The organism is Telluria sp. ZT3P26 (assembly GCF_059686035.1).
Genome location: NZ_JCASII010000008.1, coordinates 1 through 115,343 on the forward strand (window position 1 = coordinate 1; position 115,343 = coordinate 115,343).

The 115,343-nt window shown below is 64.8% G+C and carries 98 protein-coding genes (1 of these 98 running past the window's edge); 31 read left to right on the forward strand and 67 right to left on the reverse strand.

Features of this window, described 5'->3' with window-relative positions:
- Positions 1-286: 286 nt before the first annotated feature.
- The 3 genes from AC56LN_RS21420 to AC56LN_RS21430 form a co-directional block, all read right to left on the reverse strand.
- Positions 287-1,315: a methionine synthase gene (locus AC56LN_RS21420; RefSeq protein WP_499574615.1), complete on the reverse strand. Its 1,029-nt coding sequence runs from the start codon at positions 1,313-1,315 to the stop codon at positions 287-289.
- A gap of 26 nt (positions 1,316-1,341) precedes the next feature.
- Positions 1,342-2,328, reverse strand: coding sequence for a DUF1852 domain-containing protein (locus AC56LN_RS21425; RefSeq protein ID WP_499574616.1), 987 nt, complete (start codon positions 2,326-2,328; stop codon positions 1,342-1,344).
- Between the two features lie 307 nt (positions 2,329-2,635).
- On the reverse strand, positions 2,636-2,887 hold the full coding sequence (locus AC56LN_RS21430) for a glutaredoxin (protein ID WP_499574617.1): 252 nt from the start codon (positions 2,885-2,887) through the stop codon (positions 2,636-2,638).
- A gap of 208 nt (positions 2,888-3,095) precedes the next feature.
- On the opposite strand from AC56LN_RS21430, the gene AC56LN_RS21435 reads away from it, so the two are divergent.
- Positions 3,096-4,169, forward strand: a complete 1,074-nt coding sequence (locus AC56LN_RS21435; RefSeq protein ID WP_499574618.1) for a flavodoxin family protein — start codon at positions 3,096-3,098, stop codon at positions 4,167-4,169.
- Positions 4,170-4,216: 47 nt separating this feature from the next.
- Here the strand turns inward: AC56LN_RS21435 and AC56LN_RS21440 are convergent, their stop codons facing one another.
- From AC56LN_RS21440 to rpsP, 9 genes are all read right to left on the reverse strand, one after another.
- The gene (locus AC56LN_RS21440) at positions 4,217-5,008 is read right to left on the reverse strand and encodes an SDR family oxidoreductase (RefSeq protein WP_482897843.1); all 792 of its coding nucleotides are present in this window, start codon (positions 5,006-5,008) and stop codon (positions 4,217-4,219) included.
- Between the two features lie 102 nt (positions 5,009-5,110).
- Positions 5,111-7,912 carry a M16 family metallopeptidase gene (locus AC56LN_RS21445; RefSeq protein WP_499574619.1) on the reverse strand — a complete coding sequence of 934 codons (2,802 nt, stop codon included), beginning with the start codon at positions 7,910-7,912 and terminating at the stop codon, positions 5,111-5,113.
- A gap of 227 nt (positions 7,913-8,139) precedes the next feature.
- Positions 8,140-8,490 (reverse strand): DUF3579 domain-containing protein, encoded by a 351-nt coding sequence (locus AC56LN_RS21450; RefSeq protein ID WP_482897841.1) that lies wholly within the window; start codon positions 8,488-8,490, stop codon positions 8,140-8,142.
- Positions 8,491-8,573: 83 nt separating this feature from the next.
- Positions 8,574-9,533, reverse strand: coding sequence for a CobD/CbiB family protein (locus AC56LN_RS21455; protein ID WP_499574620.1), 960 nt, complete (start codon positions 9,531-9,533; stop codon positions 8,574-8,576).
- 91 nt (positions 9,534-9,624) lie between these two features.
- Positions 9,625-10,290: a CoA pyrophosphatase gene (locus AC56LN_RS21460; RefSeq protein ID WP_499574621.1), complete on the reverse strand. Its 666-nt coding sequence runs from the start codon at positions 10,288-10,290 to the stop codon at positions 9,625-9,627.
- 91 nt (positions 10,291-10,381) lie between these two features.
- Positions 10,382-10,774 carry a 50S ribosomal protein L19 gene (rplS, locus tag AC56LN_RS21465; RefSeq protein WP_183553473.1) on the reverse strand — a complete coding sequence of 131 codons (393 nt, stop codon included), beginning with the start codon at positions 10,772-10,774 and terminating at the stop codon, positions 10,382-10,384.
- A gap of 136 nt (positions 10,775-10,910) precedes the next feature.
- Entirely contained in the window at positions 10,911-11,672 is a 762-nt protein-coding gene (trmD, locus tag AC56LN_RS21470) for a tRNA (guanosine(37)-N1)-methyltransferase TrmD (protein WP_499574622.1), read from the reverse strand.
- A gap of 26 nt (positions 11,673-11,698) precedes the next feature.
- Positions 11,699-12,265, reverse strand: a complete 567-nt coding sequence (gene rimM, locus AC56LN_RS21475) for a ribosome maturation factor RimM (RefSeq protein ID WP_499574623.1) — start codon at positions 12,263-12,265, stop codon at positions 11,699-11,701.
- A gap of 25 nt (positions 12,266-12,290) precedes the next feature.
- Positions 12,291-12,539: a 30S ribosomal protein S16 gene (gene rpsP, locus AC56LN_RS21480; RefSeq protein ID WP_183549939.1), complete on the reverse strand. Its 249-nt coding sequence runs from the start codon at positions 12,537-12,539 to the stop codon at positions 12,291-12,293.
- A gap of 248 nt (positions 12,540-12,787) precedes the next feature.
- On the opposite strand from rpsP, the gene AC56LN_RS21485 reads away from it, so the two are divergent.
- Complete coding sequence (locus AC56LN_RS21485) at positions 12,788-13,201, forward strand: NINE protein (RefSeq protein ID WP_499574624.1); 414 nt, start codon at positions 12,788-12,790, stop codon at positions 13,199-13,201.
- Positions 13,202-13,351: 150 nt separating this feature from the next.
- Here AC56LN_RS21485 and AC56LN_RS21490 read toward each other — a convergent pair whose 3' ends face one another.
- The 10 genes from AC56LN_RS21490 to AC56LN_RS21535 form a co-directional block, all read right to left on the reverse strand.
- The gene (locus AC56LN_RS21490) at positions 13,352-15,142 is read right to left on the reverse strand and encodes an acyl-CoA dehydrogenase (protein ID WP_499574625.1); all 1,791 of its coding nucleotides are present in this window, start codon (positions 15,140-15,142) and stop codon (positions 13,352-13,354) included.
- 110 nt (positions 15,143-15,252) lie between these two features.
- Complete coding sequence (locus AC56LN_RS21495; RefSeq protein ID WP_499574626.1) at positions 15,253-16,182, reverse strand: electron transfer flavoprotein subunit alpha/FixB family protein; 930 nt, start codon at positions 16,180-16,182, stop codon at positions 15,253-15,255.
- A gap of 34 nt (positions 16,183-16,216) precedes the next feature.
- Complete coding sequence (locus AC56LN_RS21500) at positions 16,217-16,966, reverse strand: electron transfer flavoprotein subunit beta/FixA family protein (RefSeq protein WP_183549925.1); 750 nt, start codon at positions 16,964-16,966, stop codon at positions 16,217-16,219.
- A gap of 216 nt (positions 16,967-17,182) precedes the next feature.
- Positions 17,183-17,410 carry a sulfurtransferase TusA family protein gene (locus AC56LN_RS21505; RefSeq protein ID WP_499574699.1) on the reverse strand — a complete coding sequence of 76 codons (228 nt, stop codon included), beginning with the start codon at positions 17,408-17,410 and terminating at the stop codon, positions 17,183-17,185.
- 313 nt (positions 17,411-17,723) lie between these two features.
- Positions 17,724-18,722 carry a DUF4892 domain-containing protein gene (locus AC56LN_RS21510; protein WP_499574627.1) on the reverse strand — a complete coding sequence of 333 codons (999 nt, stop codon included), beginning with the start codon at positions 18,720-18,722 and terminating at the stop codon, positions 17,724-17,726.
- Positions 18,723-18,804: 82 nt separating this feature from the next.
- Entirely contained in the window at positions 18,805-19,773 is a 969-nt protein-coding gene (locus tag AC56LN_RS21515) for an IS1595 family transposase (protein WP_499574628.1), read from the reverse strand.
- Positions 19,774-19,917: 144 nt separating this feature from the next.
- Entirely contained in the window at positions 19,918-22,527 is a 2,610-nt protein-coding gene (gene alaS / locus AC56LN_RS21520; protein WP_499574629.1) for an alanine--tRNA ligase, read from the reverse strand.
- 72 nt (positions 22,528-22,599) lie between these two features.
- On the reverse strand, positions 22,600-24,255 hold the full coding sequence (locus AC56LN_RS21525; protein ID WP_499574630.1) for a flagellinolysin: 1,656 nt from the start codon (positions 24,253-24,255) through the stop codon (positions 22,600-22,602).
- A gap of 94 nt (positions 24,256-24,349) precedes the next feature.
- Positions 24,350-25,102 (reverse strand): glycerophosphodiester phosphodiesterase, encoded by a 753-nt coding sequence (gene ugpQ, locus AC56LN_RS21530; protein WP_499574631.1) that lies wholly within the window; start codon positions 25,100-25,102, stop codon positions 24,350-24,352.
- Positions 25,103-25,116: 14 nt separating this feature from the next.
- Positions 25,117-25,467, reverse strand: coding sequence for a DUF1294 domain-containing protein (locus AC56LN_RS21535; RefSeq protein WP_499574632.1), 351 nt, complete (start codon positions 25,465-25,467; stop codon positions 25,117-25,119).
- A 746-nt stretch (positions 25,468-26,213) separates the two neighbouring features.
- Between AC56LN_RS21535 and AC56LN_RS21540 the strand changes: the two genes are divergently transcribed.
- Positions 26,214-26,636 (forward strand): DUF3597 domain-containing protein, encoded by a 423-nt coding sequence (locus AC56LN_RS21540; protein ID WP_499574700.1) that lies wholly within the window; start codon positions 26,214-26,216, stop codon positions 26,634-26,636.
- A gap of 138 nt (positions 26,637-26,774) precedes the next feature.
- Here the strand turns inward: AC56LN_RS21540 and AC56LN_RS21545 are convergent, their stop codons facing one another.
- Positions 26,775-27,824 carry a serine endopeptidase gene (locus AC56LN_RS21545; RefSeq protein WP_499574633.1) on the reverse strand — a complete coding sequence of 350 codons (1,050 nt, stop codon included), beginning with the start codon at positions 27,822-27,824 and terminating at the stop codon, positions 26,775-26,777.
- A 127-nt stretch (positions 27,825-27,951) separates the two neighbouring features.
- Positions 27,952-29,028: a tryptophan--tRNA ligase gene (gene trpS / locus AC56LN_RS21550; RefSeq protein WP_499574634.1), complete on the reverse strand. Its 1,077-nt coding sequence runs from the start codon at positions 29,026-29,028 to the stop codon at positions 27,952-27,954.
- Positions 29,029-29,337: 309 nt separating this feature from the next.
- Here trpS and AC56LN_RS21555 point away from each other — a divergent pair, with 309 nt between their 5' ends.
- The 3 genes from AC56LN_RS21555 to AC56LN_RS21565 are packed head-to-tail and all read left to right on the forward strand — an operon-like array spanning position 29,338 to position 34,773.
- A complete protein-coding gene (locus AC56LN_RS21555; RefSeq protein ID WP_499574635.1) occupies positions 29,338-31,656 on the forward strand; it encodes a family 1 glycosylhydrolase in 2,319 nt (772 codons plus the stop codon).
- Between the two features lie 56 nt (positions 31,657-31,712).
- The gene (locus AC56LN_RS21560; protein ID WP_499574636.1) at positions 31,713-33,482 is read left to right on the forward strand and encodes a cation:proton antiporter domain-containing protein; all 1,770 of its coding nucleotides are present in this window, start codon (positions 31,713-31,715) and stop codon (positions 33,480-33,482) included.
- A gap of 34 nt (positions 33,483-33,516) precedes the next feature.
- Positions 33,517-34,773 (forward strand): CaiB/BaiF CoA transferase family protein, encoded by a 1,257-nt coding sequence (locus tag AC56LN_RS21565; protein WP_499574637.1) that lies wholly within the window; start codon positions 33,517-33,519, stop codon positions 34,771-34,773.
- Between the two features lie 58 nt (positions 34,774-34,831).
- Here AC56LN_RS21565 and AC56LN_RS21570 read toward each other — a convergent pair whose 3' ends face one another.
- Complete coding sequence (locus tag AC56LN_RS21570) at positions 34,832-35,035, reverse strand: hypothetical protein (protein WP_499574638.1); 204 nt, start codon at positions 35,033-35,035, stop codon at positions 34,832-34,834.
- 269 nt (positions 35,036-35,304) lie between these two features.
- On the opposite strand from AC56LN_RS21570, the gene AC56LN_RS21575 reads away from it, so the two are divergent.
- Positions 35,305-36,954, forward strand: coding sequence for a DUF4394 domain-containing protein (locus AC56LN_RS21575; protein WP_499574639.1), 1,650 nt, complete (start codon positions 35,305-35,307; stop codon positions 36,952-36,954).
- A gap of 86 nt (positions 36,955-37,040) precedes the next feature.
- On the opposite strand, the gene AC56LN_RS21580 is transcribed toward AC56LN_RS21575, so the two are convergent.
- Genes AC56LN_RS21580 through AC56LN_RS21595 form a run of 4 tightly spaced genes read right to left on the reverse strand, consistent with a single transcriptional unit; the run spans position 37,041 to position 41,559 of the window.
- The gene (locus AC56LN_RS21580; RefSeq protein WP_499574640.1) at positions 37,041-37,736 is read right to left on the reverse strand and encodes an anti-sigma factor; all 696 of its coding nucleotides are present in this window, start codon (positions 37,734-37,736) and stop codon (positions 37,041-37,043) included.
- Entirely contained in the window at positions 37,733-38,290 is a 558-nt protein-coding gene (locus tag AC56LN_RS21585) for a sigma-70 family RNA polymerase sigma factor (RefSeq protein ID WP_499574641.1), read from the reverse strand. The genes AC56LN_RS21580 and AC56LN_RS21585 overlap by 4 nt, the downstream gene beginning before the upstream one ends.
- Before the next feature lie 28 nt (positions 38,291-38,318).
- Positions 38,319-40,055 carry a response regulator gene (locus AC56LN_RS21590; RefSeq protein ID WP_499574642.1) on the reverse strand — a complete coding sequence of 579 codons (1,737 nt, stop codon included), beginning with the start codon at positions 40,053-40,055 and terminating at the stop codon, positions 38,319-38,321.
- Positions 40,042-41,559: an ATPase domain-containing protein gene (locus AC56LN_RS21595; protein WP_499574643.1), complete on the reverse strand. Its 1,518-nt coding sequence runs from the start codon at positions 41,557-41,559 to the stop codon at positions 40,042-40,044. Before AC56LN_RS21595 ends, AC56LN_RS21590 begins: the two co-directional genes overlap by 14 nt.
- A 451-nt stretch (positions 41,560-42,010) precedes the next feature.
- On the opposite strand from AC56LN_RS21595, the gene infA reads away from it, so the two are divergent.
- Complete coding sequence (gene infA, locus AC56LN_RS21600; RefSeq protein WP_482897817.1) at positions 42,011-42,277, forward strand: translation initiation factor IF-1; 267 nt, start codon at positions 42,011-42,013, stop codon at positions 42,275-42,277.
- A 107-nt stretch (positions 42,278-42,384) separates the two neighbouring features.
- Here the strand turns inward: infA and AC56LN_RS21605 are convergent, their stop codons facing one another.
- The 5 genes from AC56LN_RS21605 to AC56LN_RS21625 are packed head-to-tail and all read right to left on the reverse strand — an operon-like array spanning position 42,385 to position 46,129.
- Positions 42,385-43,593, reverse strand: a complete 1,209-nt coding sequence (locus tag AC56LN_RS21605; protein ID WP_499574644.1) for an MFS transporter — start codon at positions 43,591-43,593, stop codon at positions 42,385-42,387.
- 10 nt (positions 43,594-43,603) lie between these two features.
- Positions 43,604-44,482: a hypothetical protein gene (locus tag AC56LN_RS21610; RefSeq protein ID WP_482897815.1), complete on the reverse strand. Its 879-nt coding sequence runs from the start codon at positions 44,480-44,482 to the stop codon at positions 43,604-43,606.
- 14 nt (positions 44,483-44,496) lie between these two features.
- On the reverse strand, positions 44,497-45,288 hold the full coding sequence (locus tag AC56LN_RS21615; RefSeq protein WP_183549872.1) for a hypothetical protein: 792 nt from the start codon (positions 45,286-45,288) through the stop codon (positions 44,497-44,499).
- The gene (locus AC56LN_RS21620; protein ID WP_332530404.1) at positions 45,278-45,787 is read right to left on the reverse strand and encodes a hypothetical protein; all 510 of its coding nucleotides are present in this window, start codon (positions 45,785-45,787) and stop codon (positions 45,278-45,280) included. The genes AC56LN_RS21615 and AC56LN_RS21620 overlap by 11 nt, the downstream gene beginning before the upstream one ends.
- A gap of 48 nt (positions 45,788-45,835) precedes the next feature.
- Complete coding sequence (locus tag AC56LN_RS21625; protein ID WP_332530403.1) at positions 45,836-46,129, reverse strand: DnaJ domain-containing protein; 294 nt, start codon at positions 46,127-46,129, stop codon at positions 45,836-45,838.
- A gap of 199 nt (positions 46,130-46,328) precedes the next feature.
- Here AC56LN_RS21625 and AC56LN_RS21630 point away from each other — a divergent pair, with 199 nt between their 5' ends.
- From AC56LN_RS21630 to AC56LN_RS21645, 4 genes are all read left to right on the forward strand, one after another.
- Positions 46,329-48,083: a glutamine--tRNA ligase/YqeY domain fusion protein gene (locus AC56LN_RS21630; protein ID WP_499574645.1), complete on the forward strand. Its 1,755-nt coding sequence runs from the start codon at positions 46,329-46,331 to the stop codon at positions 48,081-48,083.
- A 73-nt stretch (positions 48,084-48,156) separates the two neighbouring features.
- Positions 48,157-50,343: a metallophosphoesterase gene (locus tag AC56LN_RS21635; protein ID WP_499574646.1), complete on the forward strand. Its 2,187-nt coding sequence runs from the start codon at positions 48,157-48,159 to the stop codon at positions 50,341-50,343.
- Positions 50,344-50,532: 189 nt separating this feature from the next.
- On the forward strand, positions 50,533-52,386 hold the full coding sequence (locus tag AC56LN_RS21640; protein WP_499574647.1) for a sensor histidine kinase: 1,854 nt from the start codon (positions 50,533-50,535) through the stop codon (positions 52,384-52,386).
- Positions 52,387-52,624: 238 nt separating this feature from the next.
- A complete protein-coding gene (locus AC56LN_RS21645) occupies positions 52,625-53,275 on the forward strand; it encodes a glycine-rich domain-containing protein (RefSeq protein WP_499574648.1) in 651 nt (216 codons plus the stop codon).
- 23 nt (positions 53,276-53,298) lie between these two features.
- Here the strand turns inward: AC56LN_RS21645 and AC56LN_RS21650 are convergent, their stop codons facing one another.
- Complete coding sequence (locus tag AC56LN_RS21650) at positions 53,299-54,180, reverse strand: NAD(P)H-binding protein (RefSeq protein WP_499574701.1); 882 nt, start codon at positions 54,178-54,180, stop codon at positions 53,299-53,301.
- 151 nt (positions 54,181-54,331) lie between these two features.
- Here AC56LN_RS21650 and AC56LN_RS21655 point away from each other — a divergent pair, with 151 nt between their 5' ends.
- The gene (locus AC56LN_RS21655; RefSeq protein WP_499574702.1) at positions 54,332-55,360 is read left to right on the forward strand and encodes a CDP-6-deoxy-delta-3,4-glucoseen reductase; all 1,029 of its coding nucleotides are present in this window, start codon (positions 54,332-54,334) and stop codon (positions 55,358-55,360) included.
- 6 nt (positions 55,361-55,366) lie between these two features.
- Complete coding sequence (locus AC56LN_RS21660; protein WP_499574649.1) at positions 55,367-56,632, forward strand: MFS transporter; 1,266 nt, start codon at positions 55,367-55,369, stop codon at positions 56,630-56,632.
- Positions 56,633-56,641: 9 nt separating this feature from the next.
- Here AC56LN_RS21660 and AC56LN_RS21665 read toward each other — a convergent pair whose 3' ends face one another.
- On the reverse strand, positions 56,642-58,249 hold the full coding sequence (locus tag AC56LN_RS21665) for a methyl-accepting chemotaxis protein (protein WP_499574650.1): 1,608 nt from the start codon (positions 58,247-58,249) through the stop codon (positions 56,642-56,644).
- A 255-nt stretch (positions 58,250-58,504) separates the two neighbouring features.
- On the opposite strand from AC56LN_RS21665, the gene AC56LN_RS21670 reads away from it, so the two are divergent.
- Positions 58,505-58,897, forward strand: a complete 393-nt coding sequence (locus AC56LN_RS21670) for an HPF/RaiA family ribosome-associated protein (RefSeq protein ID WP_499574651.1) — start codon at positions 58,505-58,507, stop codon at positions 58,895-58,897.
- 58 nt (positions 58,898-58,955) lie between these two features.
- Here AC56LN_RS21670 and AC56LN_RS21675 read toward each other — a convergent pair whose 3' ends face one another.
- Positions 58,956-59,768 carry a helical backbone metal receptor gene (locus AC56LN_RS21675; protein WP_499574652.1) on the reverse strand — a complete coding sequence of 271 codons (813 nt, stop codon included), beginning with the start codon at positions 59,766-59,768 and terminating at the stop codon, positions 58,956-58,958.
- 117 nt (positions 59,769-59,885) lie between these two features.
- Here AC56LN_RS21675 and AC56LN_RS21680 point away from each other — a divergent pair, with 117 nt between their 5' ends.
- From AC56LN_RS21680 to sbcB, 3 genes are all read left to right on the forward strand, one after another.
- Positions 59,886-60,854, forward strand: a complete 969-nt coding sequence (locus tag AC56LN_RS21680; RefSeq protein ID WP_499574653.1) for an IS1595 family transposase — start codon at positions 59,886-59,888, stop codon at positions 60,852-60,854.
- Between the two features lie 121 nt (positions 60,855-60,975).
- Positions 60,976-61,938 (forward strand): GGDEF domain-containing protein, encoded by a 963-nt coding sequence (locus AC56LN_RS21685; protein WP_499574654.1) that lies wholly within the window; start codon positions 60,976-60,978, stop codon positions 61,936-61,938.
- Positions 61,939-62,049: 111 nt separating this feature from the next.
- Complete coding sequence (gene sbcB / locus AC56LN_RS21690) at positions 62,050-63,498, forward strand: exodeoxyribonuclease I (RefSeq protein ID WP_499574655.1); 1,449 nt, start codon at positions 62,050-62,052, stop codon at positions 63,496-63,498.
- 143 nt (positions 63,499-63,641) lie between these two features.
- Here sbcB and pyrF read toward each other — a convergent pair whose 3' ends face one another.
- Positions 63,642-64,469, reverse strand: a complete 828-nt coding sequence (gene pyrF / locus AC56LN_RS21695; protein ID WP_499574656.1) for an orotidine-5'-phosphate decarboxylase — start codon at positions 64,467-64,469, stop codon at positions 63,642-63,644.
- Positions 64,470-64,617: 148 nt separating this feature from the next.
- Between pyrF and AC56LN_RS21700 the strand changes: the two genes are divergently transcribed.
- The 7 genes from AC56LN_RS21700 to AC56LN_RS21730 all read left to right on the forward strand — a co-directional run bounded on the left by AC56LN_RS21700 (position 64,618) and on the right by AC56LN_RS21730 (position 69,549).
- Positions 64,618-65,229 (forward strand): LemA family protein, encoded by a 612-nt coding sequence (locus tag AC56LN_RS21700; RefSeq protein ID WP_482897802.1) that lies wholly within the window; start codon positions 64,618-64,620, stop codon positions 65,227-65,229.
- 8 nt (positions 65,230-65,237) lie between these two features.
- Positions 65,238-66,083: a TPM domain-containing protein gene (locus AC56LN_RS21705; protein WP_499574657.1), complete on the forward strand. Its 846-nt coding sequence runs from the start codon at positions 65,238-65,240 to the stop codon at positions 66,081-66,083.
- Positions 66,083-66,595, forward strand: coding sequence for a TPM domain-containing protein (locus tag AC56LN_RS21710; RefSeq protein WP_499574658.1), 513 nt, complete (start codon positions 66,083-66,085; stop codon positions 66,593-66,595). The genes AC56LN_RS21705 and AC56LN_RS21710 overlap by 1 nt, the downstream gene beginning before the upstream one ends.
- A gap of 44 nt (positions 66,596-66,639) precedes the next feature.
- Positions 66,640-67,407 carry an SDR family NAD(P)-dependent oxidoreductase gene (locus tag AC56LN_RS21715; protein ID WP_499574659.1) on the forward strand — a complete coding sequence of 256 codons (768 nt, stop codon included), beginning with the start codon at positions 66,640-66,642 and terminating at the stop codon, positions 67,405-67,407.
- 495 nt (positions 67,408-67,902) lie between these two features.
- On the forward strand, positions 67,903-68,283 hold the full coding sequence (locus AC56LN_RS21720) for a hypothetical protein (protein WP_499574660.1): 381 nt from the start codon (positions 67,903-67,905) through the stop codon (positions 68,281-68,283).
- A gap of 146 nt (positions 68,284-68,429) precedes the next feature.
- On the forward strand, positions 68,430-68,855 hold the full coding sequence (locus AC56LN_RS21725; protein ID WP_499574661.1) for a VanZ family protein: 426 nt from the start codon (positions 68,430-68,432) through the stop codon (positions 68,853-68,855).
- 151 nt (positions 68,856-69,006) lie between these two features.
- Positions 69,007-69,549 (forward strand): hypothetical protein, encoded by a 543-nt coding sequence (locus AC56LN_RS21730; RefSeq protein ID WP_499574662.1) that lies wholly within the window; start codon positions 69,007-69,009, stop codon positions 69,547-69,549.
- A gap of 98 nt (positions 69,550-69,647) precedes the next feature.
- Here AC56LN_RS21730 and AC56LN_RS21735 read toward each other — a convergent pair whose 3' ends face one another.
- From AC56LN_RS21735 to AC56LN_RS21755, 5 genes are all read right to left on the reverse strand, one after another.
- The gene (locus AC56LN_RS21735; protein ID WP_499574663.1) at positions 69,648-71,459 is read right to left on the reverse strand and encodes a glycoside hydrolase family 2 protein; all 1,812 of its coding nucleotides are present in this window, start codon (positions 71,457-71,459) and stop codon (positions 69,648-69,650) included.
- Positions 71,446-72,561 carry a galactokinase gene (gene galK / locus AC56LN_RS21740; protein ID WP_499574664.1) on the reverse strand — a complete coding sequence of 372 codons (1,116 nt, stop codon included), beginning with the start codon at positions 72,559-72,561 and terminating at the stop codon, positions 71,446-71,448. Before galK ends, AC56LN_RS21735 begins: the two co-directional genes overlap by 14 nt.
- Positions 72,558-73,661, reverse strand: a complete 1,104-nt coding sequence (locus AC56LN_RS21745; RefSeq protein ID WP_499574665.1) for a M24 family metallopeptidase — start codon at positions 73,659-73,661, stop codon at positions 72,558-72,560. The genes galK and AC56LN_RS21745 overlap by 4 nt, the downstream gene beginning before the upstream one ends.
- Positions 73,658-74,752, reverse strand: a complete 1,095-nt coding sequence (gene galT / locus AC56LN_RS21750; protein WP_499574666.1) for a galactose-1-phosphate uridylyltransferase — start codon at positions 74,750-74,752, stop codon at positions 73,658-73,660. The genes AC56LN_RS21745 and galT overlap by 4 nt, the downstream gene beginning before the upstream one ends.
- Positions 74,753-75,120: 368 nt before the next feature.
- The gene (locus AC56LN_RS21755; RefSeq protein WP_499574667.1) at positions 75,121-76,647 is read right to left on the reverse strand and encodes a dipeptidase; all 1,527 of its coding nucleotides are present in this window, start codon (positions 76,645-76,647) and stop codon (positions 75,121-75,123) included.
- 126 nt (positions 76,648-76,773) lie between these two features.
- Between AC56LN_RS21755 and AC56LN_RS21760 the strand changes: the two genes are divergently transcribed.
- Positions 76,774-77,640, forward strand: a complete 867-nt coding sequence (locus AC56LN_RS21760) for a pirin family protein (protein WP_482897790.1) — start codon at positions 76,774-76,776, stop codon at positions 77,638-77,640.
- On the opposite strand, the gene AC56LN_RS21765 is transcribed toward AC56LN_RS21760, so the two are convergent.
- A complete protein-coding gene (locus AC56LN_RS21765) occupies positions 77,626-78,009 on the reverse strand; it encodes a hypothetical protein (RefSeq protein ID WP_499574668.1) in 384 nt (127 codons plus the stop codon). The two genes, AC56LN_RS21760 and AC56LN_RS21765, sit on opposite strands and share 15 nt — an antisense overlap.
- 261 nt (positions 78,010-78,270) lie before the next feature.
- On the opposite strand from AC56LN_RS21765, the gene AC56LN_RS21770 reads away from it, so the two are divergent.
- Entirely contained in the window at positions 78,271-79,296 is a 1,026-nt protein-coding gene (locus tag AC56LN_RS21770; RefSeq protein ID WP_499574669.1) for an asparaginase, read from the forward strand.
- A 192-nt stretch (positions 79,297-79,488) separates the two neighbouring features.
- Positions 79,489-81,039 carry a methyl-accepting chemotaxis protein gene (locus tag AC56LN_RS21775; RefSeq protein ID WP_499574703.1) on the forward strand — a complete coding sequence of 517 codons (1,551 nt, stop codon included), beginning with the start codon at positions 79,489-79,491 and terminating at the stop codon, positions 81,037-81,039.
- Positions 81,040-81,046: 7 nt separating this feature from the next.
- Here AC56LN_RS21775 and AC56LN_RS21780 read toward each other — a convergent pair whose 3' ends face one another.
- The 10 genes from AC56LN_RS21780 to AC56LN_RS21825 form a co-directional block, all read right to left on the reverse strand.
- The gene (locus AC56LN_RS21780; protein ID WP_499574670.1) at positions 81,047-81,904 is read right to left on the reverse strand and encodes a hypothetical protein; all 858 of its coding nucleotides are present in this window, start codon (positions 81,902-81,904) and stop codon (positions 81,047-81,049) included.
- A gap of 88 nt (positions 81,905-81,992) precedes the next feature.
- Positions 81,993-82,688, reverse strand: coding sequence for a fumarylacetoacetate hydrolase family protein (locus tag AC56LN_RS21785; protein WP_499574671.1), 696 nt, complete (start codon positions 82,686-82,688; stop codon positions 81,993-81,995).
- 64 nt (positions 82,689-82,752) lie between these two features.
- Positions 82,753-85,590, reverse strand: a complete 2,838-nt coding sequence (locus tag AC56LN_RS21790; RefSeq protein WP_499574672.1) for a GAF domain-containing protein — start codon at positions 85,588-85,590, stop codon at positions 82,753-82,755.
- Positions 85,591-85,768: 178 nt separating this feature from the next.
- A complete protein-coding gene (locus AC56LN_RS21795; protein WP_482897782.1) occupies positions 85,769-86,710 on the reverse strand; it encodes a LysR family transcriptional regulator in 942 nt (313 codons plus the stop codon).
- Positions 86,711-86,714: 4 nt separating this feature from the next.
- Positions 86,715-87,662 (reverse strand): glycoside hydrolase family 43 protein, encoded by a 948-nt coding sequence (locus AC56LN_RS21800; protein ID WP_499574673.1) that lies wholly within the window; start codon positions 87,660-87,662, stop codon positions 86,715-86,717.
- Positions 87,663-87,676: 14 nt separating this feature from the next.
- A complete protein-coding gene (gene yjfF / locus AC56LN_RS21805) occupies positions 87,677-88,642 on the reverse strand; it encodes a galactofuranose ABC transporter, permease protein YjfF (RefSeq protein WP_499574674.1) in 966 nt (321 codons plus the stop codon).
- On the reverse strand, positions 88,639-89,667 hold the full coding sequence (locus AC56LN_RS21810; protein ID WP_499574675.1) for an ABC transporter permease: 1,029 nt from the start codon (positions 89,665-89,667) through the stop codon (positions 88,639-88,641). The genes yjfF and AC56LN_RS21810 overlap by 4 nt, the downstream gene beginning before the upstream one ends.
- Positions 89,667-91,199, reverse strand: coding sequence for a sugar ABC transporter ATP-binding protein (locus AC56LN_RS21815; RefSeq protein ID WP_499574676.1), 1,533 nt, complete (start codon positions 91,197-91,199; stop codon positions 89,667-89,669). The genes AC56LN_RS21810 and AC56LN_RS21815 overlap by 1 nt, the downstream gene beginning before the upstream one ends.
- 7 nt (positions 91,200-91,206) lie before the next feature.
- Positions 91,207-92,169: an ABC transporter substrate-binding protein gene (locus AC56LN_RS21820; RefSeq protein ID WP_499574677.1), complete on the reverse strand. Its 963-nt coding sequence runs from the start codon at positions 92,167-92,169 to the stop codon at positions 91,207-91,209.
- Between the two features lie 144 nt (positions 92,170-92,313).
- A complete protein-coding gene (locus tag AC56LN_RS21825) occupies positions 92,314-93,291 on the reverse strand; it encodes a ferritin-like domain-containing protein (RefSeq protein ID WP_499574678.1) in 978 nt (325 codons plus the stop codon).
- A gap of 241 nt (positions 93,292-93,532) precedes the next feature.
- Here AC56LN_RS21825 and AC56LN_RS21830 point away from each other — a divergent pair, with 241 nt between their 5' ends.
- Positions 93,533-94,126, forward strand: coding sequence for a sigma-70 family RNA polymerase sigma factor (locus AC56LN_RS21830; RefSeq protein ID WP_499574679.1), 594 nt, complete (start codon positions 93,533-93,535; stop codon positions 94,124-94,126).
- Positions 94,123-94,839: an anti-sigma factor gene (locus AC56LN_RS21835; RefSeq protein WP_482897775.1), complete on the forward strand. Its 717-nt coding sequence runs from the start codon at positions 94,123-94,125 to the stop codon at positions 94,837-94,839. Before AC56LN_RS21830 ends, AC56LN_RS21835 begins: the two co-directional genes overlap by 4 nt.
- Positions 94,840-94,857: 18 nt before the next feature.
- On the opposite strand, the gene AC56LN_RS21840 is transcribed toward AC56LN_RS21835, so the two are convergent.
- The 12 genes from AC56LN_RS21840 to AC56LN_RS21895 all read right to left on the reverse strand — a co-directional run bounded on the left by AC56LN_RS21840 (position 94,858) and on the right by AC56LN_RS21895 (position 112,133).
- Entirely contained in the window at positions 94,858-97,215 is a 2,358-nt protein-coding gene (locus AC56LN_RS21840; RefSeq protein ID WP_499574680.1) for a beta-L-arabinofuranosidase domain-containing protein, read from the reverse strand.
- On the reverse strand, positions 97,212-98,228 hold the full coding sequence (locus tag AC56LN_RS21845; RefSeq protein ID WP_499574681.1) for an arabinan endo-1,5-alpha-L-arabinosidase: 1,017 nt from the start codon (positions 98,226-98,228) through the stop codon (positions 97,212-97,214). The genes AC56LN_RS21840 and AC56LN_RS21845 overlap by 4 nt, the downstream gene beginning before the upstream one ends.
- A complete protein-coding gene (locus AC56LN_RS21850; protein ID WP_499574682.1) occupies positions 98,229-99,773 on the reverse strand; it encodes an alpha-N-arabinofuranosidase in 1,545 nt (514 codons plus the stop codon).
- Between the two features lie 79 nt (positions 99,774-99,852).
- Positions 99,853-100,620 carry an SDR family NAD(P)-dependent oxidoreductase gene (locus tag AC56LN_RS21855; RefSeq protein ID WP_499574683.1) on the reverse strand — a complete coding sequence of 256 codons (768 nt, stop codon included), beginning with the start codon at positions 100,618-100,620 and terminating at the stop codon, positions 99,853-99,855.
- A 31-nt stretch (positions 100,621-100,651) separates the two neighbouring features.
- On the reverse strand, positions 100,652-102,223 hold the full coding sequence (locus AC56LN_RS21860; protein WP_499574684.1) for an aldehyde dehydrogenase (NADP(+)): 1,572 nt from the start codon (positions 102,221-102,223) through the stop codon (positions 100,652-100,654).
- Complete coding sequence (araD1, locus tag AC56LN_RS21865) at positions 102,220-103,212, reverse strand: AraD1 family protein (RefSeq protein WP_499574685.1); 993 nt, start codon at positions 103,210-103,212, stop codon at positions 102,220-102,222. Before araD1 ends, AC56LN_RS21860 begins: the two co-directional genes overlap by 4 nt.
- 24 nt (positions 103,213-103,236) lie before the next feature.
- Positions 103,237-104,979: an IlvD/Edd family dehydratase gene (locus AC56LN_RS21870; RefSeq protein WP_482897768.1), complete on the reverse strand. Its 1,743-nt coding sequence runs from the start codon at positions 104,977-104,979 to the stop codon at positions 103,237-103,239.
- Between the two features lie 151 nt (positions 104,980-105,130).
- Positions 105,131-106,009 (reverse strand): SMP-30/gluconolactonase/LRE family protein, encoded by an 879-nt coding sequence (locus tag AC56LN_RS21875; protein ID WP_499574686.1) that lies wholly within the window; start codon positions 106,007-106,009, stop codon positions 105,131-105,133.
- Positions 106,009-107,061 carry an aldose epimerase family protein gene (locus AC56LN_RS21880; RefSeq protein ID WP_499574688.1) on the reverse strand — a complete coding sequence of 351 codons (1,053 nt, stop codon included), beginning with the start codon at positions 107,059-107,061 and terminating at the stop codon, positions 106,009-106,011. Before AC56LN_RS21880 ends, AC56LN_RS21875 begins: the two co-directional genes overlap by 1 nt.
- Positions 107,062-107,074: 13 nt before the next feature.
- Positions 107,075-108,025 carry a glycoside hydrolase family 43 protein gene (locus tag AC56LN_RS21885; RefSeq protein WP_499574689.1) on the reverse strand — a complete coding sequence of 317 codons (951 nt, stop codon included), beginning with the start codon at positions 108,023-108,025 and terminating at the stop codon, positions 107,075-107,077.
- 22 nt (positions 108,026-108,047) lie between these two features.
- Complete coding sequence (locus AC56LN_RS21890; protein WP_499555040.1) at positions 108,048-109,409, reverse strand: MFS transporter; 1,362 nt, start codon at positions 109,407-109,409, stop codon at positions 108,048-108,050.
- A gap of 93 nt (positions 109,410-109,502) precedes the next feature.
- Complete coding sequence (locus AC56LN_RS21895) at positions 109,503-112,133, reverse strand: TonB-dependent receptor (RefSeq protein WP_499574690.1); 2,631 nt, start codon at positions 112,131-112,133, stop codon at positions 109,503-109,505.
- Between the two features lie 660 nt (positions 112,134-112,793).
- On the opposite strand from AC56LN_RS21895, the gene AC56LN_RS21900 reads away from it, so the two are divergent.
- Entirely contained in the window at positions 112,794-113,816 is a 1,023-nt protein-coding gene (locus AC56LN_RS21900) for a porin (protein WP_499574691.1), read from the forward strand.
- A gap of 367 nt (positions 113,817-114,183) precedes the next feature.
- Here AC56LN_RS21900 and AC56LN_RS21905 read toward each other — a convergent pair whose 3' ends face one another.
- Positions 114,184-115,343, reverse strand: the 3' portion of a protein-coding gene (locus AC56LN_RS21905; RefSeq protein ID WP_499574692.1) for a methyl-accepting chemotaxis protein. Its footprint extends 562 nt past the window's final position; the window shows 1,160 of its 1,722 coding nt (coding positions 563-1,722); its start codon lies off the right edge, out of view — the gene reads right to left on this strand; its stop codon occupies positions 114,184-114,186.

A 115,343-nucleotide genomic window follows, 5' to 3' on the forward strand; every position in this document is an offset into this window, starting at 1 on the left:
ACCCACGTGCTCAATGGCACTCAGTCTGAACAGCGTCACCCCGACCGGCCACATCACCACGATTATCTACTGGTGAGCTGGCATGTTCAATATACGAGGTCTGACATTTGGACACGGGCTCTTCCCTACCCCTTCAAAAGCCGGGGTCAGGTCTGACATTTGGACACGGGCTCTTCCGTGCCCATTCACCAGAACTTTGGAGAATAGACTTTTTGTTGAGCTCGTGTCTGAATGTCAGACCTGACCCCGCTGGGAGGTGTGCTATCAACGCTGGCGTGTCACCTGATCAAGCTGACAGTTCGCGCCGAATGATTTCTGCGCCAGCATTCAGCGAAGCCAGCTTGGCTCGCGCGATGTTGCGCGGCAGTGGCGCCATCCCGCAGTTGGTGCAAGGGCATAGCTTGTCGGCATCGACGAACTGAAGCGCTTTGCGCAGCGTGTTGGCAACTTCCTCAGGGGCTTCGATGATATTGCTTGCCACGTCAATCGCACCGACCATCACTTTCTTGCCGCGAATGAGTTCCAGCAGATCCATCGGCACATGCGAGTTGTGGCATTCCAGCGAGACGATGTCGATATTCGATTTTTGCAGCTGAGGGAAGATGGATTCGTATTGGCGCCATTGCGACCCCAATGTCTTTTTCCAGTCAGTATTGGCTTTGATGCCGTAGCCGTAGCAGATGTGGACCGCCGTTTCGCATTTGAGGCCTTCGATGGCCCGCTCCAGCGTGGCGATGCCCCAGTCGTTGACTTCATCGAAAAACACATTGAACGCGGGCTCGTCGAACTGGATGATGTCGACGCCCGCTGCTTCCAGTTCGCGCGCTTCCTGGTTCAGGATCTTTGCGAATTCCCAGGCCAGCTTTTCCCGGCTTTTGTAATGACTGTCGTAAAGCGTGTCGATCATGGTCATCGGGCCAGGAAGTGCCCATTTGATCGGCTGACTGGTTTGCTGACGCAGGAACCTGGCATCGTCGACAAACACGGGTTTAGGACGACTCACGGCCCCGACCACGGTCGGTACACTGGCGTCATAACGGTTGCGGATCCGGACAGTCTCGCGCTTCTCGAAATCGACGCCGTTCAGGTGTTCAATGAACGTCGTGACAAAATGCTGGCGCGTCTGTTCGCCATCACTGACGATATCAATGCCTGCCTGTTGCTGGTCGTCGAGGGACAGACGCAATGCATCCTGCTTTCCTTCCGTGAGTTCCTCGTCCTGCAATTTCCAGGGCGACCAGAGCGTCTCTGGTTGTGCGAGCCAGGCGGGTTTCGGCAGACTGCCGGCGGTTGAAGTGGGCAATAATTTTTTCATATCAGGTAGCTTTACGTGTTGGATGATCAGAGGGTGTAACTCGCGGCCCATCGGTCAAGGATCGGCTGGTATGGCTTGATGAAGTGTTCTTCAGCGAATTTCCCCTGCTTGACGGCGAGCTGGCTACGCTCTTCCCGGTCGTACACGATCTGCGTCAGTGAGTAATCCTGATGTTTCAATTTTGGCTGATAGCATCTGGCCGCCGCAGAATTGGCGTTGTAGATTTCAGGCCGGTAGATCTTCTGGAAAGCCTCCATGGTGCTGACAGTGCCGATCAGCTCGAGACTGGTGTAGTCGGACAGCAGATCGCCGACGAAATAGAACGCGAGTGGCGCAACGCTGTTGGGTGGCATGAAATAGCGCACCCGCAGTCCCATCTTGCTGAAGTATTGATCGGTCAGCGAAGGTTCATCCTGAAGGTATTCGACGCCCAATACAGGGTGTAGATTTTCTGCGCGGTGGTATGTCTTGTTGGTTGAAACACTCAGGCAGATCACAGGTGGCTTCCCGAAGTTTTCCTTGTATGCGGTCGAGCCAAGGAAGCACTGGAACAGCTTTCCGTGCAGGTCGCCAAAGTTATCCGGGACGCCAAATTCCTGTCGATCCTTGTTGTGATCCGACAGCAGCACGCTGAAATCATAATCCCGCACATACGAGGAAAAGTTATTTCCCGCGATGCCGTCAATGCGGTCGTTGGTCACGCGATCGACGATATTGGTTTTTAATATTTCGATGAGTGGGAAGGTATCGCCATTGTCTTTGCCACCCAAGGCCATCTCGACGGACACGATATCGAGTTCGAGGGAGTAACGATCTCCTTTGGGATTGTCCAAATGGGCCAGGGCGTTGAAACGCGCGTCCATCATCGTCAAGGCCTTGCGCAGATTGTCCTGGCGATTCTTTCCTCTGGCCAGGTTGGCGAAATTGGTCGTGATACGCGTGCCATCCGCCGGCCGGTAATGCTCGTCGAAACGGATGGTCTTGATCGCAAACGTGAAATCTTCATTCTTCATAGCCAGGCGCTCCGGGATTGAGAGCACATGTGTGCCCAACCCAATGGATTATGCCTACACCATGGAATGAATAAAAATGATGTTATCTCATAAAACGATGAAATACGCTCATGTCATCCAGGACCAAAGCCAGGGTCAGGTCTGACATTTGGACACGCACTCATCTTTGGCCGGCTCGCTACGGCTTGCCTGACCAGGCTTTTGCTGAGCTCGTGTCCGATTGTCAGACCTGACCCCCGCTTGTTTGCTGAGTACGTGTCCGATTGTCAGACCTGACCCCCGCTTGTGCCTCACCCCGCTCGCGCTCTTACTTCTCTCCCAACATCGCGACCAGCTCGTCGTACCCACCGACACGTTTCCCGTCGATATAGGTCTGTGGCGTCGTCTGGACACCTTCATCCTGCATATAGGCATCGACTTCGCTTCGCGTGGTCAGTTGATGGTCTTCAACCTGGTAACCCGCCCGCTTCAATAATTCCAGCGACTCGACGCCGAATGGGCAGATATGTTCCGGGGTGACCATGCGATGCAGCACTGCTTGTTTCGATTCTGTTGACATGCTATTCCTTTGCTCTTTCTGGGTTATCGGCGATGACGCCATGGTCCATGACATCGTGGTTCCAGCGTAAACAGCCATCCAGCGCCGCGCCGTGCGTGAACGCACCCACAATGTCCCTGCCCGTCGCGCCGATTCACCATTCTGTGTGCGCGTGCGAACACAGCCTTTAAGCAGTCCTCGCGATAATCACCCCATTCACATGGGAGAAATGATGACAACGGTACGCAAGGGCCAGGCGCCCGCCAAGCTGGGGCGCAACGAATTCCACCTGCAATTTCGCCGCACCTTCCAGGACCCCGGCTATGACGCGCTCGAAAACGAGCTGGCCGCCATCGAGGCCGTCGCCTGGGACGCTTACCAAGACGGCCGCAAGGCGCCGCGCACGGTGAAAGCCGGCCCTGGCTTTGCCGACCCCGACTACGACCTGTCGATCGACTGGAAAGCCGCGCGCGACCGCCTGCTCGAGGCCGAAAAGATCCAGAAGAATCCCGACACCAAAAGCCGCATCCTGGTCATCAACGCCTCGGCGCGCAACGACGGCACCTGCCCCGGCGAAATCTCGAAAAGCTGGCGCATGTCCGAGATGGCGCGCGAGATCATCGAAGCCGACGGCATCGAGGCCGACATCCTCGACCTCAGCCTGATCAACTCCGACTACGACCGCCACATCCACCCGTGCAAGGGCTGCGTCTCGACCGCCATGCCGCTGTGCCACTGGCCATGCAGCTGCTACCCGAACCACGCCGAGCGCCAGGTCAATGACTGGATGAACGAGATCTACGAACGCTGGGTGCTGGCGCATGGCGTCATCATCATCACACCCGTCTACTGGTACCAGACGCCGGGCGTGCTCAAGCAGATGATCGACCGCCTGGTCTGCGCTGACGGCGGCAATCCCGACCCGTCCTCGACGCAGGGCAAGAAGGCCGAGATCGCCAAACAGATCGAACGCGACGGCTGGGATTATCCGAAGCACCTGGCCGGACGGGCGTTCGGCCTCGTGGTGCATGGCGACGTGGCCGGCATCGAGGGCGTGCGCCGCTCGCTGTCGGACTGGCTGGAATGGATGGGGTTGATCAGTTCCGGCAGCTTCGGGCAGCTCAACCGGTTTATCGGCTACTACGAATCGTACGCCGACAGCCACGATACGTTCGACGCCGACCATGCGGTACAGGAAGAGGCGCGCAACGTCGCGCGCGCCGTGGCGACTGCCGTGCGCGAAGTACGCGCCGGGCGCGTCGCCGTGGCCAGCCAGGATCTGAGGCAGCCGCGGCCCAAGTAAGCCCGGCGCCGGCAGCGTGCACCGCGCGCTGCCCGCTGATGGTGAACCTAGACCGCCGTATAACCGCCGTCAATGACCATCTCGTGGCCATTGACGTACGAGGCCATGTCCGAACACAGCCACAGCGCCGCCTGTGCGATTTCGCCTGCTTCGGCAAAGCGGCCCATCGGGTGAGCAGCCTTGAGCTTTTTCTCGATGCCCGGGTCGCGCTCGATCGCGCGCGCCAGCATCGGCGTCTTCACCGCTGCCGGGCACAGCACGTTGACGCGCACGCCGTCACGCGCATACTCGGCGGCGGCACTCTTGGTCAGGCCCACCACTGCATGCTTGCTGGCACTGTAAATCGCATGGTTCGGGCTGCCGACCAGGCCGGCAACACCGGCCATGTTGACGATCGAGCCACCGCCCTGCTTGAGCATCTGGCGCAGCTGGTACTTCATGCACAGCCAGACACCCTTGACGTTGACATTCATGATGCGGTCAAACCGTTCGTCGTCGGCATCGGCCAGCGGGTGATGCTCTTCGTCCACCGCCGCATTGTTGACCGCGATGTCCAGGCGCCCGTAGTAATTGATGGTCTTTTCCACCAGGGCCTCCACCTCGGGCGCGCGCGTGACATTGCTCTGCACGAACAGCGCCTTGCCGCCGTTTTCCACGATCATCCCTGCCGTCGCGTGGCCGCCCTCGATCGAGATATCGGCCACGACCACGCAGGCGCCTGCGCGGCCGAAGGCCAGGGCAATGGCGCGACCGATGCCACTGGCAGCGCCAGTGACCAGGACGACCTTGCCGGTGAACGACATGCCGCTCGCCGGCGGCAATTTGGTGATGCCCTTCATGATGCTCCCTGGGTGATACTTTGATTCTGGAAGGAAACATTTTAACGCATGCTCCCCCCGGCGTCACACTTCCAGGGCATTTATGACGGGCAACTGTTGCAGTTAGGGCATAGCGACTATCGGTTTGACCGGCTCCCCGACTTTGGATTGGTCACCAGCCATCACGACGGACAGTTTTGCCGGATCGATCGCCTTGCGGAATGCCGCATTCAGCTGGGCCAACGTGACCGCATTCAGCTTCTGCTCCAGTTCCAGCGACCACAGGAACGTTTTGCCGCGATACAGGTACGACGTCCAGCCGGTGGCCAGCGCGGCGTCGTTCGTGCGCGTCTGCAGGCGTTGCTGCATCAGCCCCGAGCGGGCGCCGGCCAGCTCTTCTGCCGTGAAGCCCTCCCTGACCGCGCGCGCCAGTTCGGCGCGCACTGCCGCATCCAGTTTCGCCAGGTTCTGCGGCGCCGCGATGGCGCCGATCGAAAACACGCCGAAGCGGTCGAGCGTGCCCGCCATCAGGTTCGAGCCGCCCCCGTACGACAGGCCGTCCTTCTGGCGGATCCGGTCCATCAGGCGCGACTTCAGACCGCCTTCGCCGAAGATGTAGTTGGCCAGCATCAGCGCCGGGTAGTCCGGATCGTCGACGTTCAGGTCGACGTTCAGGCGCGCCGTGTACGACCCGTTTTCCTTGTCCGGCGTATCGAGCGTGCGCGCGAGCGGCGCCACGTCAACGTGGCCGGTCAGCACCGGTGCGAACGGCTGCGGGGCGCGCCAGGCGCCGAACAGCGTGTTCACCAGTGGCGTGATCTGCGCCGCATCGAAGTCACCGACGATCGCCATCTCGGCCGGCTGGGCGCCGTGGAAGTCAGCGTGGAACGCCTTCAGGTCGGCCAGGCGCGCTGCCTTGACCTCGGCCACGTCTTCTTCGAGCGAATTCGCATGGCGCACGTCACCCTTCGGATACCGGTTGAAATGCAGCGCCATGGCGCGCGCGGCGGCGCTGTCGGGTTCGTTGCGGCTCGCTTCCAGCCCCACCAGGATCTGCTGGCGCAGCTGCTCGAATTCCGATGCCGGGAACGCCGGTTCACGCAGCACGTGCGCCACCAGTTTCAGTGCTTCGGGCAAGTGTTCACGCGTGGTCTGGAAATGCGTCGGGCCGCCCGTCATCTTGAGCTTGTCGAAGGCGTCGGCCAGTTCGGCGCGCGTGTAGCGCGTCGTGCCGCGCATCAGCATCGCCGACGTCAGCCCCTGGATCGTGCCCTTGCCGAACAGGCTTTGTTCGGTGCCGAAGTGCTGGCGCAGGTCCACCGTGACAGTCTCGCCGCGGTTCTTTTTCGGCAGCAGCGCCAGCTTCACGCCCCCTGCCGTGGTGACCGTCGTGCGCTGCATGATGTTCTGCTGGCTCGGCTCGAAGTTTTCCGCCACCAGGTTCGATACGGCCGGCTTGAAATCCTTCAGCACGTCGGCCACAGCCGGCGCGGCCGGCAGCGCGGCACGTTTCGACGATTCTTCAGGGATGAAGGTGCCGGTCACACGGTTGGTGCGCAGGTAGTAGCGGCCGGCGCTGGCAGCGACCTCCTCGGCGGTCATCTTCTGCACGCGCTCGCGGCTGACGAAAAACATGCGCCAGTCGCCCAGGGACGCCGGCTCGGACAGCGCCACGCCCACCGCCTGCGGATCGTTCAGGCTGCGCTCGATCGTGTTGAGCCACGAGCGGCGCACGCGCTCGAGTTCCTCGGTCGTAGGCGGCTTGCCGGCGAATTCCTCGACGGCCTGGATCAACGCCTCGCGTACCGGCTCGATCGGTTCGCCCAGCTTGACCACAGCGCCAAAGTATTGCAGGCCGGGCGCGTAGCCGGTCTGGCCGAAGCTGAACACCTGGCTGGCCTTGCCCGTTTCGACGAGCAGCTTGTGCAGGCGGCCGTTGGGCGCGTCGCCCATAATCTGCGACGCGAAGCCCAGCGCTTCGGCCTGCGGGTGCAGGTCCGACGGAATCTTGTAGCCGACCGCGACGAACTGCATGTCGCCCTGACGCCGCACGGTGAAGCTGCGCTCGCCATCCTGGGTCGGTTCCTCGGTCCAGAACACGGGCAAGGTGCGCTTCGGTTTCGGAATCGCCCCGAACAGGCGCTGGATGCTGGCCAGCGTGGCAGCCGGCTCGAACTGCCCGGCCACCAGCAGCACGGCGTTGTCCGGCTGGTAGTAGGTGCGGTAGAAGTCCTGCAGGTTCTTGATGCGCACGTTCTCGATATCGCTGCGGTTGCCGATCGTCGAGCGGCCGTAGCTGTGCCAGTCATAGGCGATGCTCTGCATGCGCTTGAACAGCACGTTGCCCGGCTGGTTTTCGCCGCTTTCGAACTCGTTGCGCACGACCGTCATTTCGGACGCCAGGTCCTTGACGGAGACGAACGAATTGACCATCCGGTCCGCCTCCATCTGCAGCGCCCAGTCCAGATTGCCTTTCGACGCCTGGAACACTTCATAGTAATTGGTGCGGTCGAGCGACGTGGTGCCGTTGAACTGCATGCCCCGCTCCGAGAACTGCTTCGTGATGTCGCGGTTCTTGGTCGAGCCCTTGAACAGCAGGTGCTCGAGCAGGTGGGCCATGCCGGTCTCGCCATAGTTTTCGTGGCGCGAGCCGACCATATAGGTCATGTTGACCGTCACGGTCGGGCGCGAGGCGTCCGGAAAGAGCAGCACCTTGAGACCATTGGCCAGCCGGTATTCGGTAATGCCTTCGACCGACGGGCCGAGGGTCATGCCCTTGGGCAGCGCGGCAGTGGCAGTGCTGGCAGTGCCGGCAGCGGGTGCTTTGACGGCCGTCTGGGCGCCGGCAGGCGCAATGGTGATCAGCGCCAGGCACAGCGCAGCGACGTGCGCAGACACGCCGCGCAGTTTATTCTTTGAATCCATGATGTCCCATCATTGGGGCAGGACGCCAACCGTCCCGCCTGATACCGGAATGGTAGCAGACGGACAAGCCCGTCAGGCCCCTCGGGTTGACTGGTTGACAGGCGGGATCGGACACGTGCTAACGCGCTCGTGCAGGCAGCATGCAGGGCAATTCACGGGCGCCCCAACGCAACACTGGCGCCTGGAGAGACTCGAGGCGCCAGTGGCGTGGTGGTGCAGGTGCAGGTTCAGGCCCGGGGTTTCTGTTCGCCGGGCAGCGGCACGAAGCAGGCTTCGACGATCTGCATGTCGTTGTCGGTCGCAAAGCTGCGCACGAAGTGGTAGGCCAGCGGCTCGATCTGTTGCAGCTTGCGGTTGACCACGACGGCCTTGATGCCATTGACGAGCGTCGGGTAGACGTAAGGCGAATACTTGAGGTGGGCATTGGGCCCGCCGGTGCCGGGGCAATATGCCGCCAGCACGCCGCACAGCCGCTCTGCCCAATCGCTCGGGCGGAATTGCTTGCCGTTGTTGGTCATGCCCAGGACAAAAAATTCTCCGGAGAGTTCCTCGTCCTTTGTCTGCGCTAGATCGGTCATAGTCCTGAGGGGCTAAGTGAAGCCACTATTATATCTTATAGAAGACCTGAGGACGAGAACCAGGGCGCCGCCCCGCTCCCGCCCTAGCGCAGCCAGGCCACACTGGAGGTCAGCAACAGCAGAATCATCCACAGAATCACGGCGCGCCACACGAGGCCCACCGTACTCTGCAGCGCGCGGATCGTCGGTTCTTCGCCCGGCAGGATGTCGGCGTCGCTGTCGCTCATGTCCACCATGGCGGCGTCTGCCGGCAGCAGTTGTGGCGCATTTTCATTCGGTGTGCCAAGGCGCACCCCCATCGCGCCGCCACCGGCCGACAGGATGATCCCGCGCGCTTCATCGACCCAGCGGTTGGCGAAATTGCGCCATGCGTACACAGCGTCTTCGAAGTTGCCCACCACGGCAAATGCCACCGCCGTCAGGCGCACGGGCATCCAGTCGATCCAGTAAAACGCCCTGGCCGCAAACTGACCGAACGCTTCGTTGCGCATGTGGTCCGGCTCATTCCACGCACGCGACAGGTATTCCGAGACGCGGTACATCACCGCGCCAGCCGGGCCCAGCGGCATCAGGAACCAGAAGAACACGCCAAACACATTGCGGTGCGTCGTGATCAGCGCTTTCTCGACGGCGATGCGGGTGATCTCGGTGCTGTCCATGCCCACGGTGTCGAGCCGCGTCCATTCAGCCAGCAGCGCGCGCGCACGCGCTTCGTCGCCGGTATTGAGGGCGAACTGGATTGACGTAAAGTAATGGCTGTAGTGGCGAAATCCCATCGTCAGGTAGACGATCAGGACGTTCCAGATGAAGGCCAGGAACACCAGGTTGTAGTACATGAACACCCAGTGGATGATCCAGGTGGGGAGCATCAGCGCTCCCATCATCAGGAACCACCCCATGCGGCCATTGGTCTGCTCGCCGGCGTTGAACCAGGTTTCGATGCGAATGGCCAGCGCCTTGATGGCGCCGTACACCTGGTTGTCCGCGCGCAGCGGTTTCAGTTGCTCGATGAGCAGCGCGCACAGGATGGAAAAGAATGTCATTCAGGAACCCTTTTTTGTTATGGCAACACGACTGCCCCGATACGATAGCGGAGAAGCACGCCAGAATCAAATTTAGGGCACCGACACCCTGTCACGCCCGCAGGAAATGGAACAGGTTGCGCAGCATGGCGGCTGTCGCACCCCAGACAAAATAGCGCTCGTACGGCATCGTGTAGAAGGCGCGGCTGCCGCCCTGCGGCAGCGCAATTTCACGCCGCTGGTGGTGCTGGCCGTCCATCAGCCAGGCCAGCGGCACCTCGAAAGCCTCGGCAACCTCGCCCGGGTCCACCTGCAATGTGAACGGTGGCTCGACCAGGGCCACGACCGGCGTGACGCGGTAGGCGCTGATCGTGGCGTAATCGGGCAGCACGCCGATGATCTCGATGCGGTGGCGCGACAGGCCGATTTCTTCTTCGGTTTCGCGCAGCGCGGTTTCGATGGGCGACGAATCGTAGTCTTCCGAGCGGCCACCGGGAAAGCTGACCTGGCCGGCGTGGCTGGTCAGGTGGTCGGTACGGCGCGTGAGCAGGACCGTCACGCCCTCGGGGCGTTCGACCAGCGGGATCAGCACGGCGGCGCGGCGAAACGGCGCGGCCAGGCGATCGTCAGTCTCGGTCGAGATTTCCGGTTCCCACGCCAGGGTTTGCGCGAAGCGCTGGCGCAGCGCTGTCGGATGCAGGCGCGCCGGTGCCACTGCGGCCTCGCCGGCCAGACTAATCACGGGCAACTGGGTGGGGTCGAACACGAGCTTGGCCAAAATAACGTTCTTTCAATAACGCTGCGGATAGTAAAAAAGGCATCCTTGCGGATGCCTTTTTATTAGCAAAGGTGCTTGCGCACGATGGCTATTACTCAGCTGCAGCTGCTGGCGCTGCTTTGACGCGACGCTGTGGCAGTTTTTCTTTGATACGCGCCGATTTGCCCGAACGCTCACGCAGGTAGTACAGCTTCGCACGACGCACATCGCCACGACGCTTGACTTCGATCGAAGCGATCAGCGGCGAGTAGAGTTGGAACGTACGCTCGACGCCTTCGCCGGACGAGATCTTGCGAACGATGAAGTTCGAGTTCAGGCCACGGTTACGACGCGAAATCACGACGCCTTCGTATGCCTGGGCGCGCTTGCGGGTGCCTTCGACGACGTTGACGCTGACGATAACGGTATCGCCAGGTGCGAAATCAGGGATCTTGCGGCCGAGGCGCGCAATTTCTTCTTGCTCGAGTTGTTGAATCAGATTCATTTTTATGACTCCATTAACCATCTTGCCGGCGCTACCTTCGCCCAGTAGAGGATGGGGTTGAACAACGGGCAACGTGCCCGCTTTTTGCATGCGGCTTGCGCCACATGTTCTTTGTGCGTCTTGCAACGCAACATTCTTACCCGGCAGGCTTGACCAACCCTGCCAGAAACTGTTCGTCCTTCTTGGTCAGCTGGCCGGCGGCGCGCGCCGCGTCCAGCAGATCCGGCCGCTTCGAGGCGGTGGCTTCCAGCATGCGCTGGCGGCGCCACTTGACGATCTCGGCATGGTTACCCCCCATCAGGACGGGTGGTACCGGTGTGTCTTCGTACACGTCAGGCCGCGTATAGTGCGGCGAGTCGAGCAGGCCGTTGACGAAACTGTCTTCGACGGCCGAAGCATCGTCGCCCAGTACGCCGGGAATCAGGCGTACCACGGCGTCCATCAGGGCCATCGCCGGCAATTCGCCGCCCGACAGCACAAAGTCGCCGAGAGAAATTTCCTCATCGACGCAGCGGTCGAGCAGGCGCTGGTCCACGGCTTCGTACCGACCGCACAGGATGACGAGACCAGGCTCGTCCTTCAGTGCCATCGCGCGGGCGTGGGTCAGTGGCTTGCCTTGCGGCGACATGAACACCACGCGGGGGCTGGGCAGACCGAGGTCTTGCTGACGCGCCTTCGCGGCATTGATGGTCGCTTCGAGCGGCCGTGCCATCATCACCATGCCGGGACCACCGCCATACGGGCGGTCATCGACGGTGCGGTGACGGTCTTGCGTGAAATCGCGTGGATTCCAGAGATGCAAGCCCCAGCGTTGCTGCTCGAACGCACGGCGGGTCACCCCGGACTGCGTCAATGCGGCAAACATTTCCGGGAACAAGCTCACGACGTCAAATTGCATCGGATCTCAAGCCCACGTGGACGGGTTCAAAAATCGAGACCCCAGTCCAGGGTAATCAGTTTTTGGTCGAGGCTGACAGTCTTGACGAATTGGTCGACGAACGGCACGAGGCGCTCGGGGGCCTTCTCGTCTGACGACGGATCAGGTACCGGCACGATGCGCAAAATCGATTGCGCGCCATTGCTCATCATGTCGGCCACCTTACCCAGGGCTTCACCCTGCAGGTTGACCACGTCAAGCCCGATCAGATCGGACCAGTAATACTCATCTTCTTCGAGCGCGGGAAACGCGCTGCGTGCGATCTGTACCGTGGCGCCCTTGAGCGCTTCGGCAGCATCGCGGCCCTGCAGGCCGACCAGCGTGGCGACGACATCGCCGCCATGCAGTTTTGCACTGCGCACCGTAACGGCGTGCAGAGTCGGCTTGCTGACCCACCAGGTTTTCACGTTCAGCAGCGCATCGGCGTCAGCGGAGTGCGGCGTGACACGAATGCCACCGACGATGCCATAAGCACCGGACACATACCCCACTTCGGCCAGATCGGCGGGAACCGGGGTTCCCGTACCTGCGTTGCTCGCTGCTGAATCGTTCAAACCTGCGTACCTTGCTTAATGAAAATTAAGCAGCTGGCTTTTGCTGGGCGACCAGGCGAGCGACGGTTGGCGACAGTTGTGCGCCAACGCCTTGCCAGTGCGACAGACGGTCAGCAGCGATACGCAGGCTGACTTCAGCGCCCGATGCCATTGGGTTGTAGAAACCGATACGCTCGATGAAACGGCCATCGCGACGATTGCGCGAATCAGTTGCAACGATGTTGAAGAACGGACGCTTTTTTGCGCCACCACGAGCCAAACGAATAACGACCATAATATTTCCGAAAAAGTTGTTCTGGACGGAGAAAGTCGACGATTATAGCGCGCGACACCGAACAGCAGCAAGCGTTAATGATACAGGGCGCGCAGTCCCAGGAGAATCAACCATTATCACCGATTTCGCGCCATACCGCTACCAGCCATCTGCCCGATTGGCCTGGAATACGCTGTCAGTCGCCGAAAGCGTGCCATTCTCGCCAATCTGGACGATACTTTGGCTTTCCTGAACGATTGACAACATCCATGGCTGCTGCGCACAAGAACAAGACTGTCGCTACCCTGCTCGCCCTGCTGCTGGGTGGCTTTGGCATTCACCGCTTTTATCTGAAGCCTGGTGCGGACCGCATCGGCCTGCTGCACCTGTGCTGCCTTCCGGTCATGGGGATCCTGTACGGCGCGGTCAAGCCGCATCCGTTCTACATGGTGCTGCCGCTGCTGGTGTCGTACATCGCCGGATTTGTCGAGGCGCTGGTGATCGGGCTGACGCCGGACGAGAAGTGGGATGCCCGCTACAACCAGCACAGCGGGCGCCAGTCGCGCTCGAACTGGGTGCTGGTGTTGCTGCTGGTGGTGACGATGCTGGTGGCCACGACCGTGCTGATCGGGACGATCGCACGGTTGTCGGACGTGATGTACACGGGTGGCGCGTACGGGTGAAAGAGCGCGGATGCGTGGTGTGCGACGGTTGGTTGAACGCGTGGACGGCAGAGCCGTCCACCCTACCGTATGCCCACAGTAGGGTGGACGGGTTTCCCGTCCACGCGTTCAACGGCCCTTGCGACACCACGGCGTGACCGGCATGCCTGCTCAGAACTGCTCGATCTCCAGCGCCAGCACGCCCGCCGCGCCATCGACGATCGACGTGCGCAGCCCCGGCGCCTGCGACAGGATGTGGTCGGCAAAGAAGCGCGCCGTGCCGATCTTGGCGCGGTAGAAGGCGGCGTCGCCCTCGCCTGCATCCAGGCGCTTCTGCGCCGCCAGCGCTGCGCGCGCCATCTGCCAGCCGCCCAGCACGATGCCAGCCAGCTTCAGGTACGTGACGCTGCCAGCGAACACCGCCTTCACGTCCGTCTTGATATTGGCCACGACATACCCGACCACTTCCTCCAGCGCCGCGCTGCCCTCTTGCAGGCGCTGTGCAATCGCCGCGAAATCGGCGTTCTGCGTGTCGCCCAGCTGACGCTCGACATCCCGGATCTGCGCGATCAGCGCCTTGGCCACGGCGCCACCATCGCGCACCGTCTTGCGACCCACCAGGTCATTGGCCTGGATCGCCGTCGTGCCTTCGTAGATGGTCAGGATCTTGGCATCGCGGTAGTGCTGCGCCGCGCCTGTTTCTTCGATGAAGCCCATGCCGCCATGGACCTGCACGCCATCGCGCGCCACCTGCTCGCTCATCTCGGTCGACCAGCCCTTGATGACGGGAACGAGGTATTCATAGAGGGCCAGGTTGGCCGTGCGCGTGGCTTCGTCCGGATGGTGATGGGCCAGGTCGGACAGCGCCGCACCGACATACGCCAGCGCGCGCGCGGCTTCTGTCTGCGAACGCATCGACATCAGCATGCGGCGCACGTCCGGGTGATGGATGATGGACACCGGACCACTCGAGCCAGCGACATCGCGCGACTGGATGCGGTCCTTGGCAAACGCCACGGCACCCTGGTACGCATGCTCGGCCAGGCCGACGCCCTGGATGCCCACGCCGAAGCGCGCCGCATTCATCATGATGAACATGTATTCCAGGCCACGGTTTTCTTCGCCAACGAGCGTGCCGATGGCCCCGCCGTTGTCGCCGAACTGCAGCACGGCCGTCGGGCTGGCCTTGATGCCCAGCTTGTGCTCGATCGAGACGCAGGCGACATCGTTGCGCGCGCCCAGTGACCCGTCGTCGTTGATCAGGAACTTGGGCACGATGAACAGCGAGATCCCCTTCACGCCCGGCGGCGCGTCCGGCGTGCGCGCCAGCACCAGATGCACGATGTTCTCGGTCATGTCGTGATCGCCATACGTGATGTAGATCTTGGTGCCGAAGACTTTATAGGTGCCGTCGCCCTGCGGCTCGGCGCGGGTGCGCACTGCAGCCAGGTCGGAGCCGGCCTGCGGCTCGGTCAGGTTCATGGTACCGGTCCAGCGGCCCGATACCAGCGGCTCGAGGAAGCGCGCTTTCTGCGCGTCCGAGCCCGCCGTGAGCAAAGCCTCGATGGCGCCGTCGGACAACAGCGCCACCAGCGCGAACGACAGGTTGGCGCCGTGCAGCATCTCCATGCATGGCGTGGCCACGAGCTTGGGCAAGCCCTGCCCGCCGAAGTCCTGCGGATGCTGCACGCCCTGCCAGCCCGCCTCGGCGTAGGCCTTGAACGCCTCGCGGAAGCCCTTGGTCGTGGTGACGGTGCCGTCTTTCCAGTAGCTCGGGTCCTTGTCGCCGACGCGATTCAGCGGCGCGATCACGTCGCGGCAGAATTTGGCGTTTTCTTCCAGCACCGCTTCCACGGTATCGGGCGTTGCGTCTTCACAGCCGGGCAGCGCATTGATCTCGGCCAGGTTGGCCAGTTCGTTCAGCACGAACTGCATGTCTTTCAGCGGGGCGTTGTAGCTCACCATTGTCTCCTGAATAAATTCTTATGCGAAAAAAACGCCGTTCCTGCAGCAGCGGGAACGGCGTCATTGGCGGCTGTCGGCGTAGCGTACAACGACGCCACGCCAGGTGATCAGCCCAGTTCCTTGACCAGTTCCGGCACGGCTTCGAACAGGTCGGCCACCAGGCCGTAGTCGGCGACCGAGAAGATCGGCGCTTCCGGGTCCTTGTTGATGGCGACGATGACCTTCGAGTCCTTCATGCCGGCCAGGTGCTGGATCGCGCCCGAGATACCGACGGCGATGTACAGCGTTGGCGCGACGATCTTGCCCGTCTGGCCAACTTGCCAGTCGTTCGGCACGAAACCGGCGTCGACGGCGGCGCGCGACGCGCCCATCGCTGCGCCCAGCTTGTCGGCCAGCGGCTCGAGGATCTTGAAGTTGTCGGCCGAACCGATGCCGCGGCCACCCGAGACGATTACCTTGGCGGCGGTCAGTTCCGGACGGTCCGACTTGGCCAGCTCGCGGCCCACGAAGCTCGACGTGCCCGCGTCTGCAACGGCAGCGATGGCTTCGATGGCGGCCGAGCCACCAGCGGCGGCGGAATCGAACGCCGTGCCGCGCACGGTGATGACTTTCACGCTGTCGCCCGACTGCACGGTGGCAATCGCGTTACCGGCGTAGATCGGACGCTCGAACGTGTCGGGCGAATCGACCTTGGTGATCTCGGAGATCTGCGCGACGTCGAGCTTGGCGGCCACGCGCGGCAGGATGTTCTTGCCGTAGGCGGTGGCTGGCGCAAGGATGTGCGAGTAGCTGCCGGCAATCGCCAGGATCTGCTCGGCCACGTTCTCGGCCAGGCCGTCGGCGAAGTGCGGCGCGTCGGCGACCAGCACTTTCGAGACGCCCGCGATCTGCGCAGCAGCTTCGGCAGCGGCGCCGCAACCCGAACCGGCGACCAGGATGTGCACCTCGCCGCCGCACTGCGTGGCTGCGGTGACGGTGTGGTGGGTAGCGCCCTTCAGGGAGCCGTTGTCGTGTTCAGCAATGACTAATGCGACCATGTTGATTCCTATCTTGTAAATGACGACAAACGGCTCAGATGACTTTGGCTTCAGTGCGCAGTTTCTGCACCAGCGTGCCCACGTCCGGGACCTTCACGCCCGCCGAGCGCTTGGCAGGCTCGACGACTTTCAGGGTCTTCAGGCGCGGCGCCACGTCCACGCCCAGGTCTTCCGGCTTGATCGTCTCGAGCGGCTTTTTCTTGGCCTTCATGATGTTCGGCAGCGTCACATAACGCGGCTCGTTCAGGCGCAGGTCGGTGGTGATGACCGCAGGCAGCTTGAGCGCCACGGTTTCCAGGCCGCCGTCGACTTCGCGCGTCACGGTGACCTTGCCGTCCTCGAGCACCACTTTCGACGCGAACGTCGCTTGTGGCCAGCCCAGCAGTGCGGCGAGCATCTGGCCGGTCTGGTTCGAATCGTCGTCGATTGCCTGCTTGCCCAGGATGATCAGCTGTGGCTGCTCTTTATCAGCCAGTGCCTTCATGATCTTGGCCACGCCCAGCGGCTCGGTGTCGCCGGCGGTCTCGACCAGGATGGCGCGGTCGGCGCCAATGGCCAGGCCAGTGCGCAGGGTTTCCTGGCACTGTGGCACGCCGATCGACACTGCCACCACTTCGGTAACCTTGCCGCCTTCTTTCAGGCGGGTGGCCTCTTCCAGCGCGATTTCGTCGAACGGGTTCATCGACATCTTGACGTTGGCGATATCCACACCACTGTTGTCGGACTTGACGCGAACCTTGACGTTGTAGTCGACCACGCGTTTGACGGGTACCAGGACTTTCATAGGGTGCCTTTTAAAATGAGATGGAGACAGACTAAAGTGGCTCAGATTATATGAGAAATCGGGGCATCGGGCCAAATTAAAGCACGAGCGTGCGATTTTTTAGTAGAGGAAAACACCTAAAGTAGTCGGTCTGCCAAGGATTCGGGAAAACAGACGGGGACACACCCCGTCACGACAATGCGCGGCGTGGCGACATGCGCGCCACGACAGCGTGAATTACTTGCGGCGCATCAGGAAGGTGAACTCGCCGTGTTCGAAGGTGTGGGCCAGCAGCGCGTTGCCGGTCTGCTTGGCGAAGGCCTGGAAGTCACGTACGGAGCCGGTGTCGGTGGCCACGATACGCAGCACCTGACCACTCTCCATGTCGGCGAGCGCCTTCTTCGCTTTGAGGATGGGCAGTGGGCAATTGAGCCCCCGCGCATCCAGATCTTTCTGGAATTCCATAATATCGGTGTCGGTGTCGAAAATGATGTCGCTCATCGCATTCCTGATCAGTAAGGATGGTGCCGGAACTTGAATACTACTCCAATTCGACGAGTATGACGCACCGCACCAAAATAGTCATACATTGTTGCGAGCCTGCAACCCAAGGTTAAAAGCTTGACGAACTGCTACCGAGTCTGTACTGGCTGCTCACGGAAAAGCACTATCACGGTGCATCATTCCACCAATATGTGGGCCAAAACGGCGCACAGAATAACCGTTCCGGCAAGCTCGCGCAATACGATTGCGCGAGCGTGGCGCGCGCCGTCAGCCCTTATTGCTCGACCAGTTCGACCCGCCGATTCTGCTGGCGCCCCGCCTCGGCGCGGTTCGACGCCAGTGGCGCAAAGGCGGCGATCCCTTTCGGACTGAGGCGCGCGACATCGATCTTGTAGGTGCCGGCCAATGCCCCGACCACCGACTCGGCGCGCCGCTGCGACAGTGCCAGGTTCTGGGCCACGGCGCCTTGGTTGTCAGTGTGGCCGACCACGAACACCTTGAGCTTTGGCGACTGCTTGAGCATGGCAGCCATCTCGGCCAGTGTCTTGGCGGACTCGGGCTTGATGTCGGCCTTGCCAGTGTCAAAGTAGACGCCGTAGATCGCCACCTTGCCATCCGTGGCGATGCCTCTGGCCATGTCGGCCGCGTTCAGATTGGCGGCCACCTTGCCCCCTTCCATCGGCTTGCCTTCGACGATGTCGAGGTAGATGCCGCCGTTCTTGTCCTGCACCGGATCGACGACATACACGGCGACGTTCACGGCCGTTCCATCGGACCGTGTGCCGGACGCCAGCAGGTAACGGTTGGCGTTGCGGCCGTAGTTGAACGGCTCGGCAAAAGCCGCCTCGTCCTGGATGAAGTTATTGCTGACACGCTCGATGAACACGTCGCCGAAGTCTTCGCCGCATGTTTCTTTAACGCAGGCGAAGACGCTCTTCATGCCGGCCTTTGCCAGCGCCGCCTGGTAGTTGCGCATGACTTCGAGCGCTGAACGGTCTTTCGGATAGTTGTAGGCGATGCGGGTGTGCTTGCCCTCCAGGCGTAACGTCTTGTCAAAGCCCCATTTACCGGCGACGAACGTGCGCTTACCCGCCAGCAGCGTGGCTTCGTCGAATTGCTTCACGTCGTAGCCAACGAGCCTGGCGCCCGGGAAGCGCGTCAGCAGCGGATGATCCTTGCCGCCCTTGACCGTATCGTGCGCCGGCATCTCGGCGTAAGCGGAAGAAATGACTGTTACCAGCAAACCCAGACCCAGCATCCGACGTGTCAGCATGATCGCCTTTATAAAGGTTGACGTATTTACATGATTCTATTTGTGGAATAAAAGCAAAGCAATAAAAAAGGCGCAGTCGGAGTTATCTGTTGATGACGCTGATAGCAATACTAAGCAATTGTTCTGGCGAAAAAATCCGCTCGCCATCCAGCGCCCAGCGCCAGCCCAGATAATTGGGCAGGTAGCGCGACGCTACGCCACGAAAGCCCTGTAGCCAAGCCTTGAAGCGTTGATGGTAGGCGTTCACGTTCTGCACATGGATGGCAAGGTTGCCCAGCCGGCTCACACGCACCCCTGCGCGCTGATTGACGGTCTCATGCGCGATCCTGTGCTTGCGTGCAAAGGCGCGGTACGCAGCATGGCTATCACTGACCAGCAACGCCTGCGGATCGAGCCTGGGTAGCAGGTCGCGCTCGAGTTGCGCCGCCGTGATCGCACCGCGGCCAGTGACGGCATCGACCGTGCGCCCCTCGCGATCGCGTGCGACCAGGATGCAGTCCAATTCGCTGGAAATGCCTCGTTTGGCAGCATGGCCGCCGCGGTGGCGTGGTGGCCGATCGAGCGTGCGTGAACCTTTTTGTGATTCAAGCAGAAATGTTTCGTCAGCTTCGACGATGCCATTGAGAGCTGCCGGCCGGTCGAACTTGACCCAATGCAGGAAACGGTGCCGCCAGCGAAAGGCCGTGTTGCGGTGTACCCTGACCCGATCTGCTGCCTTGCGTACGGGGAGTGAATCGAGCAGCACCTGCGAATAGGCGAGCCATTTGCATTTGAGCCTCAGCCGCGCCAGTGGCGTACCGGTGAGGTCGTTAAAGGTGCGGCCGCAGGCACAGCAGCGGTAGCGCTGCAAATCGTTGGCGAACCCGTGCCGGTAGCAGCGCTCATTGCCGCATCTGGGGCAGCAGCGGCCTGGCGCTCTGACCTCGCTGATAAGCGCGACTACCTGATCGAGCCCAACGGCCGGATGCAGGGCATCGAGCACTTGCCGGCGCTGTGGCTGGTTCAGTGAAGGCAGTTTTGCGAACCAGCCCTTGAAACGTGGCGCTTTCATGATTGACTCCTGACGCTGGGGACAGGAGTTGGACCAGTGGAGTGCTCGTCAGTTCAAAGCAAGTCTCTATTTAACGTTGACTGCGCCATAAAAAACGCCGCCCGAAGGCGGCGTTCTTGACAGGCGATTGCCAGCAGAATGTGCTTACGCGCGTTCGCCCACCCAGCCCGCCACGCCGGCCAGCGCCGTTGGCAAGCCCGATGGGTCGGTACCACCGGCCTGTGCCATGTCCGGACGCCCGCCGCCCTTGCCGCCCACCTGCTGGGCCACAAAGTTGACCAGCTCGCCCGCCTTGACCTTGCCGGTGGCATCCTTGGTCACGCCTGCGATCAGGCTGACCTTGCCGTCGAGGACGCTTGCCAGCACGATCGCGGCCGTGCCCAGCTTGTCCTTGAGCTTGTCCATCGCTTCGCGCAGCGTCGCCACATCGGCGCCTTCCATCGTGGCCGCCAGCACCTTGATGCCATTGACGTCGATGGCCTGCGCAAGCAGCTCGTCGCCCTGCCCCGATGCCAGCTTCGACTTCAGTGCTGCTACTTCTTTTTCGAGCAGCTTCACTTGATCCTGCACCTGGCCGATGCGGCCCGTCAGTTCGTCCGGATTGGTCTTCAGGGCGCCGGCCGCTTCGATCAGCTTGCGGTTGATCGATTGCACCAGGGCCAGTGCGCCTTCGCCCGTGACGGCTTCGATGCGGCGGATGCCGGCAGCGACGCCGCCTTCCGACACGATCTTGAACAGGCCGATGTCACCGGTGCGGGTCACGTGGACGCCACCGCACAGCTCTTTCGACGTACCGATGTCGAGCACGCGCACGGTGTCGCCGTACTTCTCGCCGAACAGCGCCATCGCGCCGTGCTTGACCGCATCGTCGAACGACATATTGTGCGATTGCGTCGCATGGTTCTCGAGAATCTCGCGGTTGACGATGGTCTCGACCTGCGTGATCTCGTCCAGCGTCAGCGCCTGCGGGTGGCTGAAGTCGAAACGGGTCTTGTCAGGATCGACCAGCGAGCCTTTTTGCTGGACGTGCGTGCCCAGCACTTCGCGCAGCGCCTTGTGCATCAGGTGCGTTGCCGAGTGATTGCGGATGGTGCGCGCGCGCTTGGCGGTGTCGACCTGTGCGTCGACCGTTGCGCCGACCTTCAGCGTGCCTTCGCGCAGCACGCCGTGGTGACCGAAGACGTCGGCCTGGATCTTGAGCGTGTCTTCGACTTCAAAGCGGATGGCGCCGTCACCGATCACACCCTGGTCGCCCACCTGGCCGCCCGATTCGGCATAGAACGGCGTCGTGTCGAGGACGACGATGCCGGCCTGGCCGGCGGTCAGTTGCTCGACCTTCACGCCGTCGGCGTACAGCGCCAGCACGTGCGTGTTGTGGGCCAGCGAATCGTAGCCGACGAATTTCGTTTTCTCGCCCGCGTACTCGACATTGGCGGCCATCTTGAACTTGCCGGCGGCGCGCGCCGTTTTCTTTTGCTGTTCCATCGCAGCGGTAAAGCCCGCTTCGTCGAGCGTGATGCCACGTTCGCGGCAGATGTCGGCGGTGAGGTCGAGCGGGAAGCCGTAGGTGTCGTACAGCGTGAAGGCGGTGCCGCCGTCGAGGTTCTTCGGATCCTTGGCCAGCTGGGCTTCCAGGATCTTCATGCCGTTTTCGAGCGTTTCGCCGAAGCGTTCTTCTTCGGCCTTGAGCACTTGCGCCACGCGGTCTTTGGCCGTGCGCAGTTCGGGATAGGCTTCGCCCATCTCGATATCGAGGTCAGCCACCAGCTTGTAGAAGAATGGCTTGGTCTGGCCCAGCTTGTGGCCGTGACGCAGCGCGCGGCGCACGATACGGCGCAGCACGTAGCCGTGGCCTTCGCTGCTCGGGATGATGCCGTCGACGATCATGAACGACGCAGCGCGGATGTGGTCGGCGATGACCTTGAGGGAATTGTTCTCGAGGTCAGGCGCGGCGGTTTCGCGGGCAGCGGCCTTGATCAGGTTCTGGAACAGGTCGATTTCGTAGTTGCTGTGCACGTTCTGCAGCACGGCGGCCAGGCGCTCCATGCCCATGCCGGTGTCGATCGACGGCTTCGGCAGCGGGGTCAGCGAGCCGGATTCGTCGCGGTAGAACTGCATGAACACGAGGTTCCAGATTTCGATGAAGCGGTCGCCGTCTTCTTCAGCCGAGCCCGGTGGGCCGCCCCAGATGTCGGCGCCGTGGTCGTAGAAGATCTCGGTGCACGGCCCGCACGGGCCGGTATCGGCCATCTGCCAGAAATTGTCGGACGCGTAGCGCGCGCCCTTGTTGTCGCCGATGCGGATGATGCGCTCTGTTGGCACGCCGATTTCGTTGGCCCAGATGTCGTACGCTTCGTCATCCTCGAAGTACACGGTGATGGTCAGCTTTTCGGCTGGCAGCAGGTAGACCTTGGTCAGGAGTTCCCAGGCCAGCTGGATCGCGTCACGCTTGAAGTAGTCGCCGAAGCTGAAGTTGCCCAGCATCTCGAAGAACGTGTGGTGACGCGCCGTGTAGCCGACGTTTTCCAGGTCATTGTGCTTGCCGCCGGCGCGCACGCAGCGCTGCACGGACGTGGCGCGCGAGTACGGGCGCGAATCCAGGCCCAGGAAGACATCCTTGAACTGCACCATGCCGCTGTTGGTCAACAGCATGGTCGGATCGTTGCCCGGCACCAGCGGGCTGGAACGCACGATGGAATGGCCTTTGGATTCAAAGAACTTGAGGAACTTTTCGCGGATGTCGGAGGATTTCATGTCTGATCGTTGGGCGGAGTGAGGCAGCGTGCCTATAAAGGAACGATTATAGCCTAGCTCCCCGCCCGATTCTCAGCGCAGCAGGCTCAGGATCGAGCGCGGCTGCCCGTTGGCCTGCGCCAGCATCGCCGACGCCGCCTGTTGCAGGATCTGCGTGCGGGTCAGCCGGGCCGTGTCGCTGGCGTAATCGGTGTCCTGGATGCGCGAGCGCGCCGCCTGCATGTTCTGCGAACCTGTTTCCAGCGCACTGGCGGCCAGGTCCAGCCGGTTGCTCGACGCACCCGTGCGCACGCGCTGCTCATTGACGAATTCCAGCACCCGGTCGATGGTCAGCAGCGCCACGCTCGAGCGTGTCAGGTCGAGATTGGCCAGGCCCAGGGCGCGCGCGTTCATCGACGAAAACTGCAGGTCGATCAGGTCGCCGGCATTGTCGCCCGCCTGCACCTGCACCCGCCGCACGCCGCTGGCGCCGCCCTCGTCCGGGTAGACGACACTGAAACCGGCCAGGCCATCCGACGCATTGCTGGTTCCGCTGGCGGGCACGACGGCGCGGGCATCGCGCACGGGGCCGCCGTCGGCATCCAGGCCCCCGATGGCGCCCGTATCGGCATTGGTCAGGTTCATTTTTGTATTGATAAATTGTTCGCCGTTGGCGCCAAAGTCGGCCAGGAACGCGGCATTGCTGGTGTACACGCCGTTCGACACGGCATTGAGTGCGGCATCGAGATTGGCAGACTGGTTGTTGTTGAGGTATTGCATGATGCCCTTGATGCCGCCCTCGACGCCCAGGTCCTTCATGCGGTCGTGCAGGTAGCGGCTGGCGGCATACCCGCCTTCGTACGAAAAACCGCCGCCGGCGATGGTGGCGACCACGCCGGCCATGCTGCCGGCGCCGGCCAGCCGTTCGTCGGCGCCATTGATCAGTTCAGCCGTGACTTCGACGAACCATTGCGGCAGTGCCCCCATGTTCATCGTGCGCCCCATTACCGCGTGCACCATTTCATGGGCAACGATGCGGTCGCTGTAGAGCGGCGCGCTGCCACCGTCGGGCGTGGCCGCAGTGCCGAAGTCGGCCATGTCGATGTTCAGGTGCAGATTGTTCAGCTTGCCGCCGGACGACGTGCCGGACACCGACGCGAGTACGTTGTAGGCGCCATCCGTGGTGTCGAGGTTGACGGTCAGTTTGGCCCCGTCACCCATGATCCCGTAATGCTGCTTGATCATGTCTTCGGCGGAACTGAGCCAGCCGGACTGCAGGCCGTCGAGCACGGCGCGCCGTCGTTCGTCGCCGCCGATACTCACGGTGTCCTGCGAAAACACCGCTTCCCCATTGAATCGGGTGTCGGTGCCTACCTGCGTGATGTGTTGCAACAGTGCCTGCGTCTCTTTCTGCAACGCGCCGCGATCAGCATCCGTGTAGCTGCCGTTGCCGGCGGCCACCGCCATCTCGCGCAGGCGTTGCAGGGTATCGGTGACGCTGGCCATGGCGCCGTCGGCCACCTGCAGCATCGACGTCGCATCACTGAGGCCGCGCATCGCCTGGCTGGTGCCGCGCAGGTTTGAGCTCATGCGCGACGTGATCGCCTGGCCGGCCGCATCGTCGGATGCGCGGTTGATGCGCGTGCCGGAGCTCAGGCGCTCGATGAGCTTTGCTTGCCCGGTGTCATGCGTGCGCATGCTGCGCTGCGTGCTGAGCGACAGGGTATTCGTCGAGAGGGAAAGCGCCATGGTGGCAACACCGTCAGGATGATCGTCACTTCTTAACGTCACCGCGTCGGCGTGACTTGAGACCCTGCTGTAAATATAGTCCCAGGGCCTGACTTCAGGCGAAATCGGGCGTGATCAGGTCGATGCGGTCGGTGCAGAAGGCGTCCACGCCCCACGCCAGCAGTTCGCGCGCGCGGCCGGCATCGTTGACGGTGTAGCAGAACAGGCCGTAGCCGGCGTCCTTGACGGCGCGTGCCTGCTGCCGGCTCAGGTGCAAGTGATTGGTATGGACGGCGCGCACGCCGAGCGCCTGCGCCCGTGCCTGCCAATCGGCGCCGAGCGCGCTGATCAGGCAGGCGCGCGGCAGGGCCGGGACCGCTGCCTGCGCTGCCGCCAGTGCGACGTCGCTGAACGACGACAACAGCGGCAACGCGGCCGGGTTGCCGGCGGCGAGTTCGTCTGCGAACAGCGCGGCCGTCATCTGCGCCACGACGCGGCCGGTCTCGCGTTCGTAGCCGGGCGCCGGCTTGATCTCGATATTCATCCAGATGCCGTGGGCCATGCACAGGCGCGCGAAGGCGTCGAACAGCGGCACCGGCTCGCCCGCGAATCCAGGGCCGAACCAGCTGCCGGCATCCATCGCGGCCAGCTCGAGCGCATCGTGCTCGAACACGCTGCCGCTGCCCCGGACCGTGCGGCCCAGGCCCGGATCGTGCAGCACCACCGGGACGCCGTCGCGCGCCAGCATGACGTCGAACTCGATCGCGCGAAAGCCCGCCGCCATGCCACAGCGCAAGCCGGCCACCGTGTTCTCGGGGGCGAGCGTGCCGCCACCACGGTGCGCGAGGATGCGGGGCCACGGCCACACGGGATCGTCCGTCATCATGCAGCAGCCGGTTGCCCGAAGCGGTAGGCGAGCCAGGCGAACATGGCCAGGTTCAGCGCCACCGTCGCCTGGAACTTCCACTGGAACGATTGCTTGCTGGTCTTGTGGCGCAGCCACTGTTGCGCCAGCACGGCGCCGGGCCAGCCACCGATCAGGCCCAATAGCAGGAGCGTGGCTTCCGGCGTGCGCCATGTACTGGCGCGCGCGGCCGACTTGTCCATCGCGTAGGCCACGAAGCAGGTCAGGCTGGTGACGAGATAGGCGGCGCCGACCATCTGGGACATGTTCCAGGCCAGGCTGGCAAACAGGTACAGGAGGAGGAACACGGCGAGCGGGACATAGGGCATGCCGACAGCTTACCGTTCGTGGTGCTGTCGTGTCCACCTGGCAAATACATGCGGCGCTACCCTTTCCTGCGCAACACCCACGTAACGTTCACAGAGCGCAGATCGATGATGATCGATGCACCGTGGGTTCGTCATCGTACAGAGCGCTCCATATCAAAACGTCTACGCTGGTCATCCATCCCGGCATTCACCCAGCAGGAGAACACATGGCTTTTGATTTAGGTAATTTGTTGCAGCAATATCTTGGTGGCGCAGGCGCCGCCAGCACCAACGGCAATGCTGCCGCCGACTTCGACCAGGTAGCGCAGAACGCGCCCCGGGCCAGCGTCGCGCAGGGCATCGCGAGCGCACTGCGCTCCGACCAGACGCCACCGTTCCCGCAGATGGTCAGCCAGCTGTTTGGCCAGAGCGACCAGAACCAGCGCGCCGGCATGCTGACCAGCTTGCTGGGTGGCGCGGGCGGCGGCGTACTGTCGTCGGTTGCCGGTGGCGCACTGAGCAAGATCTTCGGCAACAATGTGCCGACGCAAGTCACGCCTGAACAGGCGGCGCAGGTCTCGCCCGAGCAAGTACAGGAACTGGCTGAAAAAGCACAACAGCAGAATCCCGGCATCGTCGATCGCATGAGCGATTTCTACGCCGAGCATCCGACGCTGATCAAGGCTGCCGGGGGCGCCGCCCTGGCCGTCGCACTGGGTTACATGGCAAACAATATCCGTAAGCAATCACCAGAAAAGGAGGGTCCCGTGGGTATCCTGAGCAACATCTTCCATAAAATTTTCCCAGGCAAAAAAGACGCAGCACCGGCGGCAACGCCAGCGGCTGCACCTGCTGCCCCGACCGCAGCACCCGCAGCACCAACGGCCGCCGCACCAGCAGCAGCGCCGGCGCCAGCCGCAGCACCTGCCCAGCCGGTGGACGTCGAGCAGGTTCTGAACGGCATGCTCGCCTCGTCGGGCCAGCAACTGAACTGGCGTTCGTCGATCGTCGACCTGCTCAAGCTGCTCGGTCTGGACAGCAGCCTGCAGTCGCGCAAGGAACTCGCCGCTGAGCTGAACTACACGGGTGACATGAACGATTCGGCCAAGATGAACATCTGGCTGCACCGCCAGGTCATGAACAAGCTGGCGGCCAATGGCGGCAAGGTGCCGGCTGATCTGCGTGACTGATATCGGGTAGCGCGTACTTCACTTCTTCCTTGGTATGCGAAGGTGTGTTGGACGCGTGGGCGGGGAACCCGCCCACCCTGCACCTAGCGCGCAATAAACAAAACCGCAACCGGCCCCGCCGGCTGCGGTTTTTTTCATTCAGTCTTCCAGTGTCGTGTTGGCCGCCGCGCCGCACGCAAAACAGAAGCGTGCAAACGCATTCTTGCGCGTCGTGCAGGCAGTGCAGCGGTTGAACAGGCCGATGCCGCAGTGCGGGCAGAAATCGTTCTTGCCATCTTTCAGGTCGACCGCCCGCTCGCACCCGGGGCACAGGCTTTTTGCCAGCCGGGTCTGGGCCACGTCATAGCGCATCCCCTGGCGCCGCTCGGCATCGGGCAATGCCTCGGCCAGCTTCTGGCGCGCCAGATACCCCTGCAACCACCTGATCGCATAGCGCCCGGCAACGACCGTCAGGATGATGCCGACGATGTAGCGCACATACCCGCCATAGCTCGGCAGATACGGCACCAGTTCGAAGAAGAATGTGAACAGCGCAAACAGGATGAAGCCCCAGGCGAACGGCCAGTCGGGTGTCTTGCGCTTGTGCTTGAACAACCAGCCTGCCACCAGCAACAGTGGCAGGGTCAGCGCGAGCCGATAGCCAAACACGCGCAGATCACGCGCAGCCTGCGCGTCGAACAACGCCGCCTCTGCCGGCTCTTCCAGCGCACGCCAGCGGCTGCCGGCACGCTCGCCGGCCTGGGTTGCGTCGAGCAGCGTCTGCTGTTCGGCCTCCACTGCGGCAAGCGCCGTGCGCTCGGCACTGGCGAGCGCATCGAGTGCTTCGGTGCGCTTGATTAACTCCGGATCCTGCTCGGGCCGCGCCGTCACCTGCCGCGTCGCCAGCCAGTTGCCAAACGTCTCGCGCGCCGAGGCAGTATTCGCGCTGGCCACCGTGTGCTTCTGGGTCGCCTGCTCCAGGCGCGACCGGGCCTGCTCCTGCGCCTTGTGCGCCGCTTCCCGCTCGGCCTGCACGCTGGCCAATTGGGCCGGGTCCATGAATTGCTCGAGCATCAGTGGCGCTTCAACTTCGCGCACGTTCTGCACGATCAGGCTGCCAAGCCCGATCAAAAAGCCGGCGAATACGAACGCAACGAGCCACAGGGCGCGCTGCATCCATGTTTCAGTCAGACGAAGGCCTTTGCTCATGAGGAACTCCTGGGTGATGGACAAGCACGCAGCTTGCCATCCCCGGGCGCTCTACGCTACCGATAGTCAACATTACCTTGCGCTGCGATACCACCGGTATCGCAGCGCGATACCGGTCAGAAGGACATCAGAAGTACGACAGGCCCAGCGCCTTCTTGACTTCATCGGTCGTCGCGGCCGCGACTTCACGCGCCTTCATCGTGCCTTCCTTCAGCATCTGCATGACGTAAGCCGGGTCTTTCGCGAACTCTTCACGGCGCGCGCGGATCGGCGCCAGCATGTCCTGCAGGATGCCTTCGAGGCGCTTCTTGACGATGCTGTCGCCCAGGCCGCCGCGCTGGTAATGCGCCTTCATCTCGGCCAGTCCGTCCTTGTCGGTATCGAACGCGTCCAGGTACGTAAAGGCGACGTTGCCTTCGATGTGGCCCGGGTCGGACACCTTCAGGTGCAGCGGGTCGGTGTAGACGTTTTTGACGGCGGCGCGGATCTCGTCAGGGCTGGCGCCCAGGTTGATCGTGTTACCCAGCGACTTGCTCATCTTAGCCTTGCCGTCGATGCCTGGCAGGCGCCCCACTTCAGGCACGAAGGCCTTGGCTTCCACCAGGATGTCGCGCCCGACGATGCGGTTGAACTTGCGCACGATCTCGTTGCACTGCTCGATCATCGGAATCTGGTCTTCACCCACCGGCACCATGTTCGCCTTGAAGGCGGTGATGTCGGCAGCCTGGCTGGCCGGGTAGGTCAAAAAGCCCGCCGGGATGTCGCGCTCGAAGCCGCGCAGGACGATTTCGGCCTTGACGGTCGGGTTGCGCTCGAGGCGCGCGACGGTCACGAGGTTCAGGTAATAGAACGTCAGCTCGGTCAGCTCGGGGATTTGCGACTGGATGAACACGGTCGTCTTGGCCGGATCGATCCCGACAGCAAGGTAATCGAGCGCCACTTCGACCACGTTCCGGTGTACCTTACCCAAGTCATCCATATTGTCGGTCATGGCCTGCGAGTCGGCGAGCATGACGAACTGACGGTATTGATGCTGATACGCCACGCGATCGCGCAGGCTGCCGACGAAGTGGCCCAGGTGCAGCGGGCCCGTCGGCCGGTCACCGGTCAGGATGATCGAGTTGGCAGCCGGCGTTGCTGGGGCGGTCGTTGCAGCGGTCGTTGCAATATCGGTAGAAGTCGTAGTTGAAGTAGGCAGTGTCATCGAGGTTCCTGGTTCTATGCCCCGATCGCTGCGTATCAACAATGAACGCCGCCTGAATCGAGGCGGCTATGAAATGCACATCATTTCCCGTGGCCGCGCGCTGTCAGCGGCGCCACCAGGAAAGAAGAATTGGATGTGCTTTCGGAAAGATCATGGACCGCATGGTTGCAGGTTGCCGCCGCGCTGTCAACCGCCACCCGGACCATGACCCGGCAGCAGGCTCTCCCAACACCGCAGAAATTAACTGGGGCACTTCGCAGAGCACGTCATGTCGAACAGCTAGTTGCAATAATATTAAGGAATCAAGCCATGAACAAGAGCACGAACAGCCAGGATCACCAGAACCACCCCCTCGAACTCTGGGGCGGCCTCGAATGCACCGTCAACCGCGTGCAGGACGCCTATTTCAGCCAGCTCGACCGTAACGGCCACAGCGACCGGCCCTGCGACATCGAGCGCTTCGCCGGCCTCGGTATCCGCGCCATCCGCTACCCGATCCTGTGGGAACGCACGGCGCCGGATGGCCTCGAGCATGCCAACTGGCACTGGCCCGACGAACGCCTGAACGCCCTGCGCGCTGCCGGCGTCACGCCGATCGCCGGGCTGGTCCACCATGGCAGCGGTCCGCGCCACACGAGCCTGATCGACCCCGGCTTCGCACCAGCATTGGCCGAGTACGCCGGTGCGGTCGCTGCGCGCTATCCCTGGCTGGAGTACTACACCCCCGTCAATGAAATCTGCACGACGGCACGCTTTGCCGGCCTGTACGGCGTCTGGTATCCGCACGGGCGCGATGACCGCACGTTCATCCAGGCGCTGCTCAACCAGTGCCGCGCCACCGTGCTGTCGATGCGCGCGATCCGCGCCGTCAATCCAGATGCCAAGCTGATCCAGACGGATGATCTCGGCAAGACCTACAGCACGCCGGAACTGAGCGATGTCGCCGAGTTCTACAACGAGCGCCGCTGGCTGGGCTGGGACCTGCTGTGCGGGATGGTCGTGCCCGACCACCCGTTGTGGAACTACCTGCTGCGTCACGGCGCCGATGCCGCCGAGCTCCTCTGGTTCCGCGACAACCCGTGCCCGCCCGACATCATCGGCTGCAACTACTATGTCACCAGCGAGCGCTGGCTCGACCATCGCCCGGAGCGCTATCCGGCGCATCACCGCGGCATGGCTGACGACCTGCCCTGCGCCGACGTCGAAGCCTCGCGCGTGCTGGCCACGCCCACGCCCGGCATCGCTCCGCTGCTGCAGGAAATCTGGGACCGCTACGGGATCCCGCTGGCAATCACCGAGGCGCATATCGACGCCAACCGCGAAGACCAGATGCGCTGGCTCCTTGAAATCTGGGAAGCCGCGCAGCAGTCGCGCGCCAACGGTGTTGACGTGCGCGCCGTGACCGTCTGGGCGCTGCTCGGCTCATTCGACTGGAACTGTCTCGTCACCGCCGAACATGGCTATTACGAACCGGGCCCGCTCGACGTGCGCTCGCCGCTGCCGCGCCGCACCGCGCTGGCCACGATGATGAATGAACTGGCCGCCGGCGAGCCACTGTCGCATCCGGTGCTGCGCGCGCAGGGCTGGTGGCGTCGCCCGGGCCGCTTCGTCTGTCAGCCGGTTGCCATGCCCGACACGGTGACGTCCACCACCACCGACGGCCACCGCGTGGTTGACACGAGCGCCCCGCCGATCCTGATCCTGGGCGCCACCGGCACGCTGGGCCGCGCCTTTGCCCGCATCTGCGAAAAGCGCAATCTGGCGCACCGCCTGCTGTCGCGCCAGGACATGGACATCGCTGACCAGGAATCCGTCGAACGCGCGCTGGCCCGCTACAAGCCGTGGGCCGTGATCAATACCTGCGGCTACGTGCGCGTGGACGACGCCGAGAGCGAACTCGAACGCTGCATGCGCGAAAACACCGTGGGCGCGGCGACGCTGGCCGCCGCCTGCGCGCAGCATGGCATCCACCTGACAACGTTCTCGAGCGACCTCGTGTTCGATGGCAGCAACGAGCGACCGTATGTCGAGTCCGACCCGGTCGCGCCGCTGGGCGTGTACGGCCGCAGCAAGGCCGAGGCCGAGCGTGTCGTTCTGCTGAATCACCCGGGCGCGCTGGTCGTGCGCACCAGCGCGTTCTTCGGCCCGTGGGACGAGCACAACTTCGTCACCCAGGCACTCGCTGCGCTGGAACGGGGCGACCCGTTCGTCGCGGCCGGCGACCTGACCGTGTCGCCGACCTTCGTACCCGACCTAGTGCATGCGTGCCTCGACCTCGCCGTGGATGGCGAAGCGGGCATCTGGCACCTTGCGAACCAGGGCGAACTCACCTGGGCCGAGCTGGCGCGCCGCGCGGCCGAACTGGCCGGCATCGATGCAGGCAGTCTGGAATCAAAAGCGGCCGAGGAATTCGGCTTCACGGCGCCGCGCCCACGCTATTGCGCGCTCGCCAGCGAACGGGGCGCGCTGCTGCCGACGCTCGACGATGCGCTGCGCCGCTACATCGACCTGCGCAACGCCGACCGTGACGAACGGCGCGAGCTCGAGGCGCAGGCCGAACGGCGCCAGGACGTCGCCGGCGGCGAACGCCAGGCCGAACTGGACGAGGCCATCCACTCGGGGACCTGACCCGTCGTTGTGGTAGGGTTGGCAATCGCGCCAACCCTCCACGAACAGGTATTACCGTGAACGACCACCACGCTTTTCCCTTCCTGCGTGAAATCCTGCTGTTCCTGATCCTGGCCGGCATCCTCATCCCTACCCTGCAGCGCCTGCGCATCAACCAGGTGCTCGGCTTTCTCGCCGTTGGCGCCCTGCTCGGCCCGTTCGGCCTTGGCGCGCTGGCCGTCCACACACCGTGGCTGTCGTTCCTCACCTTCCCCGCCGGCCCCGGCATCTCGATGCTCGCCGAGATCGGCGTGCTGTTCCTGATGTTCATGATTGGGCTGGAACTGTCGGCCGCGCGCCTGTGGTCGATGCGGCGCTGGGTGTTCGGCGCCGGCACCGCGCAGGTCGCGGCCAGCGCCACGCTGATCGGCGCCGCGCTGTACCTGTATGGTTTGCCGGGCCAGGCCGCCGTCATCCTCGGCCTCGTGCTGTCGCTGTCGTCCACCGCCGTTGTCATGCAGCTGATGAACCAGCAGCACAGCACCGGCACGCGCCTGGGCCAGGCCGCGTTCGCCGTATTGATGCTGCAGGATCTGGCCGTGGTGCCGATCCTGATCCTGATCGGCGCGCTGGCCAAGGGCGCCGGCGACGGCAACGACGCGCTGCTGCTGGCCGCGATCACGCTGGCCAAGGCTGCCGGCGCGATTGCCCTCATTTACCTGGTGGGCGGGCGCGTCGTGCACCCGCTGTTTCGCGCCTTCGCCCGCCAGCGCCAGCCCGACGTGTTCATGGCGCTGGTGCTGCTTGCCACCTTCGGCATCGCCGCGCTGTCGGCCGCCGCCGGCCTGTCGATGGCGCTGGGCGCCCTGATCGCCGGCCTGCTGCTGGCCGAGACCGAATTCAAGCACGAGGTCGAACTGATGGTCGAGCCGTTCAAGGGTTTGCTGATGGGGCTGTTCTTCATGACGGTCGGGATGACCATCGACACCGGCCAGATTCTCGATGCACCGCTGTGGCTGGCCACCTTCGTCCTCGGGCTGGTGCTGATCAAGGGCGTTGTCGTGGCCCTGCTGTTCCGGATTGGCGGCCTGCCGTGGGGCCGCGCCGTCGAAGGTGGCCTGCTGCTGGGCCAGGGCGGCGAGTTCGCCTTCATCGTCATCGGCTATGCGGCCAGCAGCGGCGTGCTCGATCCGGCGCTGGGCGCGCGCGTGATGCTGGCGGTCGGCCTGTCGCTGTTCATCACGCCGCTGCTGGCGCGCCTGGGCACGGCCATTGGCGACCAGCTGGAAACGCGCGGCGACCAGCTCGCCGCGCAGCACGACCATGCCGCCCTGAGCAGCGCACGCGGCCAGGTTGTCATTGCCGGCTTTGGCCGCGTCGGCCAGCAACTGGGCAAGCTGCTCACTGCACAGAATATTCCGTTCGTGGCGTTCGAAACCGATGCGCGGCTGGTGGCGCAGCTGCGCGCCGACGGCTGGCCCGTCTGGTTTGGCAATGCGGCGCGGCCCGAGCTGCTGCGCCGCGTGCACGCCGACGAGGCGCCCGCGATCGTGCTGACGATGGACCAGCCGCTCGCGGCGCTGCAGGCAGTGCACGGCATCCGGCGCGAATTCCCGCACGTGGCCTTGTTCGCCCGCTCGCGCGACGAGAAGCACGCGCGCGACCTGCGCCTGGCCGGCGCCTCGGTCGTCGTGCCCGAAACGCTGGAAGCGAGCCTGCAGTTATCCAGCTTCGTGCTCGCGGCGATGGGCCTGGAAGAGCGCACGATTGACGCCATCGTCGACCGGGAACGCGCGCTGTCCGCCGCCGCCCAGCTGGCGCCGCAGCCCATGGCCGGCCCGTTATAATCGGCGCTTCATGATTGCTCGAGCTGCCTACTCCATGACCCCATCTTCCGCTTCCGTTTCCACATCGCTGCCCAAGGCGCTTGGCCACATCCGCGTGCTCGACCTGTCGCGCGTGCTGGCCGGCCCGTGGTGCGCGCAAAACCTGGCCGACCTGGGCGCCGACGTGATCAAGATCGAACGCCCCGGCAGCGGCGACGACACGCGCGCCTGGGGCCCGCCGTATGCGAAGGACGCCGCTGGCCGCGACACGCAGGAAGCGGCCTACTACCTGACGGCGAACCGCGGCAAGCGCTCGATGACGGTCGATATCGCCAGCAGCGAAGGCCAGGCCTTGCTGCGCGAACTGGTGCTGTCGTGCGACGTAGTGCTCGAGAACTTCAAGGTCGGGCACCTGGCGCGCTACGGCCTGGACTACGCCAGCCTCAAGGCGCTCAAACCCGACCTGGTCTACTGCTCGATCACGGGCTTTGGCCAGGATGGGCCGTATGCGCACCGCGCCGGCTACGATTTCCTGATCCAGGGCATGGGCGGCCTGATGTCGGTGACGGGCGAGCGCGATGATGTGCCTGGCGGCGGGCCGCAGAAGGCCGGCGTGGCGCTGACCGACCTGATGACGGGCATGTATGCGACGGTGGCCGTGCTGGCGGCGCTGACGCACCGCGACCGCACCGGCGAAGGCCAGCACATCGACATGGCGCTGCTCGACACGCAGGTCGCGATGCTGGCCAATGTCGGCAGCAATTACCTCAACAGCGGCAAGGCCCCGAAGCGCTGGGGCAATGCGCACGCCAATATCGTGCCGTACCAGACCTTTGCCTGCCTGGATGGCCACATCATCGTCGCCGCCGGCAACGATGGCCAGTACCAGAAGTTCGTCGAAGCGGGTGGCCGGCCCGGGCTGGCGCTGGATACGCGCTTTGCCACCAACCCGCTGCGGGTGCAGCATCGCGACGTGCTCGTGCCGCTGCTGGCCGAGATGGTCGGCGAACGAACGCGCGCCGACTGGATCGCACTGCTGGAAGAACACGGCGTGCCGTGCGGGCCGATCAACGACGTCGGCGAAGTCTTCGCCAACGAGCAGGTGCAGGCGCGCGCCATGGCGATCGCGCTGCCGCATCCGAGCGCCGGCGAAGTCACGCTGGTGCGCAATCCGATCCGCATGTCGGCCACGCCGGCCACCAGCAGCGTGGCGCCGCCCACGCTGGGCCAGCACACGCTGGACGTCCTGCGCGATGTACTCGGCAAGAGTGACAGCGAGATCGCCGCCCTGCAGCACCGCGGCGTCGTCTAGACCCGCCTCTTCCCGTCATCCTCCACCCTGGCGACCAACCGGCCGCTTCAGGGTGGACTCATTGCGCCCGCGACCAGGCCCGCACCGACGCGAACGCCAGCAGGAACAGTGAACAGATCAGCATGCTAAAGAGCGCGCCGGCAATATAGAAGCCTGGCGTGAACTCGGTATGGGACAGGGCCGACCAGGTCTTGATGGCCGAGCCTGCACCAGCCAGTGAAAAGGCGAGCACGGACACGACCTCACCCAGGGAAACACGCATGACGACACCGTTGAAACAGAGGTTGCTGGCGCAGGAAAGCGGCACCAGAATTGCCCAAGAGTAACATGCGACATTGGCATCAAAATGCGTGCATTCTCACAGGCACGCAGGGTTCAGGCACCCGCCGGGCTACGCAGGAAAATTTATTTTCACCGGACTGCATCCAATGCTGCATCTGGCGCGTAGTACCGGTGTCGACATGGCAACCTGCCCGGCGGCCATGCACCCTGATGGATATTGACGACCCATTCTACTAATAAGGACATATCATGAAAAAACCACAATTCGCCAAGCTCGTCCTCGTTTCTTCGATCGCACTTGCACTGACCGCATGCGGCAGTGACGACGACGACAACAACGCCGCGCCGGCGCCGACCACCCCGCCGCCGGTGTCCGCAACTGTTGGCGATGTGGTTGCCCTGACTGTCAGCAACCGCCTGATCTCGTTCGACCGCGCCTCCCCGGCGACCATCCGCACCAATGTGCTGGTCACCGGCCTGCAGAGCGGCGAAAACCTGGTCGGCATCGACATGCGTCCGGTCGACGGCATGCTCTACGGCGTCGGTTCGACCGGCCGCCTGTACACGCTCGACCCGGTGACCGGCGCCGCGACCAACAAATCGCGCCTGGCCGCTGATCCTGCCGACACCACCGACGCGTTCACCGCGCTGGCCGGCACCAACTTCGGCGTCGACTTCAACCCGATGGCCGACCGCCTGCGCATTGTCAGCAACACGGGCCAGAGCCTGCGCATCAATGTCGACACCGGCGCGACGACCACCGACGGCAGCATCAATGGCGGCGCAGCGAACACGGCGATTTCCGCCTCGGCCTACACCAACTCGTTCGCCGGCACCGGCTCGACGACGCTGTTCGGCATCGATGCCGTCAACAACACGCTGTACACGCAGAATCCGCCGAACAACGGCACGCTGGCCAACCCGGTCCCGCTGGGCATCGTGGCCGGCGCCGTCAATGGCTTCGACATCGATGCACGCACCAACATGGGCTATATGGTGGCCACCGTCGGCGGCGCACGCAACCTGTATGGCGTGAACCTGGCTGCCACGAGCGCACCGGCCACGCTGGTGGGCGCGCTGGGCGTGACCGAAGACATCCGCGGCATCGCGCTGCGCGCGGCGCAGACGCCGGTCGTGCTGGGCCTGACGGACGATAACCGCGTGGTCGGCTTCAAGGTCGGCACCCCGAACACGCTCGACACCAATGTCACCGTCAGCGGCCTGGCCGCAGGCGAACTCGTGCTTGGCATCGACGTGCGTCCACGTGACGGCATGCTGTACGGCCTGACCTCGACCGCACGCCTGATCACGATCGACCCAACCACCGGCGTCGCGACCGTGAAAGCCACGCTGGCCGCTGACAGCACCGACACCACGCTGCCATACACCGCGATTGCCGGCACCGCATTTGCCGTCGACTTCAACCCGGTGGCCGACCGCCTGCGTGTGATCAGCAACAGCGGCCAGAACCTGCGCATCAACGTCGACACCGGCGCGACGACCACCGACGGCGTCATCAACCGCGCCGGCGTGGCGCCTAGCGTGGCAGCGGCCGCCTACACCAACAGCATCCCGAACGCGACGACGACGCAGCTGTTCGACGTCGACAGCGCCAGCTCGGTGCTGGCCCTGCAGAACCCGCCAAATGATGGCACGCTGGTCAATGTCGGCCCGCTGGGCGTGACGATCGCCGGCGACGGCGGCATGGACATCGCCGGCGGCGCCAACGGCCTGGTGCTGGCAGCGCTGCGCACCACCGACGGTGGCCCGACCTCGCTGTACCGCGTCGACATCACGACCGGCGCCGGCGCCCTGATCGGTGGCGCTGCCAACCCGGCCGCATCGCGGATCGGCAGCGGCACGCCAGGCATCAAGGACATCGCGATCTGGCTGCGTTGATCTGGCTGCATTAGTCACGCTGCAGGATGAACAAAGGGCGTTCCCGCTTGCGTGGGAACGCCCTTTTCCATTGGTGCGCGCGATGTCTAGATGACGACCGCGCGTCCGATGAACAGGATGGGGCCAGTCGGCTTGCCGATCGGGGAGCCGGCTTCGGGCTCCAGCGTGATTTCGAACAGCTGGTTCGGCACGATCTTCGGCAGCTTGTCGAGCTTGACCTCGACGGTCTCGCCCGGCTTGACGAGGCCCAGCGACACGGGACCGGACCAGTCGTCGGCCTTGGTCCACAGCTGCAGTGCGCGCTGCGCCGGCACGGCGGTCGCGACCAGCGGTTCGAGGCGCAGCGTCGTCGCGCCCGTCATCTTCAGTACCCAGCCCGGCGCCGCATTCTGCGGCGCGGCCAGCACCACCATGTAATGCGGCTGCTGCAGGTCGTTGACGCGCAGGCCGACCACCACCGCCATCACGGCAGCCGCCGCAAAACCGCCGGCGGCCAGGCCGCGCCACAGGCCCAGGCGCTCCCACCAGCCAGTGCGCGCAGTCGGCGCGGGTTTGGAGACAGGCCCCAGGCTGCGCTCGATACGCGCCCACAGCGACGCTGGTGGCATGCTCGGTTCCACCAGCGTGGTGAGGGGCAGCAGGCGCTCTTCCCAGAAGGCGACCGCGGCGCGCAGCGAGGCATTGTCCGGCAGCGCAGCGTCGACCTCGAGCCGCTGGGCGCGTGACAACGTGCCCAGCACGTATTGGCCGGCCAGCTCGTCGTAATCGTGTGTTGCGTTCATACCATGCACTCCCGCAGCGCGCTCATGCCGCGCTTGATCCAGGCCTTGACCGTGCCAAGCGGCGACTTGAGACGCTCGGCGATTTCACTGTGCGAAAAGCCATCCACATACGCGTGCAGGATGCTGTTGCGCTTGGCCGGATCGAGCCGGGTCAGGCACTCGTGCAGCCGGCCCATGTCCTGGCGCAGCTCGAAGGCGTCCTGCATATTCGGATCGAAGGCGTCGGTGTCGAGCGCATCGAGCGTTTCTTCGTCGACGCCGACTTCGTGGGCGCCATCGCGCACGGCGTCGAGCGCCGCATGGCGCACGATCGTGTACATCCAGCCGCGGCCCGAACCGCGCGTGGCATCAAACGTGCCGGCGCGGGTCCAGATGCTCACGAAGGCGTCATGCACGACGTCTTCGGCGCTCTGGCGGTCGCGCACGATGCGCAGCGCCACGCCGAGAAGGCGCGGGCTTTCCTGGTCATACAGCCGGCGCAGGGCGTGCCGGTCGCCGCGGGCGCAGGCGCCGATGGCGGCTTCATAGTCGAATGGGTCAGGTGCGATGGTCACGATCGTCCGTTGGAAAGTGGCAGTGCATTCATGCGAGTGCCGCGCTGTCGCGCTGGCGCTGGCGGTCAAGGGCCTGGCCGACGCTCACCGCCAGTTCGGCCAGCTGGAACGGTTTGCGCAGCACGATGTCGTCGCCGATCACCTGCTCGATCACCTTCATGTCGGCGTAGCCGGTGGCGATGATCATCGGCAGGCCGGGGAACATGGCGCGCGTGCGCACCATCAGGTCGGCGCCCGTCATGCCGGGCATCAGGTAATCGGTGATCAGGAGCTCCGGGCGCGCCCGTTGCAGCGCCGCGAGGCCCGCTTCGCCGTCGGCCGCCTGCGTCACCTTGTGGCCGAGCGCTTCGAGCGACGACACCATCGAGGCGCGCACGAAGTCGTCGTCTTCCACGATCAGGATGCGCGCCGGCTGGCTTGCCACGGGCATCTGCGCCACCGGCGCCACCTCGGCCTCGTCCAGATTGGTGGCGGCGCGCAGCCAGATTTCCACCGCGGTGCCCACGCCCTGCTCGCTGACGATGCGCGCCGCGCCGCCCGATTGCTGCGCCATGCCGTACACCTGGCTCAGGCCCAGCCCCGTGCCCTTGACGCCCTTGGTCGTGAAGAACGGCTCGAACACCTTGGCCACCAGTTCCGGCGCCATGCCTTCGCCGCTGTCGGTCACCGTGATGCGCACATAGTCGCCGTCGGCCAGCAGGCCCGCCGGGGGCGGCGACATGGCGGCCGCGAACACCAGCTCGCCCCCGGCCGGCATCGCGTCGCGTGCATTGATGGCCAGGTTCAGCAAGGCCATCTCCATCTGGTTGCCGTCGGCCAGCACCGCCGCGCAATCCGGGTCGACGGCAAAGCGCAGCCGGATGGCCGAGCCGACCGAGCTGGCCACCAGTTCGCGCACGCCGTCGAACAGCAGGCCGATATCGGTCTCGCGCAGGTCGAGGCTCTGGTTGCGCGCGAACGCCAGCAACTGGCTCGTGAGCTTGCCGCCGCGCTGGCAGGCGCGGCGCGCGATCTCGGCGCGGCCCTTGGCCACGTCGTCCTTCGACATCAGGAGGATCAGGTCCATGCTGCCCTGGATGACATTGAGCAGGTTGTTGAAGTCGTGCGCAATGCCGCCGGTCAGGCGCCCGACCGCTTCCATCTTCTGGTACTGCGCCATCGCCTGCTGCACCCGCTCGCGCTCGATGATCTCGTTCATCAGGCGGTCGTTGGCCTGGGCCAGCGCGCGGGTGCGCTCGTCGATGCGCGATTCGAGCGTTTCATTCAGGGCGACGAGTTCCTGGCGGCTGTCGTGCAGGCTTTGCGCCGTGCGCTCGCGGTCGGCCAGCACGTCGCGCGCCTGGTACTGGCGGCGGCGCGCGCGCAGGGCCGAGATGCTGGCACTGCGCAGCGTCTGCGCATTGAGCGGGCGTTCGAGCAGGATCACGTTGCCGTAGTCGCCCAGGCGTTCGCGGGCCGCGCCCTGCTGCAGGCCGATCGTCTTGGCCAGCAGCACGATGAACGGAAAGTCGGACCACGGCGCCTGCGCCTCGAGCCAGGCATGCAGGGCCCGGGCATCGACGTTCTGCAGCGCTTCTTCGGCCAGGATGGCCGCGCCGGCGCCTTCTGCAATGGCCGCGCCCAGCCGGGCGAAGTCGGTGAAGGCGATGCACTCGAGGCCATCGCGCTGCAGCACCGACGCCATGACCTCGGCATCGCGCCCGCGCGGCGCGAACATCAGGATGCGCTCTTCGTGCGCGCTGCGCGGTTGGCTAGTGCCCGGCATCGGGGACCGGATCCATCATGGGTGTGGTGCCGCGGTAGTTGGGGATGCCGGTCAGCACGCCCTCGAACCCGACGAGCGGCGCGCCGATGCGCACGCCACCCTCGCCCAGTTGCAGTTCATGGATCGTCTGGGCATGCTGCGCAGTACGGCTCTTGATCACGCTGATGGCGCGCCGCACATTGCCGCTCGCCTCAAAAAAGCGCATCAGCACCGTGCTGTCGCTCAGGTAGCTCAGGTCGATGTCGGTGCGGGCCTCGGCCATCAGGCCATGCTGGCCCAGGATCATGACGGTGGTCACGCCCTGCTGGTTCAGGTACGACAGCAATTCGTGCATCTGCAGCGTCAGGAACTGTTCGCCCGGCATCGCCTGCAGATAGGCGTTCAGGCTGTCGATCACCATGAAGCGCGTGCTGTCGCGTTCGACGGCGTCGCGCAACAGTTGCGCGAATTCGCCCGGCGAGAGTTCGGCCGGATCGAAGTGGCACATCGTGAGCTGGCCAGTGGCCAGGTAGGGCCGCAGGTCCAGCCCCAGTTGCGTGCTGCGGGCAAAGAAGGTGCCCAGGCCCTCGTCGAACAGGTAATACGCGGCCTTTTCGCCACGCTCGAGCGCGGCCAGCAGGCAGCGCGTGGACAGTGTGGTCTTGCCGATGCCGGACGGCCCGACGATCAAGGTGTTGGTACCGCGAATCAGGCCTCCGCCCAGCAGCGCGTCGAAGCCGTCGGAGCCGCTTGAGCCAACCAGCGGCACGAAGTCGCGCACGTGCTCGGCAGCCACCAGGCGCGGGTACATCGTGATGCCACCCGTATCGAGCGCATAGTCATGGAAGCCGCCGCGAAAGCGGATGCCGCGCATCTTGATGATGTTGACGCGGCGCCGCTCCTTGCCATAGTCGCGGGCAATCTGTTCCAGGCTGATGACGCCGTGCGCAATGCTGTGCAGGTGCTGGTCGGACTGGCTGGTCTTGTCGTCGAGCAGCAACACGGTGCAGTCACGCGCAGTGAAAAATTGCTTGAGCGCGAGAATCTGGCGCCGGTAACGCAGCGGATTCTGGGCCAGCAGACGCATTTCGGACAGGCTGTCGAACACCACCCGTACCGGACGCAGTTCGTCGACTCGGTCCATCACCTTGCGCGTGGTTTCGCCCAGCTCGATCTCCGACGGGTGAAACACCGACTGTTGCGCATCGACATCAAGATCGTCCTCGCCCGCCAGCTCGTAGATCGACAGCGCGCCCAGGTCCCAGCCATGGCTTTGACCTACCGCAACAAGCTCATCGGCAGTTTCGGACAGGGTGACATACAGGCCAGGTTCACCCCGCGCCAGCCCGTCGAGCAGGAACTGCAGGCCGAGCGTGGTCTTGCCGGCGCCGGGCGAGCCTTCGACGAGATACACGCGTTGCGGCGTCAGGCCGCCACCGAGGATGTCGTCGAGACCGGCAATGCCGGTCGAAATACGGTTCGGCAGTGGTCTGGCACTGCGGGAGTCGGAAGCGCGGTCGTTCATGTGGGCAGCTCGGGAAAGTTGGCCGACGCACACGTGGGCAGTTGCGGCACGCGGAAGACCTGGTGAAAGACGTTGCTTTCTGCAACGGAAGTTGGGCAGATTATATCGTCATTAAGGCTGTGCATGAACCGCAGACCGGCAACCGTGCTACACTATCGCTTGTATGGCATCGATCACTCCTCCACGATTACAAAGTTTCAGGAATGACAACACGAGATTGCCACTGGAAAATTCTACTACCGTCCCCATATCGTGTTCCTGTGGACAAATGATTCGCGCAAAGCGCGACGCCACGGCACGAGATGGCACACGGGCCGCAACACCCAGCGAAGTCAATATTATTCCCATCCTGACACCGCCTGCTTCATGCGGGCCGCATCACCCGCCAGCCCGTGCGCCGCGCGCCAGGCTGGTGTGATTACCCAATATTAAAATTTACAGGAGCTCCATCATGGCAAAAGAAGAACTCATCGAAATGAATGGCGTCGTGGCTGAAGTGCTGCCGGACTCGCGTTATCGTATCGACTGCGAAAACGGCCACAAGCTGATCGCCTACACCTCGGGCAAGATGCGCAAGAACCACATCCGCATCATCGCCGGCGACCAGGTCAGCCTCGAACTGTCGCCGTACGACCTGAGCAAGGGCCGGATCACCTTCCGTCACCTTGGCAAAACCAACGGCGCACCGCGCCCGCAAAACCGCGCAGCCCGCCGCTGATCGCACAACGCCACGCTTCGCAGCGTGGCGTTTTTACTTGTGCGCCGCTGTCCGCGCGTCGCACCGCACCGGTATTGTCCCGTAAGTCTTCCTGTTTGTTAGTTCCGCTAGTAGTTAATCGGCAACGGCGCCAGCCGCCGCAGATGCAGCGCGATCGCCAAACCCACTCCCAGCAGCCCCGCCAGCATGGTCACGACACCGGTCCAGCCCCAGTGCTCGTAGACATACCCGCCCGACCAGCCCACCACGCTCGACCCCAGGTAATAGAAGAACAGGTAAATGCCCGACGCCAGCGCCTGTGGCGCCCGTGCGCGCCGCCCGACCCAGCTGCTGGCCACCGAGTGCGAGGCAAAGAAGCCGAACGTTGCCAGGCCCACGCCCAGCACGATCGCGACCAGTGAATCGGCCAGCGTGATCAGCAGACCGGTGATCATCACCCCCATCAGGAGCCACAACACATTGCGCCGCCCGAGCCGGTCGGCCAGCTTGCCAGCCCACATCGAACTGACGATGCCCAGCAAGTACAGCAGCGACAGCAACCCGACGGCGCTTGGCCGCAGGTTGAACGGTGCGCCCAGCAACCGGTAACCGATGTAGTTGTACAGCGTGATGAAGGCGCCCATCAACAGGAACGACAGCGCGAACAGCCACGGCAGCCCCGGATCACGAAAGTGAATGCGCACTCCGGCAATAAAGCCAGGACCACGCGCCGGCAGCGTCGCGCCATGGCGCGAGGCCGGCAGACTGCGCGAGAATTCCCACGCCGCATACAGCCCGGCCGCGCCCAGCACGCCGAGCGCAATGCGCCACGAGGCGAAATCGCTGATGAAGGCCGACAGCACCCGCCCCGTCATGCCGCCGAAGGCGCTGCCGCTGATGTACATGCCCATCGACAGGCCAAGGGATGTCGGTTCGATCTCGTCACCGAGGTACGCCATGGCCACGGCCGGCAAGCCGCCCAGCATCAGGCCCATGCAGGCGCGCAGCGCCACCAGGTGAACGTAGTCGGACGCGAAGGCGCAGCCCAATGTGAGGACGGCGCCGCTGAGCATCGAGCCGACCATGACTTTCTTGCGGCCGAAGCGCTCGGCAACGTTGCTGGAACCCAGCAGCGCGAGCGCCAGCGTGGCGGTCGCCACCGACAGCACCAGGCTGCTCTGCGCGGGGGACAGGCCGAAGTCGCGGCCCAGCAGCGGCATCAAGGGCTGCACGCAGTACAGCAAGGCGAAAGTGGAAAAGCCGCCAAAGGCCATGGCGCGGTTGATGCGCCGGAACGCCGCGCTGCCGGCGGCAATGCGGGCGCCCGGCGCGCTCACCTGGCAGCCTTCACGGATACTCGGGATCGAGCTCCGACCCGGCGTAATTTTCCATTTCGGCGAACAGCTGCTTCATCGTCGCCGTCGTGCCAATCAGTTGCAGCACCGTGCAACTGGCGCGGTAGGTCGCGATGCGCGCGGCAATGACCGGCTGGTGCGCCGGCGGCACACGGGCCATCAGTTCGGCCCAGCCGGCCTCGAAATCGGGATTGTGCTTGCGCAGCGCCTTGACGAAGCGTTCGAACTCGCGCTGGCCGGTGCGCGCCGTGATGCGCGCGCCGCCTTCGGCCGCAAAAATGACCGCCATCGCGATCACGCCTTCGGCATTCAGGTCCGGATCGACGACCGCGCCTTCGTAGTGGTGCTTGCGCAGCCACTCGGCGGCTTTAACGACCGCCTGGACTTCCTGGCGCTGGCGCACCTGGCCCAGATAGCGCTCGTAGCCCGACCAGGTTTCGCCCGGATCGGCCGTGCAGATGTCGACGAACAATTCTTTCAGGCGCCGCTGCGCATAGACCGGATCCAGATCGTACTCGCTCACCAGGCTGTCCTCGGGCAGCGCGGCCAGCTCGCGGATCAGGCGAAAGCCGGCCTGGAACGCGTGCTCGGCGCCCTCCCCGATCAGGATGTCGAGCGCATCGAGGTCGCCCTCTTCCTCGGTCTGGATCAGGTGTTCGAGACCCAGCGAGATGCCGCCGACGGTCAGCAGCAATGCGCGCCCGATACCTTCGGCGGTGCGGTCGTTGGTGAACTTTTCGGCCACCATGGCGGTGATCCCGGACAGTTCGTCGGCCAGGATCGCCGCTTCATCCGGCGTGGCGTCCACCGGCAGCAGCCGGATCGCCCGGATCAGCCGGGGCGGCTTTTCAATGACAATGGCAGGCAACATGCTGGGGCCTGCCGTCACGAAAAGATGTCCGAACCCAGGCTGCGGCGCGGGCTGCGGCGCGGCATGCTGCGCACCGACGGCACCTGCTTGCGCAGGCGCAGCAACAGGTCGCGGGTCGAACGCTGCATGAACTCGGACTCTTCGTCCGGATCATCCGGCAGTTCGATCTCGGCCATCTCGGCGCTGTGGCGGAATTCCGGGAACAGTTCCAGCAGCGAACGCTCCCAGCCATCTTCGCTGGCCTTGGCCAGGTCAACTGCCAGCGGCACGATGTCGCTGTCGGCGCTCGTCTGGCCGCTCACGTAGCGCCCCTTGGACAGGATTTCGCCCGCCACTTCGAGGATTTCGCGCGGGGCCAGCGACCACATGATCGCGAAGATCGTCGCGCCATGGTCGGTGGCGGACGCCGCTTCGAGCAGCTCGTTGCGACGCTCTTCGTCGTCCTGCGCATACACCACGCCATGGACGTGGTTGAACAGGTTTTCGGCGATGCGTTCGGGATCGTCCTCGATCAGGTTGTCGGGCCAGGTCGCGGCGATGTAGGCCAGGCTGTCGGCCCAGGCCTTGGGCGGGACCAGCATCGTGGCCAGCGACGTCTTGCCGCCGTCAAAGCCGGCCAGGTGCAGCGCCGTCACTTGCGGTGGCAGGTCGCTCAGCACCTGCGCCACGGCGTAGTCACCGTGCTCGTCGGCCGCTTTCGAGAACACCTCTTCGGCGTGGTCGAGCGAGCCGGCCAGCACCAGGTCGCCCACCTGCTGCGTCAGCGCTGGCAGGTGTTCGTTCTTGCTGCCGGTGTCATCGCTCATCGCGGTCTCCTTCGTCGAACAGGCCGCTGAAGTCGTCGGTGGCTTCGCCGTCTTCGTCGACATCGTCGCCGTCATCGTTGCGGCCCAGCTGCTCGAGCGACTGGTCTTCATCGTCCCAGCGATTCTGGTTCTTGAACAGGAACGCGGTGATGATCGCCTGGCGTGCCAGTTCCGGGAAGTTGGTCGTCATCGCTTCGTACATTTTGGCGCCGTCGTCGCCCGTGCACTCGGCCATCGCGAACACCTTCGCCGGGTCACCGTCGGCGTAGTCCAGCGCTTCGCCCATCAGGCCCTTGGCGTCCAGGAAGCGGATCTTGTCGACCAGCGCGAAGGCCATCATGTTGACGTCGTCGATGCCGCCGCCGTCGGCGTATTCCGACACCAGCGCATTGACCATCATGTCGTAGTTCTTGCGGTTGGGCGGGTCGCCCAGGGTGCCCTCGATCTGGCCTTCCAGTTCACGCGACTGGAAAGAGAATTCGGGATGTACGTTTTTCATTATGTGTCCTGTAGATGTGTTTGGCGGGGCGCACGGGCGGCCCGGGCGTCAGTGCGCAGGCAGGTTGACGCCGTTCAGGGCGAACAGCGAGCGCCACAGCTCGAAGGCTTCGGCTTCGGCATCGAGCACGATGCGGTGGTTCAGGCTCTGGTTGTATTCGTCGCGCCTGGCCCGGTCAGACAGGATCTCGTAGGCCTTGCTCACGGCCTTGAAGCGCGCCTCGGCCCCCGGCGCCTGGTTGCGGTCCGGGTGATAGCGCATGGCCAGTGAGCGGTAGACCTTCTTGATCTCGTCGTCGGTGGCATTCGGGGCCACGCCGAGGATCGCATATAAATTTTCCAACAGAAACTCTCCCGGCATCCGCCGTCTGGCATTGAATTACGCGTTAAACGGGGATTATCCTATAGAACAGGTTCGGCGGGGCGCAGGCGCCTGCTTTTGCCGGCTGGCCGCAGTGGCGGGCCGGGGAACGACAAGGGCATGCTACAGGGTCGCCGTCTACGGTAAAATGCCCGACAACTTACCCTCCCAGAACTATCTCATGAGCAACGACAAGAATTCCCCGGCGCCGGGCAACGCACCGTCGTCGAACTTTGTGCGTGCCATCGTCGAATCCGACCTGGCCGCCGGCACGCATGCCCGTGAGGGCCTGCCGCCCGTGATCACGCGCTTCCCGCCGGAGCCAAACGGCTACCTGCACATTGGCCACGCCAAATCGATCTGCCTGAACTTCGGCCTGGCGCGCGACTACGGCGGCCTGTGCCACCTGCGTTTCGACGACACCAATCCCGAGAAGGAAGACCAGGAATACGTCGACACGATCATCGACAGCGTCAAGTGGCTCGGTTTCTCGTGGCAGCAGGAGGGCCAGGAGCACCTGTACTACGCCAGCGACTACTTCGACCAGCTGTACGCAATGGCCGAGTACCTGATCCAGAATGGCAAGGCCTACGTCGACAGCCAGAGCGCCGAAGAGATGGCGAAGAACCGCGGCAATTTCGGCACGCTGGGCACCAACTCGCGCTTCCGCGACCGCCCGGTGGAAGAATCGCTGCAGCTGTTCCGCGACATGAAAGCCGGCAAGTACAAGGATGGCGAACACATCCTGCGCGCAAAGATGAGCGAAGACGCGATGTCGTCGCCGATCATGACGAACCGCGATCCGGCCCTGTACCGCATCCGCCATGCGCATCATCACCGCACGGGCGACGCCTGGTGCATCTACCCGATGTACGACTACACGCACCCGATCTCGGATGCGATCGAACACATCACGCACTCGCTGTGCACGCTGGAATTCCAGGATCACCGCCCGTTCTACGACTGGCTGGTCGAGACGCTGGCCGAAGGCGGCTTCTTCGAGCGCCCGGTGCCGCGCCAGTACGAATTCGCGCGCCTGAACCTGACGTATGTCGTGACCTCCAAGCGCAAGCTGCGCGCGCTGGTCGACGACGGCACCGTCACCGGTTGGGACGATCCGCGCATGCCGACCATCGTCGGCCTGCGCCGCCGCGGCTATACGCCGGAATCGCTGCAGCTGTTCTGCGAGCGCATCGGCGTGTCGAAGGCCGACGGCTGGATCGACATGAGCACGCTGGAAGGCGCGCTGCGTGATGATCTGGACCCGAAGGCGCCGCGCGCGATTGCCGTTCTGCGTCCTTTGAAACTCATCGTCGACAACTTCCCCGAAGGCGAGTCGCACGAGTGCAGCTCGCCCGTGCACCCACACCATCCCGAGATGGGCAAGCGCACCTTCCCGTTCACGCGTGAACTGTGGATCGAGCAGGAAGACTTCATGGAAACGCCGGTGAAAGGCTATTTCCGCTTCACGCCGCCGCAGGGTGACCTGCCGGGCAGCCGCGTGCGCCTGAAGTACGGCTACGTGGTCGAGTGCACGGGCTTCGACAAGGATGCCGATGGCAAGGTCACGGCCGTCCACGTGAAATACTTCGAGGATTCGAAGTCGGGCACGCCGGGCGCGGACAACTACAAGGTCAAGGGCAACATCACGTGGGTCAGCGCCGCCAGTGCGCTGGAAGCCGAAGTGCGCCTGTACGACCGCCTGTTCCTGGACCCGCAGCCGGATGCCGGCGGCAAGGACTTCAAGACGGTGCTCAATCCGAATGCGCTCGAGACGATCACCGCGTATCTGGAGCCGGGCCTGAAAGACGCCGTGGGCGACCAGCGCTTCCAGTTCGAGCGTCACGGCTACTTCGTGGCCGACCGCGTCGATTCGACGCCGGGCAAGCCCGTCTTCAACCGGGTGACGACGCTCAAGGACAGCTGGGGCAAATAAGGGCTGACCCATGTAACCATCCGGTCATGCAATGATGTCATCCTCCGGGCATCTTGTTGACCGGAGTAATTGCATGACCCGTCCAATGCATCACCGCGCCGCCGCCTGCGCGGCGCTTTCCCTGCTGGCCGTGCTGGCAGGCTGCAGTCCCGGTGACAGCGACACGCCTGTCGCCGTCACGCCGCCGGTGGTACAGAACCCGGCGCCGGCACCTGCCCCGGTGAGTACCGCCGTCGCCTTCATGAGCGACGTCCACTTCCAGAATGTCTACGGCGACTTCAAGAGCAGCCAGTTCGCCGGCATCCCAACCAAGGACGGCAAAAATGCGACCATCCGCACGATGTATGCGCAGCTGACGTCCACGCGCCTGTTCAACGAAAATTACTTCGCCTTCTACGCCGCACTCGACGACGCCTATGCCAAGGGCATTCGCGTTGTCGCGCTGCCGGGCGACTATACCGACGACGCCCAGCCGATGAACGTCGACGGCATCGCCGAGATCATGAAGCAGTACCAGGCCAAGGGCATGCGCTTTTTCATTGCGCCCGGCAACCACGACCCTGTCGAGCCGTTCGACGATAACGAAGCGGGCAAGAACGACTTTCTGACCAAGGACGGCAAGGAACAGAAAATCTACGCCACCGGCAATCCGGCGTGCCTGGCCAAGGACCCGACGGTGATCTGCACCGACCAGGTCATGGAGCAAGGCACCGAACGCCTGATGGTCAAGATGGGCGAATTCGGCTTCATGCCGAACAAGGCCGACCTGTTGTGGGAAACCCCGTTCAGCAAGTACGACGCCGGCAAGTACACGTATGACGCGGCGCTGGCGCAGTCCAGCGGCAAGAGCCGCGAATTCGAAATCTGCGCCGAAGGCTCGGGCGGCGCCTACAAGGCCGCTGGTGAGGCCAAGCTCGGCAAAGCCTTCACCAAATGCACGAAGCTGATTGACACCACCTACCTGGTCGAGCCGGTCAAGGGCCTGTGGCTGCTGTCGATCGACGCCAACGTGTTCGTGCCGAACGCGAAGTTCGACCCTGCCAACCCGACCAGCTTCAAGGGCTTCGATGGCGCCGGCAACGCTGGCTGGAACAAGGTGATCACCCACAAGATGTTCCTGATGGACTACATCAAGTCGGTCGCCGTGCGCGCCAAGGCCGAAGGCAAGCAGCTGATGGCCTTCTCGCACTACCCGACCATGGACTTCTACGCCAACCAGACGCAGGCCATGAAGGACGTGTTCAAGTCCGGCGCGTTCCAGACGGCGCGCGTGCCGGACGCGAGCGTGGCGAACGCCGTGGCGGCCACGGGCCTGCGCCTGCACGTGGGCGGCCACATGCACTTCAACGGTACCAACGACCATACTGACGGCAGCGGCAACTACCTCGTCAACGTGCAGTCGCCGTCGCTGGCCGTGTATGGCGCCGCCTACAAGGTCGTCACCTACAAGGATGCCGAGACGATCGACGTCCAGACCATGCCGCTGTCGACGGTGCCACGCTTTGCCGAACTGTTCCCGCATTACGTCGTCGAAAACGATTACCTCAAGGGCAGTTCGGTGGTCGCCGATGTCGCCAAGCGCTGGGACCGCAGCATCCTCGACACCCGCTCGTATGGCGAATTCACGCACCAGTACTTCGGCGAACTGTCGCGCCTGCGCTTCATGGACGAATACTGGCCGTGCGAGATGAAAGAAGCCGCGATGGCCCTGAACGGCAAGCAGATGCTGATCCTGTCGCAGTTGCAGACGAAGGTCACGCTGGCGCAACTGAAAGACGCGCCCGGCATCCTGCCCTTGACCGCCGCGTGCGCCGCCGCCGGCACGCCGGCAACCAGCACGGTTGCCGCCTCGACGCTGGCCACCGACTGGCAGGAAGCCACCGTGCGCGCTGACCGCCTGGCCACGGCCGCCGGCCTGCGCCTGGACGACTTCGCGAACCTCACCCCGTACGCGTTCTACGGCGACTTCCACCGCACCGTGTATGCAGGTGAACTGGCCCTGCGCGACATGGGCCAGGCGCGCGTGAACCAGTACAAGGTGCTGATGGCAGCGTTCCCTGCCTCTCCAGCGCCGATCGTGCGCATCGGCGACAAGCCGTCCGACCAGAACCCCGTGCACGTGCCGTTCCAGCAGCAGTTCAAGGGCGTCTTCGCGATCCTCAAGGGTCTTGGTTCGGCCAAGCCGAGCGACCATTTCACGGTCGACCTGAAGGGCAAGAAAGTCAGTAACGCCAGCAACAACGGGCTGAGCTTCAACTAAGCCGGCCTCACGCCCACTGTCCCACGGCGCCCCGCTCGCAACGAGCCGGGCGCCGTTTTTGTATCACGGGGCGCGCCATCTTGCCAAACCTAGTAAACCTGCTAGCTACGGTGAACGCCGACAATGCTTAGCGTGGAACCATCCTCCGCGCGCGCGACCATAACCCCCCTCACGATCGTGAGATCCCCCATGCACCCAGACCGCCGACCCGCGACCGTGATTCCCGCCGCCATGCTCGTCGGCATCGCGCTGTCGCTGGCGTTCGGGGCCGGCGCCTATTGTGCGACGTCCGGCGCGATCGAAAGCGATGCGCAGACACGCTTTCGCGCCATGGCGCGCGCTGCCCAGAACAATATCGACGCCCGGATCAAGAGCTACAGCGACGTGCTGCGCGGGGTCGCCGGCCTGTTTCGCGCCGAACCCGATACCAGCGCGGCCCGGTTCCACCAGTATGTCGGTGAACTCGACATCAAGCGCCACTTCCCCGGGATCGTCAACATCAACTATGCGCGCGCGGTGCGCGCCGACGGCCTGCCCGCGCTGAACGACGAGTTGCAAAAGCGACTGGCGCGACGCGGCGTCGTGCACACGCCCTTGCTGACGGCGCCGGATCGCGACACCTACACGGTGCTGGTCTACATGGAACCGCTGCCGCCGAACCTGCTCGACCGGCTGGGCCTGGACCTGGAAGCGCGCGGCACGACGCGGCGTTCGCTGGCCGTGTCGCGCGACACCGGCAGCTCGAGCGCCTCGGGCACCCGCATCGCCCTGCGGCCCGGGCCCAACCAGAGCGCGCTGGCGCTGCGCCTGCCGGTCTACCGCAGCGACCTGCCCAACAACAGCGTGGAGGAACGGCGCCTGGCGTATATCGGTTCGGCCGGTCTTGGTCTCGGCATTTCGCCGCTGGTGGCCGGTGTTCTCGATGAATTTCCCGTCAAGGGCGTGCGCCTGGTGCTGACCGAGCTGACCGCGCTGGCGCCCGAACCGGGCGAGGTGCCGCCGCGCGCCGTGCTGTACGACAGCCTGGCCACGAGCACGCAGCCCAACCCGGCGCCGCCGCGGGCCGGCGACGGGCTCTTCGCGGCCAGCCTGCCCATCGAATTCAACCAGCGCATCTGGCGCGCCGACTTCAGCATTCCCAGATCCGACATGTACACCCGCTTCGACCTGTATTACCCGTGGCTGGCGGCGCTTGCGGCCGGCATGACCACCGCGCTGCTCTACGCACTGTTCCAGACGCTGGCCTCGTCGCGCCGCAACGCGCTGCGCATGGCCGAGGACATGACGCGCGAGCTGCGCGCCTCGCAGACCAAGCTGCAGGCCAGCCATGAAAAACTGCGCCTGCTGGCAGCGCACGCGGAGCAGATCAAGGAAGGCGAGCGCAAGCGCATTGCGCGCGAAATCCATGACGACCTGGCGCAGAACCTGCTGGCGCTGAAGATCGAAGCCGAGCTGCTGGCCAACCGCACGCGCGGCGCGCAGCAGCGCCTGCACGCGCGCGCCGCTGCCACGGTGCGCCAGATCGACGTCACGATCCGCAGCGTGCGCCAGATCATCAATGACCTGCGGCCGAACGTGCTCGACCTGGGCCTGTCGGCGGCCGTCGACTGGCAGGTGGCCGACTTCGCGCGCCGCACCGGCATCACGTGCGAGCTGGTGGACGACGATGGCGAGCACCGCATCGACGACAACAGCGCCACCGCGTTCTTCCGCATCCTGCAGGAATCGCTCAACAACGTGGCGCGCCACGCGCGTGCCACCGAAGTCGGCATCACGCTGCACCAGCATGCCGGCATGCTCACGATGACGATTCGCGACAACGGCGTCGGCCTGCAGCCGGGCAGCCGCAACCGCCACGGCTCGTTCGGCCTGGTGGGCATCGAGGAACGCGTTGCCATCCTGGGTGGCTCGTTCGCGATCAACAGCAGCGGCAGCGGCGGTACCACGATCGTGGTCAGCATCCCGGTGGCCGACGTGCCGGACGACGCGTACACGCACGGCCTGCGCACCGACAGCGCCCCGGTCGCGCCGATCCCCGCCTGATCCATCCCCCCCTGGTCCCGACGGGTGGCGCCGCCATCCTCATTCGCGCTCGGCCATGTCCCCCAAGTTTGATTTAGCGCAACTGCTGAGCTGAGCTACCGCACGACAATGGTTGTGTCTGTCACAGGTCAACACCACCGGAATGTTCCGGTAATGCATTACGGAAATACTCCACGCCGACACTGTGACAGCGACCGCCTGCCCCGATCCATCCACAACCCCAGACGAGGTGAACACGATGTCGACCCATACCGAATACGCTGCCTTCGAGGCGCTTGACCTGAACCCGATCAAGCTGAAACTGATGCACGCCGCATCCGGCGAAGGCTGGTCCGAAACGCGCGCCAACGCCATCGAGACCGAATACCGGCGCTTCCTGTTCCTGATGAAAAAGTACCCGGATGCCGGCGCCTCGCCAACCGTCGATGTCGACACGTTCTGGCACTACCATATCCTCGACACCATGAAGTACGCCCGCGACTGCGAGGCCGCATTCGGCTTCTTCCTGCATCACTATCCGTATGTCGGCATCGCCGCCGGCACCGAGGGCGAGCATGTCCAGGCGGGCGAGCGCATGCGCGCGCTGTATGAAGCCGAGTTCGGTGTGGTGGTCAAGGGCGACGCTGCGTTCTGCGCCTCGCCAGGCAAGCAGGCCGGGGCGACGGCCTTCTGTGCCTACCCTGGCAAGCCGGCGCCTTCAGCGTCTGCCACCGCCTTCTGCGCCTATCCCGGCAAACCGGCCATCAAGGGCGCGGACAACGCCTTCTGCGCCTATCCCGGCAAACCGGCCATCAAGGGCGCGGACAGCGCCTTCTGCGCCTCACCGGGCCTGCCGGCCATCATGACCAGCAAGATCGCGTTCTGCGCGTCGCCCGGCAAGCGCGCATAAGCAGGGCCAGGCAGCTGCCCGGATCAGCCTCGCAGGCGCGCCAGCGCCGTGGCGACGTCCGGGTACTGCAGGCGCACGCGCAGTTCGCGCCTCAGACGCGTGTTGTCGAGCTGGCGCGACTCGGACATGTACGACAGCAGTACGGGCGAGACCAGCTGCGCCAGTTCGGCGCGCGGCAGGCGCGGTGAGCGCGGCATGCCGAAGGCGTCCGCAACGGCGTCGAAGTAATCGGCCATCTTCAGACGCGTGTCGTCGACCGCGTGATAGACCCGCCCGGACCGGCCACGTGTCAGCGCCTGCAGCACGATGCGCGCCAGGTCGTCGGCGTGGATATGGTTGGTAAACACATCATCCTCAAACCGCAGCGCGGGCGTGCCCTGCTCCAGGCGGCGCAGCGGCAGGCGGTCGGCGGCATAGATGCCGGGCACGCGCAGGATCGACAGCGTCGCGCCGGCCATCAGCGCCCACGCGCGCAGGATGCGCTCGGCGTCCACGCGGCGCCGGGCGCGCCCGTTCTTCGGCGCCACCGGCCGGTATTCCTTCACCAGTGCCCCGCCGCAATCGCCGTACACCCCGCTGGTACTCACATACACGATGCGGCTCACCGCGCCCAGCGCCGCCACCAGATGGCGCGTGCGGCGGTCGGTATCGCCGTCGGGCTGGGGCGGGGCCAGGTGCAGCACCCACGGCGCCAGATTGCGCAGCCGCGCCAGCGTCGCGGGCTGGTCGAGGTCCGCAACGACCGGCACCGCGCCGGCAGCGCGCAGCTGGGCGCAGCGCTCCGGCTGGCTGGTCAGCGCAAACACGCGAAAACGCCCCGCCAGCAGTGGCAACAGGCGCATGCCGACGTCGCCGCAGCCGATGATCAACAGGCGCGGACGGGCAAAAGCGGGACGGGATGGCATGGTCATGGCAAGATCGTGGGGTCGTGGAGGCGGCAACTGTAGCACAGGGCGCGCCCGGTAAAACAAGGGCCGGTGTAGAATGGCGGCCTCTCGCCGCATGCCGGCGCACCCGACCAACCACCCGCTTTCGCGTCCAACCGCCCCCATTCGCATGACCTTCCAGATCACCGTCCAGCCCAGCGGCAGCCAGTTCGGCTGCGAAGCCGATGAAACCGTGTTAGCCGCCGCGATCCGCGCCGGCGTCGGCCTGCCGTATGGCTGCAAGAACGGCGCCTGCGGCTCGTGCAAGGGCAAGGTGCTCGATGGCGCCATCGAGCACAAGCCCTACCAGCAGCGCGCGCTCCCGGACATCGAAAAGACCGCCGGCATGGCGCTGTTCTGCTGCGCGATGCCATCGGCCGACCTGGTGATCGAGGCGCGCGAAGTGGGCGGCAGCTCGGATTACCCGCTGCGCAAGATGCCCACCCGCGTCGCCGGCATCCGCAAGGCCGCGGCGGACGTCGCCATCGTCAACCTGCAATTGCCGGCCAACGAATTGCTGGCCTACCGCGCCGGGCAGTACATCGAATTCCTGCTCAAGGACGGCAAGCGCCGCGCGTATTCGATTGCGAATGCGCCGTCGTTCGAAGGCCCGCTCGAACTGCATATCCGCCACCTGCCCGGCGGCCTGTTCACCGACCACGTGTTCGGCGCCATGAAAGAGCGCGACATCCTGCGCTTCGAAGGCCCGCTCGGCACGTTCTTCCTGCGCGAAGATTCCGACAAGCCGATCGTGCTGCTGGCGTCCGGCACCGGCTTCGCGCCGGTCAAAGCCCTGGTCGAGCACCTGATGCACCTGAAGTCCACGCGCAAGGTCACGCTGTACTGGGGTGGCCGCCGCCCGCACGACCTGTACATGGATGAACTCTGCCGGGCCTGGGAAACCACGCTGCCCGACTTCACTTACGTGCCGGTGATTTCGGATGCGCTGCCAGAGGATGGCTGGACGGGCCGTACCGGCTACGTGCACGCCGCCGTCGTGCAGGACATCATCGACCTGTCCGGCCACCAGGTGTATGCCTGCGGCGCGCCGGTCATGGTCGATTCGGCGCGTCGCGACTACGTGGCGCTGTGCGGCCTGCCCGAGGACGAATTTTTCGCCGACGCGTTCACGACCGCCGCCGATCTGGCTGACCAGTAAGGGCCCATGCCGCTGATCTCACCGACCGGACGCCTGGGTGTCCTGCGTAACCGCAACCTGGCGTTCTACCTGTCGGCGCGCTTTCTCGCCACCTTCGCGGTGCAGATGCAGAGCGTGGCGATCGGCTGGCAGGTGTACCAGATCACTGGCAGCCTGTTCGACCTGGGCCTGATCGGCCTGGCGCAGTTCGCGCCGTTCCTGGTCCTGATCCTGTGGGCCGGCCATGTGGCCGACCGCTACAACCGGCGCCTGATCGTGTTGTGCTGCATGGCCGTGCAACTGCTGTGCAGCGCGATGCTGATTGCGTTCACGGCCAGCGGCAGCACGACGGTGTGGCCCGTGTTCGCGATCCTGGTGCTGTTTGGCAGCGCGCGCGCCTTCATGATGCCGGCCTCGCAGGCGGTGCTCAAGAACCTGGTGCCGGACCGGGACTTCAGCCAGGCCGTGGCGCTGGGTTCCTCGACGATGCACGTGGCGATGATCCTCGGCCCGATCGTCGGCGGCCTGCTCTATGTGCTGGGACCGCAGACGGTGCACATGACATCCGCCTCGCTACTCGCGCTGGCGGTGCTGCTCATGACGAACACGCGCACCATTGCGCAGATCATCAACAAGGCGCCGGTCAGCTGGCACACGCTGCTCGAAGGCCTGCGCTTCGTGCGTTCGCGCCCGATCGTGCTGGGTGCGATTTCGCTCGACCTGTTCGCCGTGCTGTTCGGCGGGGCCACCGCCCTGCTGCCGGCCTATGCGCACGACATCCTGGGCGCCGGGCCGTCCGGCCTGGGCTTTCTGCGCACCGCGCCGGGCATGGGCGCGGCCCTGTGTTCGGTGGCGCTGGTGATGTTCCCGATCACGCGCCGGGTCGGCGCCTGGATGTTCGGCGGCGTCGCCCTGTTCGGCCTGTGCGTGATCGTGCTGGGCCTGACCGACCACTTTGCCGTTGCCTTCGGCGCGCTGTTCCTGCTCGGCGTGGGCGACATGGTCAGCGTCTACATCCGGCATCTGCTGGTGCAGTACGAAACGCCCGACGACATCCGCGGGCGCGTGAGCGCCGTGAACTCGGTGTTCATCGGCGCCTCGAACGAACTCGGTGAATTCGAGTCCGGCGTCACGGCCGGCTGGCTGGGCTTGACGCGCGCGATCCTGCTCGGTGGCGTGGCCACGCTGGTCGTGACGGGCGTGTGGGCGATGCTGTTCCCGGTGCTGTCACGGATGGACCGTTTTCCGCATCACGAGAAGGCGCTGACGCCGGAAAAAGACCGGGTCAGCTGATCAACCGGGTCAGGCCGCTTGCAGCACCAGCGCGCGCTGCCCCGTCGCCGCACGCAGCGCGGGACGGTCCGTCGCATCGACCTTGAACACGCTGACCGTGGCGGCCAGTTGCGCCGACTGCTCCTTGAGCGACTCCGCCGCGGCGGCGGCTTCTTCCACCAGCGCCGCATTCTGCTGGGTCACGGCGTCCATTTCGGTGATGGCCTGGTTGATCTGCTCGATGCCGCTTTCCTGTTCCTGGCTGGCGGCCGTGATCTCGCCCATGATGTCGGTCACGCGCTTGACGCTGCCCACGATCTCGTCCATGGTGCTGCCGGCTTGGCTCACGAGGCGGCTGCCCTCGCCCACCTTGGTCACCGAGTCGTCGATCAGGGTCTTGATTTCCTTGGCTGCGCTGGCCGAGCGCTGCGCCAGGTTACGCACCTCGCTGGCGACCACGGCAAAGCCACGGCCCTGCTCACCGGCGCGCGCTGCCTCCACCGCTGCATTCAGGGCCAGGATATTGGTCTGGAATGCGATGCCGTCAATGACGGAAATGATGTCGACGATCTTGCTGGCCGATGTGTGGATGGCGCTCATGGTATCGACCACGTCGGCCACGACCACGCCGCCACGGGTGGCGATATCGGATGCCGAGCGCGCCAGACCATTGGCCTGACGGGCGTTCTCGGCATTCTGCTTGACGGTCGAGGTCAGTTCTTCCATCGATGATGCCGTCTCTTCCAGTGCGCCGGCCTGCTGCTCGGTGCGCGCCGACAGGTCGAGGTTGCCCGTAGCGATCTGGTCCGATGCGGTGGCGATGGTCTCGGTGCCGTCGCGCACCTGGCCGACGATCGTGCGCAGGTTGGCGTTCATGTCTTTCAAGGCGGCCAGCAGCTGGCCGGTTTCATCACGCGAATCGACCCGGATGTCGCTGCTCAGGTCACCGGCAGCGACGGTACGCGCCACCTCGACGGCGCGCGTCAGGGGCTGCGTGATCGAGCGGGTGATCCGCCACGCGACGAGGATCGATGCCAGCAGCGCAAAGCCGCCCACGCTCAGCATCATGATGCGGGCCTGGGCATAGGCTTCGCCACCCACAGCCTGGTCGTGTACGTTGCGCTGCTGCTGCAGCGCGACCATCTCGTCGATGGCCCTGGTCCAGGGCCGCATGGTCGGCACGAACTGGGTACGCAGAAAAGCGGTTGCGCCTTCGAGGTCATTGGCCAGCGCCAGTGTCTGGCCCTGCGCGATTACGGGCAGCATCGCATTGCGGCTCGAGACGATCTTCGCATGGATGACTCGGCCCTCGTCCGACGTGTGCAGGCGTTCGAGCGCCGCTTCGGCTTTGTCGTAGCTGGTGCGCGCGTTGGCGATGATTGCCGCCTGCTCCTGCATCTGCGCGGCATCGGTCTCGATGGTCATGTCGCGCATGGCGATCGAGATGCGGCGCAGCGAATCGCGCATGGTTCCGGCCGCGTCGATGCGCGCGCCATTGCCTTGCACGACCTTGACGAGCAGGTTGTCCATTGCCTGCAGTTTCTGGATGCCGGTGGCCAGCACGATGGCCAGCAGGACCAGCACGAGGCCGAAAGCGAGCGCGAGCCGCTGGCCGATGTTCAGTTGATTCAGATGCATTGTATTGTCGTTACCCTGGTAAGGCGCCGGTTCCGCGCCCGTTGACACTGGGCGGCGCTGAAATAATTGGTGAGAATCTTGGATGCGGGGGTGCGATTCTAGTAGGAGCATTCCTACAATACGAGCAATAAATTGTAATGTTGAAAATAAGCAACAGAATTGATTTCGTGACAAGCCCAGCACGGTAGACGGTGCGGACGCTGGAAAAATCGCGGGACGTGTAAGATAAAGCCATAACGATTACAGGAGCCATCCATGCAGATCAATGTCAATACCGATAACACCATCACCAAGCATCAGGGCCTGGACGAGCACGTGGACACCGTCGTGCGCGCTTCCATCGGTCGTTTCAGCGAGCAAGTGACCCGCGTCGACGTTCACCTGAGCGACGAGAACAAGGAAAAGAAAGCGGACGGCGGCAACCACTGCATGCTCGAAGCCCGTCTGGCCGGCGTGGCCCCGATCGTCGTGCACGATCACGCCAACGACCTGCACCAGGCCATCAACAACGCCAGCGGCAAACTGGCCCGCGCACTCGACAGCACCATCGGTCGCCTGCACGACAAGCATCGCCATACCGCCGTCCCGGTGGTTGGCGCTGACGGCGACATCGACCCGACTGCCGACAAGCACCTGACCGATAACTGATCGGTCCCAGTACGACCCTGCGCCCGCCATGGGCGCAGGGGGAACACCACCGCCGCACTCAGTGCGAAGCACCTTCCAGCATTTCCCGCAACGTCTCCAGATACTTCACGCCCGCCAACGCGCGACTGCCGTACCACGACAGCATTTCGCCATCGACCAGCAGCACGGGAATACCAATCTGTTTTTCCAGCGCGTCCACGTGCGCCTGCGTGAAACGGTACGGCTCGGTCGACAGCAGCACGGCATCCAGGCGGTCCACCAGGCTGTCCGACCATGTGAAGCGCGGATAGCGCTCTGCGCCCAGCTGCGGCACGCGCCAGCCAAGTTCGGCCAGCATCGCAGCGATATAGGTATCGGCCGAGATGCTCATCCACGGATCCTGCCAGATGCAGTACAGCACTGTCCGCGACGGACTCGCTGGCCTGTTGCGCAGCACGGCCAATGCCTCGTCGAAGGTGGTGCACCAGGCGTCGGCCGCAGCCTGCACGCCGAAGATGCCGCCCAGCAGGCGCGCCAGCGCCGGGTTGTCCTGCGGCGTCACCGGGTGCGTGACGATCACGTGCGGCACGAATGTCACCAGCGCGTCGTACACCGGCCGGGTGTTTTCATCGAGATTGACAACCACGTGGGTCGGTGCCAGAGCCCGGACCTTGTCGAGGTTGACGTCCTTGGTGCCGCCGACCTTGGGAATGGCCGCGACAACGTCCTTTGGATGGATGCAAAAACCCGTGCGGCCGATGAGCTGCGGCGCCAGGCCCAGGTCGCACAGCAATTCGGTAATGGATGGCACGAGCGAGACGATGCGCGCGCCGGGCGCCGGCCGGTGTACCTGGCCCAGCGCGTCGGTCAGTTCAATGGTGCTGGATGTCATGTGAAGATGTCGTCATGATGGTTTTAAGTTGGCTCAGTTAGCGTTAAATAGAGACTAACTTTGAACTGACGAGCAGTCCAGTGGTCCAACCCCTGTCCCCAGCGTCAGGAGTCGATCATGAAAGCGCCACGTTTCAAAGGCTGGTTCGCAAAACTGCCTTCGTTGAACCAGCCGCAGCGCCGGCAAGTGCTCGATGCCCTGCATCCTGCAGCCGGGCTCGCTCAGGTCGTCGCACTCATCAGCGAGGTCAGAGCGCCAGGCCGCTGCTGCCCCAGATGCGGCAACGAACGCTGCTACCGCCACGGGTTCGCCAACGACCTGCAGCGCTTCCGCTGCTGTGCCTGCGGCCGCACCTTCAACGACCTCACCGGCACGCCCCTGGCGCGGCTCAGGCTCAAGGCCAGATGGCTCGCGTACTCGCAGGTGCTGCTCGCTTCTTTGTCCGTACGCAAGGGTGCAGATCGGGTCGGCGTGCACCGTACTACCGCTTTCCGGTGGCGCCACCGCTTCCTGCATTGGGTCAAGCTCGACCGGCCCGCGGCCCTGAATGGCATCGTCGAGGCTGACGAAACTTTTCTGCTCGAGTCACAAAAAGGTTCGCGCACGCTCGATCGGCCACCGCGCCGTCGTGGCGGGCGCGCTGCCAAACGGGGCATTTCCAGCGAACTGGACTGTATCCTGGTCGCGCGCGACCGCGAGGGGCGCACCATCGATGCCGTGACCGGCCGCGGGGCCCTCACCGCTGCGCAACTTGCCCGAGACTTGCTGCCCAGGCTGGACCGGCAGGCGCTGCTGGTCAGTGACAGCCATGCTGCCTACCGCGCCTTCGCGCGCAAGCACAGGATCGCGCACGAGACGGTCAATGTGCGCGCTGGCGTGCGGCTGAGGCGTCTGGGCAGTCTTGCCATCCACGTGCAGAACGTGAACGCTTATCACCAGCGCTTCAAGGCCTGGCTTCAGGGCTTTCGTGGCGTGGCATCGCATTACTTGCCGAATTATCTGGGCTGGCGCTGGGCGCTGGACGGTGAGCGGGTCATGTTGCCAGAACAATTGCTCCGCATTGCTATCAGTGTCATCAACAGATAACGCTGACTGCGCCTTTAAGTTTCGCCAAACGCGCAAGGGTGGCACAATCGGCTATGATTCCGTTGATGTAATAACACATGCAATCACGCATGCCAACGCGGCACACCGCTTGAGGACTCACTTGGAACAGATCGGCACCTTCGGCACCAGCCGCACCAACATCAACGACTTGCAGCTGTTTCGCGACGAGACCGACCCGGCGGTGACTGCGATGCTGGCCGACTGCGCCATCGTGCGCGTGCCGCAGGGCGAGCGCATCGACGACAGCGGCCAGGCGCACCTGTACATCGTCCTTTCAGGCCAGCTCGAGATTGAATCGGATGCACACGCAGGTGATGAAACGGGCACCACGCGCGTCTTGCCGGGCGAGAGCGTCGGCGACCAGGCCGTGCTGGACGATGCCGCGAACCTGGCAGCCATGACGGCGCTGGAAGACAGCGAGCTGCTGGTGATCGAATCGAGCGTCGTCTGGACGCTGATCGACCATTCGAGCGTCCTGGCGCGCAATCTGCTGCGCCTGCTGTCGTTCCGGATCCGCACCACCAATGCGCTGCTGCGCCGGCGCCAGAAGCTCGGCGAATTTTACCGCCAGCTGTCGCTCAACGACCCGCTGACCGGCCTGTACAACCGTGCCTGGCTCAACGACATGCTGCCCAAACTGGCGGCGCGCGCGGCCCGTACCGGCAGCGGCCTGTCGATCGTGATGATCGACCTCGACCATTTCAAGCAGTTCAACGACACCCACGGCCACATCATCGGCGACGTGGCGCTGTCGGCGGCCGCCACCCTGATCCGCGACGCGCTGCGCCCGTCCGACTTCGCCGTGCGCTTCGGCGGCGAAGAGATGCTGGCAGTCCTGCCCGACACCGGCATCGAACTGGCCACGATGGTGGCCGAGCGCCTGTGCCAGCGCCTGCGCGACACCGTCGTGTTCACCGACATGCGCGTGCAGCTGCCGCACCTGACCGCGTCGTTCGGCGTGGCCAGCCTGGGCGAGAACGGCGACGAGTACGCGCTGATGGCGGCTGCCGATGCCGCCCTGTACCGGGCCAAAGAAGCCGGGCGCAACCGCGTCTGCATCTAGTACCCGGCGCCGTCCCGCCAGCACGGATCGTGACACCGGTCCGTGACGCGACGGCGCATCTGTGCCACCATGTCGCCGACGCTGTGATTGCAGCCAAGACAACAACAAGACATGAGCCCGCATACCTTCCTCTGGCACGACTACGAAACCTTTGGCGCAACCCCGCGCCGCGACCGCCCCGCCCAGTTCGCCGCGATCCGCACTGACGCCGAACTCAACGAGATCGGAGAACCGATCATGCTGTACTGTCAGCCGGCCAACGATTTCCTGCCCGACCCCGAAGCGTGCCTGATCACCGGCATCCTGCCGCAGCACTGTCTCGAACACGGCGTGCCCGAGCACGAGTTCGCACGCCAGATCGAGGCCGCGTTCAGCCAGCCCGACACAATCGGCGTCGGCTACAACACGATTCGCTTCGACGACGAAGTCACGCGCTACCTGTTCTGGCGCAACCTGATCGATCCGTACGCGCGCGAATGGCAGCACAACTGCGGTCGCTGGGACCTGCTCGACGTCGTGCGCATGGTGCATGCACTGCGCCCGGACGGCATCGTGTGGCCCACCCGCGACGATGGCAAGCCGAGCTTCAAACTGGAACACCTGAGCGTGGCCAACGGCCTGGTACACGAGGCAGCGCACGATGCGCTGTCGGACGTGCGCGCGACCATTGCGCTGGCGCGCCTGATCCGCAGCAAGCAGCCGCGCCTGTTCGACTTTTGCCTGGAGCTGCGCCGCAAGGACCGCGTGGCCGCCGAGATCGGCCTGCACCAGGCCCCTGCCGAGCGCCAGCCGTTCCTGCACGTGTCCGGCATGTTCCCGGTCGAGCACGGCTGTCTGGCCCTCGTTTATCCGCTGGCGCAGCACCCGACCAACAAGAACGAAATCCTGGTCTGGGATTGCCGCTACGATCCGTCCGAACTGTTCACCCTCGACGCCGAAACGATCCGCACGCGCATGTTCACGCGCACCGACGACTTGCCGGAAGGCGTCACGCGCCTGCCGATCAAGAGCGTGCACCTGAACAAGTCGCCAATGCTGGTGGCCAACCTCAAGACGCTGCAGCCGGAACTGGCCACGCGCTGGGATATCGATCTCGAGCAGGGCCGCGCTCACGCCGCGCTGGCCGCTGCCGGCCCCGACCTGCGCGCGGTCTGGGCGCAGGTGCTGCAAAAACCGGCCTCCGGCACACCGGTCGATGTGGACGAAGACCTGTACGGCGGCTTCGTCAGCAAGGAAGACCGGCGCCAGCTGGAATCGATCCGCATGCAGAAGCCCGCAGCCCTGACCGGCAAGCGCGTGAGCTTCGAGGACGAGCGCCTCAACGAACTGCTGCTGCGCTACCGCGCACGCAACTTCCCCGAGACCCTGTCGGAAGAAGAAATGCAGACCTGGGAAGCGCACCGCGCGGCACGCCTGTTCGAGGGCGCTGGCGGGGCCAGAACGATCGATCAATTGTTCCAGGAGATCGATGCGTTGTCGGAGACGGCCGATGAGCAAGCCGAGGCGATTCTTGGTGCGCTGTATGACTATGCAGAGATGATCGCGCCAGAGCTGCACTGACGGTTGGAGACATGCGTGGCGTGGATGGCTCGGCCGTCCACGCGTTCAAACCACCTCCGATTCGTGGCGCATTGCGGTGCGTTGAACGCGTGGACGGGAAACCCGTCCACCCTACCGCCAGGCCAAACGGCGCAATGGTTTCATCAGGCGCCGTTACGCGCCGCATTGATCGCATCGCGCGTTTCCATCGCCACGCGCCGCGCTGCCTGCGCGAAGTCTTCGCCATCCTGCGGCGTCGCATACAGAATCGCACGCGACGAATTGATCATCATGCCGGCGCCGCCCGCCGTGCGGCCGGCTTTAACCGTCGCCTCGACATCACCACCCTGCGCGCCCACGCCGGGAATCAGGAGCGGCATATCGCCCACCAGTGCCCGCACCTGCGCGATCTCTTCCGGGAACGTCGCGCCCACCACCAGCGCACATTGGCCATTGCGGTTCCACTTGTCGGCCACCAGTTGCGCCACGTGCTGGTACAGCGGGCGACCGCCCACGTCCAGGAATTGCAGGTCGGAGCCGCCCGCGTTCGAGGTGCGGCACAGCACGATCACGCCGCGGTCTGGCCACGCCATGTACGGCTCGACCGAATCAAAGCCCATGTACGGATTCACGGTCACCGCATCGGCGCCATAACGGTCGAACGCTTCGCGCGCGTACTGGTGCGCGGTGGCGCCGATGTCGCCGCGCTTGGCGTCGAGCACCAGCGGGATGTGCGGGTACGTCGCGCGCAGGTAGGTGCAGATTTCCTCGAGCTGGTCTTCGGCGCCGAGCGCGGCGAAATAGGCGATCTGCGGCTTGAAGGCGCAGGCCAGGTCGGCGGTGGCGTCGATGATCGCCTTGCAGAACTGGACGATCGCATCCGGCTGGCCGGCCAGGTGCGCCGGGAAGCGCGCCAGGTCCGGGTCGAGGCCGACACACAGCAGCGAATCGTTGCGGGTCCATGCAGCCGCTAGTTTTTGAATGAAAGTCACCTCGAGCCCCTTGTATCCGAATAATTGCAAACCCATTATTGTACCGCCGCCGCGCCGTCCCCTGCCTCCTTGGGTTGCAGGAACACCAATTGCGGCGCGTTTCAGGTATATTTTGATTATTCGACAACTTGCACGGACCTTCACTGCCATGAACACGACCTTTATCTCCCGCTGGACCCGACTGATCGGCAGCGCCATCCTCGCCGGCGTTTTGCTGTCGGGCTGCGGCTACAACGATTTCCAGACCAAGGATGAAGCCACCAAGGCCGCCTGGAGCGAAGTGGTCAACCAGTACCAGCGCCGCGCCGACCTGATCCCGAACCTGGTCAACACCGTCAAGGGCTATGCCTCGCACGAACGCGAAACGCTCGAAGCCGTCACGCGTGCCCGCGCCTCGGCCACCAGCTTCCAGATCACGCCGGAAGTGCTGAACAATCCGGAAGCGTTCCAGAAGTTCCAGCAGGTGCAGGGTGAACTGTCGGGCGCGCTGTCGCGGCTGATGGTGGTGTCCGAAAAATACCCGGACCTGAAGGCCGACGCCAGCTTCCGCGACCTGGCGTCGCAGCTTGAAGGCACCGAGAACCGCATCACGGTGGCGCGCCAGCGCTACATCGCCTCGGTCCAGGATTACAACGTGACCGTGCGCCAGTTCCCGAAAAACCTGACGGCCATGGTATTCGGCTACGAAACCAAGCCATCGTTCACGGTCGAGAATGAAAAAGCGATTTCGACTGCACCAGCAGTCGACTTCGGCAAGTAAGGCCGGCGATGACGCCCTTCCTGCGCCTGTTCTCCACGCTCCTGCTCGTCCTGGCGACCCTGCTCGCCGGCGCGGCGCCGGCCCATGCCCAGCTCAAGGAGGTGCCGAAGCTCACCACGCGCGTGACCGACCAGGTGGGCATGCTCGACGCCACCCAGCGCCAGCGCCTGGAAGCCGTGCTGGCCGACTACGAAGCCAAGACCGGCAGCCAGATCGCCGTGCTGCTGGTCAAATCGACCGAACCCGAAGCGATCGAGGCCTACAGCATCCGCGTCACCGATGCCTGGCAGCTTGGCCGCAAGGGCGTCGACGATGGCGTGCTGCTGGTCGTTGCGCGCGACAATCCGTCCGCGCTGCGCCGCCTGCGTATCGAGGCCGGTCGCGGTGTGCAGGGCGTGCTGACCGATGCGCAGTCCAAACGCATCCTGCAGGACGTGATCGCGCCGCATTTCAGGCAACAGCATTTCTATGAAGGCCTGGTGGCCGGCGTGGGCGCCATCGCCACGCTGCTGAACCAGGAAGCGTTCCCGGCGCCCGCGCAGCAACCACAGCAGCGGCAGGAGGCCGCAGGCGGCGGCGGGATCCCACTGATCGCGATCTTCGCGATCGTGATCGGCGCATTCCTGCTGCGCTCGGTCTTCGGCGGCAAACGCGGCCGCACGGTTGCCAGCACCCGTGGCCGCTCGAACTGGGGCGGCGCAACGACCGGCTTCATCCTCGGCAATATCATCGGCAATATGAGCAACGGTGGTGGCGGCGGGTTTGGTGGCGGCGGCGGTGGCGGCTTCGGCGGCGGCGGTTTTTCGGGTGGTGGTGGCGGCTTTGACGGCGGCGGCGCCTCGGGAGACTGGTAATGGGTTCGATTGCAGACAAAACGACACGCGCGTGGCGCCACGCCACGAGCAGAGCGGCCGAAGCCCGGCGCGCCTTCCCAGAAACGACGCTGACGGCCATTGCCGAGGCCATTGATGCCGGTGAGCGCACGCACCGCGGCGAAGTGCGCCTCATCGTCGAAAAAGCCCTGCCCTTCGCGGCAGCCTGGGACGGCATCACCAATCGCCAGCGCGCACTCGCCCTGTTCGCCGACTATGGCGTCTGGGACACCGAAGACAATTGCGGCGTCCTGATCTACGTGAACCTGGCCGAGCACAAGGTCGATATCGTGGCCGACCGCGGCATCGACCGCAAGATCGACGCTGCCACCTGGCGCGCCGTGTGCCGCACGATGACCGACGGTTTCAAGGCCGGCCGCTTCCATGACGCCACGCTGGCGGCAGTGGCGCAGGTCAACGATCTGCTGCACCAGCACTTCCCGGCCAATGGCGAGCGTGTCAACGAGTTGCCCGACCGGCCCATCATGCTCTAGCAGCAGTAGAATGGCGGCTTTTGCCACAGCGTCGAAAGCCTGCCATGAAACTACACCAGAAAATCGCCATCGTCACCGGGGCCAGCCAGGGCATCGGCCTGGCCTGCGCCGAGCGCCTCGTGCGCGAAGGCGCGCGCGTCATGCTTGTCGATATCCGGCCCGAAGTCGAGCAAGCTGCTGCCAGCCTGGGCGACGCGGCGCGCGCCTACCGCGCCGACGTCGGCATCAAGGTCGAGGTCGATGCGATGATCGCGGCCACGCTGGCCGCGTTTGGCCGCATCGATATCCTGATCAACAATGCCGGCGTGACCCACGCCGCCGAGTTCCTCGACCTGCACGAAGACGATTTCGACCGCGTACTGCGCATCAACCTGAAGTCGATGTTCCTGTGCAGCCAGGCGGCGGCGCGTGACATGGTGGCGCGCGGCGAAGGCGGCTGCATCATCAATATGTCGAGCGTGAATGCGGAACTGACGATCCCGAACCAGGTGCCGTACGTGATCTCGAAAGGCGGCGTCAACCAGCTCACGCGCGTGGCGGCCATCGCCCTGGCCCAGTACGATATCCGCGTGAACGCCATCGGCCCCGGCACGATCCTGACCGAGCTGGCGAAAAAGGCGGTGCTGGGCAGCCCGGAAGCGCGCCACACGATCCTGTCGCGCACACCACTTGGCCGGTGCGGCGAACCGGAAGAAGTCGCGTCGATCGCGGCCTTCCTGGCCAGCGACGATGCCTCGTACATGACCGGCCAGACCCTGTACGCCGACGGTGGCCGCATGGCGCTGAACTACACGGTGCCGGTGCGCGATTGATGCGCCGCCAGTGTCGGAACAGAGATATTGACAGAACACATGTCTGGTATCCGAAAACGCAATTGGACGGCCGGTCGGTGAATCCCTATAGTTACACCTGTCTCCACTATTCTCCTCCAAGAAAATAGTTTCAAGCCCGCCCAGCGGGCTTTTTTTTTGCCTGGGCGGTGTGCATGGCCCGCGCAATGCGCGGCCACACTGCCACGAGCGTGCTGCCGTCTGCGCATTGTCCTCCTTGCCAGCGCGCCCTTGATGCAGGTCATTGACTCGTCACAATCCCTGCCTATACTCAAACGCACCTGATACACACGTAACCGATATGCGTGGTACCAGCAGGTGTGGAGCGCCTCGTGCGCTGCACACCAACCCGGTTTCTGCACTCCTGGCCCGCTCTCGGGTTCTGCCCGCCTCGCGCGGGCATTTTTTTCAGCATTGTGGCAACTTGGGCCAGAAAAAATTGTCTATGTGCTTGAAGCCGTCTTCAATAGGGCTATCATGAAGCTGCGACGTCCCACCTTGCCCAACCGGGTGGAGACCGCGTACAACGAAACGACCACGGGAGATCGTCCGATGAGTTTACGTGTACCAGAAACATCGCTTTCGCCAGACAGTTGCCGTCGCCATCATGCTGCAAGCGACCTCATTCTCAGCGAACTCAATCCACGCGCCGTGGTCGATAACGTCGATCGCGACAGCGCGCCCCTCAATCTGCTCACCTTCGGCAGCGTCCGCGAAGTGTGCCCCAAGTGCCGGCGCGCACACCTCAAACTCGTGTTGCGACAGGCGAGCGTGCGCGTGGCGCACCTGTTCTGCGCCGACTGCGCCAGCTGTTTCGACGCCCATTACGCTGACGGCGCGCCGGCCCTGACCATTTGACGCGCCTGGCTGCCCGCAGCACGGGCAGGTCACGGCGTGGTACGGCCCGGCTCGGGTCGGCTCGGGTCGGCATAGCGCGATCCGGCACACAAGGCGGGCCCGACATGGTAACGTTGACGTTTGCCCCGTCACCGTCCCACCTTGCCATGCCTGCCCTGTTACCCCTGCTGTACGCTGAACCCCGTTTGCGCCGTGCGATGCACGCTGTCGCACTGATCATTTTTGCCGGCATCGTGATCGCCGGCTCGGTCCCCGGTGCGCGCGCCGAAGTGGGTGAATTCGCGTCCGGCCTCGTCCTGCACAGCCTGGCCTATGCGGCTCTCGCCACGCTGTGGTTCCTTGGCAGTACCGGGAGCGGGTTGCAACGTGCGCTCAAGGCAGTGCTGGCCATTGCGCTGATGGGTGCCTTCGACGAGGGCGTGCAGCATTTCCTGCCCTACCGCTCGGGCGCCGTGCACGACTGGCTGGTCGATGTCAGTGCCGCCACCGTCGCGGCCACGATACTGGCCGCGCTGCTTGCGCGCATACCGGCGCCGCGCACGCTGCGCGCTGCGCCCGAGCGGGCGCGCTGACCATCTTTCTCCGGGCGGGTTCCCGCCATCGTTCGTCTGCTTGATCCAACCACCCTTCCGGCGCGGCAGCTGGAACGCTGACGCGCTTTCTGCCTCTTATCCTCGTGGCGCAGCATCGTCACATCCCCACTACCACTACGAGGAGTTGATCATGAAGCAATCGCACCAGTGCGTGGCCATGGCGGGCCTGCTGGCGGTCGTGCTCGCCATAACGGGCTGCGCCGCCAAAGGCGGCGCCGGCGACATGTACAGCGACGCAACGAGCAGCCGCAGCGATGAGGTCGCCAGCAGCAGGGGCGATGTGGAGCACATCGTGACCAGCCCGGCCACCACGTCGGCCACTGCGGGGGCATCCGGCAGCAAGGGCGCCACCGGCTCGGGCAGCGACGGCATGCAGGACGAGCGTGGCGACCAGCCCGCCGTCGCTGCGCGCAGGCCAGCGCCAAATGGTACGGTGCAGTCCATTGCCCGCGCTCCTGCCCCTGCGCCTGCCCAAAATGGCGTGAGCACGAGCGACGCGTCCATGGGCGCCAGTGGCACGGCCGGCACATCCGGCAGCGGCGGTGCCAGCCAGTCCTACCGTGTCACGGTACGGATGGACGACGGCATCACCGAGGTCATCACGTACACCGGCACACCCGACTTCCGTCGGGGTGAGCGCATCAATGTGACGGACGGCGCGATCCGGCGCTGACCGTATGCGCCCGTAAAAAGGCCACATGCGCCTGCGCGTCATGTGGCCTGGTGGAACCTCAGCGGACAGGCCGTGTCGGCCCTGCCCCCGCGAAGGCGTTACGGCGTGCCCGCGTCCTTGTCCGCCTCTACCTCGCGGTGAAACAAGGGGATATTGCGCGTGGCGGCGCTGATCACCTCGAGCGGCAATTTCGGCGTACGGTCCGCGTTCAACAGACCATTGGCTTCCTGGAACGTGTCCGTAAATTGCGTGTAGCAAAAGCCACTGAACATGAACGTCTCATTGACCACCTGCAGCAGGCGCCGGTACTGCTTCAGATAGCTTTCGGCTGTGTGCGCGCGGCTGTAGCCCCACGTGGTTTCGTCCGGATTCGGCGTCTGCTTCGGATCGTAGGCGATGCCGCCGAATTCCGTCAGCACGATCGGCTGCCCGCGATGCGGGAAGCCATCGAGCGTCAGGATGCGGCCACCGGGCCGGCGCTGATCGAACAGCGTGCGCACCGGATCGGTAACGGCGTAGCGCGCCAGCACTTTCTCGGGATCGCTGTCGTAGTCGTGGATGCCCAGGATGTCGGTGGCCGAGGCTTCCCAGCCATCGTTGCCGATCACGGGGCGGGTCGAGTCGAGCGTGCGCGTCAGGTGGTACAACGCCTCGACGGCATTGCGATGCGCCTGCGTGAGCGTCAGGTTCGGCACGCCCCACGACTCGTTGAACGCCACCCAGACGATGATGCATGGGTGGCTGTAGTCGCGCTCGATCGCCTCGGTCCATTCCTTGACCATGCGCGTGATCGCGCGCGGGCTGAAGCGGTAGGCCGATGGCATTTCTTCCCACACCATCAGGCCCAGCTTGTCGGCCCAGTACAGGAAGCGCGGGTCCTCGATCTTCTGGTGCTTGCGCACGCCGTTAAAGCCCATCTGCTTGGCCAGCTCGACGTCGCGCTTCAGGTGGCCGTCGGATGGCGCCGTCATGAACGATTCCGGCCAGTAGCCCTGGTCCAGCACCAGGCGCAGCTGGTACGGGCGGCCATTGAGCATGAAGCGGTCGCGGTTGATCGACACCGAGCGCAGCGCCGTGTATGAGCGGATGCGGTCCAGCACCACGTCGCCTGCGCGCAGGGTCACTTCGGCATCGAGCAGGGTCGGGCGTTCCGGACTCCACAGGATTTCATTGCGCGAGTCGTCGATGCCCGGGTCGGACAGTGCGATCTTGCGGTTCGCTTCACCGTTCAGCAGCTTGTAGTAATCGTCGGCCAGCAGCTGGTCGCCATGCCAGATCTTGACCTCGACAAACAGCTCTTCCTGGATGTCGCCGGTGGCGAACACCTCGCAGCCGATTTCGTAGGTCTCGAACACGGGCGTCCAGCGCAGTTTCTGGATATACGTCTGCGCGACCTGCTCGAGCCATACCGTCTGCCAGATACCCGTGGTGCGCGGGTACCAGATCGAGTGCGCATCGAGCAGCCAGTCCTGCTTGCCGCGCGGCTTGGCCAGGTCGGCCGGATCATCTTCGACCCAGACCGTGACGACCTGCTTGCCATCCGCGTTCAGGGTGCCGGAGATATCGGCCGAGAATGGCGTGTGCCCGCCCTCGTGCTCGACCACCAGCTGGCCGTTGACCCACACGCGCGCGCTGTAGTCAACTGCGCCGAAATGCAGGATCGTGCGCCCTTCCATGGGCATCACCTCGAATTCGCGCTGGTACCAGACGAAGCGGTGAAAGCCCGTGTCTTCGATGCCGCTCATCGCTGTTTCGGGCGCAAACGGCACCGTGATCTCGTGCGTCCATTCCTTCACGTCCGACGGCAGCGTGTAGTGCCCTTCGTCGTCGAAGCAGAACTGCCACTTGCCGTTCAGGTTCTGCCACTGGTCGCGCACCAGTTGTGGACGCGGATATTCAAACTGAGTCATTCTTGTCCTTTCTGTCAGTTGGCACCGGAATCAGGATGCGTCCCTGGACGTCATTGCCTGGCCCATGATGGTCGTGATACGCCGCCAGCGCGGTGGCGGCTGCTTCTTGCGCCTGCCCCTTGCGGCACAGGGCGACGCAGGCGCCGCCAAAGCCGGCGCCGGTCAGGCGCGCACCCAGTACGCCGGGCGCAGCGCGCAGCGCCTCGCACAGGACGTCGAGCGCGGGAATCGAGACTTCGTAATCGTCGCGCAGGCTCGCATGCGATGCATTCATCAGTTCACCAAAGCGTTCGGCATCGACGCCCTTGGCGGCTTCGAGCACGCGCAGGTTTTCGTGCACCACGTGGCGGGCCCGTTCGCGCAGCGGCGACGGCAGCGTCTCGACCGCTGCGGGGTCGGCCACGTCGCGCAGCGCCGTGACGCCCAGGATGCGCGAGGCTTCTTCGCATTCGGCGCGGCGCTCGTTGTACTTGCTGGCCGCCAGCGTGCGCGCCACGCCCGAATCGATCACGATCAGTTCGGTATCAGGCGGCAGCGCGGCCAGGTGGTGTTCGAGCGTGCGCGCATCGATGAACAGCATATTGGTTTCATCGGCCAGGCTCGACGCCATCTGGTCCATGATCCCGCAGTTCACATGCGCGTACTCGATCTCGGCGCGCTGGGCGATGCGCGCCAGCTTGACGTCGTCGAGCTCGAACCCCAGCAGCATGCGCATCGCGCGCAGCGTGGCCACTTCGAGCGCGGCCGACGACGACAGGCCCGAGCCCACCGGCAGGTCGGTCTCGACATACACGCGCAGCGGCGGCACGTCGATGCCCTCGGCCTGAACGAGGCGGATGCAGCCCTCGATATAGCTGCCGAAGCCCTGCGGCGCGCTGCTGTCCTTGGCGAACGTGACGGTCGCGTCGAAGTTGGGTGAATAAAAATGGAAATGGTCGTCGCCGCTGCGGCTCATGGCCACCAGCGTGCGCTGCGGCGTGGCCACCGGCAGCATGAAGCCGTCGTTGTAATCGGTGTGCTCACCCAGCAGGTTCACGCGCCCCGGGGCTGACGCGTTCACCTCGGGGGCGCCGCCAAAAAAGGTATCGGTCGTGATGGTCATGCGTCCACCTCCAGCCAGAGCGGCCGCTGACGGCCTTGAATGTCCACCGACGGCCAGGCCGGGTCGAAGGTCAGGTTTTCGAGGCCGTCGGGGCCGAGCAGGAACGTGTCTTCGATCTTCATACCGTCATAACTTGGATTGAATGCAAACGCCATGCCCTGTTCGAGCTGCGTGGCCGTGCTAGGGGTGGCCACGATCTCGCGCGCCAGGTAGCCGGTGATGCCGCCCTGGTGATGCTCGCGGATCGCGTCCTCGACGTCGGCGTGGTGATAGGCCTGGGCCAGCGCGTGATACACCGACGACAGCGATTTGCCCGGCACCACGGCCGCCAGGCCGGTAGCCTCGAGCGCCATCAGCGCGCGCTGCGCCGTCGGCGCCGAGCCAGCGCCGCCAAAGCTCACGAAACGGGTCAGGTTGGCATACAGGCCGTGGCGGCGCGCGCAGAAGACAAGCATCGCGCGCTCGCCGATCGGCTCATGCGATGGCGTCGCGTGGCGGAACAGCGGCAGGCGCCGCGCACCGGCCACCAGCACCAGCGCCGGATGGATGCCGCGGCGCCACAGCGCGTCAGCGCCGGCGCCGGCCAGCTGCTGCTCGGTCCAGTCGGGCCGGGCGCGGTGCAGCACTTCGGTCATCGCTTCGGCCGCTTCGCGCCCCAGCAGGCGGTAACGCGCCTTTTCGGCGTCGCCCAGCACCAGCTTGCGCTGGCGCAGCGGCAGCGGCAACGGCAGTTCGTCGGCCTGCGGGCGGTCCGACAGCACCGGCCGGCCCTCGGCCGCGGCCAGCACGAAATGCTCGCGCAGCTCGGGCTCGGCCCACGGCTCGACATGAAAACTGAAGCCGGCCGGCACTTCTTCGAGGCGCAGGCGTTCGCCCTCGATCTGATCGGTCAGCACGCAGGCGTCGCCGGGCGTGACCAGCACTTCGGCAATCCCCGTGTCGGTGGTGTGCAGCACGGCGCTGGAGCCGCCTGCCGTGACCCACGCGAACCAGTCGGTGCCGCGCAGGCGCACGGCGCCGGCGCCGCTGGCGGCAAGGGCGGCGCGCAGCAGCGCGAGTTTGTCGGCGACCTCCTGGGCGCGCATATCGATGTCCGTCATGCGCTCTCCTCCAGGTCGATCTCGACCTGCTGCAATTCGTAGGCCGTGGTTTCGGGCAGCACGTCCATCGCGAACATGCCGGCAGCCAGCTCGGTGCCGGCCAGGTATTTCAGGCGGTCACGCGTGCGGTACGGCGGATAGAACTGGGCGTGCAACTGCGTTTCGGGATGCTCGGCGCCGTCAGTCGGCGCCTGGTACCACGCCATCAGGTACGGGAACGGGCGGTTCCACAGCGTCTCGTACTTGAGCAGCACGGTCTTGAGCGCGCGCGCCAGCGAATCGCGCTGCGGCGGCGTGAGCGCGGCAAAATCCTTGCATGGCGCGGTCGGCATCACCCACACCTCGTACGGATAACGCGCGCAGGCCGGCACGAAGGCGATCGCGAAATCGTCCTGGTACAGCACGCGCTTGCCATCGGCCGCTTCGTCGCGCGCCATGTCGCACAACATGCTGCTGCCGTGCTGCTGGTAGTAGTCGCGCTCTTGCGCGAGCATGCGCGCCGGGACCGACGGCACGAATGGGTACGAATAGATCTGGCCGTGCGGATGGTGCAGCGTGACGCCCACCTCGGCGCCGCGGTTCTCGAACGGCAGCACGTACTGGATGTGCGGATGGCTGCCCACGCGCGTGGTGCGGTCGCCCCACACCTGCAGTAACAGCGCAATGCGCGACAGCGGCAGGTGGGCCAGCGCCGTGTTCGGATCCTGCGTGAACACGACCACTTCGCACTGGCCATTGGCCGGCGCTGTCTGCACCGTCACCGATGGCGGATCATGCGACTCGAGCGCCAGCGACGGAAAGCGGTTGTCGAACACGGCGATCTCATAGTCGCCGGCCGGCATCTCGGTGGGGTTGGCCGGATCGATGGTCGGCGCCAACGGGTTGTACTGGGGCGGCGGCTGGTAGGTGCGGTTCTGGCGAAACGCCGCGTAGGTCACCCACTCGCCGCGCAGCGGATGCCAGCGCAGGTGCGGGTTCGCGTGCTGCGGATCCGGGAACGGGCTGGGTGCGACCAGGTCGTCCGCAATGGGTCCGTTGCTGTAGAGGGTAAGGTTGCGTCCGTCCGGTTTTTTGAGTTCTTTACTGTGCATGGCAATCAATAAGGTTCGGTCACATCCGGCGCGAGCGCGCACGCCAACATCGACGCTGTGACGCGCTCGCGGCTGTTGGAGCATGGCTCCTAGCCGATCCTAACATGCTGTATTTGCCACATTTTCTGCCCAGAACTACGTACTTTTCCAGGCGACAATATGGTGGCTGTATCAGTACGGTACAGCCCTGGACATACAGCGAGGATTCACAAGGGAAAGCGCCCCTGAGAGCGCTCCATGGCGGGGATATTGTAGTCCGACACCTACGTAACAATTAGAAGTTTTTACACTACCTGGCAGGCAGCAAACCTACAAGCCAGCGGTGGCCAGCCTGGCGGTTCAACAGCGCTGCAACCTGGCGCCTCGCCTCAGCGCGCCAGTTCGACCAGCACCGCCGTGTACATCTGCAGGTTCAGCAGCAACTGCTTGGTCGTGATGAACTCATGCTCCGAATGGCCGGAGTATTTCTTGCCGGGCATCGACGGACCGAAGCTGACGGTATTCGGGAACAGCCGCGAATTCGTACCACCGCCAATGGCGACCGGTTTTGCATCCTTCATGCCGGTGAAATAGGCAAACGTCGACAGCAACGTCGGCACCTGCGGCGCATCGTTCAGCACCCACGGGTCACGCATGCCGACCTTGATATTGGTGAGCGGGACCTGGCGCGCCTGCCACTGGCTCAGTGCAGCGTTGATCTCGTCGGTCAGCTGCGCGCCCGTCTTGCCTTGCGGACGGCGCAGATTGATCGCCACCTCGATGCCGTCGTCCAGCTGCCGGATCACGGTGGGCTTGAAGGTGAGCGGGCCCATGAACTTGTCGCGGTAGGCGATGTTGCCCGCGCCGCTGCCAAATTTCTCGCCGTAGTAGCCGGTGCCCACCATCTCGTTGAGATAGTTCACGGTGCCCCCGGCGGTGGTATTGGCCCACGGCCGCACGGCCAGTGCGTCGGCCAGCATGCTCACCGCGTTCACGCCTTCCTGCGGTTTGGACGAGTGGGCCGAGACGCCCTTGGCGCGCACCGCCAGGTCCTTGCCCTGCCACGTGTAGGTGTAGGTCATGCCCTCGTGCTGCGCGCCGCGCGCGCGGATCTGCGCTTCGATCTGCGGCGTCGCATTGGCCACCAGCGCTTCGGCGTCTTCCGGAATCTGCGTGTTGAACGAACCGCCCGCGAACGCGGCGATGTAGGCGTCGCCCTCGGGCGGCGCCTGCGCGCCGGCCTTCGGGATCGTGACCGCCACCGTGCCGCCGCCCTTCTCCGCCGTCACCACCGGATATTCGGCGTCGAGCGTGATGCTCATCTGCGGCGGCACGTGCGTCTTGAGAAATTCGGTCAGCGGGCCCCAGTCGGATTCCTCGCCCATGTACACGTACAGTTCGATGCGCTTGGTGAGCGGGATCTGGCGGTCGCGGATCGTCTTCATCGCATACAGCGCGGTGGCGATCGGGCCCTTGTCATCCTCGGCGCCGCGCGCGATTAGCTTGCCCGGCTCGCTCGTGCGGTCCAGCACGAACGGCGACTTCTTCCACTTGGTCGGATCGACCGGCTGCACGTCGCCATGGGTGACAATGCCGACGCGTTCAAGGCCCTTGCCCAGGCCGATGACGACCGTCCAGCCATAGTCGGTGTAGTCGAGCCCCATGCGCTCGGCTTCTGCCTTGAGTGTGGCCTTGAACGCAGCATGCACCGGGTTCTGGTCCGACGGGTAGCGCGGATCGGCCACCGTGTTGAAGCTCACCAGTTTGGCCAGCGTGTCGACGACGTCATTGCGGTAGGTCGCCACCGCGTACTTGGCGGCGTTGACGGCGACCTCGCTTGGCGCAGGAACCGGCGGCGCAGCCAGTACAGTGGATGAGGCCAGCAGCAGGCTGGCAATGCAGGCGTTCTTGTACATACTGGGCCGTTCTCCAAGGGTTGCATGTTCGCAAAAGAACCAGCATAGCGCCTTCTGTCACCGCTGTGAACGTCATGACCAGTTTCAGCGTATCGTTACGCATCCTGACTAAACGGCCTCCTCACCATGACTGACAAGACCTTCCTGCGCACGCACGCCGCGCTGCGCGACGATATTGGCGACCTGCTCACGCAGCGCCCCGTCCCCTCGCCGCAGCTCGACCAGATCGATCCGTTCCTGTTCCTGAACCACCACGGCCCGCAGACCTATGGCCCGCACAACCGCGGCCTGCCATTTGGCCCGCATCCGCACCGGGGGTTCGAAACCGTCACCTTCATCGTCGAAGGCATGCTGGCCCACCGCGACAGCGCCGGCCATGAAAGCGTGATCCACGCCGGCGGCATCCAGTGGATGACGGCCGGCAGCGGCATCGTGCACGCCGAAGTCTCGCCGCGCGCGTTTCTCGACACCGGCGGCCCGCTCGAAATCCTGCAGCTGTGGGTCAACCTGCCGTCGCACCTGAAGATGACGACGCCCGCCTACACCGGCGTGCAGCAGGACAGCATTCCCGCGTTATCGCTCGACGATGGCAAGGTGACGCTGAACCTGATCGCGGGCGAGTGGGATGGCAGCACGGGCCCGGTGCAGTCGCTGACGGGCGTGTTCATGAGCACGGTCGCGATGCAGGCCGGTGGCCGGTTGCGCATCACCGGCCTGCAAGGTCGCAACGTGCTGCTGTATGTGGTGCGTGGACGCATCGGCGTGGGTCACCACGGCGATCTCGCCAACGCTTACCAACTGGTAGAGCTGAGCACGGAGGGCGACACGCTGGAAATTGTCGCCGAGTCCGGCTCACTGCTGTTGTTCGGGCATGCCGATCCGATCGGCGAACCGGTCGTCTCGCACGGGCCGTTCGTCATGAACACCCGCGATGAAATTGCGCAGGCGATCACCGACTATCAGGCCGGCCGCTTCGGCTCAACGCTGGCTTGACGCCAGCACCCGGCCGGCATCGTCCTTGATGTGAACCGTGTGCGGGAACGGCCCGCCGTCGAAGCGCACGCTCAGGTCCTTTCCCACCGCTTCGAAGCGGTCGCGGCCCACGTGGACGATTTCCTGCGGCCCGTCGCCCAGGTCGGCGTACAGCTTGCGGCTCTTGCCCGTCACGTGCAGCGTGCGCCCGTCCTCGAGCTGGTAGGCGCCCTGCATGCGCTGGTACATCAGCGGATCGATATAGACTTTCTTTGGCTGGGTGGCCTGCACATTGACGACGTCAGGGCTGGTCGCAGTGACTGGCTGGGCGGCGCTGGTCAGTGAAACGACAGCGGCGGCAGCGAACAGGGCAAGGCGGGAGAGGCGCATGATGAAAATTCCTTTCAGGTCGGTGGCGAAGAAGTCCGTGTCGCCAGCGCTTTGTTGCCTGACGATGAAGCCAGTCTAGCGGCCCGTAAAAAGCGTTCAAGCACCAGGGGCATCAAGCGCCCGAAATGCGCGACGAAGTGCGCAATCGGCGGGGTGAACGGGAGGTGCATATATGAAAGCGCGCCTTGTTTCAACTGTGTGTCTGCATTTCGTACGTATGTCGTACAGTAGGGTTCCTTCAACGCCAGATCACCCTCTCCCATGCCAGTCATTCCCCTCGCCGCGACCACGCGCGGCTACCCCGACAGCGGTAACGTGATCGAGAACGTGCACCTCGGATCGGTCGCCGTCGTCGACACGGGCGGCCGCCTGTTGTGGTCTGCCGGCGACCCGGATTACCCGACCTTCACGCGCTCGGCGCTCAAGCCGTTCCAGGCCCTGCCGTTCATCCTGGCCGACGGTCCGGCGCGCTTCGGCCTGTCCGGCGACGAGGTCGCGCTGCTGTGCGCGAGCCATTCGGGCGAAGCCAAGCACCTCGCTGGCGTCAGTTCGATCCTCAACAAGATCGGGCTTGACCCCGGCCACCTCGAATGCGGCTGCGCGGTGCCGCTGCACTACGAGTTCACCGGCCAGAAACCGCCAGCGGACGCGCACTGGACGCCGCTGCACCACAACTGCTCCGGCAAGCACAGCGGCTTCCTGGCCTGGTGCCGCCTGCACGATGTACCAACGGCGAACTACGTCGACCGCGCGCACCCGCTGCAGCAAGCCGTGCGCGGCATGCTGGCCGATGCCATCGGCGTCGCACCCGGCACAATGCCGGTTGGGCTGGACGGTTGTTCGGCGCCCAACTACGCGATGCCGCTCAGTCGCCTGGCGCACCTGTACGCGCGCCTCGCGCATGGCCCGCAAGATCCGCAACTGGGCGGCGCGATGGGGATCCTGCGCGACGCGATGATCGCCCGCCCCGATCTGGTCTCGGGCGAGGAACGCACGGATCTGCACTGGATGACGGCGGGCGGCGGCGACTGGGTTACGAAAATCGGCGCCGATGCCGTGCAGGCCATTGGCATCCGCTCGGCCGGGATCGGCATCGCGATCAAGATCGCCGACGGCAATGTGCGCGCGCTGCACCCGGCCGTGTACGCCGTGCTCGACCAGCTGGGCCTGCTGAACGCGGCGCGCCGCGCGCAGCTCGAACGCTACCGGCAACCACCGATCAGGAATGCACGCGGCGCCGTGGCCGGCGACATCCGTACATTGTTCAAGTTGACCCGTCAGGCATAAGCGCGATAAAACAGCACCAGATTTGTGCTGCGTCGTTACAACATGCTGTCTTATTGCTATTTCATTTGAAGTTTAAAGGGTTGATACTTGCCGCAAGGCATTTCTCAGGCGTTCAATCCTTTTCTTCAAAGTGATGACATCGTGTTAAAAAATCTCCGTATCGGTTCACGCCTCACAGTCGGCTTTGCCACGATGCTCGTCCTGTCGCTGGCAGGCACCTCGTTCGCCCTCTACACCACGCGCAGCAGCGCCGAAGCCACCCAGCAGATGATGCAGAAGCCGCTGACCAAGGAGCGCCTGGTCTCGGACTGGTATGTGCTGACCTATTCGGCCATCGCCCGCACCTCGCTCATCGCGCGCAGCACCGACAGCACCTTGTCGGCCGTGTTTGCCAAGCCGATCAAGGACAGCGTTACCGACACCACGGTCATCCTCAAGAAAGTCGAAGCCCTGCTCGACTCGCCCGAAGAGAAAGCGACACTGGAGGACATCCTCGTCCTGCGCAAGACGTACCAGAAGGCCAAGGAAACCGTCATGAATGCGCGCACCTCGGGCGACGCAGCGACGGCGGAGCAGGCCTATGAACAGGTCTTCGCGCCAGCGGCTGCCGCGTATGGCGCCCGGGTCCAGAGCCTGCTGCAGATCCAGCGCAAGAGCATCGACCAGACCGCGCTGGCCATCGAAGCGGCCAACGAGCGCAGCACCCGGCTGGTGTTGCTGCTGGCCGCGCTGTCGACGGCGATCGGCGCCGTTGCTGCCGTGCTGGTCACGCGCAGCATCACCCGGCCACTGGACGCCGCGCTCGATGTCGCCGAAACGGTGGCCTCGGGCGACCTCGGCCACTCGTTCGCGACCTACCCGAAAGACGAGGTCGGCGATCTGATGCGCTCGCTGCAAACGATGAACGGCTCGCTGGTACGGGTGGTCTCGCAGGTACAGCAAGGCACCAACGCGATCTCGACCGCGTCGAGCGAAATCGCAGCCGGCAACCTCGACCTGTCGGCGCGCACCGAACAGCAGGCCAGCTCGCTTGAAGAAACGGCCGCCTCGATGGAAGAACTGACTGCCACCGTGCGCCAGAATGCCGACAATGCGGTGCAGGCCAATGGCCTGGCAAAAACGGCCTCGGATGTCGCGGCCCGCGGCGGCACCATCGTCGGCCAGGTGGTTGACACGATGGGCTCGATCGACGCCTCGGCGCGCAAGATCGTCGACATCATCGGCGTGATCGACGGCATCGCCTTCCAGACCAATATCCTGGCCTTGAATGCCGCCGTGGAAGCGGCGCGTGCCGGAGAACAGGGGCGCGGCTTTGCGGTGGTGGCATCCGAAGTGCGCAACCTGGCGCAGCGCTCGGCCGGCGCGGCACGCGAAATCAAGGGCCTGATCGGCGACTCGATGACGCAAGTGAATGCCGGGACGGCGCTCGTGCAGCAGGCCGGCGCCACGATGGACGACGTCGTGGCCAGCGTGGCACGCGTGACCGACATGATGTCCGAGATCACCAGCGCCACGCAGGAGCAGCGCGTGGGCATCAACCAGGTCAATGAAGCGATCACGCAGATGGACCACGTCACGCAGCAGAATGCGGCACTGGTCGAGCAAGCCGCTGCCGCGGCAGCGAGCATGCAGGAGCAGGCGGCGCAACTGGCGCAGGTCGCAGCCGCGTTCAAACTGGGCGAATCGAGTGGCCGTGTGCGCCCGACCCTGGCGGCGCGCAAGATGCCGGCGCTGGCCGCCTGACCGTCCGCTACGCCGCCAGGCGGCGCAGCATCGCGGTGATGGCGTCCACCACGGCGCCATCGTCCCAGTAGGTATTGTGTGCCAGCGGATTCCAGCTGCGCAGCAACAAGTCCCCCACCCCGCGGCCGGCATTGATCACGCGGTCTTCAACCAGCGCACGGTAGCCGCTCGACAGCGGCTGCAGCGGCCAGCCCAGCACGTCGTCGGGATCGTAGAAATTGATCCACTTGAAGAGCGACGTCGGCGGCGCGATCGGGATGATGTGCATTTCCTGGTGCGCGGCGACAAAGATGGGAATATTGCAGCCCGTGGTGACCAGCCCGGCGCAGGTGGCACCGCCGATGAAGGCCAGTTCGCTGGCTGTCAGCGGCCGGCCCAGCGTGACGCCAGCCCAGGCACCGATATCGCGCCAGATGCCCGCGCCGACCGGCTTGCCGGCGGCCGCCTTCTGCGCATCGTACAGATAACTCGACAGCACCTGGCCGCCCAGCGACTGCGCGACGAACACGACCGGCATGCCGGGCCGCACGGCGTGGGCTGCCAGCAGCGTCGTGGCGATCTCGCCCTGCGCCTGCTCGTAGACCGAGCCGGGATCTTCCTTGCGGTTTTCCAGCCCGGCAGCGTCGCCCAGGCCGTACAGGACGAACTTGCGCAGCGCAGCGTAACGCACCTGGCCGGTGGCCGAGGTACGGTCCCAGACCAGCCGCTGGTTATCGTGCAGGATGCCCTGGTAGTAGACCGGGCGCATGACGACCTGGCCCGCCAGCGCACCCAGGCGGGTGCGCAGTCCCGTCATCAGGCCGTCGGCAAAGCCGGGCAAGGTCTCGCCCATGCCATGTACGGCAATCAATGCAACCTGTGTCATTGCCACCTCCCCACGTGCGCCGATATCCCTAGCGTATCAAATTTCGCACGTGTTGACGCAGCACACACATTCTGCAGAGACCGGCCGATCAGCGTGGCGCGATGGTCAGTTCGAACGTCTCGACACCGTCAACGCCGCCGCGCACCTGGTCACCCGGCTGCAGTGCGCCGACACCGGACGGCGTGCCCGAATAAATCAGGTCGCCCGGCGCCAGCGTCACGAGGCGCGACAGCGATGCAATCACGTCCGCGATCGGCCAGATCATTTCATCGAGGTTGCCTTCCTGGCGCAGCGTGCCGTTCACTTCGAGCCAGATGCGTGCCTGGGCCGGGTGGCCCACGGCGCTGACCGGATGCAGCGCGCTGCACGGCGCCGATGCGTCGAAGCCCTTGGCCATGTCCCATGGCCGACCGGCGTCCTTGGCCACCGCCTGCAGATCGCGCCGGGTCAGGTCCAGGCCCACGCCATAGCCCCAGACCAGGTCGAGCGCCTGCGCTGCGTCGATGTCCTTGCCGCCTGCTTTCAGCGCCACCACCAGTTCGATCTCGTGGTGCAGGTCATTCGTCGATGGCGGATACGGCACCGCGCCGCTGGCCGGGATGACGGCGTCGGCCGGCTTGGTGAAGAAGAACGGTGGCTCGCGATTCGGGTCGCTGCCCATTTCGCGCGCATGCGCCGCGTAGTTGCGGCCCACACAGAACACGCGGCGCACCGGGAAGCGCGCGCTGGAACCGGCGACGGCCACGGACGCCGTCTCGGGTGCGGTGATGACGAATTCGGTCATGCTCATCCTTTCATTGACAGGAGCATCATCATACTCCCGCCATGAAGGGCGGCAAAACTCAGCCTTAGGCCGATGCGGCCGCTGCCTCGGCCTGCGCCGCGAGGGACGCACTCGATTCCAGGATACGCACGAGCGCCGTCATGTCGACCGGCTTGACCAAGTGGTGGACAAAGCCGGCCTCGAGCGCCCGTTCGCGGTCTTTCGCCTGGCCGTAGCCGGTCACGGCCACCGGCACCGTGGCCGCCATCTCGGGCAGCGCGCGCAGGCTCGATGCCAGCTGGTAGCCGTCGATGTCGGGCAAGCCGATATCGATCAGCATCACGTCGGGATGCTCGACGCGCGCGCGGCGCAGCGCCGAGGCGGCGTCGTATTCGACAGCGGTGGCGTGGCCCTGCACCTGCAGCAGCGTGGCCAGGCTGTCGGCGGCGTCCGTGTTGTCGTCGACGATCAGCACGCGCAAGGGGCGCCCGAGCGCCGCGCGTACCGGGTCGGCCCCGGACGGCAGCGCATCGTGGCCGTCGTCATCATCGCAGTGCGCGCTCACGCACGGCAGGCAGAGCGTGAACGTGCTGCCGCAGCCGACGCCATCGCTGTGCGCCGTGACCTCGCCATCGTGCAGGTCGACCAGGCGCTTGACGAGCGTAAGGCCCAGCCCCAGCCCGCCCTGCGATCTGGCCAGCGTGCGCGCGCCCTGCGTGAACAGGTCGAACACATTGGGCACCAGGTCGGGCGGCATGCCGGAACCATTGTCGCGCACCTCGAGCGTCATGCGGCCATCGCTGCCCACGAGGCGCAGCGCCAGCGTGCCGGCCTTTGGCGTGTACTTGGCGGCGTTGCCGACGATATTGGCCACGCTCTGCACGAGGCGCGTCAGGTCGCCCCGCACATACACGGGCGTGTCGGGCAGCTGCACCGTCACGTGGTGCGCTTTTTCGAGCACCAGCGGGCGGGTCTGGTCGAGCGCCCCGCTCACGACGTCGCGGAAATCGACCGTCGCCAGCTTGAGCTTGACCAGCCCGCGCGTGACGCGCGAAACGTCCAGCAGATCATCGATCAGGCGGCTCATGTGCTTGACCTGGCGGCTGATGATGGAACTGGTCTGGCAGATGCGCGGCTCGTTCGCGAACTGCAGGCTCAGCAAGCTGGCCGAGCTGCTGATCGGCGCCAGCGGATTGCGCAGCTCGTGCGCCAGCATGGCCAGGAATTCATCCTTGGTGTGGCTGAGGCGCTCGGCCTGCACCCGCGCCAGGCGCTCGCTCTGCAGCAGCGCGTCGCGCTCGAGCGCCGACGTTTGCGCGATCTCGTACAGGTGCGCATTGTCCATGGCCACGGCCGCTTGCGCGGCCAGACCGGCGACGATCCGCTCGGTGCGTTCGGTGAACATGGCCGGTGCCGGGTGGCCGAGGAACAGGCCGCCGAGCACCTTGCCCGACTGCGACACGACCGGCACCGCGAGGTAGCTGCGCACGCGCAGCTGCGCCAGCGGCGCGCCGTCGGCCACCAGCGCCGCATGCTGCGGATCGCGCGTGATGTCGTCGCTGCGCACCGGCGCCCCGTCCCCGATGAGCGGGCCGAACAGGTCGGCCGCCGGTGACCCGAGCTGCTCGAACTGCGCGCGCGATGCGCCGGACAGTGCGTGCAGGCGCATCTGGTCATGCAGCGGCACCTGCAGCGGATCGCCACGGCCGCCGGCATGGCAGAAGAACGCGCCGAAACGCGCGCCACTCAGTTCGGCACCGGCGTCGGTGATCGATTGCGCCAGCGTGTTCAGGTCGAGCGTCGACGCCAGCGCGCGCCCGGCGCGGTTGACGGTTTCCAGGATGCGGCTCTCGTCGCGCAGGTTTTCTTCGACGCGCGAACGGCGCGCCACTTCACGCGTGTGGCGCGCCACGTCTTCGGCCATCGCCACTTCCTGCTCGGTCCAGTGACGCGCCATCGGCTCGTGCAGGTAGAACACGGCGCACAGGCGCCCTTCTTCGACGATGGGCACCATCACCAGTGCGCGCACGCCAATGGCGTCATAGGCCAGGGCATGCGGCGCGCTGCGCTCGTCGGTATCGACGTCATCGATGCGCACGCTGCGGCCCTGGCGCAGCTTGGCCGTGATCGCCGGACCGAACGCGTCAAACGGGTGGGAACGGCCAGCCAGGCTGGTCATGCGGGGGCTGGTCCAGTCGCGCTCGATGCTGACCGTGCGCCCGGCGGCGTCGATCTCGCCGTAGCCCACGCGCGCCACGCCCAGCGTCTGTCCGGTCATGGCGCTCGTCGCGCGCATGATGTGGGCAGCGTCATCGAGGCCGTCGAGCGCTTCGTCGAGCTTCTGGTGGAACGCGTGGCGGTAATCCGACAGCACGTCGGACGTCGTTTCGGTCAGCACGCAGTAGACGCCGGCCACCTGCCCGGCATGGCGCACGGGCGACAGTGAGACGCAGAAAAAGCGCCGTTCGCGCTTGCCGTTGCGCTCGAATTCCATCAGCGCATGCTGGAGCTGGGCCGATTCGCCCGCCAGGACTTCGTCGAAATACGGCCGCATGCGGTCCCACAGCTCGGGGCGCACGCTGGCGTAGGGCGCGCCGCGCGCCGCCGGGTGCTTGTCACCCAGCAGGTCGGAATAGGCGTCGTTGTAGAACAGGCGCAGCTCGCGCCCGATGGCGAGAAACATCGGGAAACGCGACGCCTGAATGAGGTCGGCGATCGCGCGCAGGCCATCCGGCCAGGTGGCGGGATCAAACAGCGCAGGCTCGGTGGAGGCGGTACGGGAGGTGAATGCAGCTGCGGGGGCGGATGCAAACAGCGCCGACGGCGCAGCCAGGACTGGCGCAGGTACGTCCAGCCCGGTAGGGTCGCCGGACAGTGTGGCACTGCCACCGGCCATCGGCATGAAGCCGCTCAGATTACTCATCAGGAATACCCAGTGTGGTTCTTGCAAGGCTGGCGAGCTCGATACCCTGGAACATCTGATCCTGCCCTGCTGCGGCGCCGCCAATATATTCTTGTTGAGGCGATTATAGCGAGCAAGCAAAACGGGCCGCGCCCGTTACACCTGAGGCGTTGACGGGCGTGGCGGGGATGCCACAGTCCTAGTAAATCTCTGCAGCAGCGGCGCGCACGGCGCCCAGCAGCAACTCGGCACCCGGCGACAGCAGGTGATCCTGCTGGCGGATGATGCCGAATGCATCCATCTTGCAGGGCAAATCGATCGGCAGGATCCGCATCACATTCAGCGACGCATAATATTGCGCAACTTCCTGCGGCATCACGTGCAATGCGTCGGTTTGCTGCAACAGCGCGGTGACCAGTAACAGCGCGGTGGTATCGACGACATTCACCGGCGGCTGCAGGCCGGCGCGCAGGAACATCATGTCGAAGCGGTGGCGCAGGATGCTGCCCGGTGGCGGCAGGATCCAGGGCCGCCCGACCAGCTCCTCGAGCGTCAGGTTCTTGCTATCGAGCAAAGGATGATCGGGCCGCACGACCGCACAGGCCGGCTCCTCGGTCAGCTCTTCGTAGATCAGCCCGGTGGAATCTTCTTTTTCGAGGATGCGCCCGATCATGAAATCGAGCGTGCCGTGCTTGAGCTTATCGAGCAGCACATTGCTCGACTCGAGCTGCACACCGATGCGCAGCAGCGGCGCCTGCTCCTTGATGCGGGCGATGGCGCGCGGCAGCAGCGCCATCGCCGGCGTCATGATCACGCCCACTTCGACCTGCCCCGCCAGGCCGGCCTTGAGCGCGACGATGTCGTCGTGCGCCAGCGCCAGGCTGGTCAGGGCCATGCGCGCGTGGCGGATCATCGTCTCGCCGTAGATGGTCGGCTCCATCCCGCGCGGCAGCCGTTCGAACAGGCGCACGTCGAGCATCTCTTCCAGATCCTTGACCTGTTTCGATGCCGCCGGCTGCGTCATGTGCAGTTCCTCGGCCGCGCGGTGAATGTTGCGGTAATCATCCAGCGCAATCAGCAGCAGCAACTGGCGCGTTTTCAGGCGCGCCTTCAAGAACCAGTTGGGGTTGGTCGTCTCCATCAGATCACGTGCAGCCCGGCGATGGATTGGCGGCAGGCCCAGCGCTCGTTTGGGCGACGGGCAAGATCTTGCCGTCCGGTGCGTAGTGCAACTCTTCGACCGCGACCGAGCGGCGGAATTCGCCCCCCGTGGGCAGCTTGCCGTTATGGTAAAAAATGTACGACTTGCCGTTGAAGTCGACGATCGCCTGGTGGATGGTCTTCACATTCGTGTTCTTTTCCATGATGACGCCATCCATCGACCACGGCCCATGCACGCCCGGGCCGCGCATGGCCACGGTTTCTTCGGGAAAGTGGCGCGAGTAAGTCAGATAATACGTGCCCTTGTGCTTGTGCACATAGGCTGCCTCGACAAAATTGTCCAGACCGGTGGTCTGGATCGGGCCGTCGAACTCGATCATGTTCGGCTTGAGCTTCACGTACTTCATGACCGTATTGCCCCAGTATAGGTAAGCCTGGCCATCGTCGTCGATGAACACGGCCGGGTCAATATCATCCCACAGGATCTGCGTCTGCTTCGTCATGTCATTCGTCACGAGGGCCCGGCCCAGTGCATCGACGAACGGGCCGGTCGGGCTGTCCGACACCGCCACGCCGATCGCCTTGCCGGGAATCGTCGCATGGTCGACCGTCGAATAGAAATAATACTTGTCGCCGCGCCGAACGATGTCCGAGGCCCAGGCATCGCGCCCGGCCCATTTGAAGGTGGAATAACGCAGCGGCGAACCGTGGTCCGTCCAGCGCTGCATGTCGCAGCTCGAGTAGACGCGCCACTCGTTCATGACGTAATCCTTGCCGCCCGCCGGCGCGTCATCCTTGCCGACGTACAGGTACACGCGGCCCTTGTCGACCAGCGCCGCCGGGTCGGCCGTGAAGATGTCCCGGACGATCGGGTTGGCGGCCTGCGCGCAGGCGCTCGCGCACAGCAGCGCGGCGAACATGGTGTGTTTCATGGTGTCTCCTTCTTTTATTTTCTTCCAAATGCCATCACGCGCTGGACGACGCAGAACACGAACAGCAGGCCACCGATCACGATCCGCGTCCACCAAGAACTGAGCGTGCCGTCGAAGGCGATCAGCGTCTGGATCGTGCCCAGCACCAGCACGCCCGACAGCGCGCCGGCCACGTAGCCGTAGCCGCCCGTGAGCAGCGTGCCGCCGATGACGACGGCGGCGATGGCATCGAGCTCGGTGCCCTGCACATGCAGCCCGTAGCCGGACAGCATGTAGAACGCGAACAGCACGCCGGCCAGCGCGGCGCAGAAGCTGCTGAGCGCATACACGAGCACCTTGGTGCGTCCGACCGCCAGCCCCATCATCGCGGCCGAGGTTTCATTGCCGCCGATCGCATACACGGCGCGGCCAAAGCCGCTGTAGTGCGCGAGCCAGATGGCCAGGCCCAGCATGCCCAGCGCAATCAGCGCGCCGGGCGACAGGAAGCCCCCGAAAAACGGCAGCTGGGTTTGCGACATCGCCACGAACAGCGGATCGTCGATCGTGATCGACTCGATGCTGATCAGGTAGCACAGGCCGCGCGCGAGGAACATCCCGGCCAGCGTGACGATGAACGGCTGCAGCCGGAAGTAGTGGATGATGCCCCCCATGCCCGCGCCAAACCCGGCGCCCAGCAACAGCACAAACGCAATCACCGCCAGCGGCGGCCAGTGCGCCACCTGCAGGAGCCAGGCCGCGATCATCGTCGCCAGCGCCAGCACGGCGCCCACCGACAGGTCGATCCCGCCGGACAGGATCACGAAGCCCATGCCGATCGCGATCACGAGCAAAAACGCGTTGTCGATCAGGAGATTGAGCAGCACTTGCAGCGACAGGAAGCCGTCGTACAGCGCGCCGCCGACAAGCAGCATCGCCACCAGCAGCGCCACCGTGACCAGGGAGGTGAAGGACGGGGCCTTCGCGAGTACGCGGACATTCATGCGCGCCTCCGCTGCCACAACTGCCTGAACTGGTCGGACTGCGAGATACAGACCAGGAACACGACAACCGACTTGACGACCATATTGACCTCGGGCGGCACGCCCAGCGAATAGATGGTGTAGGTGAGCGTCTGGATGATCAGCGCCCCGACGAGCGAACCGGCCAGGCTGAATTTGCCGCCCGCGAGCGACGTGCCGCCCAGCGTGACGGCCAGGATGGCGTCCAGTTCGAGCATCAGGCCGGCGTTGTTGGCGTCCGCGCTCTTCACGTTGGAACTGATCAACAGGCCCGCCATGCCGGCGCAGGTGGCCGCGAACACGTAGACGAACACGATCAGCGCCGCCGTGCGGATGCCGGCCAGGCGCGCCGCCACCGGATTGATGCCCACCGCCTGGATGAACAGCCCCAGCGCCGTATGGCGCAGCAGCAGCGCCGTGACGCCGAACACCACGGCCACGACAAACAGCGCAAACGGCAAGCCGAACAGATACCCGCTGCCCAGGAAAAAGTACGGCTGGTAGTAGACCGTGACGATCTGGCCATCGGTGAGCAACTGGGCCAGGCCGCGCCCCGCTACCATCAGGATCAGCGTCGCGACGATCGGCTGCAGGCCCAGGCCGGCGACGAGCGCGCCGTTCCACAGGCCGCACAGCAGCGCCGCGCCGAGGGCGGCGGCAATCGCCACCAGCATCGGCGTGTCGGCCAGGTACACCGGCACGCCATCCTGCATCACCATCGTGCCGCCAATGAGCATCGAGGCGACGGTGCCGGACAGCGCCACGACGGCGCCGACCGAGATGTCGATGCCGCGCGTGGCAATCACCAGCGTCATGCCGATCGCCGCCAGCATCAGGGGCGCCGCGCGGTTGACGATGTCGACCAGCGCGCCGTACAGGTGGCCGTCGCGGACCTCCAGGTGGAAGAAGCCGGGAATCAGCAGGAAGTCGATCAGCAGCAGCACCGCCAGCGCGGCCAGGGGCGCCCGCGCGGGCGGCTGCAGCGCCGGGATGTCGTTGACGGCCATCACGCGCCCTCCCCAGCAATCACGTGCAGCACCGTGCTGTCGTCGAGTTCACCGCGCCGGTACTCGCCGCAGGCCTTGCGGTCGCGCATGACGACAATCCGGTCGCTCACGCGCAGCACTTCCGGCAGTTCGGACGAGATGAACAGGATCGACATGCCCTTGCGGCACAGGCTCGTGACGTAATCCATGATCTCCTGCTTGGCGCGCACGTCGATGCCGCGCGTGGGTTCGTCGAGGATCATCAGGCTAGGCTCGGTGGCCAGCCAGCGCGCCAGCAGCACCTTTTGCTGGTTGCCGCCCGAGAGCGTGCCGATGGGCGTCTCGATGCTGGCCGTCTTGATCCCCAGTTGCTGCACATAGTGATCGGCCAGCGCCTGCTGGCGGCGCAGCGGAATCGCGCGCAGCAGGCCCTGGCGCGCCTGCAGCGCCAGGATCAGGTTTTCACGCACCGACAGGTCGAGAATCGCGCCTTCGTGCTTGCGGTCTTCGGAGCAGAACCCGACGCCGTGCGCAATGGCGTCACGTGGCGTGGCAAGAGCGCGCGCGCGGCCCTGGATCTCGATCGCGCCGCTGTCGATCCGGTCGGCGCCGAACAGCATGCGCGCGGTTTCGGTGCGGCCGGACCCCAGCAGGCCGGCAAGGCCCAGCAGCTCGCCCTTGCGCAGCACGAGGTCCAGCGGCGCAAGCACGCCGCGCCTGGCGGCGCCGCGCGTGCGCAGGACAATCTCGCCCGCCGCAGCGCTGGGTGCCTGCGTCGCTTGCTGGCCGGTGGCAGGCAGCTCCTGGGCATCGGGCGCAGCACCGATCATCTTGTTCACCAGCGCCAGGCGCGACAGGTCGCCGCACAGGTACTCGCCTTCCCGCTCGCCGTTGCGCATCACGGTGATACGGTCCGAGATCGCGTAGGTCTGCTCGAGGAAGTGCGTCACGAACAGGATCGCCATGCCCTGCTCGCGCAGCGCGCGCAGGTTGGAAAACAGCAGCTGGACTTCGGCTTCGTCGAGGCTTGACGTAGGTTCGTCCAGAATCAGCACGCGCGCCGAAACGCTCAGTGCGCGCGCAATGGCCACCATCTGCTGGACCGCCAGCGGGAAGCTGGCCAGCGGCTGGCGCACGTCGATGTGCACCTGCAGGCGCGTCAACAGCGCCTGCGCCTGCTGCCGCATGCGGCGCCAGTCGATCATGCCCCAGCGCCGCGGGTAGCGGCCGATGAAGATGTTCTCGGCGACCGACAGGTTCGGGCACAGGTTCACCTCCTGGTACACGGTGCTGATGCCCAGGTCCTGCGCGTCCTGCGTCGAGCGCGGCGCGATCGCCTCGCCAGCGAACACGATGCTGCCGCGATCGGGCTGGTAGACCCCCGTGAGCACCTTGATCAGCGTGGACTTGCCCGCGCCGTTCTGGCCCATCAGCGTGTGGACTTCGCCCGGATACAGGCGCAGGCCCGCATCCGACAGCGCGCGCACGCCCGGAAACTGCTTGTGGATGCCGGTCACTTCCAGGACCGGCACCTGCGTTGTCGTGGGAAGCATGGCCGCCTCAATAGCGACGGTTCGGGAATTCCTTCGCGGCCAGTTCAGCCGGGAACACGCCCTCGTTCACGACGATGCGTTTGGGGACCGGTTTGCCCGCCTTGACCGCCAGCGCAGCCTGCATCAACTGGGGACCGAGCAGCGGGTTGCATTCGACCGTCACGTTCAGCTTGCCCTGCAACATGGCCTCGAACGCGCCGCGCACGCCGTCGATCGAGATCACGAGGATGTCCTTGCCCGGCTTGATGCCCGCTTCTTCGATCGCCTGGATCGCACCGATGGCCATGTCGTCGTTGTGCGCATACAGGACGGTGATGTTCTTTCCCTCGGACTTGAGAAACGCCTCCATCACTTCCTTGCCCTTGGTGCGGGTAAAGTCGCCCGTCTGTGAACGCAGCATCTTCAGGCGCGGCTCGCCCTTGATCACTTCAGCAAAACCGGCCTTGCGGTCGATCGCCGGCGCCGAGCCGACGGTTCCTTGCAGCTCGACGATGTTGTAGGCGCGGCCCGGGTTCTTCTTCGCGTGCTCGACCAGCCAGCGGGCGGCGCGGCGGCCCTCTTCAACGAAGTCGGAACCGAGCAGCGTCACGTACAGCGACGGGTCGGCCACTTTCACGCCGCGGTCGGTGAGGATGACGGGGATCCTGGCGGCCCTGGCTTCCCGCAGCACGGTATCCCAGCCTGATTCGACGACGGGCGAGAACGCGATGATGTCCACGCGCTGGGCGATGAACGAACGGATGGCCTTGACCTGGTTTTCCTGCCGCTGCTGGGCGTCGGCAAATTTCATGATGACACCGGCCTTCTTGGCGGCGTCCTTGATCGAGGTGGTGTTGGCGGTGCGCCATTCACTCTCGGCGCCGACTTGCGAAAAGCCGATCGTCAGGGGCTTGGCGGCAAGCGCCGGATGGGTTGCTGCGAACGTGGCAGCCGTGGCTACGCCCAGGAATTTCCTGCGGGTGAATCGCATCACTTGTCTCCGATATTATTGTTCTGCAATCGTAGGACAAAGCGTGATACTGATCCAATCAATTTTTTGCGGCGATTGATACGTTTTTGGGTATCAAGCGCGATGCGGTAAAACGATACCGCATCGCACGGGTCTTACAGGTGTTTAGACGTAGGCAGAGCTCATGTTCAGCACGCCATTCGCGCCACGCGGGAAGAAGCCACCCATCGTGACCGATTCCTTGGTCAGGTACACGATATTGAGCACGTCGCCCGGCGTGCGGCTGAACGCGATGCCGTCCTTGTCGAGCGGGACAATGTTCGACACGGTGCTGTCGTTCGGATTGACGATGCCCTGGTCGACGTCGGTCGAGCCATCGAGGCTGTCGCGCGCATTCGAGATCGCCGTGGCTGCCGTGCGCAGCGAAGGCGCCGACAACCCTTTCGAGTACAGCACGGTGCGCACGATGCCGGCGTGATACGCCTCGGCCGCCAGGATGCCGGCTGCAGCTTCCAGGAAGGTCTTGTTCGTGATCAGCGGCGACGCGCCTTTGTACGCTGTCACGCCGACGTCTTCGAAGATGAACGCGCCCAGCAGGAAGTTTTCATCGCTGGCATATGGGTCGAAGGCAACGCCCGGGCCCACCAGGCCGGCCGCTCGGGCAGCGTTCGAGAAGGCGCCGTTGGGATCGGTGCCGCCGATGTCGATGGCTGGCTGGGCAACCGCCGCCGAACCGAGCGCTGCGCGCAGGAAGCCCACGTGCGCGATTTCATCCTGCGCGATTTCCTTGGCGTATTGCGCGACCAGCGGATCCTTGAATGCGACGGCGCGGCCACCCGTCACGGCGCCCTGTGTGCCCGTGCCGCCCGTCAGGTTCGCTGCCAGACCGGTGCCGAACACCGCGTACGAGTAGAACTGCGCTTCGAGGTACTCGAGGTTCAGCGCGAAATTGAGGATGTCGATGTCGGTCGGCTGCGCGGCCTGCGCAATCGCGTCCTTGACCGAGCCGCCACAGGCGGACAGGAAGGTACCACCTACCATACCGACGCTGATCCCTCCCACGTTCTTGAAGAACGAGCGGCGCTTTTCCAGCTTTTCCTTGCGTGATTCGAGCAGTGCCAATGTCACATTCGTGTCTGTCATGGTGTGTCTCCGGTTGATGCGATCGAGTAAATGGGCTGGCGTCTGCTCAGGTATTTCAGTCAGGAAACCTGACTGCCACCGCTGATGCAGCGCGTATAGCTTGTACTGACGCACGATTGAATCGGTTTCAACTATTTCAAAAAAACTATTCAACCGGGGTGTCGGCCATCCGTGCGGGCACTGGCGGGACGATATGATATTGTCAATATCACCGGATTTTTCACTCACACAACGTCCAAGGATGGCAGTGCCAGATACCCTTCATCCCAATCCCGAACAGCTGGCAACATGGCTGCACGGCACAGCACAAGGTGACGCGGCAGCCTTCCGCGCGTTGTACGACACGATTTCGCCGAAACTGTTCGGTTACGCGCTGCGTATATTAGGCAAGCGCGAACTGGCTGAAGAAGCACTGCAGGACGGATTCGTGGCAATCTGGAACGGCGCTGCCGGTTACCAGCGCCACCTGGCCGCGCCCATGACGTGGATGACGACGATCGTGCGCAACAAATCGCTCGACCTGCTGCGCCGCTGCGCTCACGATCTCGATATCGACGGCCCCGTCTTCGATGCCGAGATCATGGCAGCCCTGCAGGACCCGCGCGCCACGCCGATCGACGCGCTGCTCATCAGCCATGATGCGAAGGCGCTGGCCTACTGCATGTCGTTGCTCGAAGGCGCGCACCGGCAAGTCGTTGGCCTGGCCTTCTTCCATGACCTGTCGCACAGCGAGGTGGCGCAGCAGATGGCGATACCGATTGGTACCGTCAAGACCTGGATCCGCCGCAGCCTGGAGCGGCTCAAGACGTGCCTGGTGAGGGGCGAACGAGCATGAATATCAGCAACAACCCGCAACTGTGCGACAAGCTGGCGGCCGAGTATGTCCTCGGCACGCTCAGGGGCGGCGCGCGCCGGCGCTTCGAGCGCTATCTGCGCGACGACGCGGTCCTGCGGCGCCTGACCGCCGAATGGCAGGAACGCCTGATGCCGATGGCGGAATTCTCGGGGGCGCAGACGCCGCGTGCCCAGGTGTGGCGCGCGATCGAGCGCCGCCTGGGCCTGAGCCAGGTGCAACAACGTGCGCACGCGGCATGGCAGTTCTGGCGCACCGAGTCGCTGACGTTCTGGCGTTCGCTGAGCCTGGCGTCACTGGCCGCGACCTTGCTGATGGTGGGCGTGCTGCGCTCGACGCTGGTCGAGGCCCCGCAGGTCGACCTGGTCGCCACGCTGATCGACGACAAGGCACGCACGGCGCTGCTGCTGACCGCCGACAGCGAACGCCGCGTGTTCACGGCGCGCCTGGTCGAGAACGCACCGGTGGCCGCCGACAAGTCGCTGCAGCTGTGGGCCGTTCCGAAGGAAGGCGCGCCCCGTTCGCTCGGCGTGATCCCGCCGGAAGGCGCGATCACGCTGCCGCTGACCGGCGGCGCGGTCGGCGACGACATCGCCACGCTGGCCGTCTCGCTCGAACCACGCGGCGGCTCGCCCGGCGCCGGTGGACCGACCGGACCGATTCTGTACAAGGGTAATTGGGTGCGGATGCTGTAACGGCGCCTGGCGTCGACGTCAGCGCAGCAGCCGCAGTCCGTACAGGCCGCCGGCAAGTGAACCGGCCTGCGCTACAAAACGCACGTTGAGCAGACCTTGCGCGGCGTCCCGCAGCGCGGCCGGAATCGGGTAGTCGACCGTGTAGAACTCCCCGGCCGCGTCGCTGGCCAGCGTGACGTCGGCCAGCAACCGGTCATTGACCAGGATCGTGAAGCGCCGCCCCGCATCGGCTTTCGCATACGTCAGCCGCAGCACGCCCGCTTCCTGCTTCGGATCCTTCAGCTCGTAGCTGAACCACTTGGACGCATGACGCCAGTGGCGTCCGTTGTTCACACCCGCGTCGATCCCCTCGCCCTTGAAGAAATGGTCGGACTCCGGTTGCTGCTCGCCCGGCGCGACCTGGTCGATGGTGCGCGCATCGAGCGCCAGGCTCTCTGCTTCGCCTGCTGCATTGGCCGCCTGTTGCGCTTTCAGCCCGACGGGCGTCGCGTGCTGCCAGACCATCGTGTAGCGCGATTCGTGCAGGCGGAAGAACGGCACGAACTCGGTGGCCGGTCCGTCGGCGCCATGCACCAGCCCCGGCGCGGTGAACGTCAATGGCTTGCCCGCCACCGGCTTGAATCTGCGGATGAAGTCCATCGAGTCGCTGACGAACATCGGCGCCGATTCCATCGGGCAGACCGGCCCGGATGCGATGTGCCCCATGCGCGCGTCGTCCGCCAGGTACTGCAGCCGCTCGTCGCCCGGCATCCGTGTCCTGGCTGCCAGCACCACAGGGCCGTGCAGCACCGTGTAGTAGTTGGACTTGTCCGGCAGCTGCTCCAGGTGCGTGGTCATCGATAGGCGCACGTCGATCCGGTCGCCTGCGCGCCAGCGGCGCGTGAGGGCCACGTAGCCGCCCGGCCGCGCATCAAGCTTGACCGCCCTGCCATTGACCCGCACCGTCATGCGCCTGGGCGCCACCCAACCCGGATAGCGGATCTTGACCGTGAACGTGTCCGACCCGGGCGTGACGCGGTCGATCGTCAGGCGCGTCGTCTCGGTATCCGGGAAGCGGGTGGCCTGCGTCAGCCGGACACCCTGCCCTTTCCAGTCGAGGGTCGAGGCCATGAACAGGTTGACGAACAAGGTGGCCTTTTCGTGCGCGTAGATGAATTCACCGTACTTGGCGTGGCTTTCGATGCCCGAACCCACGCAGCACCACATGCCCTGGTCGGGCTGCGAATACACGCGGTAGTGATTGGGCCGCAGCGGCGTGAAATACACGAACCCGCCCTGTGGGCGCTGCGACGACAGGATGTGGTTGTACAGCGCGCGCTCGTAATAGTCGCCGTACGCGCCCGTCGGCCCGGCCGCGAACAGCATCTGCGTCAGCTTGAGCATATTGTAGGTGTTGCAGGTCTCCGGCCCTTCGACGTCATGCACCATCGGCGCGAAGTCGTCCCGGCTGTGGAAATGCTCCCTGACGCTGTTGCCGCCGATCGCCACCGAGCGCTTCTCCACCACCGTCTGCCAGAAGAATCTGGCCGCGTCGCCCCTGTCCTTGCGACCGGTTGCATCATGGATGCGCTGAAAGCCAATCACTTTCGGGATTTGCGTATTGGCATGCAGGCCGGTGAGCTGGTCGTCCTGCCGCGCCAGCGGCTGCAGGATCGCCTGGTGCGAAAAGCGCAGTGCGAGCTCGAGATACTTCTTGTTGCCGGTGATCTCGGCGACATCGACGAAGATCTCGTTCATGCCGCCATGCTCGCTGCGCAGCATCGCCTGCATCTGTTCCGGCGACAGGCGCGCGGTCAGGGCCAGCGCCCAGTCGGACAGCGCAACCAGCATGGCGCGCGCGTCCGCATTGCCGCCATAGCGGTAGGCATCGCGCAGGCCCGCATACACCTTGTGCAGGTTGTACCACGGCACCCACTTGCCGTTGACCGAGAAGCCATCGGCGTCGAGCTTGCCGGCCGCGACATCGCGCCAGGCCTGGCGGCCGCCCGGGATGCCGCCGAGGTAGCCGTCGCCATTGGCGTGCTGCGCGCGCTGCAGTTCGGCGACCATGTAATTCAGGCGGCGCAGCGTTTCCGCGTCGCCGGTCGACGCGTACATCAGCGCCAGCGCCGACAGGTAATGCCCGCCCATGTGGCCATCCAGGCCCGAGGATTCCCAGTTGCCATAGCTTGGCTTGCGCGGCTCCAGGCCGGCCTCGCGCAGGAACGGCGCGAGCAGGCGGTCGGGCTCCATCGCCATCAGGTAGTTCAGGTTGGTGGTCTGGGCGTCGAGGAACGGCCCCGCGCCCAGGCGCACGTCGGCCAGCGGGAACGGTGCGGCCGCCTGCGCCAGCGTGCCCGCTGCCAGCAGCAGCCATGCCAGGAGGCGAACCTTCATGGCTGCAGCGCGCTCTGGTAGCGATTCAGGTCCTTCTGATCGAGCACCGGCCAGCCATCCCGGTCCCAGCCCATCTCCAGCACCTTCAGCTTCTGCTTGAAGCGGTCGGCGGTCTCGTAAGCGTGCAGCACCATGTAGTCCTTGCCGTCGAACGTGTAGGCGCTGTTGTGGCCGAGGCCACGCCAGTCGCTGTCGCCCGCGATCACGAGCGAGCCGCCGCCCCTGGCCATGTCGACGCCGTTGCGGTCGAGGTAGGGTCCGGTGACCGTTTTCGCACGGCCCACCACCACCTTGTACGTGCTGTCCTTGCCCTTGCAGCACAGGTCCCATGAGGCGAACAGGTAGTACCAGCCGTTCTTGGGAAAGATGAACGGCGCCTCGATCTGCGCCGGCCCGGCTTCGTCGTCCGGCGTGAAGGCTGGCCGTTCGCGGCGCGCGATCGTGTGCCATTCCTGCGGCTCGGCGAGCCTCGTGCGGCTGGCATCGAGCTTCACCAGTTTCAGGCCGCCCCAGAACGAGCCGAACGACATCCACGGCGTGCCTTTGGCGTCGTCGATCACCTGCGCGTCGATGGCGTTCCACAGGTCGCGCCCCGGCACCGACTGCACGACCGGGCCCTGGTCTTCCCACTTGTAGGCGGGCGAGCGCGGATCGAGCGTCGTGTTGACGGTCACGCCGATGGCCGACGTGTTCTTGCCGAATCCCGACACCGAGTAGTACAGGTAGTACTTGCCGTCGTGGTGATAGATGTCGGGCGCCCAGATATGCCCGTCGAAGGTCGGCGCGGCCCGGGTCGCCCAGGCCGGGCCTTCCTTGAAGACGCGGCCTTCCGGCTTCCAGTTCGTCAGGTCGGTCGAGCTGTAGAACGTGATGCCGGGGCCGGTGCTGAACAGGTAGTAGCGCGCGCCCTGCTTCGCCATGACCGGGTCGTGCACGCCGACCTGCGCGGCACTGGCGCCGCTGGCCGCGCTGGCAACCACCAGCGCCGCCCACACGAGGTGTGCGGCCCGCATTTACGCCTCGACCGCGAAGACCATCACGGCCTTGGCCGGGACCTTGATCGTCAGCTTGCCATCCTGCGCCCTGGCGCTGAACGGCGCCGGCTTGATCGCCTGAGGCTTTTCGAACGTGTTGTGCGCGTCCATCGCGTCCGCCGTCAGCACCTGGCCCGTCACGCCGCCGACCGCCAGGCCCGCCACATTGAGCGTGACATCGCTGGCACGCGTCGGGTGCGTGTTGACCAGCGCGATATACACCTTGCCATCCTTCGCACGCGCCGCCGTGGCGCTGATGCCCGGCACGCCCTTGCCGTTGCTCGAATAGGCCACGTCATTGTCGACCGCCACCGGCAGCGACGTCGCATCCTGGAACGGGATGTACATCTTGTACGCGTGGTAGGTTGGCGTCAGCAGCATCTTCTCCTTGTCGGTGATGATCATCGCCTGCAGCACGTTGACCATTTGCGCGATGTTCGTCATGCGCACACGCTCGGCGTGGGCATGGAAGATGTTGAAGTTCAGCGCCGCCACGACCGCGTCGCGCAGGGTATTACGCTGGAACAGGAAGCCCGGATTGGTGCCCGGTTCGACGTCGTACCAGGTGCCCCACTCGTCGACGTAGAACCCGATTTTCTTCTCGGGATCGTTCTTGTCGAGGATGGCGACGTTCTGCTTGATGTGCTGGTCCATGCGCAGCGTCTGCTGCATGGTCGAGAACCATTCCGATTCCGGGAAGCCCGTGGCGGCGCCCTTCTTTTCCCATACACCGGTCGGCAGCGTGTAGTAGTGGAAGCTGATGCCGTCGGTGCCGCGCGCAGCTTCCTTGCTCAGTACCTCGGTCCACTTCGTGTCGTTGTCGTTGCCACCGCTGGCGACCATCTTCGGGCGCGCATCCGGTGGCGTTTTCAGGAACGTCGCATAGTGGTTGTACAGGTTGGCATAGTATTCCGGCTTCATGTTGCCGCCGCAGCCCCAGGCTTCGTTGCCGATGCCGAAGTAAGCCACCTTGTACGGCGCCTTGCGGCCATTCTTGCGGCGCAGTTCGGCCAGGGACGACTTGGTATCCGACGTCATGTACTCGAGCCACTCGGCCATCTCCTGCGGCGTGCCGGAACCCAGGTTGCCGTTGATGTAGGCTTCCGTCCCCAGGATCTCGACCAGATCGAAGAATTCGTGCGTGCCCACGGCATTGTCCTCGGCCACGCCGCCCCAGTGCGTGTTGACCTTGACCGGGCGCTTGTTGCGCGCGCCGATGCCGTCGCGCCAGTGGTATTCATCGGCGAAGCAGCCGCCCGGCCAGCGCACCAGCGGGACCTTCAGTTCCTTCAGCGCGCCGACGACATCATTGCGCCAGCCGCGGGTATTGGGGATGGAGGAATTCTGGCCGACCCACAGGCCGCCGTAGATGCCGGTGCCAAGGTGTTCGGCGAACTGGCCATACACGTTCTTGTTGATGACGGGGCCTGGCTTGCCGGTGTCGACCGACACGCTGACCTGGGCAAAAGCAGGCATGGCGGCCAGGCCGCATGCGAGGATGAGGGGTTTGAGTGCTTTCAACATTGTCTCCATTGGTGTTGCCTGCTTTTTTTTTGCAGGCTTGATTTACTTATCATCGCCGCGATGTGACAGCCGGCGCATCTCAGGTCCAGCCGGCATCCACGACGAAATCCTGCGCCGTGCACATCTGGCTGTCGTCGGCGCCCAGGAACAGCACCATGCGCGCGACATCCTCCGGCATCAGCTTGCCCGGCAGGCACTGCGCTTTCTTGATCTCGGCTTCGGCCGCGTCGTCGACCCACAAGTCGATCTGGCGCTGCGTCATGACCCAGCCGGGCGTGACGGTGTTGACCCGCACCCCGAACGGTCCCAGGTCACGCGCCAGGCTGCGCGTCAGGCCGATCACGGCTGCCTTGGTGGTCGCATAGACCGGATAGCCGGCGCCCTTGGCATGCCAGGACATTGAACTGAAATTGATGATCGAGCCGCCGCCCTTCTTTTTCATGCCAGGCAAGACCGCCTGGCAGGTAAAGAACATCGGGCGCTGGTTGATCGCGATGCGCTCGTTCCAGTAGTCGAGCGACACGTCATGGATATCGTGGCGCTGGTCGTTCGCCGCATTGTTGACGAGTACCTCGAAGTCGCCCAACTGCGCGGCCAGTTCGGCCATCGTGCGCTGCAGCGCAGGGATGTCGGTGATGTCGCAGTGCCGATACTCTGGCGCCCGGTGGCCGGCACCGGCCAGCTGCGCGCACAGCGCTTCGCTGGCGTCGCGCGCGATGTCCACGAATGCGACGATGGCGCCCTGCGCCACGAACGCTTCCACGATCGCCGCGCCGATACCGGTGCCGCCGCCCGTCACAAACACCCGCCTGTCCCTCAGGCTCGGGTAGTTCGCCATGTGTTGCATGCTTGTCTCCATCTTGTTGTTGTACGCCCGCTCACTCTTTGGTGAGCGTGCCGTCCCGGCGTCGCCAGGTGCCCAGCGGGTTGCCGTCCTGCAGGACCTCCGGCAGCAGTGCGGCCGGCAGGTTCTGGTAGCAGACCGGCCGCAGGAAGCGGCTGATCGCGCCCGTTCCCACCGAGGTGCTGCGGCCATCGGCCGTCGACGGGAACGGCCCGCCATGCACCATCGCCGTCGACACCTCGACGCCGGTAGGATACCCGTTGGCCAGGATGCGGCCCACCTTGCGCTCCAGCGTGGGCAGCAGCGCTCTGGCGGCGGCGATGTCGCCCGCGTCGAGCTGCAGCGTCGCGGTCAGCTGGCCCTCGATGGCCTCGGCCACGTCGCGCATCTTGGCCGCATCCTTGCAGACCACCAGCACCGAGGCGGGGCCGAACACTTCATCGTGCAGCTCGGTGCGCGCGAGGAATTCGTCGGCCGTCGTGCGAAACAACGCCGCGCCGCCCTTGCCTTCGTCGTGCGCTACCCGCGCGAGCGTCGTGATCGCGTCGTTGCCGGCCAGCGCCTCGACGCCCTTGCGATAGCTGTCCGCAATGCCCTGATTTAGCATCACGGCGCTGCCGGACGCCGCCAAAGCATCGCTCGCGGCGCTGGTAAACGCCTCCAGGCCCGGCCCGTCGACTGCCAGCACCAGCCCGGGATTGGTGCAGAACTGGCCGACGCCCATCGTCAGCGACGCAGCGAAGCCCTTGCCGATCTCCTCGCCCCGGTTGGCCAGCGCCTCGGGCAGCAGGAACACCGGATTGATCGAGCTCATTTCGGCATACACGGGAATCGGCTGCCTGCGCGCGGCCGCCACGGCCATCAGGGCCAGGCCGCCCGAGCGCGAGCCGGTAAAGCCCACGGCCTGGATCGCCGGGTGCGCTACCAGGCGCTGGCCAATGCCGTTGCCTGTTCCGCTCAACAGCGCAAATACGCCGGCCGGCAAGCCGCATTGCGCGACGGCGCGGGCGACGGCGCGGCCCACGAGTTCCGACGTGCCCGGGTGGGCCGAGTGGGCCTTGAGCACGACCGGACAACCGGCCGCAAACGCGGCCGCCGTATCGCCACCGGCGACCGAGAACGCGAGCGGGAAATTACTGGCGGCGAACACGGCCACCGGGCCGACGCCGATCAGGCGCATGCGCAGGTCGGGCCGTGGCGGCGCGCGCTCAGGCAGCGCCGTGTCCAGGCGCGCATCGTTCCATGACCCTTCGCGCAGCAGCGTGGCAAACAGGCGCAGCTGGCCCACCGTGCGCATGCGCTCACCTTCCAGGCGCACGCGCGGCAGGCCGGTTTCCAGCATCGCACGCTCGATCAGCGCGTCGCCAATGGCCAGGACCTGCTCGGCCACGGTCTCGAGAAACTGCGCACGGGCTGCGTCACCCGTGGCACGAAACGCGTCGAAGGCATCGCCTGCCAGCGTGCAGGCGCGGTCGATCTGCTCGGGCGTGACCATGTGGAAGGCCGGCTCGATGTGTTCGCGCTGGCCTGGCGCCCAGGCCTGGAACGCGCCCGCACCGCCGCGCTCCGCAAGGCCGTTGATAATGGCGTCGCCGGTAATGTTCATAAGGCGGTCACTTTCGTGTAGGGGGTGGCTTGCACCGCGAGGCGGTTGCGCAGCGCAGGGCCGAAGGTGGGCGACGCGACTTCGAAGGTTTCCCCTTCGCTGACCTGGACGCCATCAGCAAAGCTCAGCGTGGCGGTGCCGAAGAAATGGATGTGGACGTCGCCGGCGCGCTTGAACAGGCCGTACTTGAAGTGGTGGTGCTCGAGGTTTTCGAGCGTGTGCGACATGTTCTGCTCACCGCTGACGAAGTGCTTTTCCCAGCGCACCTGGCCATCCGCGCCGATGATGCGCGAGACGCCCGCGACGTGCGCCGGCAGGTCGCCCACCAGGAGCGCCGGCCCCAGGCCGCAGTTGCGCAGCTTCGAATGCGCAAGGTACAGGTAGTTCTGGCGCTCGGTCACGTGATCGGAAAACTCGTTGCCGATGGCGTAGCCGAGGCGGTACGGGTGCCCGTCGTCGCCGATCAGGTACAGGCCGGCGATCTCCGGCTCTTCGCCACCGTCGAGCGAGAAGGCCGGCATCTCGAGGTCCTGGCCAGTGGCGCGCACGATCGAGCCGTCGCCCTTGTAGAACCATTCCGGCTGCACGCCGGCCGTGCCGGTTGGCGGCTTGCCGCCTTCGACGCCCATGCGGAACATCTTCATGCTGTCGCTGAGCGCGGCGATATCGCCGCCGATCTTCTGGTGCATGGCGTCGCGTGCATCCGCGCTGCCCAGGTGGGTCAGGCCGGTGCCGGTCACGTAGCAGTGGGCGGCGTCCGGATGGTCGAGCGGCGGCAGGATGCGGCCGGCCTGCGCGGTGGCGTCATAGTCGACCTGCTGCGCGCCGGCGGCGCCCTCGGCCAGCTTGGCCAGGCCCTGGCTGCTGCCGATCGCGGCGCGTGCGAGTTCCAGCGTGGTGGTGTAGCCGTCGATGACGCGGATGGTGGCGCCGGTCAGGATGCCGACCCGGCGCTCGTGCGCTTCGGTCAGAAATTGGATGAGCAGCATGCTCTGGTCTCCTCGGTTCTTGGTTCAGTGGGAATGCTTCGGCACCGCCGAGCCACGGCAGCCGACGAGGAAATCGAAATCGCAGCCGTCGTCGGCCTGCATCACGTGATCGAGGTACAGGCGCTGGTAGCCGCTGTGCTGCACGGGCTTGTTCTTTTCGGCGCGCTCGGCCAGCCGGCGTACGATTTCGGCATCCGGCAGTTCGACGTTGAGCAGCCCGTTCTGGCAATCGAGCTGGATCATGTCGCCGTCCTGCACGATGCCCAGCGGGCCGCCGTCCATTGCTTCCGGCGCCACGTGCAGCACCACGGTGCCATATGCCGTGCCGCTCATGCGCGCGTCCGAAATGCGCACCATGTCGGTGATGCCCCTGGCCAGCAGCTTGGGCGGCAAGCCCATATTGCCCACTTCAGCCATGCCCGGATACCCTTTCGGGCCGCAGTTCTTCATCAGGAGCACCGAGTTTTCGTCGACGTCCAGGTCCGGGTCAAGGATGCGCTGCTTGTAGTGATCGAAGTCTTCGAAGACCACGGCGCGGCCCCGGTGCTGCATCAGGTGCGGCGAGGCGGCCGACGGTTTGAGCACGGCCCCGCGCGGCGCGAGATTACCGCGCAGGATGCAGATGCCGCCGTCCGCGATCAGCGGATTGTCCAGCTGGCGCACGACGTCATCGTTGTAGATCGGCGCGGCGACGCAGTTTTCCCATAGCGTGTTGCCGTTGACGGTCAGCGCATCCTTGTTGGGAATTAGGCCGCCCTCGCCCAGGCGGCGAATCACGGCCGGCAAGCCGCCCGCATAGTAGAACTCTTCCATCAGGAAGCGCCCCGATGGCAGCAGGTCGACCACGGTCGGGGTGCCCTTGCCGATGCGGGTCCAGTCTTCCAGTTCGAGCGGCACGCCCACCCGCCCGGCAATGGCCTTCAGGTGGATCACGGCATTGGTCGAGCCGCCGATGGCCGCATTCACGCGGATGGCGTTCTCGAAGTTTGCGCGGGTGAGGATCTTCGACAGGCGCAGGTCTTCGTGCACCATCTCGACGATGCGCATGCCCGACATGTGCGCCAGCACGTAGCGGCGCGCATCCACGGCAGGAATCGCCGCGTTGTGCGGCAGCGAGGTGCCCAGCGCTTCGGCCATGCAGGCCATCGTCGACGCCGTGCCCATCGTGTTGCAGGTGCCCGCGCTGCGCGAGTGGCCCGCTTCGGCCGACAGGAATTCGTGCATCGTGATCGTGCCGGCCTTGGCTTGCTCGTGTAACTGCCAGACAGCGGTGCCGGAGCCGATGTCCTTGCCGTTCAGTTTACCGTTGAGCATCGGGCCGCCGGTGACGACGATCGTCGGCAGGTCGACGCTGGCCGCGCCCATCAGCAGCGCCGGCGTGGTCTTGTCGCAGCCGACCAGCAGCACGACCGCATCCATCGGATTGCCGCGGATGGATTCTTCGACGTCCATGCTGGCCAGGTTCCGGGTCAGCATCGCCGTCGGGCGCAGATTGGATTCGCCGTTCGAGAATACGGGGAATTCAACGGGGAAGCCGCCTGCTTCCAGGATGCCGCGCTTGACGTGCTCGGCCAGTTTGCGGAAGTGCGCATTGCACGGGGTCAGTTCGGACCAGGTGTTGCAGATGCCGATGATCGGCTTGCCCTGGAATTCGTGGTCGGGTATGCCCTGGTTCTTCATCCAGCTGCGGTACATGAACCCGTTTTTATCCTGCGTGCCAAACCATGCCGCAGAACGCAGCGGCGTTTTTTTCTTTGCCTCGGACATCGTATCTCCTCGTTATTCTCTGGATGAAGCGTGCATGGTGCCGCTGTCCATATCACTTGATTACCGAGAGGAAGTCTAAAGTCCGGGCAGATAACTTACTAATCAAATTTTAACGAAGATCGATACCGTTTTTCATATCGCTGATGGACCATCAAACGTGCAAGAAACGCGACTCGGGCAGGCCGCGCAGTTCGAGCGCCTGCGCAAACACTGCGCCCGACAGCGGCGCGGCCGCACGCTCCTGATCCGACATGCCCAGGTGGGCGCTGGTGACGAACAGCGTTCTCAAGTCAGGCCCGCCAAAGGCCGGGCAGCTCGGTTGCGGCGCTGCCAGCGGCACCGTCCGTTCGAGCTGGCCGTCGGGTGCAAAGCGCGCCACGATGCCGGCGCCCCAGCGCGTGCTCCACAGGTAGCCGGCGGCGTCGATCGTCGAGCCGTCGGGTTCCCCCGGCACCGCATCGGCCGCGACGAACGTGTGCACGCGCCCCACTTCGGCGCTGCACGGGTTGTAGTCGGCGTACAGGATCGCCTTTTGCGCCGAGTCGGCAAAGTACATGCGGCGCCCGTTGGGACTGAAGCAGATGCTGTTGGCGATGGCGGCGTTGGGCAGCGGCAGGCGCTCAAGCGACAGGTCGAGGTTCAGGCGGTAGAAGCCCCCCAAAGCGTGCTTCGGATGTTCGGCCTGGTTGAACATGCCGAACACGAACCGCCCCTGGCGATCGCAGCGGCCATCGTTGATGCGGGTGGATGGAATGTCCGGTTCGACGTCGCAGATGCGCGTGACCTTGCCGCTCGAGAAGGTGAAGAACGCGAGACCGGACGCCAGCCCCAGCAGCAGGCGGTCGTCGCTGCCGGTCAGCGCGAAACAGCACAGGCGCTCGGGCATCGGCCAGCTGGCCGTGCGGCCGGTGGCCGGCGTATAGGCCCACAGGGTGGCGGCGGGAATATCGGTCCACAGCAGGCGGCCGGTGCGCTCGCACCAGAGCACGCACTCGCCCAGCTCGTGCCGGGTGTCGGTCAGCACGTCCATCACGCCGCCTCGGTGGTAAAGCGAAAGCGCGACTCGGTGGCATACACCTCGCCCGGGCGCAGGATCACGTTCGGGAACTGCGGCTGGTTCGGCGAATCGGGGAAATGCTGCGGTTCCAGGCACAGGCCGCTGCGGTGTCCGTAGCTGCGGCCCTTGCCGGATAGCGCCCCGTCGAGGAAGTTCCCGCTGTAGAACTGCACACCGGGTTCCTGCGTCCACAGTTCCAGCACGCGGCCCGAGACAGGTTCGCTCACCCGCGCCGCCCGTGTCAACGCCGTGCCTTGCGGCTTGTTCAGGACGAGATTGTGGTCGTAGCCGCTGCCGTGGCGCAGCTGCTTGTCGGGCTGCCCGATCCGCTCGCCGATCTGGCGCGGCAGGCGAAAGTCGAACGGCGTCCCGGTGACCGGCGTGAGTTCGCCCGTGGGGATCGATTCACTGTCGATCGCCACGAAGCTGTCGGCATCGATGGTCAGGTAGTGTCCCAGGATGTCGCCCTCGCCGGCCAGGTTGAAGTAACTGTGCTGCGTCAGGTTGACCGGCGTGGCCCTGTCGGTCACGGCGTGGAAACGCACCACCAGTTCGTTGGCGTCATTGAGCTGGTAGACGACCGTGACATCGAGGTTGCCGGGATAGCCCATCTCGCCGTCGACGCTGCGGTAGGCCAGGCGCAGGCTGGCGCCATCGACCGTCGCCGTCCACAGGACGCGGTCGAAGCCACCGGCGCCGCCATGCAAATGGTTGTTGCCGTTGTTGACCGGCAGCTGGACCTGCGCGCCATCGAGCGTGAAGCGCCCCCTGGCGATGCGGTTGCCGTAGCGGCCGATCAGCGCGCCGAAGTACGGGCTGTCGGTGCAATAGGGCTCGAGCGTATCGAAGCCGAGCACCACGTCGGCGAGCCTGCCGTCGCGGTCCGGCGCGTGCAGTTCGGTGATGATGCCGCCGAAGTCGATGATCTTCGCCACCATGCCGTGGGCATTGGTGAGCGTGAACTGGGTGACGGCGCCGCCGCCTGGCAGGTGGCCGAATGGCGCTTGCGTGATACCGGTTTGCACGGTGATGTGATCCTTAATAGACAGAGGGTCGGCCAAACACCGGCATGCCCTGGTCGTCCCAGCGCAGCGGTTTCACGAAGGTGTGGCGGTCCGGATTCCAGAGCGGATCGCCGACGATCTCGGTGTAGGTGCGCGCGTGGTAGACCAGCATCACGGTGTCGTTGTCTTCGGCCAGCGTGAAGCTGTTGTGGCCCGGCCCATAGACGCCGTGATCGTAGCATGTACGCAAAACGGGCTGCGCCGACTTGGTCCACGCGCGCGGATCGAGCAGATCGGCGTCTTCATCGGCCCACAGCAACCCCATGGCGTAGTTATGGTCGGTCGCGCTGGCCGAGTAGCTGATGAAGATCTTGCCGTTGCGGCGCAGGACCGACGGGCCTTCATTGACCCAGAAGCCGATCGTTTCCCAGTCGTGCTCCGGTTTGCTCAAGAGGATCGGCGCGCCCTCGATCTGCCACGGCGTCTTCATCGGCGCGATGTACAGGTTCGAATTGCCCTCGATGGCGGGGTCCTTCTGCGCCCACAGGTAATACAGCGTGCCCTTGTGGGTGAACGTGGTCGCATCGAGGCAGAAGCTGTCGATGCCGGTGTCGACCTGGCCCATGAATTCCCACTCGCCTTCCAGCGGATTGGCATGGCGGTTGCGGATCGCGTACATGCGGTGCTGGAACAGATTGTCCTTGATCGCGCGGCTGGGCGCGGCGGCAAAGTAGACGTACCAGGCGCCGTCATTGAAGTGCAGCTCGGGGGCCCAGACCAGCTCGGAATACGGGCCGGTCTCGGGCTTGTGCCAGGCGTCGACCGTGGGCGCGGTGGCCAGGCCGGCGATGGTCGTCGCGCGGCGCAGTTCGATGCGGTCGTACAGCGGCACCGAGGCGGTGAAGTAATAGTAGCCGTCGGTGTGCTTGTAGATGTAGGGATCGGCGCGTTGCTCGATCAGCGGCTGGAGGATGGTTTCTTGCATCGTTGTTCTCTGTGTGTGATTGTCAGGTGGTCGCGTAGCCGTGCGCCTGCATGTCCTGCTTGACGGTGGTGTAATAGTCGTCGCTGATCCGGTACTTGAACATCAGCATCCCCATCAAAAAGTGGAAGAAGCCCGGAATCACCGACAGCATCAGCGCAATGCCCTGCAGCGCCAGCGCCGATTGCGACTGGTTCGGCACATACCTGAAGTAATCGAGCAGGATGCCGACCATGTAGCCGGCCACGCCCATGCCGATCTTCTGGCACACCGAGATGCCGCCGAACGCAAAGCCCGAGACGCGCTTGCCGGTCTTGACCTGGCCATAGTCGATCGTCTCGGCGATGGCCGACCAGAACACCGGCGCGTGCAGGTCGACCACCAGCGAGAGCAGGAAATACAGGACGAAGGCGAGCACCATGTCGCCCGGCTGCACCAGGAAATACATCATCACGCTGAGCACCGCCACCGCGATCTGCGAATGCCGGAACAGCTTGACCTTGCAATAGAACTTGGTGGTCCAGGTCGAGACCACCATCGCCAGGATCGCCGCCGCCACACCGGTCGACAGGAAGGCCGATACGGCCGCCGTGTCGCCGCCCAGGTAGTACTTGGCATAGTAGATCGCCACCGAGCCGCGGATCACGTAGCCGATGGTGCCGGTCACGCACACGGCGCACAGGATCAGCCACTGGTCGTTCTTGAGCAGCACGCGCACCTGCGCCAGCAACGGCTGCTTCTCGACCTTGTGCACGACCCGCTCGGTGGTGGTGAAAAAGCAGAACACGAACAACAGCACCCCGATGGCGGCCATCACCGCCATCGCCGCCTGGTAGCCGGCAGCCGGATGCGCGCCGTCCCAGGCGCTGGCCAGGACCGGCACGACAATGGTCACCATGAAGGCGCCCACCTTGGCGAAGAACAGCCGGTAGCCATTGGCCGACAGGCGCTGCTGGGGATCGGCGGTCAGGCCGCTGATCAGCGAGATGTACGGAATGCCCACGCCGGCGGTCATGATGGTCATGAGGATGTAGGTGGAGTAGGCCCAGATCAGCTTCGCGTCGTAGTCCCAGCCTGGTGTGGAAAATACGAGGAACACCGACAGGCCGTACGGCACCGCGAGCAGCAGCAGCCACGGACGGTAGCGCCCCCAGCGCGTCAGGACCGAATCGGTCACCTGCCCCATCGCCAGATCGGCCACCGCGCCGACGATCTTGACGACGACGAACAGCACCGCCAGGTCGCGCACATGCAGGCCATAGATGTCGGTGTAAAAGAAGGTGATGATCAGCATCATCGACGAGATCACCACATTGAGCGCCATGTCGCCGGCGCCGAAGCCGACTTTTTCAAGCGTCGAGAGTTTTTGCGTTTGCACGTTTTCCATCCAATCAAAACAACGACGGGGCGCGGCAGGAAATCCTGCGGCGCCCGGTTGGAACAGGTCAGCCGGCCGTCAAGAAAGGCCGGCCGGCGCCCCTCAATTGCGCCACCTGAGCGCCAGACCCACCACGCGGTCGTAGCGGCGCACGTCGCGCGGCAGCTCGGGCACGCTGTGGTAGTCGTGGTACGACTGGTCCAGCAGGTTGCTGCCGTCGAGCGTGATCGTCAGCTTGTCGGTCAGCTTGTACGACACCGAGGCGTCGAGCGTCTTGAGCGGATCCACGACGATGTTGTACGGCAGCGCGCGGTAGTTGTACTCGGCGGTGAACTTGTCGCGCCAGCTGTAGGCGATGCGGCCCGACCATTTGCCGTACTCATACAGCGCGACCAGGTTGGCCGACAGCTTGGACATGCCGGCAAACGTGTTGATGGTGCCGTCGGCTTCGGCCAGGCCGCCATCCATCCACGTGACGTTGGCCTGCATCCCGAGGCCGCCCAGCCAGCCCGGCAGCTTCGTGTAGAACTGCTGGTACGCCAGTTCGGCGCCCTTGAGCTTGCCCTCGACCGCGTTGTACGGGCGGCTGACGTTGTAGGTCATGCCGTCGTAGGTTTCCGGCCGCGCGCTGCGGCGCAGGTAGTTTTCGTAGTCGTGCTGGAACAGCGTGCCGGTGATCGAACCGGCCGGCGCGAAGTACCACTCCAGCGCCACGTCGACGTTCCGCGCCTCTTGCGGCTTGAGGTTCGGGTTGCCGGCGCTGCCGGTGGCCAGCGTCGTGGTGGTGGACGGGAACAGCGTCAGGCCCGGATTGAAGTCGCCGAACGGCGCCCGTTCGATCGCCTTGCTGGCCGACAGGCGGCCGATCAGGTCTTGCCTGAAGTGGGCGCGCATCGACAGGCTTGGCAGCACGTCGTTGGTCGTGCTCGACACGGTGACGGGCGAAACCACGCCGGCCGTGGACGAGAAACCGCTGATGCGCTGCTTGGTTTTCACGTAGCGCAGGCCGGCGGTGCCATCGATCGGCAGCGACCATGCATCGAAGCCGAAGTTGGCCTTGATATAGGCGGCGCTCGACTGCTCGCGGTCTGAATAGAACGACAGCGGATTGTCCGGTTGCGGATCCGGATTGCCCTTGATGACCTGGCGGATTGCGCCCGTGTTGTCGAGCAGGTAGTCCCGGCATGGCGCGTAGAACTGGTTCATCCCGTAGTTGCCACCCGTTTTCGGGCTGGTGCAGTTCAGGCCCGGGAAGTCGGTGACCTTGATCGCGTTCGGCGTGAACGCATTCGGCGCGGCCGTATAGCCGTTCAGCTCGTGCACGAACGAGGCGTCGCGCTGCACGTGCCGTGCGCCCACGCTGAGTTCCTTGAAGAAGCCGTCGGCTTCCGGGGTCCAGGCCACATCGCCGCGCCAGTCGGTGGCCGCGCCGCGCGAGCGGTTGTGGTTATCGAACAGCGCGAACATCGTCCAGTTGGCCGGATCGGTCATGTCGGTGCCCGGGTATTCCAGGTAGCCGCCGCCGTCGCGCACCTCGGCATTGATCGACTTCGACATGTTCATGACCGTGTCGAGGATCGGATTCTTCTGGCTGTACTTGCTGACCGTGCGCACCACCTCGCCGCTGACGCGCACGCCGGGCGTGGCCTTCCATATTGCGCCGACGGCGCCCTGGTGGGTTTCCGAATCGTCGCGCCGCGCCTGGGTCGAGCTCAGCGTGAAGTTGTTCACGTTGGGATTGCTGATCGAACCGAGATAGTTCGATCCTGCCATTGGCGTCACTGTGGAGCCGGGATTGTTGATCGGCAGGTCACCCACGAAGAAGATGCTTTGCGAGTCGTGGTCGATCTTGGTCGAGAAGCTCTCGGCGTACAGTTCGAGGTCGCTCGACGGGCGCCACTGGGCCGACAGGTTGCCGGCCAGGCGTTCGCGATCGCCGCCGCTCATCACGCGGCCCATCGACGGCGCGCCGATGATGCCGCGGTCGATCGTGCGCGGCTCGCCCACGAAGGCGGTTTCGTCATGGTAGCGGCCGCGCTGGTACGACAGGCCGCCCAGCAGGCCGATCTCGCCCATGGCCGTTTTCCAGCGGTTCGACAGCAGGCCCGAGACGTTCGGATCGATCTTGTCGGCCTTGTCGCGGTGCTCGGCGCGCACATTGAAGGCGGCCTGCGCGCCCTTGAAATCGAATGGCCGGTTGGTGCGCACGTCGATGACGCCCGAGGTGCCGCCTTCGACCATGTCGGCGCCCTGCGATTTGTAGACGTCCACGCGCTGCAGCATGGCGACCGGCACATCGGCCAGGAACAGGCTGCGCCCGGCGGCGGTGAACATCTCGCGCCCGTTGTACAGCGTCGTGATGCCGCCCAGGCCACGGATGACGACGTTGCCGGCTTCGCCGTTCTGGCGGATGACCTGCACGCCCGGTACACGGCCCAGGATCTCGGCCACGTTCTTGTCGGGGAATTTGCCGATGTCGTCGGCGACGATCGAATCGAGCACCTGTTCGGCGTTGCGCTTGATGGCCTGGGCGCTCTGGGCGGCCTGGCGGGTCCCGGTGACGGTGACGACGGCCGCATCGCGGTCGGCGCCGGCGCGCGCCGTGTTGTTCTCGGCATTCGACGCCGCGCTGGCGGCCGGCACGTCTGCCGTGGGGGCGCCGACTTCCTGGGCGCCGACGGTGGCTGCGCTGATCAGGCCAGCGCCGGCCAGGGCCGCGACCGTGGCACGCAAGGCGAACCTGCTGCAGGCACGGGTGTGAGGGGTTTGGGAAAATGCGGGCGCAATGCTGCCCGGGGCGTACCGTGTCATATGTCTCCTTAATTGTTCTACGTCGCTGTGCGACTTTATTGTGTCGATGCTGTACGGAATGGTAGGAGATGCACCGAGAACGTTCCAATCAATTTTTGCGCAGTTCCGATACCGATTTACGTATCGACATTGCAAGTGATCGCGGTTGCTGGCGGCTAGTTGGCATTTGTCGATTCGATGCACTATTGCGGTGCAAGAAAATCGATGGCATCACGGTGTACTACGGCCACGACCACTGGCCAGTTATGTGGCCACAGCCGCTGCGTGGTGGGCGAGCGATGTCATGCGTGCACCGTTATTGCGCATTGCAACAGCTGTCAAGGCCGAAAATGTGGCGTCGCTGCAACGTCTGTGGTTGATTTACAGCAATATTTTGAACCCCTTGCGAGGTCGATTCTCGTCCCCGGAAAGGCCGCTGGAATCCAGGGTTCTCCTATGAGAATCACGGAGAATCGGGTTTCCGCTGGTGTCAATTCCGGTCACTTTCGTGACAATTCCGCTTGGGCGAACCCGGTGACAGATGTCCGTCGGGCATGTCATGATTACTAGGCTATTTCACAAACAAACACTGGAGATTCATCCATGAAGCACAAAATTCTTGCCATCGCCCTCGTGTCGGCACTGCCACTCGTCGCCCAAGCCCAAACCAGCGTCACCATGTACGGTATGGTCGATGCGTCGATCGGCGTTGAAAACAACGATGCGCCTGGCGAGAGCAGCCGCACCGTCGTGTCGTCGGGTACCCAATCGGCCAGCCGCATCGGCTTCCGCGGTACCGAAGACCTGGGCAATGGTCTGAAGGCACTGTTCAACATCGAAGCCGCTGTTGCCGTCGATACCGGCGCAACCGATTCGAACATGTTCCAGCGCCGCGCTGTCGTGGGCCTGCAAGGCGCCTTCGGTACCGTGACCGTCGGTCGTGAATATGGCCCGATCGCTGCTGTTGCCGGCGCATCGGACACCTTGGGCCAGGGCTTCTACGGTTCGAACCTGGCTGCCTTCGGCACCAACCGCCTGACCCGTCGCCTGTCGAACTCGGTCAACTACCAGAGCAACGCTCTGAGCGGCTTCACCCTGCGCGCAGCCTACGGCGCCGGTGAGCGCAGCATCGATCCATCGGGCGACGTGACCGGCGTCTCGCTGGAATACGCAAACGCTGGCCTGTACCTGGGTGCTGGTTACCAGAACGTCGAGCGCCTGGCGACCGGCGACGACAAAGAGTACAACGCAGGTATCGGCTACAAGTTCGGCGACTTCGAAGTGCGCGCTGGCTACATGGCTGCTGATCCTGAAACCGGCATCCTGCCAAGCGCCAAGTACGAGCAGAAGAACGCCGGCGTGTCGTATGGCTTCGGCGCCAACCGCGTCTTCCTGAACTACCAGCAGCAAGAGCTGGCTACTGGCGCAGAAGGCAAGGCAGTCACCGTTGCCTACACCTACACCCTGTCGAAGCGCACCAACGTGTACGCATCGTACGCAAAACTGCGTAACAACAACAACGGCGTGTTCTCGCTGAGCTCGCCAGCTGGCTCGCTGGCCCTGCCAGCAACCGCGTTCGGCGCAGACCCACAGGTCTACAACGTCGGCGTGCGTCACTCGTTCTAAGCGACGCTGTTTCGTATCGGCGCATGTCGCCTGATACGCGACGGACATGAAAAACGGCAGACCGCAGGGTCTGCCGTTTTTTTACGTCTGCAGTTTGCCGGTTGGCGCTGTCAGCGTTAAATAGGGGATGCGTCGGGTGTCCGGACAGCGTACCGGTTTCACGGCGATACGGGGCGTACGGCGTCATGGAATGACGGGATCACGGCGGCACGGCGGCGCGGGGGCACGGGGGCATGCCAGCGCCCTCATCCATCGCTGACGATGACAGCGCCTGCAGCAGGCAAGCCACGCAACAAAAAAACGGCAAGCCCTGCGGCTTGCCGTTGTTGTCATCGCCCGTCATCCGGGCATGCAGGTCATAACCAGCTTAGAACGTTTCCCACTCGTCCGCAGCGACAGGCATCTTGGCCTGCGTCCGCGTCGGGGTTGGCGCCGGGGCCGGCCTGGCGTGGGAGATAGCAACCTTCTTCCCTGCCGGCGCCGGTGCCGGCGTTGCACGCACGACACCGACATCCGCCGGCGCCGCATCGGCCATCTGCCCGGCATCGATCCGGAACACGGCCACGGCTGCCGCCAGCATCGCCGCCTGGTCCTGCATCGACGCCGACGCCGCCGCCGCTTCTTCGACCAGCGCCGCGTTCTGCTGCGTGCCCTCGTCCATCTGCGCCACTGCCTGGTTGATCTGCTCGATGCCTGCGGTCTGCTCGACGCTGGCCGCGCTGATCTCGGTCATGATGTCGGTCACGCGCCGGACGCTCTCGACGATCTCCTGCATCGTGGCGCCCGCCTGCGCCACCAGCTTGCTGCCGTCGGCAACCTTGCTGCTCGAATCGCCGATCAGGGTCTTGATTTCCTTGGCCGCCGCTGCCGAACGCTGCGCCAGATTGCGCACTTCGCTGGCCACGACCGCAAAGCCACGGCCCTGCTCGCCGGCACGGGCCGCTTCCACCGCCGCGTTGAGCGCGAGGATATTGGTCTGGAAAGCGATGCCGTCGATAACGCCGATAATGTCGCTGATCTTGCTCGACGATGCGTTGATCTGGTCCATCGTGTCGACCACCTGATGAATCACTTCACCACCACGCGCCGCCACGTTCGACGCAGTCTCGGCCAGCTTGTTGGCCTGGCGTGCATTGTCGGCGTTCTGCTTGACCGTCGAGGTCAGCTCTTCCATCGACGACGCCGTCTCTTCCAGCGCGCCGGCCTGCTGCTCGGTGCGGCCCGACAGATCCTGGCTGCCGGCGGCCACCTGGCTGGCGGCAACCGCGATGGTATCGGTGCCGATCCGCACCGCGCCCACGGTGCGCGCCAGGTTTTCATTCATGGTCTTGAGCGCTTGCAGCAGGCGGCCGGTCTCGTCGTGCGAGGTGACGTCGATGCGGCTGGTCAGGTCGCCAGCGGCAACGGTATTGGCCACTTCGAGTGCGCGGCGCACCGGCACCGTGATCGAACGCGTGATCAAGGTAGCCACCAGGGCGGCGAATGCCAGCGCCAGGCCGCCAAGGGCCCAGGTTTGCCACATCGTGC

Excerpts from the sequence above, each read along its gene's own strand:
- AC56LN_RS21610 (WP_482897815.1), bottom strand. The coding sequence starts at position 44,482 with ATGTTGCCTGCCATTGTCATTGAAAAGCCGCCCCGGCTGATCCGGGCG.
- AC56LN_RS21435 (WP_499574618.1), top strand. The coding sequence starts at position 3,096 with ATGATGACAACGGTACGCAAGGGCCAGGCGCCCGCCAAGCTGGGGCGC.
- AC56LN_RS21715 (WP_499574659.1), top strand. The coding sequence starts at position 66,640 with ATGAAACTACACCAGAAAATCGCCATCGTCACCGGGGCCAGCCAGGGC.
- AC56LN_RS21595 (WP_499574643.1), bottom strand. The coding sequence starts at position 41,559 with ATGAACGACCGCGCTTCCGACTCCCGCAGTGCCAGACCACTGCCGAAC.
- AC56LN_RS21630 (WP_499574645.1), top strand. The coding sequence starts at position 46,329 with ATGAGCAACGACAAGAATTCCCCGGCGCCGGGCAACGCACCGTCGTCG.
- AC56LN_RS21665 (WP_499574650.1), bottom strand. The coding sequence starts at position 58,249 with ATGCATCTGAATCAACTGAACATCGGCCAGCGGCTCGCGCTCGCTTTC.
- AC56LN_RS21655 (WP_499574702.1), top strand. The coding sequence starts at position 54,332 with ATGACCTTCCAGATCACCGTCCAGCCCAGCGGCAGCCAGTTCGGCTGC.
- AC56LN_RS21660 (WP_499574649.1), top strand. The coding sequence starts at position 55,367 with ATGCCGCTGATCTCACCGACCGGACGCCTGGGTGTCCTGCGTAACCGC.
- AC56LN_RS21875 (WP_499574686.1), bottom strand. The coding sequence starts at position 106,009 with ATGGACGTGCTGACCGACACCCGGCACGAGCTGGGCGAGTGCGTGCTC.
- galT (WP_499574666.1), bottom strand. The coding sequence starts at position 74,752 with ATGCACAGTAAAGAACTCAAAAAACCGGACGGACGCAACCTTACCCTC.
- AC56LN_RS21645 (WP_499574648.1), top strand. The coding sequence starts at position 52,625 with ATGTCGACCCATACCGAATACGCTGCCTTCGAGGCGCTTGACCTGAAC.
- AC56LN_RS21580 (WP_499574640.1), bottom strand. The coding sequence starts at position 37,736 with ATGAACGCAACACACGATTACGACGAGCTGGCCGGCCAATACGTGCTG.
- AC56LN_RS21455 (WP_499574620.1), bottom strand. The coding sequence starts at position 9,533 with ATGACATTCTTTTCCATCCTGTGCGCGCTGCTCATCGAGCAACTGAAA.
- AC56LN_RS21615 (WP_183549872.1), bottom strand. The coding sequence starts at position 45,288 with ATGAGCGATGACACCGGCAGCAAGAACGAACACCTGCCAGCGCTGACG.
- AC56LN_RS21870 (WP_482897768.1), bottom strand. The coding sequence starts at position 104,979 with ATGTCCGAGGCAAAGAAAAAAACGCCGCTGCGTTCTGCGGCATGGTTT.
- AC56LN_RS21830 (WP_499574679.1), top strand. The coding sequence starts at position 93,533 with ATGGCAGTGCCAGATACCCTTCATCCCAATCCCGAACAGCTGGCAACA.
- AC56LN_RS21820 (WP_499574677.1), bottom strand. The coding sequence starts at position 92,169 with ATGCGATTCACCCGCAGGAAATTCCTGGGCGTAGCCACGGCTGCCACG.
- AC56LN_RS21495 (WP_499574626.1), bottom strand. The coding sequence starts at position 16,182 with ATGGTCGCATTAGTCATTGCTGAACACGACAACGGCTCCCTGAAGGGC.
- AC56LN_RS21525 (WP_499574630.1), bottom strand. The coding sequence starts at position 24,255 with ATGGCGCTTTCCCTCTCGACGAATACCCTGTCGCTCAGCACGCAGCGC.
- AC56LN_RS21885 (WP_499574689.1), bottom strand. The coding sequence starts at position 108,025 with ATGCAAGAAACCATCCTCCAGCCGCTGATCGAGCAACGCGCCGATCCC.
- AC56LN_RS21720 (WP_499574660.1), top strand. The coding sequence starts at position 67,903 with ATGAAGCTGCGACGTCCCACCTTGCCCAACCGGGTGGAGACCGCGTAC.
- AC56LN_RS21735 (WP_499574663.1), bottom strand. The coding sequence starts at position 71,459 with ATGACTCAGTTTGAATATCCGCGTCCACAACTGGTGCGCGACCAGTGG.
- AC56LN_RS21725 (WP_499574661.1), top strand. The coding sequence starts at position 68,430 with ATGCCTGCCCTGTTACCCCTGCTGTACGCTGAACCCCGTTTGCGCCGT.
- AC56LN_RS21855 (WP_499574683.1), bottom strand. The coding sequence starts at position 100,620 with ATGCAACACATGGCGAACTACCCGAGCCTGAGGGACAGGCGGGTGTTT.
- AC56LN_RS21425 (WP_499574616.1), bottom strand. The coding sequence starts at position 2,328 with ATGAAGAATGAAGATTTCACGTTTGCGATCAAGACCATCCGTTTCGAC.
- AC56LN_RS21845 (WP_499574681.1), bottom strand. The coding sequence starts at position 98,228 with ATGCGGGCCGCACACCTCGTGTGGGCGGCGCTGGTGGTTGCCAGCGCG.
- AC56LN_RS21500 (WP_183549925.1), bottom strand. The coding sequence starts at position 16,966 with ATGAAAGTCCTGGTACCCGTCAAACGCGTGGTCGACTACAACGTCAAG.
- AC56LN_RS21545 (WP_499574633.1), bottom strand. The coding sequence starts at position 27,824 with ATGAGCAAAGGCCTTCGTCTGACTGAAACATGGATGCAGCGCGCCCTG.
- AC56LN_RS21515 (WP_499574628.1), bottom strand. The coding sequence starts at position 19,773 with ATGAAAGCGCCACGTTTCAAGGGCTGGTTCGCAAAACTGCCTTCACTG.
- AC56LN_RS21485 (WP_499574624.1), top strand. The coding sequence starts at position 12,788 with ATGGCTGCTGCGCACAAGAACAAGACTGTCGCTACCCTGCTCGCCCTG.
- AC56LN_RS21535 (WP_499574632.1), bottom strand. The coding sequence starts at position 25,467 with ATGCCCTATGTCCCGCTCGCCGTGTTCCTCCTCCTGTACCTGTTTGCC.
- AC56LN_RS21565 (WP_499574637.1), top strand. The coding sequence starts at position 33,517 with ATGACCCCATCTTCCGCTTCCGTTTCCACATCGCTGCCCAAGGCGCTT.
- araD1 (WP_499574685.1), bottom strand. The coding sequence starts at position 103,212 with ATGCTGCTCATCCAATTTCTGACCGAAGCGCACGAGCGCCGGGTCGGC.
- AC56LN_RS21710 (WP_499574658.1), top strand. The coding sequence starts at position 66,083 with ATGGGTTCGATTGCAGACAAAACGACACGCGCGTGGCGCCACGCCACG.
- AC56LN_RS21900 (WP_499574691.1), top strand. The coding sequence starts at position 112,794 with ATGAAGCACAAAATTCTTGCCATCGCCCTCGTGTCGGCACTGCCACTC.
- AC56LN_RS21810 (WP_499574675.1), bottom strand. The coding sequence starts at position 89,667 with ATGGCCGTCAACGACATCCCGGCGCTGCAGCCGCCCGCGCGGGCGCCC.
- infA (WP_482897817.1), top strand. The coding sequence starts at position 42,011 with ATGGCAAAAGAAGAACTCATCGAAATGAATGGCGTCGTGGCTGAAGTG.
- AC56LN_RS21420 (WP_499574615.1), bottom strand. The coding sequence starts at position 1,315 with ATGAAAAAATTATTGCCCACTTCAACCGCCGGCAGTCTGCCGAAACCC.
- galK (WP_499574664.1), bottom strand. The coding sequence starts at position 72,561 with ATGACCATCACGACCGATACCTTTTTTGGCGGCGCCCCCGAGGTGAAC.
- AC56LN_RS21640 (WP_499574647.1), top strand. The coding sequence starts at position 50,533 with ATGCACCCAGACCGCCGACCCGCGACCGTGATTCCCGCCGCCATGCTC.
- rpsP (WP_183549939.1), bottom strand. The coding sequence starts at position 12,539 with ATGGTCGTTATTCGTTTGGCTCGTGGTGGCGCAAAAAAGCGTCCGTTC.
- AC56LN_RS21445 (WP_499574619.1), bottom strand. The coding sequence starts at position 7,912 with ATGGATTCAAAGAATAAACTGCGCGGCGTGTCTGCGCACGTCGCTGCG.
- AC56LN_RS21785 (WP_499574671.1), bottom strand. The coding sequence starts at position 82,688 with ATGACCGAATTCGTCATCACCGCACCCGAGACGGCGTCCGTGGCCGTC.
- AC56LN_RS21755 (WP_499574667.1), bottom strand. The coding sequence starts at position 76,647 with ATGTACAAGAACGCCTGCATTGCCAGCCTGCTGCTGGCCTCATCCACT.
- AC56LN_RS21705 (WP_499574657.1), top strand. The coding sequence starts at position 65,238 with ATGACGCCCTTCCTGCGCCTGTTCTCCACGCTCCTGCTCGTCCTGGCG.
- AC56LN_RS21850 (WP_499574682.1), bottom strand. The coding sequence starts at position 99,773 with ATGTTGAAAGCACTCAAACCCCTCATCCTCGCATGCGGCCTGGCCGCC.
- AC56LN_RS21675 (WP_499574652.1), bottom strand. The coding sequence starts at position 59,768 with ATGACATCCAGCACCATTGAACTGACCGACGCGCTGGGCCAGGTACAC.
- trpS (WP_499574634.1), bottom strand. The coding sequence starts at position 29,028 with ATGACACTGCCTACTTCAACTACGACTTCTACCGATATTGCAACGACC.
- AC56LN_RS21570 (WP_499574638.1), bottom strand. The coding sequence starts at position 35,035 with ATGCGTGTTTCCCTGGGTGAGGTCGTGTCCGTGCTCGCCTTTTCACTG.
- AC56LN_RS21590 (WP_499574642.1), bottom strand. The coding sequence starts at position 40,055 with ATGCCGGGCACTAGCCAACCGCGCAGCGCGCACGAAGAGCGCATCCTG.
- AC56LN_RS21835 (WP_482897775.1), top strand. The coding sequence starts at position 94,123 with ATGAATATCAGCAACAACCCGCAACTGTGCGACAAGCTGGCGGCCGAG.
- trmD (WP_499574622.1), bottom strand. The coding sequence starts at position 11,672 with ATGCAATTTGACGTCGTGAGCTTGTTCCCGGAAATGTTTGCCGCATTG.
- rplS (WP_183553473.1), bottom strand. The coding sequence starts at position 10,774 with ATGAATCTGATTCAACAACTCGAGCAAGAAGAAATTGCGCGCCTCGGC.
- AC56LN_RS21635 (WP_499574646.1), top strand. The coding sequence starts at position 48,157 with ATGACCCGTCCAATGCATCACCGCGCCGCCGCCTGCGCGGCGCTTTCC.
- AC56LN_RS21450 (WP_482897841.1), bottom strand. The coding sequence starts at position 8,490 with ATGACCGATCTAGCGCAGACAAAGGACGAGGAACTCTCCGGAGAATTT.
- AC56LN_RS21505 (WP_499574699.1), bottom strand. The coding sequence starts at position 17,410 with ATGGAATTCCAGAAAGATCTGGATGCGCGGGGGCTCAATTGCCCACTG.
- AC56LN_RS21700 (WP_482897802.1), top strand. The coding sequence starts at position 64,618 with ATGAACACGACCTTTATCTCCCGCTGGACCCGACTGATCGGCAGCGCC.
- AC56LN_RS21510 (WP_499574627.1), bottom strand. The coding sequence starts at position 18,722 with ATGCTGACACGTCGGATGCTGGGTCTGGGTTTGCTGGTAACAGTCATT.
- AC56LN_RS21430 (WP_499574617.1), bottom strand. The coding sequence starts at position 2,887 with ATGTCAACAGAATCGAAACAAGCAGTGCTGCATCGCATGGTCACCCCG.
- AC56LN_RS21795 (WP_482897782.1), bottom strand. The coding sequence starts at position 86,710 with ATGGAGACGACCAACCCCAACTGGTTCTTGAAGGCGCGCCTGAAAACG.
- sbcB (WP_499574655.1), top strand. The coding sequence starts at position 62,050 with ATGAGCCCGCATACCTTCCTCTGGCACGACTACGAAACCTTTGGCGCA.
- AC56LN_RS21815 (WP_499574676.1), bottom strand. The coding sequence starts at position 91,199 with ATGCTTCCCACGACAACGCAGGTGCCGGTCCTGGAAGTGACCGGCATC.
- AC56LN_RS21555 (WP_499574635.1), top strand. The coding sequence starts at position 29,338 with ATGAACAAGAGCACGAACAGCCAGGATCACCAGAACCACCCCCTCGAA.
- alaS (WP_499574629.1), bottom strand. The coding sequence starts at position 22,527 with ATGAAATCCTCCGACATCCGCGAAAAGTTCCTCAAGTTCTTTGAATCC.
- AC56LN_RS21770 (WP_499574669.1), top strand. The coding sequence starts at position 78,271 with ATGCCAGTCATTCCCCTCGCCGCGACCACGCGCGGCTACCCCGACAGC.
- AC56LN_RS21620 (WP_332530404.1), bottom strand. The coding sequence starts at position 45,787 with ATGAAAAACGTACATCCCGAATTCTCTTTCCAGTCGCGTGAACTGGAA.
- AC56LN_RS21760 (WP_482897790.1), top strand. The coding sequence starts at position 76,774 with ATGACTGACAAGACCTTCCTGCGCACGCACGCCGCGCTGCGCGACGAT.
- AC56LN_RS21650 (WP_499574701.1), bottom strand. The coding sequence starts at position 54,180 with ATGCCATCCCGTCCCGCTTTTGCCCGTCCGCGCCTGTTGATCATCGGC.
- AC56LN_RS21765 (WP_499574668.1), bottom strand. The coding sequence starts at position 78,009 with ATGCGCCTCTCCCGCCTTGCCCTGTTCGCTGCCGCCGCTGTCGTTTCA.
- AC56LN_RS21825 (WP_499574678.1), bottom strand. The coding sequence starts at position 93,291 with ATGACAGACACGAATGTGACATTGGCACTGCTCGAATCACGCAAGGAA.
- yjfF (WP_499574674.1), bottom strand. The coding sequence starts at position 88,642 with ATGAATGTCCGCGTACTCGCGAAGGCCCCGTCCTTCACCTCCCTGGTC.
- AC56LN_RS21790 (WP_499574672.1), bottom strand. The coding sequence starts at position 85,590 with ATGAGTAATCTGAGCGGCTTCATGCCGATGGCCGGTGGCAGTGCCACA.
- AC56LN_RS21775 (WP_499574703.1), top strand. The coding sequence starts at position 79,489 with ATGCTCGTCCTGTCGCTGGCAGGCACCTCGTTCGCCCTCTACACCACG.
- AC56LN_RS21780 (WP_499574670.1), bottom strand. The coding sequence starts at position 81,904 with ATGACACAGGTTGCATTGATTGCCGTACATGGCATGGGCGAGACCTTG.
- AC56LN_RS21670 (WP_499574651.1), top strand. The coding sequence starts at position 58,505 with ATGCAGATCAATGTCAATACCGATAACACCATCACCAAGCATCAGGGC.
- AC56LN_RS21890 (WP_499555040.1), bottom strand. The coding sequence starts at position 109,409 with ATGGAAAACGTGCAAACGCAAAAACTCTCGACGCTTGAAAAAGTCGGC.
- AC56LN_RS21860 (WP_499574684.1), bottom strand. The coding sequence starts at position 102,223 with ATGAACATTACCGGCGACGCCATTATCAACGGCCTTGCGGAGCGCGGC.
- AC56LN_RS21575 (WP_499574639.1), top strand. The coding sequence starts at position 35,305 with ATGAAAAAACCACAATTCGCCAAGCTCGTCCTCGTTTCTTCGATCGCA.
- AC56LN_RS21745 (WP_499574665.1), bottom strand. The coding sequence starts at position 73,661 with ATGACGGACATCGATATGCGCGCCCAGGAGGTCGCCGACAAACTCGCG.
- AC56LN_RS21730 (WP_499574662.1), top strand. The coding sequence starts at position 69,007 with ATGAAGCAATCGCACCAGTGCGTGGCCATGGCGGGCCTGCTGGCGGTC.
- AC56LN_RS21680 (WP_499574653.1), top strand. The coding sequence starts at position 59,886 with ATGAAAGCGCCACGTTTCAAAGGCTGGTTCGCAAAACTGCCTTCGTTG.
- AC56LN_RS21800 (WP_499574673.1), bottom strand. The coding sequence starts at position 87,662 with ATGAAACACACCATGTTCGCCGCGCTGCTGTGCGCGAGCGCCTGCGCG.
- AC56LN_RS21840 (WP_499574680.1), bottom strand. The coding sequence starts at position 97,215 with ATGAAGGTTCGCCTCCTGGCATGGCTGCTGCTGGCAGCGGGCACGCTG.
- AC56LN_RS21440 (WP_482897843.1), bottom strand. The coding sequence starts at position 5,008 with ATGAAGGGCATCACCAAATTGCCGCCGGCGAGCGGCATGTCGTTCACC.